The sequence below is a fragment of the Aureimonas ureilytica DSM 18598 = NBRC 106430 genome, assembly GCF_000382705.1.
GTDB lineage: Bacteria > Pseudomonadota > Alphaproteobacteria > Rhizobiales > Rhizobiaceae > Aureimonas > Aureimonas ureilytica.
The window spans coordinates 113,101-214,659 of the sequence record NZ_ARQE01000010.1 but is presented as its reverse complement, the minus strand read 5'-3'; the positions used below and the strand labels follow the sequence as shown (position 1 = coordinate 214,659).

At 68.0% G+C, this 101,559-nt stretch carries 94 protein-coding genes and 1 pseudogene (1 of these 95 only partly in view); 62 read left to right on the top strand and 33 right to left on the bottom strand.

The window, feature by feature from the left end; translation table 11 throughout:
- Window positions 1-829 precede the first annotated feature (829 nt).
- Entirely contained in the window at window positions 830-1,342 is a 513-nt protein-coding gene (locus B146_RS26735) for a sulfurtransferase (RefSeq protein ID WP_019998186.1), read from the bottom strand.
- Window positions 1,343-1,707: 365 nt separating this feature from the next.
- The gene (locus B146_RS0119610; RefSeq protein ID WP_019998184.1) at window positions 1,708-2,103 is read right to left on the bottom strand and encodes a DUF983 domain-containing protein; all 396 of its coding nucleotides are present in this window, start codon (window positions 2,101-2,103) and stop codon (window positions 1,708-1,710) included.
- Window positions 2,104-2,237: 134 nt separating this feature from the next.
- Between B146_RS0119610 and B146_RS0119605 the strand changes: the two genes are divergently transcribed.
- The 4 genes from B146_RS0119605 to B146_RS0119590 all read left to right on the top strand — a co-directional run bounded on the left by B146_RS0119605 (window position 2,238) and on the right by B146_RS0119590 (window position 8,163).
- Complete coding sequence (locus tag B146_RS0119605) at window positions 2,238-3,620, top strand: aminotransferase-like domain-containing protein (RefSeq protein WP_019998183.1); 1,383 nt, start codon at window positions 2,238-2,240, stop codon at window positions 3,618-3,620.
- Between the two features lie 220 nt (window positions 3,621-3,840).
- Window positions 3,841-4,794: an AraC family transcriptional regulator gene (locus B146_RS0119600; protein WP_081631049.1), complete on the top strand. Its 954-nt coding sequence runs from the start codon at window positions 3,841-3,843 to the stop codon at window positions 4,792-4,794.
- Between the two features lie 85 nt (window positions 4,795-4,879).
- Complete coding sequence (locus B146_RS0119595) at window positions 4,880-6,376, top strand: aldehyde dehydrogenase family protein (RefSeq protein ID WP_026358771.1); 1,497 nt, start codon at window positions 4,880-4,882, stop codon at window positions 6,374-6,376.
- Window positions 6,377-6,435: 59 nt separating this feature from the next.
- Window positions 6,436-8,163, top strand: a complete 1,728-nt coding sequence (locus B146_RS0119590) for a GMC family oxidoreductase (protein ID WP_019998180.1) — start codon at window positions 6,436-6,438, stop codon at window positions 8,161-8,163.
- Between the two features lie 92 nt (window positions 8,164-8,255).
- Here the strand turns inward: B146_RS0119590 and B146_RS0119585 are convergent, their stop codons facing one another.
- The gene (locus B146_RS0119585) at window positions 8,256-9,155 is read right to left on the bottom strand and encodes a LysR family transcriptional regulator (RefSeq protein WP_019998179.1); all 900 of its coding nucleotides are present in this window, start codon (window positions 9,153-9,155) and stop codon (window positions 8,256-8,258) included.
- Between the two features lie 123 nt (window positions 9,156-9,278).
- Between B146_RS0119585 and B146_RS0119580 the strand changes: the two genes are divergently transcribed.
- The 15 genes from B146_RS0119580 to B146_RS0119510 all read left to right on the top strand — a co-directional run bounded on the left by B146_RS0119580 (window position 9,279) and on the right by B146_RS0119510 (window position 23,954).
- Window positions 9,279-10,427, top strand: coding sequence for a muconate/chloromuconate family cycloisomerase (locus B146_RS0119580; protein WP_019998178.1), 1,149 nt, complete (start codon window positions 9,279-9,281; stop codon window positions 10,425-10,427).
- A 2-nt stretch (window positions 10,428-10,429) separates the two neighbouring features.
- Complete coding sequence (gene catC / locus B146_RS0119575) at window positions 10,430-10,720, top strand: muconolactone Delta-isomerase (protein WP_026358769.1); 291 nt, start codon at window positions 10,430-10,432, stop codon at window positions 10,718-10,720.
- A gap of 29 nt (window positions 10,721-10,749) precedes the next feature.
- Window positions 10,750-11,679 (top strand): dioxygenase family protein, encoded by a 930-nt coding sequence (locus B146_RS0119570; RefSeq protein WP_019998176.1) that lies wholly within the window; start codon window positions 10,750-10,752, stop codon window positions 11,677-11,679.
- Window positions 11,680-11,743: 64 nt separating this feature from the next.
- Window positions 11,744-13,117, top strand: coding sequence for a benzoate 1,2-dioxygenase large subunit (gene benA, locus B146_RS0119565; protein ID WP_019998175.1), 1,374 nt, complete (start codon window positions 11,744-11,746; stop codon window positions 13,115-13,117).
- Window positions 13,118-13,205: 88 nt separating this feature from the next.
- Window positions 13,206-13,745, top strand: coding sequence for a benzoate 1,2-dioxygenase small subunit (benB, locus tag B146_RS0119560; RefSeq protein WP_019998174.1), 540 nt, complete (start codon window positions 13,206-13,208; stop codon window positions 13,743-13,745).
- Window positions 13,746-13,773: 28 nt separating this feature from the next.
- Window positions 13,774-14,787, top strand: coding sequence for a benzoate 1,2-dioxygenase electron transfer component BenC (gene benC, locus B146_RS0119555; protein ID WP_019998173.1), 1,014 nt, complete (start codon window positions 13,774-13,776; stop codon window positions 14,785-14,787).
- Window positions 14,784-15,575: a benzoate diol dehydrogenase BenD gene (gene benD / locus B146_RS0119550; protein ID WP_019998172.1), complete on the top strand. Its 792-nt coding sequence runs from the start codon at window positions 14,784-14,786 to the stop codon at window positions 15,573-15,575. The genes benC and benD overlap by 4 nt, the downstream gene beginning before the upstream one ends.
- A 49-nt stretch (window positions 15,576-15,624) precedes the next feature.
- Complete coding sequence (locus B146_RS0119545; protein ID WP_019998171.1) at window positions 15,625-16,851, top strand: benzoate/H(+) symporter BenE family transporter; 1,227 nt, start codon at window positions 15,625-15,627, stop codon at window positions 16,849-16,851.
- Window positions 16,852-17,066: 215 nt separating this feature from the next.
- Complete coding sequence (locus B146_RS0119540; RefSeq protein WP_019998170.1) at window positions 17,067-18,272, top strand: ABC transporter substrate-binding protein; 1,206 nt, start codon at window positions 17,067-17,069, stop codon at window positions 18,270-18,272.
- An 87-nt stretch (window positions 18,273-18,359) separates the two neighbouring features.
- Window positions 18,360-19,226 carry a branched-chain amino acid ABC transporter permease gene (locus B146_RS0119535; RefSeq protein WP_019998169.1) on the top strand — a complete coding sequence of 289 codons (867 nt, stop codon included), beginning with the start codon at window positions 18,360-18,362 and terminating at the stop codon, window positions 19,224-19,226.
- A gap of 11 nt (window positions 19,227-19,237) precedes the next feature.
- A complete protein-coding gene (locus B146_RS0119530; RefSeq protein WP_019998168.1) occupies window positions 19,238-20,269 on the top strand; it encodes a branched-chain amino acid ABC transporter permease in 1,032 nt (343 codons plus the stop codon).
- Window positions 20,262-21,023, top strand: coding sequence for an ABC transporter ATP-binding protein (locus B146_RS0119525; RefSeq protein ID WP_019998167.1), 762 nt, complete (start codon window positions 20,262-20,264; stop codon window positions 21,021-21,023). Before B146_RS0119530 ends, B146_RS0119525 begins: the two co-directional genes overlap by 8 nt.
- Window positions 21,020-21,730: an ABC transporter ATP-binding protein gene (locus B146_RS0119520; RefSeq protein WP_019998166.1), complete on the top strand. Its 711-nt coding sequence runs from the start codon at window positions 21,020-21,022 to the stop codon at window positions 21,728-21,730. Before B146_RS0119525 ends, B146_RS0119520 begins: the two co-directional genes overlap by 4 nt.
- Before the next feature lie 4 nt (window positions 21,731-21,734).
- Window positions 21,735-22,550 (top strand): 3-oxoadipate enol-lactonase, encoded by an 816-nt coding sequence (gene pcaD / locus B146_RS0119515; RefSeq protein ID WP_019998165.1) that lies wholly within the window; start codon window positions 21,735-21,737, stop codon window positions 22,548-22,550.
- Between the two features lie 60 nt (window positions 22,551-22,610).
- Entirely contained in the window at window positions 22,611-23,954 is a 1,344-nt protein-coding gene (locus tag B146_RS0119510; protein ID WP_019998164.1) for an FAD-dependent monooxygenase, read from the top strand.
- Window positions 23,955-24,195: 241 nt separating this feature from the next.
- Here B146_RS0119510 and B146_RS0119505 read toward each other — a convergent pair whose 3' ends face one another.
- Complete coding sequence (locus tag B146_RS0119505) at window positions 24,196-24,984, bottom strand: FadR/GntR family transcriptional regulator (protein ID WP_019998163.1); 789 nt, start codon at window positions 24,982-24,984, stop codon at window positions 24,196-24,198.
- A gap of 285 nt (window positions 24,985-25,269) precedes the next feature.
- Between B146_RS0119505 and B146_RS0119500 the strand changes: the two genes are divergently transcribed.
- The 8 genes from B146_RS0119500 to B146_RS0119465 all read left to right on the top strand — a co-directional run bounded on the left by B146_RS0119500 (window position 25,270) and on the right by B146_RS0119465 (window position 34,418).
- Window positions 25,270-26,247 carry a substrate-binding domain-containing protein gene (locus tag B146_RS0119500; RefSeq protein ID WP_040408773.1) on the top strand — a complete coding sequence of 326 codons (978 nt, stop codon included), beginning with the start codon at window positions 25,270-25,272 and terminating at the stop codon, window positions 26,245-26,247.
- Between the two features lie 76 nt (window positions 26,248-26,323).
- Entirely contained in the window at window positions 26,324-27,853 is a 1,530-nt protein-coding gene (locus tag B146_RS0119495) for a sugar ABC transporter ATP-binding protein (protein WP_019998161.1), read from the top strand.
- An 11-nt stretch (window positions 27,854-27,864) separates the two neighbouring features.
- On the top strand, window positions 27,865-28,857 hold the full coding sequence (locus tag B146_RS0119490) for an ABC transporter permease (RefSeq protein WP_019998160.1): 993 nt from the start codon (window positions 27,865-27,867) through the stop codon (window positions 28,855-28,857).
- Window positions 28,858-28,860: 3 nt separating this feature from the next.
- Entirely contained in the window at window positions 28,861-29,751 is an 891-nt protein-coding gene (locus B146_RS0119485; protein WP_019998159.1) for an aldose 1-epimerase, read from the top strand.
- 80 nt (window positions 29,752-29,831) lie between these two features.
- A complete protein-coding gene (locus B146_RS0119480; protein WP_019998158.1) occupies window positions 29,832-31,466 on the top strand; it encodes a GMC family oxidoreductase in 1,635 nt (544 codons plus the stop codon).
- Between the two features lie 13 nt (window positions 31,467-31,479).
- Complete coding sequence (dgoD, locus tag B146_RS0119475) at window positions 31,480-32,628, top strand: galactonate dehydratase (protein ID WP_019998157.1); 1,149 nt, start codon at window positions 31,480-31,482, stop codon at window positions 32,626-32,628.
- Window positions 32,629-32,633: 5 nt separating this feature from the next.
- A complete protein-coding gene (locus B146_RS0119470) occupies window positions 32,634-33,413 on the top strand; it encodes an SDR family oxidoreductase (protein ID WP_026358767.1) in 780 nt (259 codons plus the stop codon).
- A 363-nt stretch (window positions 33,414-33,776) separates the two neighbouring features.
- Window positions 33,777-34,418 (top strand): 2-dehydro-3-deoxy-6-phosphogalactonate aldolase, encoded by a 642-nt coding sequence (locus B146_RS0119465; RefSeq protein ID WP_019998155.1) that lies wholly within the window; start codon window positions 33,777-33,779, stop codon window positions 34,416-34,418.
- A 12-nt stretch (window positions 34,419-34,430) separates the two neighbouring features.
- Here B146_RS0119465 and araH read toward each other — a convergent pair whose 3' ends face one another.
- The 3 genes from araH to B146_RS0119450 all read right to left on the bottom strand — a co-directional run bounded on the left by araH (window position 34,431) and on the right by B146_RS0119450 (window position 37,956).
- Complete coding sequence (gene araH / locus B146_RS0119460; RefSeq protein ID WP_019998154.1) at window positions 34,431-35,381, bottom strand: L-arabinose ABC transporter permease AraH; 951 nt, start codon at window positions 35,379-35,381, stop codon at window positions 34,431-34,433.
- Window positions 35,382-35,387: 6 nt separating this feature from the next.
- The gene (gene araG, locus B146_RS0119455) at window positions 35,388-36,902 is read right to left on the bottom strand and encodes an L-arabinose ABC transporter ATP-binding protein AraG (RefSeq protein ID WP_019998153.1); all 1,515 of its coding nucleotides are present in this window, start codon (window positions 36,900-36,902) and stop codon (window positions 35,388-35,390) included.
- A gap of 70 nt (window positions 36,903-36,972) precedes the next feature.
- Entirely contained in the window at window positions 36,973-37,956 is a 984-nt protein-coding gene (locus B146_RS0119450) for an arabinose ABC transporter substrate-binding protein (protein WP_019998152.1), read from the bottom strand.
- Between the two features lie 163 nt (window positions 37,957-38,119).
- Between B146_RS0119450 and B146_RS0119445 the strand changes: the two genes are divergently transcribed.
- Window positions 38,120-38,851, top strand: coding sequence for a FadR/GntR family transcriptional regulator (locus tag B146_RS0119445; protein ID WP_026358766.1), 732 nt, complete (start codon window positions 38,120-38,122; stop codon window positions 38,849-38,851).
- 117 nt (window positions 38,852-38,968) lie between these two features.
- Here the strand turns inward: B146_RS0119445 and B146_RS0119440 are convergent, their stop codons facing one another.
- Window positions 38,969-39,577, bottom strand: a complete 609-nt coding sequence (locus B146_RS0119440) for an NAD(P)-dependent oxidoreductase (RefSeq protein WP_019998150.1) — start codon at window positions 39,575-39,577, stop codon at window positions 38,969-38,971.
- A gap of 26 nt (window positions 39,578-39,603) precedes the next feature.
- Entirely contained in the window at window positions 39,604-40,299 is a 696-nt protein-coding gene (locus B146_RS0119435) for a hypothetical protein (RefSeq protein ID WP_019998149.1), read from the bottom strand.
- A gap of 136 nt (window positions 40,300-40,435) precedes the next feature.
- On the opposite strand from B146_RS0119435, the gene B146_RS0119430 reads away from it, so the two are divergent.
- The 8 genes from B146_RS0119430 (at window position 40,436) to B146_RS0119390 (ending at window position 46,019) form a co-directional block, all read left to right on the top strand.
- Window positions 40,436-41,353 carry a LysR family transcriptional regulator gene (locus B146_RS0119430; RefSeq protein ID WP_019998148.1) on the top strand — a complete coding sequence of 306 codons (918 nt, stop codon included), beginning with the start codon at window positions 40,436-40,438 and terminating at the stop codon, window positions 41,351-41,353.
- A gap of 693 nt (window positions 41,354-42,046) precedes the next feature.
- Window positions 42,047-42,394, top strand: a complete 348-nt coding sequence (locus B146_RS0119420) for an ArsR/SmtB family transcription factor (protein WP_019998146.1) — start codon at window positions 42,047-42,049, stop codon at window positions 42,392-42,394.
- A 12-nt stretch (window positions 42,395-42,406) separates the two neighbouring features.
- Complete coding sequence (locus B146_RS0119415; RefSeq protein WP_019998145.1) at window positions 42,407-42,832, top strand: YeeE/YedE family protein; 426 nt, start codon at window positions 42,407-42,409, stop codon at window positions 42,830-42,832.
- Between the two features lie 3 nt (window positions 42,833-42,835).
- Complete coding sequence (locus tag B146_RS0119410) at window positions 42,836-43,294, top strand: YeeE/YedE family protein (protein ID WP_019998144.1); 459 nt, start codon at window positions 42,836-42,838, stop codon at window positions 43,292-43,294.
- A gap of 14 nt (window positions 43,295-43,308) precedes the next feature.
- Window positions 43,309-44,091, top strand: coding sequence for a sulfite exporter TauE/SafE family protein (locus tag B146_RS0119405; RefSeq protein WP_040408805.1), 783 nt, complete (start codon window positions 43,309-43,311; stop codon window positions 44,089-44,091).
- Window positions 44,092-44,134: 43 nt separating this feature from the next.
- Window positions 44,135-45,040 (top strand): MBL fold metallo-hydrolase, encoded by a 906-nt coding sequence (locus tag B146_RS0119400; RefSeq protein WP_019998142.1) that lies wholly within the window; start codon window positions 44,135-44,137, stop codon window positions 45,038-45,040.
- 31 nt (window positions 45,041-45,071) lie between these two features.
- Window positions 45,072-45,458, top strand: coding sequence for a rhodanese-like domain-containing protein (locus B146_RS0119395; RefSeq protein WP_019998141.1), 387 nt, complete (start codon window positions 45,072-45,074; stop codon window positions 45,456-45,458).
- A gap of 195 nt (window positions 45,459-45,653) precedes the next feature.
- Window positions 45,654-46,019: a hypothetical protein gene (locus tag B146_RS0119390; protein WP_019998140.1), complete on the top strand. Its 366-nt coding sequence runs from the start codon at window positions 45,654-45,656 to the stop codon at window positions 46,017-46,019.
- 28 nt (window positions 46,020-46,047) lie between these two features.
- On the opposite strand, the gene B146_RS0119385 is transcribed toward B146_RS0119390, so the two are convergent.
- Window positions 46,048-48,576 (bottom strand): bifunctional diguanylate cyclase/phosphodiesterase, encoded by a 2,529-nt coding sequence (locus B146_RS0119385; RefSeq protein WP_019998139.1) that lies wholly within the window; start codon window positions 48,574-48,576, stop codon window positions 46,048-46,050.
- Window positions 48,577-49,179: 603 nt separating this feature from the next.
- Window positions 49,180-50,517 (bottom strand): omega-aminotransferase AptA, encoded by a 1,338-nt coding sequence (locus tag B146_RS0119380; RefSeq protein WP_019998138.1) that lies wholly within the window; start codon window positions 50,515-50,517, stop codon window positions 49,180-49,182.
- A gap of 153 nt (window positions 50,518-50,670) precedes the next feature.
- Between B146_RS0119380 and B146_RS0119375 the strand changes: the two genes are divergently transcribed.
- From B146_RS0119375 to B146_RS0119355, 4 genes are all read left to right on the top strand, one after another.
- Window positions 50,671-51,219, top strand: a complete 549-nt coding sequence (locus tag B146_RS0119375) for a cupin domain-containing protein (protein ID WP_026358764.1) — start codon at window positions 50,671-50,673, stop codon at window positions 51,217-51,219.
- Window positions 51,220-51,254: 35 nt separating this feature from the next.
- Window positions 51,255-51,443 (top strand): hypothetical protein, encoded by a 189-nt coding sequence (locus tag B146_RS29925; RefSeq protein ID WP_019998136.1) that lies wholly within the window; start codon window positions 51,255-51,257, stop codon window positions 51,441-51,443.
- 23 nt (window positions 51,444-51,466) lie between these two features.
- The gene (locus tag B146_RS0119360) at window positions 51,467-52,243 is read left to right on the top strand and encodes a pyrroline-5-carboxylate reductase (RefSeq protein WP_019998135.1); all 777 of its coding nucleotides are present in this window, start codon (window positions 51,467-51,469) and stop codon (window positions 52,241-52,243) included.
- Between the two features lie 114 nt (window positions 52,244-52,357).
- Window positions 52,358-52,756 (top strand): (R)-mandelonitrile lyase, encoded by a 399-nt coding sequence (locus B146_RS0119355; protein ID WP_019998134.1) that lies wholly within the window; start codon window positions 52,358-52,360, stop codon window positions 52,754-52,756.
- Between the two features lie 10 nt (window positions 52,757-52,766).
- On the opposite strand, the gene B146_RS0119350 is transcribed toward B146_RS0119355, so the two are convergent.
- The 5 genes from B146_RS0119350 to B146_RS0119330 all read right to left on the bottom strand — a co-directional run bounded on the left by B146_RS0119350 (window position 52,767) and on the right by B146_RS0119330 (window position 57,533).
- On the bottom strand, window positions 52,767-53,168 hold the full coding sequence (locus tag B146_RS0119350; protein WP_019998133.1) for a VOC family protein: 402 nt from the start codon (window positions 53,166-53,168) through the stop codon (window positions 52,767-52,769).
- 39 nt (window positions 53,169-53,207) lie between these two features.
- Complete coding sequence (locus B146_RS0119345; RefSeq protein WP_019998132.1) at window positions 53,208-54,566, bottom strand: ABC transporter permease; 1,359 nt, start codon at window positions 54,564-54,566, stop codon at window positions 53,208-53,210.
- Between the two features lie 4 nt (window positions 54,567-54,570).
- Complete coding sequence (locus B146_RS0119340) at window positions 54,571-55,242, bottom strand: ABC transporter ATP-binding protein (protein WP_019998131.1); 672 nt, start codon at window positions 55,240-55,242, stop codon at window positions 54,571-54,573.
- Between the two features lie 5 nt (window positions 55,243-55,247).
- Complete coding sequence (locus B146_RS0119335; protein ID WP_019998130.1) at window positions 55,248-55,712, bottom strand: hypothetical protein; 465 nt, start codon at window positions 55,710-55,712, stop codon at window positions 55,248-55,250.
- 78 nt (window positions 55,713-55,790) lie between these two features.
- On the bottom strand, window positions 55,791-57,533 hold the full coding sequence (locus B146_RS0119330) for an alkaline phosphatase (RefSeq protein ID WP_019998129.1): 1,743 nt from the start codon (window positions 57,531-57,533) through the stop codon (window positions 55,791-55,793).
- 336 nt (window positions 57,534-57,869) lie between these two features.
- Between B146_RS0119330 and B146_RS0119325 the strand changes: the two genes are divergently transcribed.
- From B146_RS0119325 to B146_RS0119305, 5 genes are all read left to right on the top strand, one after another.
- On the top strand, window positions 57,870-59,747 hold the full coding sequence (locus B146_RS0119325; RefSeq protein ID WP_019998128.1) for an amylosucrase: 1,878 nt from the start codon (window positions 57,870-57,872) through the stop codon (window positions 59,745-59,747).
- A gap of 311 nt (window positions 59,748-60,058) precedes the next feature.
- A complete protein-coding gene (locus B146_RS26730; RefSeq protein WP_081631046.1) occupies window positions 60,059-61,639 on the top strand; it encodes a methyl-accepting chemotaxis protein in 1,581 nt (526 codons plus the stop codon).
- A gap of 257 nt (window positions 61,640-61,896) precedes the next feature.
- Window positions 61,897-62,166, top strand: a complete 270-nt coding sequence (rpsO, locus tag B146_RS0119315; RefSeq protein WP_019998126.1) for a 30S ribosomal protein S15 — start codon at window positions 61,897-61,899, stop codon at window positions 62,164-62,166.
- A 320-nt stretch (window positions 62,167-62,486) separates the two neighbouring features.
- Complete coding sequence (gene pnp, locus B146_RS0119310; protein ID WP_019998125.1) at window positions 62,487-64,625, top strand: polyribonucleotide nucleotidyltransferase; 2,139 nt, start codon at window positions 62,487-62,489, stop codon at window positions 64,623-64,625.
- A gap of 264 nt (window positions 64,626-64,889) precedes the next feature.
- Window positions 64,890-66,164 carry a diguanylate cyclase domain-containing protein gene (locus tag B146_RS0119305; protein ID WP_162141957.1) on the top strand — a complete coding sequence of 425 codons (1,275 nt, stop codon included), beginning with the start codon at window positions 64,890-64,892 and terminating at the stop codon, window positions 66,162-66,164.
- Window positions 66,165-66,248: 84 nt separating this feature from the next.
- On the opposite strand, the gene B146_RS0119300 is transcribed toward B146_RS0119305, so the two are convergent.
- The gene (locus B146_RS0119300) at window positions 66,249-67,301 is read right to left on the bottom strand and encodes an aldo/keto reductase (RefSeq protein WP_019998123.1); all 1,053 of its coding nucleotides are present in this window, start codon (window positions 67,299-67,301) and stop codon (window positions 66,249-66,251) included.
- Between the two features lie 319 nt (window positions 67,302-67,620).
- Here B146_RS0119300 and B146_RS0119295 point away from each other — a divergent pair, with 319 nt between their 5' ends.
- Entirely contained in the window at window positions 67,621-68,319 is a 699-nt protein-coding gene (locus B146_RS0119295) for an alpha/beta fold hydrolase (protein WP_019998122.1), read from the top strand.
- Between the two features lie 84 nt (window positions 68,320-68,403).
- Window positions 68,404-68,916, top strand: coding sequence for an MmcB family DNA repair protein (locus tag B146_RS0119290; protein ID WP_026358763.1), 513 nt, complete (start codon window positions 68,404-68,406; stop codon window positions 68,914-68,916).
- Window positions 68,917-69,012: 96 nt separating this feature from the next.
- Here the strand turns inward: B146_RS0119290 and B146_RS0119285 are convergent, their stop codons facing one another.
- Together B146_RS0119285 and B146_RS28490 are read right to left on the bottom strand one after the other, a co-directional pair.
- The gene (locus tag B146_RS0119285; RefSeq protein ID WP_019998120.1) at window positions 69,013-69,264 is read right to left on the bottom strand and encodes a DUF2171 domain-containing protein; all 252 of its coding nucleotides are present in this window, start codon (window positions 69,262-69,264) and stop codon (window positions 69,013-69,015) included.
- An 83-nt stretch (window positions 69,265-69,347) separates the two neighbouring features.
- A complete protein-coding gene (locus tag B146_RS28490; protein WP_019998119.1) occupies window positions 69,348-69,524 on the bottom strand; it encodes a DUF2934 domain-containing protein in 177 nt (58 codons plus the stop codon).
- Between the two features lie 415 nt (window positions 69,525-69,939).
- Between B146_RS28490 and B146_RS0119270 the strand changes: the two genes are divergently transcribed.
- The 3 genes and pseudogenes from B146_RS0119270 to B146_RS0119260 all read left to right on the top strand — a co-directional run.
- Window positions 69,940-71,850, top strand: coding sequence for a potassium transporter Kup (locus tag B146_RS0119270; RefSeq protein WP_019998117.1), 1,911 nt, complete (start codon window positions 69,940-69,942; stop codon window positions 71,848-71,850).
- Window positions 71,851-72,008: 158 nt separating this feature from the next.
- Window positions 72,009-72,314 carry a hypothetical protein gene (locus tag B146_RS26725; protein WP_019998116.1) on the top strand — a complete coding sequence of 102 codons (306 nt, stop codon included), beginning with the start codon at window positions 72,009-72,011 and terminating at the stop codon, window positions 72,312-72,314.
- A gap of 169 nt (window positions 72,315-72,483) precedes the next feature.
- Window positions 72,484-73,554 (top strand): annotated as a pseudogene (locus B146_RS0119260) (methyl-accepting chemotaxis protein); the annotation flags it as partial.
- Window positions 73,555-73,713: 159 nt separating this feature from the next.
- Here B146_RS0119260 and B146_RS0119255 read toward each other — a convergent pair.
- The 5 genes from B146_RS0119255 to B146_RS0119235 all read right to left on the bottom strand — a co-directional run bounded on the left by B146_RS0119255 (window position 73,714) and on the right by B146_RS0119235 (window position 79,128).
- Window positions 73,714-74,553: a glycine betaine ABC transporter substrate-binding protein gene (locus B146_RS0119255; protein WP_019998114.1), complete on the bottom strand. Its 840-nt coding sequence runs from the start codon at window positions 74,551-74,553 to the stop codon at window positions 73,714-73,716.
- 82 nt (window positions 74,554-74,635) lie between these two features.
- Window positions 74,636-75,496, bottom strand: a complete 861-nt coding sequence (locus B146_RS0119250; RefSeq protein ID WP_019998113.1) for an ABC transporter permease — start codon at window positions 75,494-75,496, stop codon at window positions 74,636-74,638.
- Window positions 75,394-76,743, bottom strand: coding sequence for a quaternary amine ABC transporter ATP-binding protein (locus B146_RS26720; RefSeq protein ID WP_019998112.1), 1,350 nt, complete (start codon window positions 76,741-76,743; stop codon window positions 75,394-75,396). Before B146_RS26720 ends, B146_RS0119250 begins: the two co-directional genes overlap by 103 nt.
- A 121-nt stretch (window positions 76,744-76,864) precedes the next feature.
- On the bottom strand, window positions 76,865-77,938 hold the full coding sequence (locus B146_RS0119240; protein ID WP_244498200.1) for a GlxA family transcriptional regulator: 1,074 nt from the start codon (window positions 77,936-77,938) through the stop codon (window positions 76,865-76,867).
- Between the two features lie 143 nt (window positions 77,939-78,081).
- Window positions 78,082-79,128: a glycosyltransferase family 4 protein gene (locus B146_RS0119235; protein ID WP_026358761.1), complete on the bottom strand. Its 1,047-nt coding sequence runs from the start codon at window positions 79,126-79,128 to the stop codon at window positions 78,082-78,084.
- 123 nt (window positions 79,129-79,251) lie between these two features.
- Between B146_RS0119235 and B146_RS0119230 the strand changes: the two genes are divergently transcribed.
- A complete protein-coding gene (locus B146_RS0119230; RefSeq protein ID WP_019998109.1) occupies window positions 79,252-80,430 on the top strand; it encodes an NAD-dependent epimerase/dehydratase family protein in 1,179 nt (392 codons plus the stop codon).
- A 56-nt stretch (window positions 80,431-80,486) separates the two neighbouring features.
- On the opposite strand, the gene B146_RS26715 is transcribed toward B146_RS0119230, so the two are convergent.
- Window positions 80,487-81,893, bottom strand: a complete 1,407-nt coding sequence (locus B146_RS26715) for an MFS transporter (RefSeq protein WP_019998108.1) — start codon at window positions 81,891-81,893, stop codon at window positions 80,487-80,489.
- 102 nt (window positions 81,894-81,995) lie between these two features.
- Complete coding sequence (locus B146_RS0119220) at window positions 81,996-82,313, bottom strand: antibiotic biosynthesis monooxygenase family protein (RefSeq protein WP_019998107.1); 318 nt, start codon at window positions 82,311-82,313, stop codon at window positions 81,996-81,998.
- 237 nt (window positions 82,314-82,550) lie between these two features.
- Here B146_RS0119220 and B146_RS0119215 point away from each other — a divergent pair, with 237 nt between their 5' ends.
- Window positions 82,551-83,369, top strand: coding sequence for a lytic murein transglycosylase (locus tag B146_RS0119215; protein WP_019998106.1), 819 nt, complete (start codon window positions 82,551-82,553; stop codon window positions 83,367-83,369).
- Between the two features lie 69 nt (window positions 83,370-83,438).
- Here B146_RS0119215 and B146_RS0119210 read toward each other — a convergent pair whose 3' ends face one another.
- Window positions 83,439-84,170 carry a glutathione S-transferase gene (locus B146_RS0119210; RefSeq protein ID WP_019998105.1) on the bottom strand — a complete coding sequence of 244 codons (732 nt, stop codon included), beginning with the start codon at window positions 84,168-84,170 and terminating at the stop codon, window positions 83,439-83,441.
- 323 nt (window positions 84,171-84,493) lie between these two features.
- Between B146_RS0119210 and B146_RS0119205 the strand changes: the two genes are divergently transcribed.
- The 7 genes from B146_RS0119205 to B146_RS0119175 all read left to right on the top strand — a co-directional run bounded on the left by B146_RS0119205 (window position 84,494) and on the right by B146_RS0119175 (window position 90,896).
- Complete coding sequence (locus B146_RS0119205; protein WP_051091603.1) at window positions 84,494-86,029, top strand: peptide ABC transporter substrate-binding protein; 1,536 nt, start codon at window positions 84,494-84,496, stop codon at window positions 86,027-86,029.
- A gap of 284 nt (window positions 86,030-86,313) precedes the next feature.
- On the top strand, window positions 86,314-87,237 hold the full coding sequence (locus B146_RS0119200) for an ABC transporter permease subunit (protein WP_019998103.1): 924 nt from the start codon (window positions 86,314-86,316) through the stop codon (window positions 87,235-87,237).
- Entirely contained in the window at window positions 87,234-88,154 is a 921-nt protein-coding gene (locus tag B146_RS0119195; protein WP_019998102.1) for an ABC transporter permease, read from the top strand. The genes B146_RS0119200 and B146_RS0119195 overlap by 4 nt, the downstream gene beginning before the upstream one ends.
- A gap of 4 nt (window positions 88,155-88,158) precedes the next feature.
- Window positions 88,159-89,193: an ABC transporter ATP-binding protein gene (locus B146_RS0119190; protein WP_019998101.1), complete on the top strand. Its 1,035-nt coding sequence runs from the start codon at window positions 88,159-88,161 to the stop codon at window positions 89,191-89,193.
- Between the two features lie 22 nt (window positions 89,194-89,215).
- On the top strand, window positions 89,216-90,292 hold the full coding sequence (locus tag B146_RS26710) for an ABC transporter ATP-binding protein (RefSeq protein WP_019998100.1): 1,077 nt from the start codon (window positions 89,216-89,218) through the stop codon (window positions 90,290-90,292).
- Window positions 90,293-90,350: 58 nt separating this feature from the next.
- On the top strand, window positions 90,351-90,596 hold the full coding sequence (locus B146_RS0119180; protein ID WP_019998099.1) for a type II toxin-antitoxin system ParD family antitoxin: 246 nt from the start codon (window positions 90,351-90,353) through the stop codon (window positions 90,594-90,596).
- A gap of 6 nt (window positions 90,597-90,602) precedes the next feature.
- Window positions 90,603-90,896: a type II toxin-antitoxin system RelE/ParE family toxin gene (locus B146_RS0119175; RefSeq protein WP_019998098.1), complete on the top strand. Its 294-nt coding sequence runs from the start codon at window positions 90,603-90,605 to the stop codon at window positions 90,894-90,896.
- Between the two features lie 57 nt (window positions 90,897-90,953).
- On the opposite strand, the gene B146_RS0119170 is transcribed toward B146_RS0119175, so the two are convergent.
- The 3 genes from B146_RS0119170 to B146_RS0119160 form a co-directional block, all read right to left on the bottom strand.
- Window positions 90,954-91,745, bottom strand: a complete 792-nt coding sequence (locus B146_RS0119170; RefSeq protein WP_019998097.1) for an ATP-binding cassette domain-containing protein — start codon at window positions 91,743-91,745, stop codon at window positions 90,954-90,956.
- Between the two features lie 2 nt (window positions 91,746-91,747).
- Window positions 91,748-92,824, bottom strand: a complete 1,077-nt coding sequence (locus tag B146_RS0119165; RefSeq protein ID WP_019998096.1) for an ABC transporter permease — start codon at window positions 92,822-92,824, stop codon at window positions 91,748-91,750.
- A 221-nt stretch (window positions 92,825-93,045) separates the two neighbouring features.
- Window positions 93,046-94,071 (bottom strand): sugar ABC transporter substrate-binding protein, encoded by a 1,026-nt coding sequence (locus tag B146_RS0119160; RefSeq protein ID WP_040408799.1) that lies wholly within the window; start codon window positions 94,069-94,071, stop codon window positions 93,046-93,048.
- A gap of 323 nt (window positions 94,072-94,394) precedes the next feature.
- On the opposite strand from B146_RS0119160, the gene B146_RS0119155 reads away from it, so the two are divergent.
- Entirely contained in the window at window positions 94,395-95,627 is a 1,233-nt protein-coding gene (locus B146_RS0119155) for an ROK family transcriptional regulator (protein WP_026358759.1), read from the top strand.
- Here the strand turns inward: B146_RS0119155 and B146_RS0119150 are convergent.
- The 3 genes from B146_RS0119150 to B146_RS0119140 all read right to left on the bottom strand — a co-directional run bounded on the left by B146_RS0119150 (window position 95,624) and on the right by B146_RS0119140 (window position 98,870).
- A complete protein-coding gene (locus B146_RS0119150) occupies window positions 95,624-96,091 on the bottom strand; it encodes an NfeD family protein (RefSeq protein ID WP_051091602.1) in 468 nt (155 codons plus the stop codon). The genes B146_RS0119155 and B146_RS0119150 overlap by 4 nt on opposite strands.
- 5 nt (window positions 96,092-96,096) lie before the next feature.
- Window positions 96,097-97,110, bottom strand: a complete 1,014-nt coding sequence (locus B146_RS26705) for an SPFH domain-containing protein (RefSeq protein ID WP_019998092.1) — start codon at window positions 97,108-97,110, stop codon at window positions 96,097-96,099.
- Window positions 97,111-97,262: 152 nt separating this feature from the next.
- Window positions 97,263-98,870: a bifunctional metallophosphatase/5'-nucleotidase gene (locus B146_RS0119140; RefSeq protein WP_019998091.1), complete on the bottom strand. Its 1,608-nt coding sequence runs from the start codon at window positions 98,868-98,870 to the stop codon at window positions 97,263-97,265.
- 190 nt (window positions 98,871-99,060) lie between these two features.
- Here B146_RS0119140 and B146_RS0119135 point away from each other — a divergent pair, with 190 nt between their 5' ends.
- Both B146_RS0119135 and B146_RS0119130 read left to right on the top strand, forming a co-directional pair.
- Window positions 99,061-101,244: a malate synthase G gene (locus tag B146_RS0119135; RefSeq protein WP_019998090.1), complete on the top strand. Its 2,184-nt coding sequence runs from the start codon at window positions 99,061-99,063 to the stop codon at window positions 101,242-101,244.
- A gap of 127 nt (window positions 101,245-101,371) precedes the next feature.
- Window positions 101,372-101,559: the 5' portion of a YqaA family protein gene (locus B146_RS0119130; RefSeq protein WP_019998089.1), read on the top strand. The gene runs 262 nt beyond the window's last position; 188 of the gene's 450 nt are visible here — the first part of the coding sequence; its start codon is at window positions 101,372-101,374; the stop codon falls past the right edge of the window.

Genomic DNA, 101,559 nt, shown 5'->3' with positions numbered 1-101,559 from the left:
CGGCCTTCGTGGTCAAGCCAGAAGCGGATTGCCCAAACCTGTTGCGGCTTCAGCGCCCGTTTGGCGCCAACTGTGCGCCCAGCGTTCCAAGCCCTGCGCGCACTACCAATCGGATCGAATGTCGTATGTCCCATTGTCGTTCTCCCATGGCCAGAACGGCCGATGGAAGTGTGCAGCCGCCGACGTGCTGCCGGATGCTTCCTCATGAGATCAGGTCGGGAGCCGACCGGCAGCTTTCGGGCAAATGAAAAGCGCGCTCAAGCGACCGGGATGGGCGCAAGGTGGACTTTGGATACCACTCTCGGAACAACGGATGTCCAGCCGTCCTCAAACTCACTAAAATCCTCGATAGGCTCCTTACGGCAAGGGGCGAATTGCAGATCCGGTGGGGCCCCTCAGCCCTAGATTCACCCCGCACTTCCGCCGGCCGTCCGGCCTTCAAGGACCTGTGATGGGACTGGCCTGACCCTGTTCGCTGCCGATGGACGGCACGAGGGTCGCCTACGGTTGCGGCGAGGCGGACGCTTGCAATCCTCGCCGATCGTTGGGGCTTCGTCGCGTCGACAGGAACGGTGCCGAACGTGCTAGATCCGATCGGCAAAAGCTGGCGATTGCATGGTGCTACAGGACCGGCACTGGTCTTCTGACATCATTGCAGCGGCTGTCAGGTACGTTGGTGCACTTCGCCTCGTTGAAGCGTCAGGTAGCTATATGCGCGTCAAACCGTGCTGAGCGCTACCTATATGCGCGTCAATTGAGATCCTTTATGCGCGGCAGAAACCTGCAAGCCATTGATCTCTCAGGAGCGCGAGCTGTAGGTTTATGCGCGTCAGCACACCCGCAGCGACTCGTCGCGTTCGGGCAGGGTGATGTCGGAGGCGGCGGGGCTGGCCACGCGCGTCGTCAGCGGCAGTTTCTCGGCCTCCCACTTCTTGCGGCCGCCGTCGAGCAGCTTCACTTCGATGCCGTAGGTGTCGAACACCCAGGCGCCCCAGGCGGCGAACCAGTTGTTGTTGTCGCCGTAGAGGACGACGGTCGAGTCATTGTCGATGCCGAGCCGACGCACCAGCGCCTCGAAGTTCTCGCGGCTGGCAATGTCGCGCTGGATGGGATCGACGAGATCCGTGTGCCAGACGACGTTCTGGGCGCCCTCGATGTGGCCCCGCTCGAAGGTGCCGGGATCGACCGAAACCTCGATCAGCCGCAGGGCGGGATCGCCGAGATGGGTTTCCAGCCAGTCGGTCGTGACCAGCGGGCCGGACGGCGCGTCGAGCGCGAAGGCGGAGGAGGTGGCGGCCAGGAGCGCGGCGGCCGAGACGAGGATGCGGGCGGAAGGGGGCATGATCGTCCTTCGATGGGATCAGAGGTTGTACCGCTGGGACGGCCGGGCGGCTGCCGTGACCGTCGCCGATAAACCTATGCGGGTGGAGGACGCCCTGCGAGGAACGATCTTCTAAATATACAAAAAAACTAGATAATAAGCTGCTCTGGATCGGTATGGTGCATGGCAGGGACGCCGGGACCTGCGGGCGGTCCGGCCCGGGTCGGGCGTGCAAGCCTCGGGGTCCTCGGTCGTCGGGCCGCGCTTGACGCAGCACCGTGTTCCACCGCCATTGGATCGTGCCGCGGTCGGGGCGGCTGTCTACGGCTTGGCGGAAGCGGTTCTTCCGCTCGAGGCGCCGATGCGAGCTTCGTCCCTGTTGCCCGTCAGTCGCGCGGGTCGCCGCGCATCACCAACCGGCCCTCCTCGGCCTTGTGGTAGAACTGGCTCGCCACCAGCCAGCCCTTGAGGGGTCTGAGCGGCAGGATGCAGGTCAGCAAGATCACGGGCAGGGAGACGAAGATGTGGACCCAGAACGACGGCTCGAAGGCGACTTCCAGCCACACCGTGAACAGGACGGCCGGGAGGCAGGCGAAGCAGACGACGAAGAAGGCCGGACCGTCGGCGGGGTCGGCGTAGGAGTAGTCCAGCCCGCACACCTCGCAGCCCTCGCGCATGGCCAGGAACCCGCTGAACAGGTGTCCCTTGCCGCAGCGCGGGCAGCGACCCTTCACGCCGACCTTCCAGGGCTCCAGTCGCGGATAGGTTCGGTCTTGGCTCATGGCGGTGTTCCTGGTTTCGGCGGGAGGCCCGCAGGCGGCGGCCCCATGCGGTCTCGCGCGCGCCGCTTGCAAGCTAGTGAAGCTGATGTATGCATGCATTTGAAGGAATTGTATGGGTCGCACAAGGGAAATCCATGAGTGATACGACGACGGCCACATGGGTCCCGGACATCGCCGGACGCTCCGGCCCGATCTACCTGCGCATCGTCGAGGCCCTCGCGCAGGACCATGCCGACGGTGCCCTGCATCCCGGCGACCGCCTTCCTGCCCAACGGGCCCTCGCGGAACGCCTCGGGGTCGACCTGACCACGGTCACGCGCGCCTTTTCCGAGGCGCGTCGCCGCAACCTGATCGACGCGGCGGCGGGGCGCGGCAGCTTCGTGACGGCCCGAGGCCCGGAGGAACCCATCCTCGACCTCGGCATGAACATCCCGCCGTCCCCGCTTGGTCTGAACCTCCCCGGCCTCATCCGCGGCGGGATCGACGGGCTTTTGAAGCGGTCGAGCGCCGAGGCCCTCCTGTCCTACCATCCAGGTCCCGGCTCCCCCGCGGAACGGGGGGCTGGCGTGTCGTGGCTGGAAGGGAGCGCCGGCCGCCGGCTGCCGCTCGACCGCGTGGGGGTCGGTGCCGGGGCGCAGGCACTCCTGACCGCCGTGCTGCTCTCGACTGCGCGCGAAGGGGATGCCGTCCTGGTGGACACGTTGACCTATCCGGGGTTCATCGGGCTCGCGCGCACGCTCAGGCTGAGATTGGTGAGCGTGGGCGCGGATGCGGAGGGAATGCGGCCGGACATGCTGGAGGCGATGGCTAAAGAGACGCACGCTCGTCTCGTCTACCTCAACCCGACGCTTCACAACCCGACGACGCGTGTCGTGCCCGAAACCCGGCGGCACGACATCGCCGCCGTGGCGCGTCGCCTGAACCTCGCGATCATCGAGGACGACCCCTACGCGCCGCTTCTCGCCGACAAGGCCCCGGCCTCGTTCCTCGCGATCGCTCCCGAGGCGACGTTCCATGTGGCGACGCTCGCCAAATGCATCTCGCCCTTCCTGCGGACGGCCTTCATCGCGGCCCCGTCGGCGGAGGCGTTGAACCGCGTTGCCGCCAGCTTGCGGAGCCTGACGCTCATGGCGGCCCCCCTGATGACGAGCCTGGCGTCCGAATGGGTCCGCAGCGGCGTGGCGGAGGAGATCGTCGGTGGCGTGCGCGCCGAGGTGCGGGCTCGCCACGAGATCGCTGCGGCCGTCCTGCCGGGCGGCGCGCGCCTGAACCCGGACGCCTTCCATGCCTGGCTGGAACTGGGAACACGGCAGCAGGCGTCCGTCGTCTTCGAAACCGCCCGTGCCCAAGGCCTCGCCGTCAGCCCGGCCGCCGATTTCTCCACCGGGGACAAGGCGCCCGAAGCCGTCCGCGTCGCGCTCGGCGCGATCGGCAGCCGGGAAAGGCTGGCGGACGCTCTCCGACGGCTTGCCACGGTCCTCGGAACGCCGGGCGCGGCAACGGCCGCAATGGTGTGACGAGGGCCGGATGGGGACATCCTCTCGCGGAGGGTGCTCCAACCTTGGGAAGCGCAGCTGGAAGCACGCGGCCCATGGACGGGCCGTGCGGGCCTGCGCGATTGCGGCTTCGGCCCGATCCCCAGCATGCCGTCGCTCACCCGACACGCATGCCGGAGCGTCATTTTAGGATTGATCCAAGCGGGGCGCTCAAGCACGATCCGCGCGGGAGGAAAAGGAAATGGAATACAGGTCTGACCCTGGTGGATTGGCTTGTCCGGTCCAGCATTCGCGACCGAACGTTGTCGAGAAGCTGGTCGAATACCGCTGCGCGCACTACGCCGCGCACTCCGAGGCGGCGACTTACATCACCAACACGCCCGCTCGCGTTCAGTTCAGGTTCTCGAACCCGATCCTGTGCGAGTTGCGGTCGGGGACGAAGGTGATGCGGATCGGAGGGGCGAATCCGTTCGAGGTTCGCCCGGGTGACGCCGTCTTCGTTCCCGCCGGGCTGGAGATCGACGTCGATCTCGATTCCGCCAGTTTCCTCCAGCCCGTCGAGTGCGACTGCGTCGAGATCGAGGCCAGCCGCTTCGAGAGCATCCTCGGCCGGTTGAACGAACGGGCGGAGGGACGCGGGCGCGACGGGACGTTCGGCATCAATTGGTCCGCGTTCGCCGTGCTGCGCGGGCCCGAGGCGAGGAGCCTGGACCTCCCCGCCTTGATGCGTCTGTTCCGGATGGAGCGCGACGTCTTCATGGATCACCGCATCGACGCACGCATCGAGGACACCCTGCTGGGCTTGTTGCAGGCACGGGCGCACGACCTCCTCCTGGTCGTGGCCAACGCGCCGGACAACGGCATCCACGCGGCCATCCGCCTGATCCGCGAGAGCCTCCACCGTCACGTCTCCGTCGACGAACTGGCCCGGGTCGCCTGCATGTCGGTGTCGTCCCTGCACCGGAACTTTCAACGGCAGTTCGGAACGACGCCCGCCCGCCTCGCCAACGACTACCGCGTGGCCGAGGCCAAGAAGAGCCTCAGGGAAAGCGACGAGCGCACCGAGACCCTCGCGTTCCGTCTGGGCTTTTCCGACGCGAGCCACTTCAGCCGCACCTTCCGCAAGATGACGGGCGAGAGCCCGCTGGAGTACCGGAAAAGCCGGCGGCACAAGCCCGGCAATCCCGTTTGGTGACCGTGTTCCAGAAGATGCGATTCCTGTCGATGGACGCGAGCCGCTTCTCGTCCGACGGTCTCACCCGTTCTCCAGGGAGGGTGAGATGCTGGACGTGGCAAGGATTCAGACATCCGGGACGGACGTTCCGTACCGTGCGATGTTGCGTGGCGGCGAATGGGTCGGCTCGGCCGGCGGGGCGGTCTTCGAGGCGCTGAACCCGACGACCGGTCGTGCGGTGGCGACGGTGCCCGACGCGACGGAAAGCGATGTCGACGCGGCCATCGCGGCGGCGGCGGCGGCACAGCCCTCTTGGGCTTCGCTCCCGCCGGCGGCGCGGGCCGCCCTCTTCCACAAGGCCGCTTCCCTCTTCGAGGAGCGCCGGGACGAGTTCGTCTCCGCGCTCGTCGCCGAGACGGGGTCCGGCCTCGGCAAGGCGGCGTTCGAGGCCTCGCTCGTGCCGCTCCTCCTCTGGGAGGCGGCAGGCCTTCCCACGCGCGAGATCGGCGAGACCTATCCCAGCCAGGTTCCCGGCAAGGTCAACCGGACGGTGCGGGCGCCGGTGGGCGTCGTCGGGGTGGTCAGCCCCTGGAACTTCCCTCTCTACCTGTCGCTGCGCGGCTTCGCCTACGCCCTGGCGCTCGGCAACACGATCGTGCTGAAACCGTCCGAGGACAGCCCGATCACCGGCGGCCTCATGCTGGCCGAGCTGCTGTCGGACGCCGGCTTCCCGGACGGCGTCTTCAACGTCGTGACGACCGCCCGCGAGGGCGCCCCGATGGTCGGTGGGCGCTTCGTGGAGGACGACAGGGTCAAGGTCCTCTGCTTCACGGGCTCGACGGCCGTGGGCCGCAGCCTCGCCACGGCGTGCGCCGAACGCTTCAAGCCGATCGTCCTCGAGTTGGGCGGCAAGAACCCGATGCTGGTCCTCGAGGACGCGGACCTCGACCGTGCCGTCGACCTCGCCTTCTTCGGCTCGTTCCTCCATCAGGGACAGATCTGCATGTCCTGCGACAAGGTCCTCGTCCACCGCTCGCTCTACGATCGTTTCACAGAGAAGCTGGTCGCCAAGACGTCGAATTTCGTCCCCACGTCACCGGACGAGCAGACCTGCGTCATCGGTCCGATCATCAACGAGCGGCAGTTGCGGCGCATCGAGCGCCTCGTCGACGAGGCCGTCGCGGAAGGGGCGCGCGTTCGTTGCGGGGGGCGGGCGGACGGCCCCTTCTATGCCGCCACCGTCCTCACGGATGTCGGTCCCGGCACGAAGGTCTGGCGTGAGGAGATCTTCGGCCCCGTCACCACGGTCACGCCGTTCGACACGGATGCCGAGGCGGTCGCCATGGCGAACGACACGGTCTACGGGCTCACCGCCTCGGTCGTCACGTCCGACGCGCTGCGGGGCGAGATGCTCGCCGAACGCCTGCACGCCGGGATGGTCCACGTGAACGACTCGACCGTCCACGACGAGCCGCACTGCCCGTTCTCGGGGCTGGGCGCCTCGGGTGGGGGCGGGAGATGGGGGCCGAAGGGCGCCGTCGAGGCCTTCACGGTCCAGCGCTGGATCTCGGTCCAGCGGGAGCGGCACGCGCTGCCGTTCTGAAGGCATGGTCGCGCCGGGGGAGGAGACCCGGCGCGACGACACAATCGGGAGGAAAATCCATGCATTTGACTTCGGGGGCACTCGAGGACGGCGATCGCCTGCTCGCGCTCCAGGCCGGACTGGTCCACGGCAAGATGGACCGCCGGACCTTCATCAAGATGGCGTTGGCCGCGGGCGCGACCCTGTCGGCGGCGCAATCCTTCGCGCAGGACCTGGGCGACGCCGCCGTCACCCAGCGCTACAACGCACGCAGCCTGGCCGCCTCCTACGACTACGTCGTGGTGGGCTCCGGGTCCGGGGGCTCCGTCGTCGCCGGTCGCCTCGCGGCCGAGACCGACGCCACGGTTCTCGTGCTGGAGGCGGGTGGCACCGACCAGCTCGAGGCCGTGCTCAACCCTCTGCTCTGGCCGACCAATATCGGATCGGAGCGGGACTGGAACTACGCGGCCGAACCCTCGCCGGCGGTCAACGGCCGGTCGCTGATCCTTCCCATGGGCAAGGTCGTCGGCGGCGGCTCGTCCGTCAACGTCATGATCTGGGCCCGGGGACACCGGAACGACTTCGAGTTCTGGGCCTCGGAAACGGGCGACGACGCCTGGAGCTACGCCAACGTCCTTGAGATCTACAAGCGCATCGAGGACTGGCAGGGCGTTGCCGACGAGGCGCGGCGGGGCAGGGGCGGCCGGCTCTACGTCACGCCCGTCCGTGACCCGAACCCCGTCGCGCCCGCCTTCCTGGCGGCCTGCGCGGGGGTCGGCATCCCGACCTTCGAGGACATGAACGGCTCGATGATGGAAGGCGGCGGCGGCGCGGCGCTCGCGAACGTGCGCATCCGCGACGGCGTGCGCCGGAGCATTGCGGCCGACTACCTTTGGGACACGCTGAAGCGGCCGAACATCACCCTCCTGACGGGCGCCATCGTCCACCGCATCGAGATGGACGGGACCAAGGTCAAGGGCGTGACCTTCGAGAGGAACGGCGAGATCGTCACCGTCGGCGCAGGCCGCCGCGTCGTCCTCTGCGCGGGCGCGATCAACACCCCGAAGATCCTGATGCAGTCGGGGATCGGCCCCGCCGCGCACCTGCGCGAGGTCGGGGTCGACGTGCGCCACGACCTGCCCGGCGTCGGGCAGAACTTCCAGGACCACATCCTGGCCGCCGGATGCGTGTGGGAGTACCCGACGCCCCTTCCGCCGCGAAACTCCGCCGCCGAGGCGACCTTCTTCTGGAAGTCCGATCCGGCGCTCGACACCCCCGACCTGCAGCCGTTCCAGATCGAGGTGCCCTACGTCACGAACGTCCACGGCAGCGCCTACACCGTTCCCCCCGGGTCCTGGACGATCGCGCCGGGCATCGTGCGGCCGCGCTCGACCGGAGAGGTCCGACTGCGGGGGCCGAACCCGTCCGACCCGGTGTCGATCGACGGCGGGTTCCTGAAGGAGGAGGCCGATCTCGTCGCCTTGACCCGGTGCATCGAACTCTGCCGCGAGATCGGCAACGCCCCCGCCATGGCGGAGTTCGTCAAGCGCGAGATCATGCCGAACGCGATCAAGGGCGAGGAGCTCAGGAATTTCGCGCGGAACGCGGCCGGCACCTATTTCCACGAGAGCTGTACCTGCAAGATGGGTCGCGACGGGATGTCCGTCGTCGACGGCCGCCTGTCCGTCCACGGTATCGAGAACCTCTCCATCGCCGATGCCTCGGTGATGCCGCGCGTGTCGACGGGAAACACCATGGCCCCGACCGTCGTCATCGGGGAACGCATGGCCGACATCCTGATCGGTTGAGCCCGGCGACGGCCACACCATCCGCGGGCGGAGCCCCGCGCCGGGCAGACCGGCGCGGGGCTCCGGTCCCTCGCGGGGCGGCGCCGCGTGGGTCACGCGATCGTTGCGTCCGCCGTGTCCAGCTTCGCGGAGAGTTGCAGCATCTGCTTGAGCAGTCGCGACTCGTCGCTGCGCCTGTGGCTGAGGATGATCGGTGAGGTCATCTCCGGTTCGTCGAGTTCGACGAAGGCGAGGTCGGCGCGTCCGAGCCGCCTCGCCGACGCGGGAACCACGCAGACGCCGCCGCCGGACGCCACGAGACCGAGGGCTGTCTGGAGTTCCCGAGCCTCGACGACCCTGAAGGGCCGGATGTCCGCCCCGCGATAGAACGCGAGCACCTGGTCGGCGTAGGAGGGCCGGGGATATTTCGGGTAGACGACGAGCGTTTCCGGTGCGGTGTCAGCGAGCTTCGGGGCGACGTCCAGCCGACCGAGCGGGTGGTCGAGCGGCACCGCCAGCCAGAGGCGTTCCTCGCGCAGGACGCGGCGGGTGATCATGTCGTCGTTGAAGCTCAACCGGCCGAAGCCGACGTCGATCCGCCCGTCCTTCAGGGCGGCGACCTGTTCGAGTGTCGTCATCTCCAGGAGGTTGACCTCCACGCCGGGGACGAGGACGCGAAACCGACGCATCAGTTCGGGCAGCGTGTCGTAGAGCGTCGAGGCGACGAAGCCGATGTTGAACTGGAGGATCAGGCCCTTGCCGATCCTCGTCGTCATGGCCTGCGCCTCGTCCACGCGCTGGAGAATCTGGAGACCCTGCTCGTAAAGGTATCGACCCGCCTGTGTCAGCGTAAGGGGGCGGCCGCGGTCGAGAAGCCGGGTTCCGAGGTCCTCCTCGAGCTGCTGGATCTGACGGCTGAGCGGGGGTTGCGCCATGTTGAGCTTCAGCGCAGCCCGGCTGAACGACCCTTCCGCCGCGACGGTGGTGAAGTAGCGAAGATGCCTGAGTTCCAAAAAACCGCTCCGTTTCCATACCCGGAAGGTATGAATTTAGACGCAAACGATCCTGTGCATCAAGCGGACCCGCAGCTAGCGTCAGGCATCAACCGGAGAGCAACCGTGCAGCAGTCAGCACCCGTGATCGAGGAAGTCGAGACCATCCTCCTGGATGTGCCGACGATCCGTCCGCACCACTTGGCCATGACGGTGATGAACAGCCAGACGCTGATGGTCGTCCGCATCCGCACGTCGGACGGGGTCGTCGGCGTCGGCGAGGGGACGACGATCGGCGGCCTGTCCTACGGCCCTGAAAGCCCCGAGGGCATGAAGCTGGCGATCGACACCTACATCGCGCCGATCCTGGCCACCTGCGATCCGACCCGGGTCGGGGTTGCCATGGACAGGATCGCGAGCGCGGTCCAGGGCAACAATTTCGCGAAATGCGCGGTCGAGACGGCGCTGCTCGACGCGCAGGGCAAGCGGCTCGGCTTGCCGATCTCGGAACTGGTCGGGGGGCGGCGCCACGACCGCCTGCCGGTCGCCTGGACGCTCGCCAGCGGCGATACGGCCCGCGACATCGACGAGGCCGAGGACATGCTCGCCCGGCGCCGGCACAACATCTTCAAGCTCAAGATCGGCAAGGGCGAGCCGAGGGCGAACGTCGCCCATGTCGCGGCGATCAAGCGCGCGCTGGGCGAGCGGGCCTCGATCCGTGTCGACGTCAACCAGGCCTGGTCGGAGGCGACGGCCTCGGCGATGCTTCCCCTGCTGCGGGACGCGGGCGTCGATCTGATCGAGCAGCCGGTCTCCTTGCGCAACCTCGGCGGGCTCCGCCGGCTCGCCAGCCAGACATCGACGGCCATCATGGCGGACGAGGCGCTTCAGGGCGTCGAGAGCGCGTTCCAGATCGCCTGCACAGCCTCCGCCGACGTGTTCGCCATCAAGATCGAGCAGTCGGGCGGCCTCTACGCCGCCGCGAAGGTCGGAGCCGTCGCCGAGGCCGCCGGGATCGGGCTCTATGGCGGCACGATGCTCGAGGGCGGCATCGGCACGACGGCCTCGGCGCATCTGTTCTCGACCTTCGCGCGGATGGAATGGGGCACCGAACTCTTCGGCCCGCTTCTCCTCACGGAGGAAATCCTCGAGGAGCCGCTCGACTATTCCGAGTTCACGCTCGGCGTGCCGGCGGGGCCCGGCCTCGGCGTGCGCCTCGACGAGGCCGCCGTGGGGCGCTTCCGTCGCGACCGCCCCGACCGGACCATCCACCTTCTCAAGACGGGGTCGTGACCATGCTGTTCCAGGTCGAAATGAACGTGCGCCTCCCTGCCGACTGGCCGGCCGCCGACGCCGCGGACCTCAAGGCGCGCGAGCGCGCACGGGCCCAGGAACTCCAGGGCGAGGGCAAGTGGCGCCATCTCTGGCGCCACGCCGGACGCTACGCGAACACCAGCATCTTCGACGTGGAGAGCCCGCAGGAACTGCACGACATTCTGTCGGCCCTGCCGCTCTTCCCGTTCATGGACATCACCGTAACCCCGCTCTGCCGGCATCCGTCGTCCATTCGCGACGACGATCGGTGACCTTGCGGGCGGCCAGGAGGAGGAAGCCAATGCCAGCCAATCTGATGACGAAGAAGGACATGAAGGAACTGGCCGCCGAGGCCGCCGGCTCCGCTGCCGAGGGAGGCAATCCGCGGGTCAAGGAGGTGACCGAACGCCTTCTGTACCGCGTCATGCAGGTGATCGACGAGTGCGATGTCACCATGGACGAGTTCTGGGCCGCCGTCGGCTTCATCGCCAAGGCGGCGAAGAACAACGAATTCGGCCTGCTCGTCCCGGGCGTGGCGCTCGAGCACTTCCTCGACCTGCGGCTCGACGAGGCGGACAAGCGCGCCGGCATCGGCGGCGGCACCGTCCGGACGATCGAGGGTCCCCTCTATGTCGCCGGCGCGCCCCTGTCGAAGGGCGAGGCCCGCATGGACGACGGCACCGATCCCGGCGAGGTCTTCATCATCTCCGGCCAGGTCACCGACGAGGCCGGCCGCCCGATCCCGAACGCGATCGTGGACATCTGGCACGCCAACTCGAAGGGCGGATATTCCTTCATCGACGGCGAACAGGCGCCCTACAATCTTCGGCGGCGCATCCAGACCGGCGACGACGGGCGCTATCTGGCGCGCTCGATCGTGCCGAACGGCTACGGATGCCCTCCCGAAAGCGCCACGCGCGAACTGATGGGGCTGCTCGGACGGCATGCCGAGCGACCCGCGCACGTGCACTACTTCGTGTCCGCGCCCGGTCACCGGACGCTGACGACGCAGTTCAACTTCACGGGCGACAAGTACCTCCACACCGACTTCGCGTTCGGCACGCGTGACGAGCTGATCGTGACGCTGGACCGGGTCACCGATCCGGCCCAGATCCGCGATGCCGGGCTGAACCGCCCCTTCGCCCGGGCCACGTTCGACGTCGTCCTCACGAAAGAGACGGCGACCGCTCCCAAGACGGTGGTCGAGCGCGAACACGTCATCGCCGCCTGACGAAGCCGCGCGCCGCGCCATCGCCGCGGCGCCTTCCCGCCCCATTCACCTGAGGAACCCGACGATGCATCAAGCGATGATCGAGCGCCTGGAATCCACGGTCGAGCACAACGCCGAGACGGGGGCCTTCCGCTGCAAGCGGGAGATCTTCACCGATCCGGAGTTCTTCGAGCTGGAGATGCGGTACATCTGGGAGGGCAACTGGGTCTACGTCGCCCACGAGAGCCAGATCCCCAACAACAACGACTACCTGACCGGCTATATCGGCCGCCAGCCGATCGTCATCAGCCGGGACCGGACCGGGACGCTTCACTGCTTCCTGAACGCCTGCTCGCATCGCGGCGCCATGGTGTGCCGCCACAAGCGCGGCAACAAGTCGACCTACACCTGCCCCTTCCACGGCTGGACCTTCAACAACACGGGCAAGCTCCTCAAGGCCAAGGACCCCGAGGGCGCGGGCTATCCCGACAGCTTCAACAAGAACGGCAGCCACGACCTCACGAAGGTCGCCCGGTTCGAGAGCTATCGCGGGTTCCTGTTCGCGTCGCTGTCGGACGACGTGAAGCCCCTGGCCGAGCACCTGGGCGAGGCGACCAAGATCATCGACCTCATCGTCGACCAGTCGCCGGAGGGCCTCGAGGTCCTGCGGGGCAATTCCCAGTACATCTACGACGGCAACTGGAAGCTCCAGGCCGAGAACGGCGCGGACGGCTACCACGTGTCGTCGGTCCACTGGAACTACGCGGCCACCACCCAGCAACGCAAGGCGGCGGCGGCCGAGAAGGACGACATCCGCGCCATGGACGCGGGCGGCTGGGCGAAGAAGGGCGGGGGGTTCTACTCCTACGAGGGCGGGCACCTCCTGCTCTGGACGAACTGGTCGAACCCGGAGGACCGTCCCCTCTATCCCGTCCGGGACAAGCTCGTGGCCGAGTTCGGTCAGGCGCGGGCCGACTGGATGATCGAGAAGAGCCGCAACCTCTGCCTCTACCCGAACGTCTTCCTCATGGACCAGTTCTCCTCGCAGATCCGCGTCTACCGGCCGATTTCCGTCGACAAGACCGAGGTCACGATCTACTGCATCGCGCCCAAGGGCGAGAGCGCCGAGGCGCGCACGCACCGGATCCGGCAGTACGAGGACTTCTTCAACGCGTCCGGCATGGCGACGCCCGACGACCTCGAGGAGTTCCGCTCCTGCCAGATCGGCTACGGCGCGCGCAACGCGGTCTGGAACGACCTGTCGCGGGGCGCCACCCACTGGATCGAGGGCGCGGACGAGGACGCGGAGGCGATCGGCATGAAGCCGCTCCTGTCCGGTGCCCGCACCGAGGACGAGGGCCTCTTCGTCATTCAGCACGGATACTGGAAGGACACCTTGATCGAGGGATTGCGCCGCGACGCGCAGGCTGCGGCCGCGATGGCGGTCGCCGCCGAGTAGCCGGTCGGGGCCCGCGACCCGGGCCCCAGGCGAGCATGCGGAGCGCGCGGGCAAGCCGCGGCGCCCGCGACCGGGAGGAGAGGAACCCATGAGCGCTGTACTCAAGACCATCGAAGGTGAGGGGGACGCCCTGCCGGGCGCTCTCTCCATGGAGGAGATCCGGGCCTTCCTGTACGCCGAGGCGCGTTGCCTCGACGATCGGGACTGGGACGGCTGGCTGGCGTGCTACGCCCCCGGCGCGACGTTCCACATGCCCGCCTGGGACGACGACGACCTGCCGACCGAGGACCCGCGCACCGAGATCTCGCTGATCTACTACGGCTCGAAACAGGGCCTCGAGGATCGCGTCTTCCGCATCCGCACCGAACGCTCCTCGGCGACCTCGCTTCCCGAGCCCCGAACCTCGCACAACATCTCCAACATCGAGGTCGTCGAGCGGGGGGAGGGAACCCTCAAGGTGCGGTTCAACTGGTTCAACCTCAGCTACCGCTACAAGACGACCGACAGCTATTTCGGCACCTCGTACTACACGATCGACACGAGCGGCCCGAAGCCGCTGATCACCGCCAAGAAGGTGATCCTGAAGAACGACTACATCCACCACGTGGTCGACATCTACCATATCTGACGGCCGTGGGCTGCCGCGGGAGGACCCCATGACGAACAGGATCGCCCTCAATTTCGAGGACGGCGTGACGCGCTTCATCGACGCCATGCCGCAGGAACTCGTGGCCGACGCGGCGTACCGCCTCGGTCTCAACATCCCCATGGACTGCCGCGACGGGGCGTGCGGGACATGCAAGTCCCGGTGCGAGAGCGGCACCTACACGCTCGGCTCGTATATCGAGGACGCGATGACCGAGGAGGAGGCGGAGGCCGGCCACGTCCTCACGTGCCAGATGCGGGCGACCTCCGACTGCGTCCTGAGCATTCCCGCCGCGTCGTCGGTCTGCAAGGTCAAGGTCGCGACGCACGAGGCCGAAATGGTGGAGGTGCGCCCGCTCTCGGACTCGACCATCGCCTTCAAAGTCAGGGTCCTGGGCGGGGACCTGCCCTATCTTCCCGGCCAGTACGTCAACGTCCAGGTTCCCGGGACCACGCAGACCCGCTCCTACTCGTTCTCGTCCATGCCGCGCGACGGGGTCGTCGAGTTCCTGGTGCGCAACATCCCGGGCGGGCTGATGTCCACCTACCTCTCGGGTCCCGCCGCCGGTGGCGACGCGCTCGCCCTTACCGGACCCATCGGCGCCTTCTACCTGCGCGAGCCCAAGCGTCCGCTGCTCATGCTCGCGGGCGGGACCGGGCTCGCCCCCTTCCTGGCCATGCTCGAGGCGCTGGAGCGCAATCCGACGTCGCAGCCCGTCCACATGGTCTACGGCGTGACCCGCGACGTCGATCTCGTCGAGGTCCCGCGCCTCGAAGCCTTCGCCGCCTCGATCCCCGGCTTCACCTTCGCGACCGTCGTCGCCGACGAGGCCTCGACGCACGAGCGCAAGGGCTACGTGACGCAGCACCTGCCCAAGGAGGCGCTGTTCGGCGGCGACGTCGACGTCTATCTCTGCGGCCCGCCGCCGATGGTGGAAGCCGTGCGGTCGCATTTCGAAACCACGGGCGTGACGCCGGCGAGCTTCCATTTCGAGAAGTTCAACCCGTCGCAGCCCGCGGCATGAGGGCGACCATGCGCTTCGAGGGCAAGAGCATGATCGTGACCGGCGCCGCGCAGGGCATCGGCCGGCAGGTGGCGATCGAGGCCGCCGCAGAGGGCGCGCTGCTCGCGCTCGTTGACCGCTCGCCGATCGTCCAGGCGGTGGCCCGGGAGATCAACGACGCGGGCGGCCCGGGTTTCGCCTTCGCGATCGAGGAGGATCTCGAGACGTTCGCGGGCAACGAGCGGGTCGTCGCGCAGGCGCTCGCGCGGCACGGCGGCGTGGATATCCTCGTCACGAACGTGGGCGGCGCCATCCGCATGCAGCCCTTCCAGGAGTTTTCGGAGCAGCAGATCGTGGCGGAGATCAACCGCTCGCTGTACCCGACGCTCTGGGGCTGCCGCGCGGTCCTGCCGCTGATGCTCGAGCAGAACCGCGGCTCCATCGTCAACGTATCGTCGATCGCCACCAAGGGCATCAACCGCCTGCCCTATTCCGCGGCGAAGGGGGCGGTGAACGCCCTGACCGCCTCGCTCGCCTTCGAGATCGGCGCCCGCAACGTGCGGGTCAACGCGGTCGCGCCCGGCGGGACGACGGCCCCGCCGCGAAAGGTGGCGCGCGGCCCCGGCGCGGCGGATGCGCGCGAGCGCCAATGGGTCAAGGAGGTCGTCGACCAGACGATCGCGTCGTCCCACATGGGCCGCTACGGTCTCCTGCGCGAGATGTCCGCCGCGATCCTCTTCCTGGCGTCGGACGCCGCGTCCTACATCACGGGCACCGTCCTTCCCGTCGGGGGCGGCGATCAGGGATGACGGCCCGCTGCGCGACGCCGCGATCATGGCCGGGAGAGAAGCACGAGAGATGATCGGGTTCGAACGGCCCGCCGCCGAGCGCCCAGGCCTGCGCACCGTCCTTGGCGACCTCGGCCCGGCGCAACTGGCGACGGGCTTCATCGCGTTCCTGTTCTCCGCGACGGGACCCCTGGCGATCATCCTGTCCGTCGGCACGCATGGCGGCCTGACATCCGCCGAGCTCTCCTCCTTCGTGTTCGGCGTCTTCTTCATCAACGGGCTGATCACGCTCGCGATGTCGTGGGCGTACCGCCAGCCCCTGGCGCTGTTCTGGACCATTCCGGGAACGGTCCTGATGGGGCCCGCACTCCAGCACCTGACCCTTCCCGAGGTCGTCGGCGCCTTCTACGCGACCAGCCTCGTCGTCCTTGTCCTCGGCCTCTCCGGGCTGGCCAGGCGGGTCCTCGAAATCCTGCCGACGCCCATCGTGATGTCGATGGTCGCCGGCATCTTCCTGCAGTTCGGGACGGGGGTCGTCCGGGCGGTGCATGGCGACTTCGTTCTCGCGGGATCGATGGTCGCCGCCTTCTTCGCGCTGTCCGCCGTTCCGCAGGCCGGGAAGCGGATGCCGCCCCTGATCGGAGCGCTCCTCGTCGGCTTCGCCGTCGTCATCCTTTCCGGTCGCCTGGACGCCGCTGGCTTCCACGGCTTCGTCCTGGCGCAGCCGCAGATCGTGCCTCCCGCGTTCTCGCTCCTCGCGATGGCGGAACTCGTCGTTCCCCTCGCGATCACGATCCTCGTCGTCCAGCACGGGCAGGGGTTCTCCGTCTTGCAGCAGGCCGGCCACCGCCCGCCTCTGACGGCGGTGACGGTGGCGGCGGGGATCGGCGGGATGCTGAGCGCGGCCGTCGGCGCGGTGGGAACGGCGCTGACGGGCCCGACCAGCGCCTTGATCACGTCGGCCGGGTCGCCGGACAGGCACTACGCCACCGCCATGGTGACGGCGGTGCTCGCCATGCTGTTCGGCCTCGCGGCTCCCACCTTCGTCGACCTGCTGCTCGGAATGCCCGTCGAACTCATGCTGACGCTGGGGGGCCTTGCGATCCTGCGCGTCCTGCTCACCGCCTTGTCCATGGCGTTCCACGGACCCTTCTCCTTCGGGGCCCTGGTGTGCTTCCTCGTGACCGTCGCCGACCTGCCGCTCCTGAATGTCGGGGCGGCCTTCTGGGGTCTGGTCGCGGGCGTGGGAGCCTCGCTTCTGATGGAGCGGGACGCCTTCGCCAAGGCGCCGAACTGATCCCGGGCGCGCGCCATCGGTCCTGGCGCCGGAAACGCGACCAGATCCGCGCAATCACCCACCTGAATACCCTGCGGGTATGGAAATACACCCAATCGATCCTGTCGTGTCCCAGCGCCCTTGCATAGGCTGGCACGACGAGAAGACCGTCCGGATACCTGCCCAGGTATCGAAGCGAGACGGTCCGCGAGAGACTTTCACCGGGAGGAACCAGCATGACCTCGAGCATTCATACGCCGAACCGCCGTCGGTTCCTGCTTGGAACGGCAGGCCTCGTCGCCTCCGCGGCGGCGTTCCGCTTTCCGACCCCTGCGATCGCCCAGGCGGTTCCGCTGCGCGTCGGTTTCATGCTTCCCTACTCGGGGACCTTCGCCAAACTCGGGGATTTCGTCGACAACGGCTTCCGCGTCCAGGTCGAGCGCCTGGGCGGCCAGCTCGGCGGCCGGCCCGTCGAGTTCGTCAAGGTCGACGACGAGTCCAAGCCCGAGAGCGCCACTGACAACATGAACCGCCTCGTCGGGCGCGAGAAGGTCGACGTGGTCGTCGGCACCGTGCATTCGGGCGTCGCCATGGCGATGGTGAAGGTCGCCCGCGACACCGACACGATGCTGGTCATCCCGAACGCGGGCGTGAACGAGGCCACGGGCCCGATGTGCGCCCCGAACATCTTCCGGACGTCCTTCTCGAACTGGCAGGTCTGCCACCCGATGGGCAAGGTCGTCCACGACGCCGGACACCGTCGCGTCGTGACCATCACCTGGCGATACGCGGCCGGAGACCAGATGGTCGGCGCCTTCAAGGAAGGGTTCACCGATGCGGGCGGCGAAATCGTCGAGGAACTCGCGGTGCCGTTCCCGGAGGTCGAGTTCCAGGCGCTGATCACCCGCATCGCCACCCTGCGGCCCGATGCGGTCTTCGCCTTCTTCGCCGGCGGCGGCGCGGTGAAGTTCGTCAAGGACTACGCGGCGGCCGGTCTGCACGGCCAGATTCCGCTCTACGGTTCGGGCTTCCTGACCGACGGCACGCTGGAGGCGCAGGGCGCGGCGGCCGAGGGCGTCCAGACGACGCTCCACTACGCCGACGATCTCGACAACCCGGCGAACACGCAGTTCCTCAAGGTCTTCAAGGACAAGACCGGCGCGGTCGGCGACATCTACGCCGTGCAGGGCTGGGACGCGGCGGCGCTGATCGACGTCGGACTGCGCGCGACGAACGGCGACTGGGCCGCGCGGCAGGAGACGGTGGCCGCCATGCGCTCGGCCAAGCTCGACAGTCCGCGCGGGCCGCTCGGCTTCAACAAGGCCGGAAACCCCGTCCAGGACATCTACCTGCGCGAAGTCCGCAACGGCCGCAACACGATGGTGAAGGTCGCCGAGCAGGCCGTCAACGATCCGGCGAGGGGCTGCCGCATCAGCGCCTGACGCGACGCCGCATCCGGCGGGTCTGCGTCCCCCATCGCGGACGCGGACCTGTCCCAACTGCAACTGTCCGGTCGCGGGGTTCGCTCGATGGACGCACTGACTTTCGGCATCCAGCTCTTGAACGGCGTCCAGTACGGGCTCGTTCTCTTCCTGGTGGCCAGCGGGCTGACGCTGGTCTTCGGCATTCTCGGGGTGATCAACCTCGCGCACGGCTCGTTCTACATGCTCGGCGCCTATCTCGCCTGGGCGATCACCGCCTACACCGGCAATTTCGCTCTCGCGATCGTCTGCGCCCTCGCGATCTCGTTCGTCCTCGGGATCGCCCTCGAGGAGGTCTTCGTGAAGCGGATGATGGGGCGGGACCATCTTGCGCAGGTCCTTCTCTCCTACGGCCTGATCCTCGTGATCGACGAGATCCGGCAGATCGTCTTCGGCCGGGACGTCCACTCGGTGGCGCCTCCGCAATGGCTGCAAGGGTCGATCCAGATCACCGACGTCCTCGCCTACCCCGTCTACCGCCTGGCGCTCTGCGTGGTCTGCCTGATCCTGGCCGGGGCGATCTTCTACCTGATCCAGCGCACGCGCCTCGGCATGGTCATCCGGGCCGGGGCCGAGAACCGGGACATGGCGCGGGCTCTCGGAATTCCGTTCGACATCGTGAACCGCTACGTGTTCGCCGTCGGCATCGCGCTCGCCGCGCTCGGCGGAATGCTCGTCGCCCCGATCTCCACGGTCTTCCCCGGAATGGGAGACGGGATGCTCATCCTGTCCTTCGTCGTGGTCGTTCTCGGGGGCATCGGGTCGGTGACCGGCGCGGCGATCGGCGCCCTCATGATCGGGCTGACCGACACGTTCGGCAAGGTCTTCTTCCCGCAGTTCTCGTCGATCCTGATCTACGTCTTGATGGCCGCGGTTCTTCTCTGGCGGCCGAACGGCCTCCTCGGCCGGGCTTGAGGAGGGATACGGTGAAAAGCTCACAGCTCCGCTTCGCCGTCGTCGGCGCCCTGGTCCTCGCCGCGGCCCTCCTGCCGCTCCTGGCGGCGTCCTACTACGTCCAGTTCGCCTCGAAGGCGATGCTCATGGCGGTCTTCGCGCTCTCCCTGAGCATCGTCGTCGGCTATGGCGGCCTCGTCAGCATGTGCCACGCGGCCTTCTTCGGGCTGGCCGGCTACATGCTGGGCTTCCTGTCCCCGGAGGACGCGGGGGCGACCCTGTGGTGGTCGCTGCCGGCCGCCATGGCCGTGGTCGCCGTCGCCGCCGCCGTGATCGGCGCCCTCTCGTTGCGCACGCGCGGCATCTATTTCATCATGGTGACGCTGGCCTTCGGGGAGATGCTCTTCTACCTCTTCCACGACACGAAAATCGGCGGCGGGTCCGACGGCCTCTACATCTACTACCCGCCGGAACTCGTCCTGGGCGGAGCGAGCCTCCTCGACCTCGCAAACGCGCGGACCTTCTACTACGTCGCCTTCGGCCTGTTGCTCGCGGCGGCCCTCCTGGTGCGCACCCTCGTGTCCTCGCCCTTCGGCCGCGCCCTTCAGGCCTCGCGCGACAACGAGCAGCGGGCGCGTTCGCTCGGGTTCCCCGTCTTTCGCATCCGCCTCGTCGCCTTCGTCGTGTCGGCCATGCTCGCGTCGGTCGCCGGCTATTTTTCCGCGGCCCAGTTCGGCTTCGTCGCGCCGCAGATGCTGGGATGGCACGCCTCGGCGACGGTCCTCGTCATGGTCGTGCTCGGCGGCATGACGTCGATCCTCGGACCGATCGCCGGCGCCTTCGCGCTGCTCGGCCTCGAGGAGGTCCTGAAGGCGTCCATCGAGAACTGGCGTCTGGCGAAGGGGCTGGTCGTCATCGCGATCGTGCTTCTCCTGCCCGGCGGCCTCCAGCATCTCCTGGCGATGGTCATGCCGGAGCGTGCCGTCAGGCGGTCCGCGACGGCGGTCGGAAACGACGTCCCCGTTTCGGCGGACGCGGTGAAGGGAGTGGCCAGCCATGGATGACGTCCTGCTCGAAGCCAGGCAATTGTCGAAGCGATATGGCGGGCTGCATGCCGTGTCGGACGTCAGCCTCGCGGTGCGGCGGGGAGAGATCCACGCCGTGATCGGCCCGAACGGCGCCGGCAAGTCGACGCTCGTGAACCTCCTTTCGGGGGACACCAAGGTCACCTCCGGCACGATCGCGCTTTCGGGGCGCGACGTGACCGGGCTCGCGCCGGATGCGCGGGCCATGGCCGGCATTGCGCGGTCCTACCAGAAGACGATGATCTTCCCGGGATCGACCGTGTTCGAGAATGTCCGGCTCGCCGCCCAGGCCCGGGCCGGACATCCTCTGAGGATGTTCGGAGCCGCGACGGCGAACCAAGGCGTGAACGCCAGGGCCGAGGACGCCATCGCGGAGGTCGGGCTCACCTCGCGGATCGACACGATCGCGCGCGACATGAGCCACGGCGAACAGCGCCAGCTCGAGATCGCCATGGTGCTCGCCACCGCGCCGACCGTGATCCTCCTCGACGAGCCGCTCGCGGGCATGGGCCACGCGGAGGCCCAGCGTGTCATCTCCATCGTCCTCAAGCTCAAGGCCGACCGGGCTGTCGTCCTCGTGGAGCACGACATGGACGCGGTCTTCGCCCTGGCCGACCGCCTGACCGTCATGGCGGACGGGAAGGTGATCGGATCGGGCGATCCGGAGGAGGTCCGGAACCACCCGGCGGTCCGCGCCGCCTATCTCGGCCACGAACACGGTGTCGCAGCATGAGCGCGCTTCTCACCATCCGCGACCTGAAGGGCTTCTACGGAGCCAGCGAGGTGCTTCACGGTGTCGATCTCTCCATTCGGCCGGGCGAGCAGGTCGCCCTCATCGGTCGCAACGGAATGGGGAAGACGACGCTCCTGAAGTCGATCGTCGGCCTTCTGGCGGACCGTCGCGGATCGATCTCGTTCGCCGGAATCGAGACGACGAGGGCGAAGCCCGAGGACATCGCGCGCCGCGGCATGGCCTATGTCCCGGAAGGGCGAGGCGTCTTCGGCTCCCTTTCGGTCGTCGAGAACCTCGTCATGGCCGCGCGGGCCGGCGTGACGGGCTCCCGGCGATGGACCATCGAGCGCGTCTTCGAGGTCTTCCCGCGCCTCCACCAGCGCCGCGCCAACGGCGGGCACCAGCTATCGGGCGGGGAGCAGCAGATGCTCTCGATCGGCCGGGCGCTGATGACCAATCCGGACCTCATCGTCCTCGACGAGGCGACCGAAGGTCTCGCGCCGCTGGTCGCGCAGGAGATCTGGAAGACGCTTGGGATCATCCGCGAGGAGGGGATCGCGACGATCGTCGTCGACAAGGATCACCGCTCGCTCGGCGCCGTGTCCGACAGGATGCTCATCATGTCGAAGGGCGAGATCGTCTTCGACGGCACTCCCGTGGAACTCGCCGCCGCCCCGGCGGTCCTCGAAAAGCATCTCGGAGTCTGACGCCTTGCCCTTCGTACGCACGCCCGGCGCCACGCTCTTCGTCACCGAAGCCGGATCGCCGGAACGGCCCGCGATCCTGTTTTCGAACTCCCTCGGCACGACCCACCGCATGTGGGACGCCGTGGTCGACGATCTTGCCGTCGACCACCGGTGCGTGCGCTACGACACGCGCGGCCACGGCTCGTCGAGAATGGCGTCGGCCTCCTGGGACATGGACGATCTCGCCGACGACGCCATCGCCATCCTGGACAATCTCGGGATCGCGACGGCTCATTTCGCGGGGCTTTCGCTCGGCGGCATGGTCGGGCAGGCATTGGCCTCGCGTTACCCGGAGCGCCTGCGGTCGCTGACGCTCCTGGCCACCGCCGCGCTCATGCCCCCGCCCGAAAGGTGGCGGGACAGGGCCGACCTCGTCCGGCGCGACGGAATGGCCTCGGTCGAGGCGCAGTCCCTCGAGCGCTGGTTCACGCCGGGCTTCGCCGCACGGGACCCCGGCCGGGTGTCGGCGGCCGGACGGGAGCTGCGTTCCCTCGATCCGATGGGCTACGCCGCCGCCTGCGAGGCGATCGCCTCCGCCGACCTAAGGGAGAGGCTGGGGACCATCGCCGTCCCAACGAGCGTCGTCGCGGGGCAGGACGATCCCGCGACCCCTCCGGCGATGGTGCGAGAGCTGCACGAGGCCATCCGCGGGTCCGGTTGGACCCTCATGTCGCCCGCAGCCCACCTCATCGCGATCGAGCGCCCCGGCGAGGTGGCCGAGCACCTTCGCTCCGTCTGCGGAGCCGCCGACCGCGAAGGCCGGGCTGCTGCCGTTGCCTGAACCCCAGTGCCGGACCATGCCCGGCCCGTTGACCGACCCCCGACCCGAAAGGACGACGCGATGGATGGACGCCCGACGAACGGTGGACGCGAGCCGAGGATCGCGATCGTGGGCGCGGGGATCGGAGGCCTGACGCTTGCCATCGCCCTGCGCCGACGCGGCATCGACGCGACCGTCTACGAGCAGGCCCCGAAGCTCGCCGAGATCGGCGCGGCGGTCGCCCTGTCCGCCAACGCCACGCGCGAACTCGAAAGGCTCGGCTGCCTGCCAGGCGTCGAGGCCGCCTCGACCGAGCCGACGGAGCTGATCTATCGGGGCTGGCTCGACCGGGAACGGATCGCCGCATTCCCTGTCCGGAACGGCCGGGCCTATCGGGACCGCTTCGGCGCTCCCTATTTCGGCATCCATCGCGCCGACCTCCAGATGGTTCTGGGGAGCACGTTCGGCGCCGACGGCATCCATTTCGGCAAGCGCGTTTCGTCCGTTGCGGACGGAGCGAATGGCATGCGGCTCGATTTCGAGGACGGCGACAGCGTGGAGGCCGACCTCGTTGTCGGAGCCGATGGGGTCCGGTCCAGGGTCCGGGAGCACGTGGCTGGCCGTGACGTCGTGCGCTATTCGGGCACGAGCGCGTTCAGGGGCATCATCCCCGCGTCCTCCCTCCCGACACTGCCGGACCCTCAGGCGATCCAGTTCTGGATGGGTCCCGACGCGCACCTCCTGCACTACGCCATCGGCCCCGACGGCAAGGACGTGAACTTCTTCGCCGTGGTCGAGGGGCCGGCCGAGTGGCCCGACCCGCAACGCTGGACGATCCCCGTCGAAAAGGGCGAGAGCCTCGCCGCGTTCGCGGGCTGGGACCCGGCCGTGGTCGAGATGGTCGGGCAGGAGCCGTTCGGCCTGCGCTGGGGCCTGTTCACGACACGTCCGCTGACGAGGTCGCATCGCGGCCGCGCGGTGATCCTCGGCGACGCGGCCCACGCCATGCTGCCCCATCACGGGCAAGGGGCCAACACGACGATCGAGGACGCCGTCGTCCTGGCCGAGCTGATCTCGCGGCGCGGTCTGACCGATCTCGATCGCACCCTCGAGCGCTTCGGCGCTCTCCGCCGCAGCCGCACGCGCATCATCCAGCGCAGCGCCGCGGCGACGAACGACGCGCTTCACCTCACCGACGACGACGACATTGCCGCGCGCAACGTGAGGGTCGGCCGCTTCCCTGTCGAGTTCGGCTGGATTCATGAGTTCGATGCCCTGAAGTCCGTGCAAGACGACGAGGAACGGGCAGGGCAAGCCCTTGCCCGACAGGGTGCGGGAGGCCGTGGCGCGACCTCCTCGGGCGCGGGCTCGCGATGCGCTCCAGTTCGGCCGGGTTCCGTCCCGGCGGCAGCGCCTGGAGGCTGAAACGCGGGCATGGCGCGATCGATGCGCAGGCCCCGACGGGCCCGCATCGACCGCAACATTCACCTGCCCCCGAAACCGATCCCGAACACACGCGTCTTGTCGATATCGGAGCTAGAGGGCGCCGAGCGAAGGCGGGGGGAGGGGCGTGCCGCACCGGCGCGTCGCCCGCCTTGCCGGACCGAAGAGCACAGCGGCCCCCTTCCTCCGCCATCCATGCGCGACGACGGGCAAGCTCGAATGCTCAGCTATAAGCCTCATCCGCCCTGGCGACGAGAGCGTCCGAGCGGGCAACCCGCAAGGCGTCGGCGATCTCGCTGCGGGCCAGATCGATCAGACGCTCCATGGCACCGCGCGCCGCATCGGGGCGGCGCATGTCGATCGCATCCCAGACGTCCCGATGCATGCGGATCGCGTCCTCGTGCGACTGGCTCGCGCGGTTCGTCAGGCGGAAGCTCGACAAGAGGGCGGCGCGGATCGCCGAGACGAACTGCTGGTAGACCCAGTTCTCGCTGGCATTGATGATGGCGGTATGGAAGGCGAGATCGGCGCGGCTCCAGGCCTCGCCGTCCCGGTCGTTCGCCTCGACCATGGCGTCGAGCGCGACGCGGATCGCCTCGCGGGCCTCCTCGTCGGCGCTCGCGGCCGCAAGCGCCGCCGCCGCGGGCTCCAGAAGGCGCCGCGCATCCAGGAGGGACAGGTAGAAGCGGTCGTCCGTCCTGTAGCGCAAGGCCGCTTCGAGGATCTGCGGATCGAGATAGTTCCAGTTCTCCTGCGGCATCACGATGGTGCCGGCCCGCGTGCGCGATCGCAGCAGCCCTTGCGCGCCCATATGCTGCATGGCCTCCCGCAGGGCGGTGCGGCTGACCTGAAACCGCTCGGCGAGCTCGGTTTCGTTGGGAAGCGTCCCGCCTTCCGGGAACTGCCCGGAGACGATCTCGTCCACCAGGCGCTGCAACAGGCCCTTGCGGACCCGCCGACGCCCGCCCCCCGTCTCCTCGCCGACCCGCGGCACTGGTGCGATCTGGTTCACTCGCCACCCCTCCAGACAACGACCATGCTCATAGATCGTACAATTAGACCATGCGCGGATGGCCGTACAGGCGAAATGCACGGGAAAGGCTGATCGATTGAGGGGGCGAGGTCCTTCGCTGCGTGGGTTTCGGAGGGGATTCTCGCCCGGCAGGTGCTTCCGATGACCGTCGGCTGAAAATTTGTAGGATGAATTGACAGCGATTTGGGAGCCCGCTACGAAAATGACCGAACGGGAGGCCGACTTGCCGGAGGTGGCAGCGGAACCGTCGGTTGGGAGAGATCGATGACAAGCTTCGGACGATTGACGCTCGCCTTGGCGGGCGCCACCCTCATGTGCGCCGCCCCCGCCTCGGCGCAGGACAAGGACATTAAGGTCGGCGCGATCTACATGGACGCGCAGGGCTTCTATGCGGGCGTGCGCAAGGGCATCCAGACCGCCGCCGACGACGCCGGGCGCAAGCTGGAGGTCATCGAGACCAACGCGCAGGGCGACGTGTCGAAGGAATCCTCCTTCATCGACTCGCTCATCTCCTCGGGCGTGCAGGCCATCATCGTCTCGCCCGTTTCCGCCGACGGCTCCTACCGGGCCATCCGCCGCGCCCATGACGCCGGCATTCCGGTCGTGTGCTACAACACCTGCCTGAACGACGCCGACATGAAGGAATACGTCTCGGCCTACGCGGTCGGCGACCCCTACGACTTCGGCCACAAGCTCGGCGACAAGGCGGCCGACTACTTCATCGCCGCCAACATGACGGCGCCCAAGATCGCCGTCCTCAACTGCGAGTTCGTCGAGGTCTGCGTGACCCGCCGCAAGGGTTTCGAGGAGGCGCTGAAGGCCAAGGTGCCGGGCGCCGAGATCGTCGCCAACCAGGAAGGCGCGATCCTCGACAAGGCCGTATCCGTGGCCAGCACCATGCTCTCCTCCAACCCCGAGATCGACGCCTTCTTCGGCGAGGCCGGCGGTGCGACGCTCGGCGCGGCGCGCGCGGTGCGCAGCCAGAACCGCGTCGGCAAGGTCGTGGTCTTCGGCGGTGACATGACCACCGAGATCGCCCAGGAGCTGGCGCAGTTCGACGTCATCAAGGCGGTGGTCGACATCTCCGGCCAGGGCCTCGGCAAGCTGGCCATGGCGCAGGCCGTGAAGACGATCGAGGGCGATGCCCCGGCCGACATCAAGGTGCCCTACGAGATCGACGTCTACGCCTCGGCCGAGGACGGCAAGGCCTGGCTCGAGGCCCACAAGGACGGCATCCCGTAAGCGGAGCCGCGCCATCTGCCGGCGGCGTCCCGTCGCCGCCGGCGTTTTTGGAACGCACGATCCGAAAGAGCGGCCCATGGCCTCGACCAGCCACGCCCATTCCGCCGGCGGCGTCACGCCCGTCGCCTCGCTCGTCCATTGCACCAAGCGTTATCCCGGCGTCCTGGCGCTGGACGATGCGAGCTTCTCCGTCGAGCCGGGCGAAGTCCGAGCGCTCCTCGGCAAGAACGGGGCCGGAAAATCGACCCTGATCCGCATGCTGACCGGCGCGGAAACGCCGGACACCGGCGAAGTCTCCGTCGCCGGCGCGCCGCTCGGCCAGGCCGGATCGCTTCGCGCGGCCGAAGCCTTCGGGCGCGGCGTGCGCGTCGTCTATCAGGAACTCAGCCTCGTTCCCGGCATGTCGATCGCCGAGAACCTCTTTCTCGGCCGCTGGCCGACAAGCGGCGGCGTCGTGAACCACGCCCGCATGCGCGCCGAGGCCGAAGAGGCGCTTCGTCTTCTCGGCCTCGATCTTCCGGCCACGCGCCTCGTCGAGGGGCTGAGCCCGGCCGAGCGCCAGCTCGTCGAGATCGCCCGCGTGCTTCTGGGCAACCCGAAGCTCGTGATCCTCGACGAGCCGACGAGCTCGCTCGCCGCCGCCGAGGCCGACAAGGTCATCGAGGCGGTGCGCCGCGTCGCCGAGCGCGGCATCGGCGTGATCTATGTCAGCCACCGCATGAACGAGATCCGGCGCATCGCGCGATCGGCGACGATCATCCGCGACGGACGCATCATCGATACGGTCGCGCTCGCCGGCGCCGACACCCGCGAGATCGTGCGCCTGATGCTGGGCGCCGAGGCCGAGCGGGGCGCCGCGCTCGTGTCGGCGGTGCGCGATCCCGTCGTCCTCGAGGTCTCGGATCTGGCGCTGGCGCCCAAGCTCGCCTCGGTCTCCTTCCGGTTGCGCCAAGGCGAGGTGCTCGGCATCGCCGGCCTGCTGGGCGCCGGGCGCACCGAGCTTCTTCAGAGCGTCATGGGCGTGCGCCCGCCGAACGCGGGCCGGATCCAGGTCGACGGCGCCGACGTCGGTCGTCCGTCCTACCAGGACATGAAGCGCCGCGGCTTCGGCTACACGCCGGAGAACCGCAAGGACGAGGGCATCGTGCCGCTTCTCGGCGTCGACGAGAACACGCTCGCGACCGACTTCTCCGCCGTCAGCCGCGGCGGAATCCTGTCGGCCCGCCGCATGCGCGAGGCGACGAGAGCCGTGATCGAGCGGCTCCACGTCAAGGCGGCGCGCACCGATACGCCGATCGGCACGCTTTCGGGCGGCAACCAGCAGAAGGTCGTGATCGGCCGCTGGGTGCATGCCGACAGCCGCATCCTCCTTCTCGACGAGCCGACACGCGGCGTCGACGTGGAGGCCAAGGCCCAGATCTACGCCATCATCCGCCAGCTCGCGAGCGAGGGACGCAGCATCGTCTTCGTGTCCAGCGAGATCGAGGAACTCCCGCAGGTCTGCGACCGCGTCCTGGTGCTGCGCGACGGCGCGCTCCAGGAGGAGTTCACGTCCCCGAACATCGATCAGGACGCCCTCATGGCCGCCTGCATCGCCGCCCATTGAGGAAGAGACCGATGTCCCTCAACGACGCCGCCAAGACCGGCACCGCCAGGCCCAGCGAAAAGGGCCGCGGGTTCTCGCAGCACATGAACGAGCTCAGCCTCTTCGCCGCGATCCTCCTGCTCTATGTCGTGTTCGGATCGCTGGCGAACGGCTTCCTGTCGTTCAACAACCAGATCAACATCCTGCGCGACGCCGCCACGATCGGCATCGCGGCCTGGGCGGCGACGCTCATCATCATCGCGGGCGAGATCGACGTCAGCGTCGGGCCGATGGTCGCCTTCATCTCCGTCGTCCTCGCCTTCTTCCTGCAATGGGGCGTGCCGACGCTGCCGGCCTTCGCGCTGGCCATCGTGGTCGGCGCGGCGCTCGGCTCGATCCCCGGCATCCTGCGCGCCCATTTCGACGTGCCCTCCTTCGTCGGCACGCTCGGCATGTGGAGCGCGCTTCGCGGCACCGCGCTGTTCGTGACCGATGCGCTGCCGGTCTCGATCGGCCGCAATGACATCGTCGATGCGCTGGACCGCTCGATCCTCGGCGTGCCGCCGGCCGCCATCATCATGCTGGTGCTCTTCGCCGTCTTCGCCTTCGTCAGCCGCAAGACCGCCTTCGGGCGCTCCGTCTTCGCTATCGGCGGTAATCCGCAGGCGGCCTTCCTCAGCGGCATCAACGTCGCCCGCATCCGCGTCGCGCTCTTCGCCATCGCCGGCGCGATGGCCGCCATCTCGGGCATCCTCCTCCTGTCGCGGCTCGGCTCGGGCAACGCGACCGCCGCGAGCGGTCTCGAATTCGACGTGATCGCGGCGGTCGTCGTCGGCGGCACGGCCCTGTCGGGCGGGCGCGGCTCGATGCTCGGCACGCTTCTCGGCGTCCTCGTCATCACCCTGATCGGCAACGGGCTGGTGCTCCTCGGCATCAATCCCTTCTTCCAGCAGGTGGTGCGGGGCCTCATCATCGTCGTCGCGGTGCTCGCCAACATCCAGGCGATCAAGCGCAGCCGGGGCTGATCGATGACCACGCTCACCCTTCGCGCCGACGATCTGGACGTCGAACTCTCCACCCGGGGCGGCCTCGTCACCCGCCTCGCCTGGACCCTGGACGGCGCGACCGTGCCGCTCCTGCGCGAGGCGCCCGAGGGCGCCGACGCGCTCGCCTCCGCCTGCTATCCGCTCGTGCCCTTCGGCAACCGGGTTCGCGACAACCGCTTCCGGTTCGACGGAAGGACGCACGAGTTGACGCCCAATACCGACTGGGACCCGCACTATGTCCATGGCGAGGGTTGGCTGACGGAGTGGACCGTCCTCGACGAGACGCCGGCGAGCGCCGCCCTCGGCTTCAGCCATCCCGGCGGCGGCGGCACCCCTTACGTCTACGACGCCCGGCAGGACGTCGCGATCCGCGACGGCGCCCTCCACATGCGTCTTTCCGTGACGAACCGGGGCGGGGCGCCCATGCCCTTCGGGCTCGGCTGGCACCCGTATTTCCCGATGACGCCGGGCACGACCCTGCGCGCGGAGGCCCGGCGTTTCTGGACCGAGGTCGAGGGATGGATGCCGGGCGAGCCCGCGCCGATCCCGGGTGACCTCGACTTCTCGCAAGCCCGCCCCCTGCCGGAGCGCTGGGTCAACAACGGCTTCGAGGACTGGTCGGGAACGGCCGACATCCGCTGGCCCGAGCGCGGGGCCGGCGTGACGCTGGAAGCGGACCCGGTGTTCCGGCACGCCTTCGTCTTCGTTTCGGACCGGGACTTCGACCCGTCCTACCGGCGCGACTATTTCTGCTTCGAGCCGATGACGCATCTGGCGGACGGGCACAACATGGCCGATCTCGGCGGACTTCGCGTGCTCCGGTCCGGCGAGAGCCTGTCCGGGGGCATGACGCTTCGCCCCCGCCGCCTCTAGCGCCCCGCCGAGACCGACCCGTTCCCGCGAGGGGCGGGCCCCAGCCGATCCTTCAAGCGGCCTGTGCCGCGGAGACCTCCATGTCCGATCAGTCCCAGTTCGACTTCATCATCGTGGGCGGCGGCAGTGCCGCCTGCGTCGTGGCGGAACGCCTCGTGCGGGACGCGCGCGCGCGCGTCCTCCTGATCGAGCGCGGCCGCCGCCGCGCCAATCCGATCATGAGCTTTCCCGCCGGCTACATGAAGTTCCTGGCCAAGGACACCTACCTGTCGATGCACGCGACCGAGGCGCAGGCGCAGCTCGACGGACGCGGGCCGATCGTGCCGCAGGCCAAGGTCCTCGGCGGCGGCTCCACGGTCAACGCCATGGTCTACATGCGCGGGCAGGCCGCAGACTACGATCGATGGAACGAGGCGGTGACGGCGCCGGGCACGGCCGGCAACGGCGCCTGGTCCTATGGCGACATGCTGCCCTACTTCAAGCGCCAGGAGGACAACGACCATCTCGACGGGCCCTATCACGGCGTCGGCGGTCCGCTGAAGATCTCCCATCTCGGGCACACCAGCCCGATGACGCGCACCTATCTGAAGACGATGCAGGAACTCGGCCTGCCCTACAATCCGGACTTCAACGGGGCCGGGCAGTACGGCGTCGGCCTCATGCAGCATACGATCGACTGGGCGACCCGGCGCCGCTCCTCGGCGGTGGATGCCTTTCTTAAGCCCGTCCTCGACGATCCGCTGCTGACGGTGGAGACGGAGGCGACCGTGACGGGCCTTCGCTGGGAGGGCGGCCGCGTCACCGGCGTCGACTATCTGGCCGCGGGCGCGCGCCGCTCGGCGACGGCGGGGCGCGAGGTGCTTCTGGCGGCCGGCGCCTACCAGACGCCGAAGCTCCTGATGCTCGCCGGCATCGGCCCGGAGGACGAGCTCGCGCGGCACGGCATTGCCCTGCGCGTGCGCCTGCCCGGGGTCGGAGCGAACCTCCAGGATCATTACGAGGTGCCGGTCGTCGCGACCACCAAGGGTGCCTTCGGCTATTACGGCCAGGATCGCGGCCTTCCCATGCTCAAGGCCGGCCTCCAGTATCTCCTGTTCCGCTCCGGCCCCGTCTCGACCACCGGCGTCGAGACCTGCGCCTTCCTCGATCCCGAAGGCGGCGAGACGGACGCGCCGACCATCCAGATGTTCTGCGTGCCCACCGTCTATCTGGACCGCGACGTGCTCGGCACCGATCCCGGCCACGGCGTCACCATCAACTCGCTGCTCCTGCGCCCCAAGGCGCGCGGCCGCGTGACGCTGCGCTCGAACGACCCGCTCGCCGATCCGGTGGTGGATCTCGGCATCTTTAACCATCCCGATGATCTGAAGACCACCATGGCGGGCTTCCGTTTCGCCCGGAAGGTGCTCGACACGGCGCCGATGCGCGACCTGATCGAGCGGGAGATCTTCCCCGGTCCCGAGGTGACGAGCGACGAGGATCTCGCCCGGCACTGCAAGCGCACGGTCAAGACGGGCTACCATCCCGTCGGCACCTGCCGCATGGGACACGACGCGGACGAAGAGGCCGTTCTCGGCTCGGACCTGCGCGTTCGGGGTGTCGAGGGCTTGCGTGTGATCGACGCTTCGCTGATGCCCACCATCGTCAGCGGCAACACCAATGCCGCCGTCATGGCCGCCGCCGCCAAGGCGGCCGATCTGATCCTCGCACGCTGAAGGCCGGCCTCCCATGAAGATCACGAAACTGTCCACCTTCATCGTCCCGCCGCGCTGGCTGTTCTTGAAGATCGAAACGGACGAGGGCGTCACCGGCTGGGGCGAGCCCGTGGTCGAGGGGCGTGCGGCCACCGTCGAGGCCCTGGTCCACGAGCTGGCGGACTATCTCGTCGGCAAGGACCCGTTCCGCATCGAGGACCATTGGACGGTGCTGTATCGCGGCGGCTTCTATCGCGGCGGCGCCATCCACATGAGCGCGCTGTCCGGCATCGATCAGGCGCTCTGGGACATCAAGGGCAAGGCGCTCGGCCAGCCGGTCCACCAGCTGCTGGGCGGGCGCTGCCGGGACCGGATCCAGATCTATTCCTGGATCGGCGGCGACCGCCCGGCGGACGTGGCGGCCAGCGCGAAGCAGGCCGTCGCGAGCGGCTTCAAGGCGCTCAAGCTCAACGGCTGCGAGGAGCTCCAGATCGTCGGCGATCACGCTGCGATCGACCGGGCCGTGGAGGTGATCGCCACGGTGCGCGAAGCGGTCGGCCCCCATATCGGCATCGGGGCCGACTTCCATGGCCGCGTCCACAAACCCATGGCGAAGACGCTCGTGAAGGAACTCGAGCCCTACAAGCTGATGTTCATCGAGGAGCCCGTCCTTTCGGAACACCGGGAGGCGCTGCGCGAGATCGCCAACCACTGCTCCGTGCCGATCGCGCTGGGCGAGCGGCTGTATTCGCGCTGGGACTACAAGGGCGTCCTCCAGGACGGCGTCGTCGACATCATCCAGCCCGATGTCAGCCATGCCGGCGGCATCACCGAATGCCGCAAGATCGCGGCCATGGCCGAGGCCTTCGACGTGGCGCTGGCGCCCCATTGCCCGCTCGGCCCCATCGCGCTCGCCGCCTGCCTCCAGCTCGACGCTGTGAGCTACAACGCGTTCATCCAGGAGCAGAGCCTCGGCATCCATTACAACGAGGGCAGCGACCTTCTCGACTACGTCACCAACCGCGAGGCCTTCGCCTACCAGGACGGCTTCGTCGCGATTCCCGACGGGCCCGGCCTCGGCGTGGAGGTGAACGAGGCGCATGTCGTGGAGATGGCGAAGGTCGGCCATCGCTGGCGCAATCCCGTCTGGCGCCACGCCGACGGCTCCTTCGCGGAATGGTGAGCGCCATGGGCGGACGGCTTCAGAACAAACGCATCATGATCACCGGGGCCGCGCAGGGCATCGGCCTCGCCATCGCCGAGGCCTGCCACCGGGAGGGGGCAAGCCTTCTTCTCCTCGACCGCGACGGCGCGCTTCTCGGCACGGAAGCGGAGCGGCTCGCCGCAGCCGGCGCGACGCTCTTCCACACGGCTGTGGACATCACGGACGCAGCCGGCATCGCGCAGGCCGTCTCGGACGGCGCCGCCGCGATCGGGCCGATCAACGCCCTCGTCAACAATGCGGGCATCAACGTCTTTTCCGAACCGCTGGCGATGGACGACGCGGCGTGGGAGCGCTGCTTCGACGTGAACCTCAAGGGCGCCTGGACCTGCTGCCGCACCGTCCTGCCGGGCATGATCGAAGCCGGGGGAGGGGCGATCCTCAACATCGCCTCGACCCACGCCTTCACCATCATTCCCCACACCTTCCCCTATCCGCTCGCCAAGCACGCTCTCCTCGGCATGACCAAGGCTCTCGGCCTCGAATACGCGGCCAAGGGGGTGCGGGTGAACGCGCTCGCGCCCGGCTATGTCGCGACGCAGAAGGTCATCGACTACTGGAACTCCTTCCCGGACCCGGATGCCGCAAAGGCCGAAACCTTGGCGCTGCATCCCGGCCGCCGCATCGCGAGCCCGGAGGAGATCGCGCTCGCCGCCGTCTTCATGATTTCGGACGAGTGCCCGTTCATGAACGCCACCTGCCTGACGGTGGACGGCGGCCTCAGCGTCCAGCAGCACCCGGCCTGAGCGACCGGGTGATGCGCGGGTCGCCTGTCGTTCCGCTGGGCCGAGGTGCCACGAGCGTCCGGCTCGCCTCGAACGCGCGGTGGACGTGACGGTGCGACCCTCCGAGGCCGACGGGCCGTTCCGCGCGAAGACGGCGCTTCGAACCGCTCCGGCCTCCTGATCGGCGCGGCGCTTGGCCGCCACGCGGGATCGCGGCGCGTCACGCTGGCCGCCAGCGGAGCCGCCGCGAACCTCCAGGGCGCGGTGCTGGAGACGGCCGGCCCCGGCGTCCACCCCGTCGACGCGCAAGAGGCGACCCGGCGGGGATTTCTCCTGGCGGCCCGACACGCCGCAGCCCCCTTCCATTCGAGAGCAGACCCGACCATGAGCCCATCGTCCCCGTCCGCCCCCTGGCCGCAGTTCCAGCGCCCGCTGGTGGCCATCCTTCGCGGGATTCGCCCCGACGAGGTCGCCGCCGTCACCGACGCGCTGATCGAGGAAGGCTTCGAGGCGATCGAGATTCCGCTCAATTCGCCCGACCCGTTCGAGTCCATCCGCATCGCCGCCGGGCGTCACGGTCACGTGGCGCTCATCGGCGCCGGCACGGTGCTGGATGCCGGATCGGTCGATCGGTTGGCGGAGGTGGACGGCCGCCTCGTCATCAGCCCGAATGTCGATCCCGACGTCCTTCGTCGGGCGGCCGGATATGGAATGGTGACGATGCCCGGCGTCTTCACGCCGACCGAGGCCTTTCTCGCACTTCGAAACGGCGCTTCGGCGCTCAAGTTCTTTCCGGCCGGCGCGCTCGGGCCGTCGGGGATTGCGGCGATCCGGGCCGTGCTGCCTCGGGACACGGTGATCGGCGCGGTGGGCGGCGTCTCCGACGAGACCTTCGCGGCCTACGCCCAGGTCGGCGTCACCGCCTTCGGTCTCGGCTCCAGCCTCTACAAGCCCGGCGACGATGCCGAGGCGGTTCGCCGGAAGGCGCGGCGGGCCGTGGAAGCCTACGATCTCGCCGCAGGCTGACGGGCCGGGGCGTCAGCGTCGGCCGAGGGCGCGCGAGCGAAGATTGTCGAGCAGCACGGCGAAGAGAAGGATCAGGCCGCGCACGACATATTGGTAGAAGGCCTGGATGTTCAGGAGGTTCATGACGTTCTCGGCGATGCCGAGGATCAGGACGCCGACGATCACGCCGCTCATGGTCGCGCGCCCCCCCGCCAGCGACACGCCGCCCAGAACGCAGGCCGAGATGACGGAGAGTTCGAGCCCCGTCGCCGCGTTCGGCTGGCCGCTGGTGATGCGCGAGGCGAGAAGGATGCCCGCCACCGCGCAGACGAGGCCCTGAAGGGCGAAGATGCCGATCCGGCCCCAGTCGACGTCGACGCCCGCGAGGCGCGAGGCTTCCGGATTGCCGCCGATCGCGAGCGTGTTGCGCCCGAACACCGTGCGGTTGAGCACGAAGGCGAAGACCGCGAACAGGATCGCCATGATCCAGACCGGCGTCGGAACGCCGAGGAAGCGGCTCAGCGCCAGCGAATAGAAGGCGGGATCGTTGATGCCGACGGCGCGGCCGTCGGATGCGATCAGGGCGAGCCCGCGCACGATCTGCATCGTGGCGAGCGTGGTGATCAGCGCGTTGATGTGGAGCTTGGCGATGACGACGCCGTTGACGAGCCCCACCAGACCGCCGGCCAGAAGCGCCGCCAGGAGCCCGAGCGCGATCGAGCCCGTGTCGTTGGAGACCATCACGGCCACCATGCCGGAAAAGGCGACGATCGAGCCGACCGACAGGTCGAAATCGCGCGATGCGAGGCAGAACATCATGGTGCAGGCGACGATGCCGATGGTCACCACCGACTGAAGCAGTCCGAGGATGTTGCGTTCGGTCAGGAAGTTGGGAACCGTCAGCGAGACCAGCGCGAAGGCCAGCACGAAGAGAACGAGCAGACCCTGCTCGCCGAGGAGGATGCGTTTGATCGATGCGGTCATGACGGGTCAGCGGGTCTCGGCAAGGCGCGGCGTGGCGCGGTCGGGCAGGGCGGCGGCGAGAAGGGCGCTTTCGCTCAGCGCGCCGCGTTGGAACTCGGCGGCGATGCGCCGCTCGCACATGACGAGGACGCGGTCGCAGATGCCGATCACCTCGGGCAGTTCGCTGGAGACCACGACCACCGCGATGCCGCGCTCGGCGAGCGCATAGAGAATCTCGTAGATCTCGGATTTCGCGCCGACGTCGATGCCGCGCGTCGGTTCGTCGACGATCAGGATCTTGACGTCGGGCTCCGACAGCCAGCGGGCGAGGATGACCTTCTGCTGGTTGCCGCCCGACAGGTTCACGATGTCCTGGCGGCGCGACGGGGTGCGGATGCGCAGGGTCTCGATGAAGCGGTCGGCGGTCTCGGCCTCGCGGCCGGGGCGCACGATGCCGAAGGGGGAGTGGTGGCGGCGCGAGGAAATCGCGATGTTCTCGGCGACCGAACGGCCCTGCACGATGCCGTCCGCCTTGCGATCCTCCGGGCAGAGCACGAGCCCGGCCTGGATCGAGGCGCGGGGATCGGACAGGCGCAGCGGTTCGCCATCGATCTTCACCGTGCCGCCCGCCGCGCGGTCCGCGCCGTAGACGAGGCGCATCAGCTCGGAGCGGCCGGCGCCCACGAGGCCGAAGAAGCCGAGGATCTCCCCCGCGCGCGCCGTGAAACCTTGCCCGACCGGCAGCTTCTCGCCCGACAGGCTCTCCACGGACAGGCGCACATCGCCCTGAGCGCGGGGCCGCCAGCCCCAGATGTCGCTGATCTCGCGGCCCACCATCTCGGACACGAGACCCTGGCGCGTCACGCCCTCCATCGTGGGGTGGTGCGCGGCGAGCGCACCGTCGCGCAGCACCGTGCAGCCGTCGCAAAGGCGAAAGATTTCGTCCAGGCGATGCGAGACGTAGAGGATCACCTTGCCGGCGGCGCGCAGCCGTCCGATCAGGCGGAACAGGATTTCGCTCTCGCGCGAGGACAGGGACGAGGTCGGCTCGTCCAGCGCGATGACGCGCGCATCGATCATGACCGCCTTGGCGATCTCGACCATCTGCCGCTCGCCGATCGAGAGGCTGGAGACCTTCGCGGCGGGGTCGATCTCCACGCCGATCTCGGCCAGCGTGCGCGCGACCTCGTCGAACAGCTTGCGGAAATTCACGATACCGGCCCGCGACGGCGTGCGTCCGAGCCGCAGGTTCTCGGCGACCGAGAGATTGGGGACGAGCTGGAGTTCCTGATGGACCACCACCACGCCCGCGTCGAAGGCATCGCGCGCCCGCGTGAACCGCTGGTCCGCGCCGTCGATGCGGATCGAGCCTTCGTCGGCTCGCGTGTCGCCGGAGAGGATGCGGATCAGCGTGGATTTGCCCGCGCCGTTCTCGCCCATCAGTCCGTGGACATGGCCGGCGGGAACCGAGAAGCCGACGCCCTTCAAGGCGCGCACGCCCGGATAGGACTTCGTCAGTCCGTTGAATTCGAGTAACGCCATCGACCGGCCGCTCCAGATTGGACGGCGGCGCCCTCCGGGAGAGAGCGCCGCCCTTGAGATCGGCGGGGCCTTACTCGATGCCGAGATCCTTGCGCACGCTCTGGTAGTCGCCGCGCGTGGCGAGCTGGCCGCTCGTCAGGATCAGCTTTTCCGGCTCCTTGCCGTCGGCGATCCAGTCGTACATGTTGACGGCGGTCTCGTAGCCGTGGCGCTTGGGGCTGATGATGACGGTGCCGAAGAAGCCCGTCTCGCTCGGCTTCTTGAATTCGTTGATCGCCGAATCCGCGCCGCCGATGCCGACGCCGATCACGTTGGACGTCGGAATGCCGACGCTTTCCGTGGCGCGCACGGCGCCCAGAACCGCCTCATCGTTGAGGCCGACGGCGACCCAGTGCTGGACCTCGGGATGGGCGTTCAACACGGTCGTCGCGGCGTTCAGTGCCGCTTCCGTGTCGGTCTTGGCCTGCGGGGCGTTGAAGATGTTGGCGGCGGGCAGGCCGCTCTTCTCCAGAACCGAGGTGGCGCCCGCGACACGGTCCACCGCCGTGGGAAGCTGGTCGTAGGAAACCTTGATCGCGCCGACCTTCGAGATATCCCAGCCGCGCGCCTTGATCTCGTCGGCGATCGCCTGACCCACCGTCTCGCCGATCTTCGTGGCCGAGATGCCCATATGCGGGACATCCTCAAGGGGCTGGCCGGCATTGTCCACGAGGCGGTCGTCCACCGTCATGACCTTGAGGTCGTTGGCGGCGGCCTTGGCGACGATGCCGGGGCCGAGCTTCACGTCGGGCGTGCAGATGATGAAGCCCTGCGCGCCCTGCGCGCCGAGATTGTCGATCGCGGCCTGGACCTTCTCGCCGTCCTCGGCGCCGATCTCGACGAGGGTGAAACCCTTTTCCTTGGCGGCTTGCTGGGCGAACTTCCATTCGTCCTGGAACCAGGGCTCTTCCGGCTGCTTGACGACGAAGCCGATCTTGACGTCGGCCGCACTGGCCGCACCGACGGCGATCATCAGCGTCGCGCCTGCGAGCAGTGTCTGTTTCCAGAATTTCATTGGTGCCTCCCGGATCGTGAGCGCCTCGTTCTCCCACGGCGCCTGCCGATTGGTAGCGTTCATATGTCCGATGAGTCAATCGTAATGTCAGACATATCCCTGCCGTTGTCGGACGCGAGTAAATGAGGGAGAACGGAAGCATCCGAGACCGGAACGTTCCCGAATGCCGCTTGCGTCCACCCCGTCCCGTCCTGCCCGGAACCCGTCGAGACCTCGGGTCGGACGGGACTTCGTCGCAGCCCTCGCTCGCGCGATCGTGGAAGGGCGCTATGCGGAGGGCTCGACCCTCCCGCGCGAGCAGGACTTCTGCGCCGAGTTCTCGATCAGCCGCACGGTGGTGCGCGAAGCCCTGAAGACCTTGGAGTCGAAGGGCGTCGTCAGGTCGCGGGCGCGGGTCGGCACCTTGGTGCGCCCGCGCGCCGAATGGAACCTTCTCGACGCCGATCTTCTCGACTGGATGGGCGATGCGGTGGTGGACGCCGACCTTCTCGCCTCCGTGCTGGAGGCACGCCGCGCAGTCGAACCCTTCGCCGCCGAACTCGCGGCCAAACGCGCGAGCCTTGCCGACATCGCCGCCCTGCATGCCGCCTGGGAAACCATGCGGGACGCCGAACCAGGCGATGACGACGCCTTCACCGCCGCCGACGCCGAGTTCCACCGCATCCTGCTCGACGCCAGCGGAAATCTCGTCTTCATCCAGCTGTCCAGCGTGATCGACGCCGCGCTGACCCGCACGCTGGACCGGGCCAACCGTTCGGTCGAGTCCCATCTCCATACGGTCGAGGTCCACGGGCGACTGGTGGAGGCCCTGCGCATGCGCGACGCCGCGGCCGCGCGGGCCGCGTCCAACGAGATCCTGGACACGGCCGCACGCGATATCAGCGAGTTCGCTTGAACGGCGGCGGAGTGACTTGGACCTGTCCGAAGGGCTGTCCTTCGTCCGTCGCCCGCGCAACGCGCGGAGGGCCGCTGGAACTGGTGAAGGCCAAAGTCCCAACCGCTTGTTCGGCGTTCAGTAGCCGACAGTGAACCGCTGCCGGACGTGCCGGGGCATTTCGATCTCGTCGGCGAGCGCGACGGCGTAATCCTCGAACGAGATGCTGCTGCCCGCCTCGTTCGTCAGGAGCTCGTTCTGCCCGAGCCGAAACTGGCCCGTGCGCTCGCCCGGAACGAAGGCGGCAGATGGCGACAGGAAGGTCCAGTCGAGGTCCGTCTCCTGGCGCAGCTTGTCGAGAAAGACACCGCCCTTGGTGGCCTCTTCCTTGTACTGCGCCGGGAACTGCGGGGTTTCCACGAGCTTCACGCCCGGCGCGACCTCCAGGCTGCCGGCCCCGCCGACCACGAGATAGCGCTTCACGCCCGACGCCTTGGCCGCCCCGATCAACTGGTCGGGGTCGGAGGCGGTGAAGTGGACCGAGCTGACGATGGCGTCGTGCCCCTTGAGGGCGGAAACGAGAGCGTCGGTGTCGGCGATGTCGACGGCCAGCGGCGTCACGCCCGGCAGCCTGGCGATCCTGTCGGCGTTGCGGGCGATGGCCGTGACTTCGTGTCCGCGCGTGGAGAGTTCGGCGGCGATACGCGATCCGGCGTTGCCGGAGGCGCCGATGAGGGCGATCTTCATGAGAATGTCCTTTCGGGGTGTCGGGGTCAGTTCGAGCGGGCCTGCGCCCGGGCGGCGATCCGCTCGATGGCTTGGGTGACGGCATCGGCGCCGCCGTAGAGATCGGCGCCCTGGACCACCTCGCGATGGTCGCCGACGCCGACGAGAAGCTGCGGCACGCCCGAGCCCGGCAGGGCCCGCATGCGCGTCAGCGTTTCGCGCACGCGCCCGTCGGTCCGCTCGGCCAACTCGCCGTCCCGGACGAGCCGGTCGGCAAAGCTCGCCTCGTCCAGAGCATGGCCATGCGAGCGCGCCACGTGCGCGGCGACGCCTGCCACGATCTCCGCCTTGGCCGTGTCCTTGGCCTCGATGTAGCGAGCCGTCTGGAGCGCGTGCAGCAGGACGGGCTCCAGCCTCGTGTCGATCGCACCGAGCGCGACGATCGCCCGCGTGGGATAAGTCGAGTCGAACAGGGCCTGCGGGTCGCGCAGGACGCGGTCGCGGTAGTCGGCGGTGAACCGCTGCCCGGTGAGTTCGGCGATGCGCGTGTCGTTGCGCCAGGCGTGGTCCGCCATGCTCGACATGGGCCGCGTTCCATCGTTGGCGAACAAGCCGGACGGGCGCATCGCGAGCGCCTCTGGATAGGCGTCCGCCAGAGCCGCGAGAGCGGGCGCGCTCGCATAGCACCAGCCGCAGAATGGGTCGAAGAAGTAGTCGAGCTGGATCGTCTGATCGGCCTGCATGCGCCGTTTGCCCCCGTCCGTTCCTGGCCGTCGCGTAAGCGCTCGGCCGTCGTTCGAGCGAGTGATCGCACCGGACGCCGGAAGACAGAAGGCCGACAAGCTTTACAGATCGTATGCCATCGGCAAACAATGAGGGATGGTCGACCCCCGCATCCTCAGCCGCCTCGTCTATTTCACGGCCGTCGTCGAGACGCAGTCGTTCACGAAGGCGGCCGAGCGTCTCGGCATCACCAAGGCCGTCGTCAGCCAGCAGGTCGCCCGTCTCGAGGAGAACCTCGGAACCGCGCTGCTCGTGCGGACCACGCGCCGGGTGGAGCCGACGGAAGCGGGGCGCCTGCTGCACATCCGGGCCTCCGCGATGCTGCGCGAGGCCGGCGAGGCGGTGGAGGAGGCGGCACAAGGCAACCACCGCCCGCGAGGCACGCTGCGGATTCTGGCGCCCGCCGACTATGGCGCACTCCGGATCGTGCCCGTCATCGCCGACTTCCTGCGGCGCTATCCCGAGTGCCGAGCGGATTTGCGCCTGGGCGATCGCATCACCGACCTCTTCGAGGGCGAAATCGACCTGTCGATCCGCGTCGGCTGGCTCGTCGATTCCAGCCTGCACGCCCGTCGCCTCGGCACGTTCGAACAGGTCCTTGTCGCCGCGCCGTCACTCGTTGCCCGCTTGAAGGGCATTTCGTCGCCCGACCAGCTTGCGGATTTGCCCTTGATCGTGAACACGGCCTTGCCGCAAGCGACCGACTGGCACTTCACCGGGCCAGCGGGTGAGCAATTCCTTCTCGACGCACGGGCCGTCCTTTCGGTCGATACGGCACGCGGAGTCCATGCCGCCGTCTTGGCGGGGCTGGGGCTCGGCATCCTGCCGGACTTCATGGCGGCGGCAGACATCGAGCGGGGCAGGCTGATCCCGGTGCTGCCCGACTGGCGCCTGCCGGGCGGCGGCATCCACGCGGTCTATGCCTCGTCGCGATTGCGGCCGACCCGTGTGTCCGCCTTCGTCGACATGCTCGTCTCATCCATGAAGAGCGACCCGCCCCGACCCGCCGGGTAGGAGGCGAGCGAAGGCGGCAGCAAAGCTGCCTGACATAGCGGGGCTCTTGGCGAGATCGACGACGCCCTCCGGCGGGTCGGGGCTAGCAGCCCGAAGGGTCGGACGAGCGACGTCATCCGCAGTGTCGGCAAGATCGGCCAAGACGGCCAGTCTTGACCGACCTGCCTCCTCGCGGCCTGAGCCTGGCTCATCCGACACAAGACTTATCTATGGCCCATAACAGCCTCTAGGCCTTCGCGACCGCGCTCTTCGGAGGCCGGTCGAGCCCCTCCGGCATCCAGCGCGGCGCGGCCTCCGCCATCACCGGGGGCGAGATGGGCGCCGTGCCTGCCGGCGCCGTCAGCCCGGACTCGCCGAGGCGGTCGGCCACGACCTTGCAGCCCTGCGCCTGCCCCTGTCCGGCCGCGTCGACGACCGTGTCTCCGGCGACCGTCGACGAGACCGCGACGAAGCGCTTGCAGGGTCCGGCATGGGCACCCGTCGACAGCGCGAGCGTACCTTAAGCGAGGAAGCCCAAAGCCATCACCATCGTCGCCAGCCATGTCGCCCATGCACGCATGGTGCGGAACATAGGGATCGACAGCCCGGATGGCTACTGCCCGCCGGCAGCATGATCATGGTCGCGCGTTCGACGACCGGGGTCTTGCACATTAGAGTTTTCTAAATTAGATAACCCTCACACAAGGAGGCGTCATGGACGGTCTGCAGGAATTCGAGGCCAAGGCGAGCGAGGTCGCCGCGATCCTGAAGGCGGTCGCCAACGAGCGGCGCCTCATGCTTCTGTGCAAGCTCCTCGACATGGGCGAGGCCAATGTCGGCACACTCGCAGACGCCGTCGGCCTGTCCCAGTCGGCGCTCTCCCAGCACCTCACCGTCCTGCGCGAACAGGGCATCGTCGCCTATCGCCGCGAGAGCCAGACGCTCTGGTACCGGATCGCCGATCCGCGGATCGAGGCGCTCTTCGGGACGCTCCAGGGCCTGTTCTGCCCGCCGAAGGACGCGGCCGCCGCCGCGCCCGCCTCCCCGACCCCGACCGCCTGAGGAGCCGCTCCCATGGACCAGTTCACGCCCGTGTCCGCCCTCGGCGGCGGTCTCCTGATCGGCCTCGCCGCCGCGATCCTGCTCCTCGCGAACGGGCGCATCGCCGGCATCAGCGGCATCCTCGACGGGGCCCTCCAGCGCGGCGGGTCGGAAAGCGCCTGGCGCCTGGCCTTTCTGGTCGGGCTGCTGGCCGCCGTCCCCTCGATGGCGCTCGCCGGCTACCCCCTGCCGGCCGTGCGCGTCGACGCCACGCTTCCCGTCGTCGCGCTTGCCGGGGTCCTCGTCGGCTTCGGCACCCGCCTCGGCTCGGGCTGCACGAGCGGCCACGGCGTCTGCGGCATCGGGCGCGGATCGGGCCGTTCGATCGCCGCGACGCTCACCTTCCTGGCGAGTGCCGCCGTCACCGTCTTCGTCGTCCGCCACGTCATCGGAGCCTGATCCATGGCCCGCATCCTCCTCGCCCTCCTGTCCGGCCTCGTCTTCGGCGTCGGGCTCGTCGTCTCGCAGATGATCGTTCCCGAGAAGGTCCTCGGCTTCCTCGACCTCTACGGGACCTGGGACCCGAGCCTCGCCTTCGTCATGGGCGGCGCGATCCTCGTGTCCGCGCCGGCCTTCGCGCTTGCCCGGCGCATGGGACGCCCGCTGGCCGCCCCGCGCTTCGAGATCCCGACGCGCCGCGACATCGACGCACGGCTCCTTTCGGGCGCCGCGATCTTCGGCCTCGGCTGGGGGCTCGTCGGCCTGTGCCCGGGCCCGGCGCTCGCCGCGATCGCCCTGTCCGCGATGCCCGCGCTCGTCTTCGTCGCCGCGATGATGGCCGGCATGCTTCTGTTCCGCCTGACGCTGGAGCGGGGCGCGGCGCCCTCTTCGCCCGCGCCCCGCCGGGAGGCCGACGCGTGACCGCCGCCCCCGCCATGCTGGCGGCCGCGACCGGCTCGGGCGGCCTCGTCGGCTTCGTCCTCGGCCTCTTCGGCGGCGGTGGCTCGATCCTGGCGGTCCCGCTCCTCGTCTACGTCGTCGGCATCGCCTCGCCGCACGTGGCGATCGGAACCAGCGCGGTCGCGGTCGCCGCCAGCGCGCTCGGCAATCTCGTGCCCCATGCAAGGGCCGGCCGGGTGAAGTGGCGCTGCGCCACCGTCTTCTCGATCGCCGGCGTCGCCGGTTCGCTGGCCGGCGCGGCGGCGGCCAAGGCGGTCGACGGCGAACGACTCCTCGCCCTCTTCGGCCTCGTCATGATCGGCGTCGGCCTCGCCATGATGCGCCGCCGCGGCACGGCGGGCGATGCCGCCGTCCGGCTGACCCGGGAGAGCGCGTCCCGTCTCCTGCCGATGCTCGCCGCCATCGGGTTCGCGGTCGGCCTCTTTTCCGGCTTCTTCGGGATCGGCGGCGGCTTCCTGATCGTGCCCGGCCTCATGCTGGCGACGGGCATGCCGCTCGCCTACGCCATCGGCACCTCGCTCGTCGGCGTGGCGGCCTTCGGTGCGGCGACGGCCGGCAGCTACGCCCTGTCCGGGCTCGTCGACTGGCCCGTCGCCGCCCTCTTCGTCGTCGGCGGCCTCGTCGGCGGCTGGGCCGGGTCCGCGCTCGGCGCGCGCCTCGCCACCGCCAAGCAGGCGCTCGGCCTCGCCTTTGCCGGCCTCGTCGTCGCGGTCGGCCTCTTCATCGTCGCCAAGGGGTTCGGCGCGCTCGTCGCCTGATCCCGCATCCCGAACCCACGGACCCATCGCCAGGAGATCCGACATGTCGTCCCCGACACAAGCCCGCCTCGCCGGCACACCCGTCGTCACCGGCTTCTTCGACAAGCGCACGTTCAGCGTCCAGTACGTCGTCGCCGACCCGGAGACGCGCGCCTGCGCCGTCATCGACCCCGTTCTCGACTTCGACCCGAAGTCCGGCGCGACCGCCACGACCTCCGCCGACGAGATCCTCGCCTTCATCGAGCGCGAGGGCCTCCGCCTCGAATGGATCCTCGACACCCATCCGCATGCCGACCACTTCTCGGCGGCCGGCTACCTGCACGACCGCACGGGCGCCCCGACGGCGATCGGCGAGAAGGTGCGCGGGGTCCAGACGCTCTGGCAGGGCCTCTACCATATCGAGGGCTGCTGCCCCACGGACGGCTCGCAGTGGAGCCGCCTGTTCGCGGACGGCGAGCGCTTTTCGATCGGGGGGCTCGAGGCCGAGATCCTGTTCACGCCGGGCCATACGCTGGCTTCGATCGCCTACCGGATCGGCGACGCCGTCTTCGTCCACGACACGCTGTTCATGCCGGACGGCGGCACGGCACGCGCCGATTTCCCCGGCGGCAGCGCAGCGGCGCTCTGGGACAGCATCCAGCGCATCCTCGCCCTGCCGGGCGACACGCGCGTCTTCACCGGCCACGACTACCAGCCGGGCGGGCGCGAGCCGGCCTGGGAATCCACGGTCGACGAGCAGCGCCGCACGAACATCCACCTCGTGAAGGCGCCGACGCGGGAGGCCTTCGTCGGCCTGCGCGAGGCGCGCGACGCCGAACTCGCCATGCCGAACCTCATCCTTCATTCGCTTCAGGTGAACATCCGCGGCGGCCGCCTGCCGGAGCCCGAAAGCAACGGCCGGCGCTACCTGAAGATTCCGCTCGACGCGCTCGACGGCGCGGCCTGGTGAACGACAAGGTGCGAACGAGAAGGAGAGACCGATGACCATACGCAGCGCAAGGGACGTCGTTGCGCAGGCCCGCGCCGGGGTGACGATCCTCACGGCCGAGGACGCCGCGGCCGAGGTCGGCGCCCCCGGCACCGTGTTCGTGGACGTGCGCGAGGCGGCCGAGCTGACGCGATCGGGGACGGTCGCGGGCGCCGTCCACGTCCCGCGCGGCCTTCTCGAGTTCCAGGCCGACCCGGCGAGCCCGACTCACGAGGCGCGGCTCGATCCCGCCAAGCGGATCGTCCTGTTCTGCGCATCGGGCGCTCGCTCGGCGCTGGCGGCCAGGACCCTGCAGGACATGGGCTATGCCGACGTCGCCTCGGTCGAGGGCGGCTTTTCCGCGCTGGAGAAGGCGGGAGCGGCGACCACCACGACCTGACGGCCCGCATCGTCGAGCCGGCCCCTTTGGGGACATCTGCCGGCTGTCGAAGGGCCGCAAGGCGGATGTCCGAAAGCGGTTCGGCATGGATCAAGCGTCGGGACAGGACCGAATGCCAAGTTTGCGGCCCGCGCGCCCCGCAATGGCACCAGCCGACGCGAAGAGCCCTGCGAACACCAATTGAGGTCGAGTTCCATGATCTGGCGTTATGCGGTCGTCGTTCCCCTGCTGATAACCGCATGGCCTGTCCTGGCGCAGGACGATCGGTCCCTTTCCGGCGCGGAGATCGCCCAGATCATTGCGGGGAACACGGTTCAGGGAACGATGGCGTCCGGTGGCCCTTACCGCGAGTTCTATCTTCCCGACGGCACCTTGCGCGGCTCGAACTACGATGGTCGCTGGAGCGTGGTCGCCGATACGCTCTGCTTCAGCTACGACCCGAAGGCCGAAGCGCAATGCTGGGGAGCCAGGATCTCGCGGTCGGGCGAGATTTCCTGGATGAAGGACGACATCGTCGATGGGACCGGCGTCGTCCAGCCCGGCAATCCCGGCAACTTCTGACGCCGAGGTCGATCGGCGCGACCGGCTGTCAGGCGACCTTGTCCGCGCGAGCCTGATCCTTGGCCGCGATGAGCTCGGACATCTGGGAGACCGGCAGCGGGCGGCTGTAGAAGTAGCCCTGCACCTGCTGACACCCTTCCTGACGCAGGAAATGCGCTTGTTCGGCGGTTTCCACGCCTTCAGCGGTCGTCACCATCTTGAGGCTCTGTCCAAGACCGATCACGGACCGCACGATCGCATTCGATTTCTCGACCGTCAGATCGGCGATGAAGGACTTGTCGATCTTGATCTTGTCGAACGGCAAGGAGTTGAGATAGCCGAGCGAGGAATAGCCGGTTCCGAAGTCGTCCATGGCGATCCGCACGCCGAGGGCCTTCAATCGGGCGAGAATGTCGCGGGCGGCGACGCCGTCGTGAAGGAGGGCGCCTTCCGTGATCTCCAGTTCGAGCCGGGCCGGAGGAAGGCCGGTCTCCTCCAGGATGTCCGCGACCACGGCCACGAGGTCCCGGTGCTTGAACTGCATCGGCGACAGATTGACGGCGATCATCAGGCCCGGCCATTGCGCAGCCTGGCCGCAGGCGGTGCGCAGGACCCATTCGCCGATGGGAAGGATCAGGCCCGTTTCCTCCGCCAGCGGGATGAAGTCGCCAGGCGAGACCAGTCCGCGATCCGGATGGCGCCAGCGGACCAGCGCCTCGGCGCCGATGATGCGATCGTCCTCCAGCGAAACCAGCGGCTGATAGTGGACCTCGAACTGCTGGCAGGCCAACGCCTGCTTCAGGTCCTGTTCCAGCGACCGGCGCGCCTGCCGCTCCATTCCCATGAAGGGTTCGAAGACCCGCGCCACGCCACGGCCGGCGTCCTTGGAATTGTAAAGGGCGATGTCGGCATTCTTCAGGATGCGGTTCGGTGCGTCGCTGTCATCGTCGCCGCAGGCGATGCCGACGCTGGCGCCGAGAAACGTCTCGCGGCCTTCGACGATGAAGGCAGTGCTGAGATGCGCGATGATCTTGCGGGCCAGAGCGAGCGCATCGAGCGGCTGGTTCAGCCCGCATTGGACGATGGCGAATTCGTCACCGCCGAGGCGTGCCGCGACGTCGCCATTCCCGATGCACGCCCGCAGACGCTCGGCCACTTCCGCCAGCACCGTATCGCCGGCGGCGTGTCCGAACGTGTCGTTGATATCCTTGAAATGGTCGAGATCGATGGAAAGGACGGCCAGGCGGACATGCCCGAGACGATCCTGCTCGAACGCGTCCTGAAGGCGCGTCTGGAACTGGACCCTGTTCGGCAGTCCGGTCAGGGCATCGTGCAGGGAAAGATGGATCGCCCGCGCCTGCGCTTCGATCTCGCGGGTGATGTCGGTCGCGGTGCCGCGATAGCCGATCCAGGCCTCGTTCTCGTCATGCACTGCTCGCGCCGAAAGCCGCGCGATACGCGGACGCCCTGCGGCGTCCTGGTAGGTACAGCGCAACTCCCGGATCGCCGAGACGGCGCCTTCGGAAGCCGTCCGGAACAGCGCGTCGCTGCCATCCTCCGTGTGGAAAACAATGTTCAAAGGGGCGCCGATGACATCCGCGTCGTTCAAGCCCGTGACCTCGGTGAAACGAGCGGAGACGAATGTGAGCCGCATGTCGCGGTCGCATTCCCATATCCAGTCCGAGGACGCCTCGGCGATGTCGCGGAAGCGGGCTTCGCTCCGCCGGAGCGTGTCGGCATAGCCATCGATCGTCAGAGCCGCCGCCTGCAGCTTTCCATTCGAGCGCCGGAACGAACGCAGCGCCAGGAAGCTCAGGATGCCGAAGACGACGAAGATCCCGATCATGACGGGCATGACCGCCTGCAGGCTCTCGCTGCCGGGACGCTCCGGAATCCACGTCACTTTGCCGATGATGTCTCCCGAAGGCGACCGAAGGGCAAGGGACGCGCCAAGATCGCCTTCGTCGCCTCTGACGAGGCGAAATCGGTTCAGCAGGTAATCGCTGCCGATCCTGGCCAGCAGCCGGGCGTCAATTCTCTTGGAAAAGACCAGAACGGAAGGAGACGAAGCCGCGCCCCTCGTTGCCTGCTCCGCTCCAGCCTCCATCGCTCCGACGGCGACGAGCAGGACGTCGTCATCGGAACGCAGCAGGCCGACCGCGGGATGGGTCTGAGAGGCCGCTTGCTTCACGAGTTGCCGCAACCCCTCGGAAACGACGGCGAAGGCGTCGACCGAAACGTTCTTGCCATCGATCATCGCGTAGCGCGTGACCAACTCCGGCGAGACGACGAACGCCATCTCGTATCCGAGGCTCGAGAAGATGTTCGGGCCGAAGATCGATGCTGCCGAGAACGCCTCTCCGCCCGAGCTTTCCCTGAGATAGGCTCGAACATCCGACCGTTCGGTGTAATCCTTCAGATTGCGAGCGATTTCCCTCTGCTTCACGGCCAAGGCGGTTTCGGCAAGCTTCGTGGAGGCTGCGAGAGCGCGACGATCCTGATCGCGCGCATTGAACAGCACCAGGGCGACGACCAGCATCCCGACCGTCAGAAGCATCGCGACGAGCGCGGCGATCACGCGTCGGTTCGGTCCCTTCCCGAGGAACTCGCTAGCTGATTGGCGCATGCGACTGAACATCTCCAAACGTCGGATGTCACAATCGCACCACCTCCTGAATTAATCGTGACCAAAATGATCGTTAAATTTTATAGGGGGATCTAAGGGTTGTCCATGAATGCAACGTTAATATGAACGGGTACGGCGTTGCTGAAGATTGAATGGTCGTTATTTGTAACATGGGAAAATATCCGTGAATTCTGAATCGACGGCGTGTTTCATGGGCGTCGCGGGATGGCAATCGGGAACCAGGTCGAGACGGGCGCTTCCACAGCTGCCGGCCTTTCCATTCGTCCCGAGCCCGGTCCATGCGGGCAGGCCGATCCCACCGCCGGGGGCTCCGAACCTTCCCAACCGCCCAACACCAGATTTCTGGTGGCGTTTGCCCTTGGGCTGGCTTGAAGCGCGAACAAGTCCCAAGGGTTCGGCTCCATCCTCTCTCGGAGCCATCCGATGCGATGGCCTAGCGCCGCCGACTCGTCGAGCGGGCGGCGCGGCGTGGGCTGGCCGGGCGTTCGATCGTCCGGCTCCGAGCTTCGCGTGGGTCGGCCCGAGGAGCGGACCTCAGGCCGCGGCGGCGATGGACTTGCCGAGCAGCTCGACGATCTCGCCGATCTGCTCCCGCTCGATGATGAGCGGCGGGGAAAGGGCGATGATGTCGCCGGTGACGCGGATGAGAAGGCCCTTCTCGAAGCAGTCGACGAACACATCGTAGGCGCGTGCGCCGGGGGCGCCGTCCCGCGAGGCCAGCTCGATGCCGGCGATGAGGCCGATCGTGCGGATGTCGGTGACGTGCGGCAGACCCTTCAGCGAATGGATCGCCGCGTCCCACTCCGCCTGGATCTCCGCCGGGCGGGCGAACAGGCCTTCGCTCGCGTAGATGTCGAGCGTCGCGATGCCGGCCGCGCAGGCCGCCGGGTGGCCGGAATAGGTGTAGCCGTGGAAGAGTTCGATGGCGCCTTCCGGCCCCTGCATCAGCGCGTCGTGCACCTTGCGGCTGGCGAACACCGCGCCCATCGGCAACGCCCCGTTGGTGAGGCCCTTGGCGGTGGTGACGAGGTCGGGAACGACGCCGAAGAAGTCGGTCGCGAAGGGCGCGCCGAGGCGACCGAAGCCGGTGATCACCTCATCGAAGATGAGAAGAATGCCGTGCTTGTCGCAGATCGCGCGCAGGCGCTCGAGATAGCCCCTGGGCGGGGGCAGGACGCCGGTCGAGCCGGCGACGGGCTCGACGATGCAGGCCGCGATCGTCTCCGCGCCGTGAAGGGCGACGAGGCGCTCTAGATCGTCGGCGAGCTCGGCGCCGTGCTCGGGCTGGCCCTTCACGTAGCCGTTGCGCACGGGGTCGAACGTGTGACGCAGGTGGTCGGTGCCGGGGAGCTGCGGGAAGACGCGGCGGTTGTTGACGAGGCCGCCGACCGAGATGCCGCCGAAGCCCACGCCATGATAGCCGCGCTCGCGGCCGATCAGGCGCTGCCGCGTGCCCTGGCCGATGGCCCGCTGATAGGCGATGGCGATCTTCAGCGCCGTGTCGACGGACTCCGAGCCCGAGCCGGTGAAGAAGACGCGGTCGAGCTTGCCGCCCTCCGGGCCGGGCGCGATCTTGGCCAGGCGCTCGGCGAAGTCGAAGGCGATCGTGTGGCCCATCTGGAAGGAAGGGGCGTAGTCGAGCGTGGTGAGCTGGCGCTCGACGGCCTCGGCGATCTGGCGGCGACCATGGCCTGCGTTCACGCACCAGAGGCCGGCGGTTCCGTCGAGGACCTTGCGGCCGTCGTCGCTCGTGTAATGCATGCCCTCGGCCGCCACGAGAAGGCGCGGCGCCTTCTTGAACTGGCGGTTGGCGGTAAACGGCATCCAGTAGCTGTCGAGCGCGGGCGAGTTCGGCGTGGCGTGGACGTTCATCGGGAATCTCCTGGGCGTTGGCGACAGGAAGCGCTCGATCCCCGCCGCGAACAAGTCCTTTTCTGCCGGCCCGCAACCCCTTGACCCGTCTAGGTCTCGGTTGCGAGGTGTTGCGGATATCGAACGGGAGAAACACGTCAAATGAGCGAAGCGGTGGCGGTGGATGTCGGCGGGCGGCTTCGGCACCTGCGGATCGCGCGGGGCCTGTCGCAGCGCCAGCTCGCCAAACGGGCCGGCGTCACGAACTCGACGATTTCGCTGATCGAGGCCAACGCGACGAACCCCTCCGTCGGCGCGCTGAAGCGCATTCTCGACGGCATTCCGATCGGGCTCGCGGAGTTCTTCGCCTTCGAGCCGGAGCGGCCGAGGCAGGTGTTCTATCAAGCGGAGGAGCTGGTCGAGATCGGCAAGGGGACGATCTCCTATCGCCAGGTCGGGGAGACCATGTTCGGGCGCGCGCTCCAGATCCTGAAGGAATGCTACCAGCCGGGCGCCGACACGGGGAAGGTGCCGCTGTCCCACGAGGGCGAGGAGGGAGGCGTGATCCTGTCCGGCCGGCTGGAGGTGACTGTTGACGACGAGCGCCGAATCCTCGGACCCGGCGACGCCTATTATTTCGAGAGCCGCCGGCCGCACCGGTTCCGCTGCGTCGGCCCGAACCCGTGCGAGGTCGTCAGTGCCTGCACGCCGCCGAGCTTCTGAGGTCTCGGGCGACCGCCGACCTTCACCGAGGCGCCGTGCGTCAGCCGTCAGCAGCCCGGCCTCGGGCGCTGCCTCGGATCTATTTCGAGACCAAGCCGCCGACCCGCTTCATCCCGCTCGGGCCCATCGGCCGGGCGGAAGAGGTCGCGGCGCTCGCCTCCGACGAAGCGCCCTTTATATGCGGGGCGCTGGTGGAGATCACGAGCGCGCGGGCGGTGGCCTGAGCGCGAGCGGAAGGACCAAGGGCTTGAGACTGGGATTTGTCGGCGCAGGGGCGATCACCGAGGCCATCGTGACGGGCCTCCTGCGCGAGGGCGCGCGGGAGACGGACATTCTCCTCTCCCCAAGGGGCGCGGATGTCGCGGGGCGCCTTGCGAACCGCCATCCGGGCGCGGTTCGGATCGCGGCCGACAATCAGGCGGTGCTCGACGGTTGCGACATGGTCTTCGTCGCGGTGCGGCCGCAGATCGTCCGCGAGGTGCTGGCGGCGCTGCGGTTCAAGGACACGCATGTCGTCGTCAGCCTCGTCGCCATGCTGTCGCTGGACGAGCTGGCGCCTCTGGTCGCGCCGGCCGCGCGCGTTCTGCGCGCGATCCCGCTGCCCGCCGCCGCCGAGGGCCGCTCGCCGACCGCCCTCATGCCGCCGGACCCGACCGTCGCGGCGCTGTTCGGGCGCGTCGGAACGGTGACGGAGGTGTCGGACCCGGCCGCCTTCGACGCGCTGGCCGCGGCCTCCGGCATCATGGCCGCGCATTTCTCGATGGCGGCGGCGGTCGCCGGCTGGCTTACGGAGCAAGGCCTGCCGCAGGACGCGGCGAGAGATTATGTCGGCCGGATTCTCTCGGGGCTCGCGCGAACGGCCGAGGCCTCGCCAGCAACCGATTTCGCGGGCCTCGCCAGGGAGCACACGACGCCGGGCGGGCTGAACGAGCAGCTGGAGCGCCAACTTGGCGACAGCGGCGCGTTCGAGGCGATGCGCGCCGGCCTCGACGGGCTCCATCGCAGAATCCGCGAAGGCGGGTAGCGCACGAGGCGGCGGGCTCCCCGCGAGCCGACCCGCCTTTCGCAAGCGCCTTTCGAAATTCGGCGCGCCGTCCCCTATAATGAGAGCTGGGACCGGCTCTCGATAGGCAGGAAAATGGACATTATCCGCAACGGCGCGACGCCCTCCACCAAGGGGCCGTCGGACTGGTTCACCGGACAGGTGCGCGTCGACCCCCTGTTTGCCGCCAACGAGGCGCGGCGCGGGGCGGCGGCGAGCGTGACCTTCGAGCCGGGCGCGCGCACCGCCTGGCACACGCATCCGCGCGGCCAGACCCTGATCGTCACGGCCGGGCTCGGCCGCGCGCAGCGCGAGGGCGGGCCGATCGAGGAAATCCGGCCGGGCGACGTCGTCTGGTTCGAGCCGGGCGAGCGGCACTGGCACGGCGCCGCGCCGAACGCCGCCATGACCCATATCGCCATTCAGGAACACGAGGACGGCAAGGTCGTGGACTGGATGGAGCCGGTCTCCGACGCGGATTACCGGGGCGAGTGAGGCCCCACGGTCAGGGATCGGCGGCGGGGTCGGGGCCGATCAGGTCCCAGCGATTGCCGTAGAGATCGCGGAACACGGCCACGAACCCATAGGGCTCGCGGCGCGGCGCTTCCTCGAAGACGACGCCCTTGGCTTGAAAGGCGGCGTGATCGCGCGGGAAATCGTCGGTGTGGGGAAACAGGAAGACCCGGCCGCCGGCCTGGTCTCCGACCTGCGCGCGCTGGCGCGCATCCGCCGCCCGCGCGAGAAGCAGCCCGCCCGCCGGCGAACCCTTGGGGCGGACCACGACCCAGCGCTTGTCCGGCGAAAGCTCGCGGTCTTCCACGCATTCGAAGCCGAGCGCGCCCTCGAAGAAGCGGCGCGCCTCGTCGTAATCGCGCACGAGCAGCGCTGTCAGCGCGAGGGTCGCCATGATCCGTCTCCCTCCGGCCGGGCCGGACCGGCCGGACTCTCAGCTTCGTAGCGCCTCGGCGGGCGACTGGCGATAGGCCAGCGCCGCCGGGATCAGCGTCACCAGGCCGACGATCAGAAGCAGCCAGCCGAGCGTCGCGGCGTCCGAAGGCTTGAGCTCCACGGGAAGCGTGATGCCGCCCGCGCCCCCGGCGATGCGGGCGAGAAGCCGCGCGGCGGCGTAGCCGATCGCGAACCCGCCGAGGACGCCGGCGCCGACCATCGCGAAAATCTCGGCCCAGACGATGGCGAAGACGGCCGAGCGCGGGGCGCCGAAGGCGCGAAGCGCGCCGATCTGGCGCCGCCGCTGGAGGACATGGACGATCACCACGAAGAGGATCGCCGCGCCGACCAGCGCCTGCGCCCCTGCGCTGATGGCGGAGAGAACCGTGCGCGCATCGCCGAGCGTGCCGTAGAGCCGCGTCAGGACCTCGGCCGGAAACACCGCGAGGCTCCCTTCGCGCCGGTAGTCCTGGCGCAGCTTGTAGGCGTCGGCGATGCTGCGCGGCTTCACCACGATCGCCGGCACGCCCGGCGCGTCGGCGCGGTCGAGCGCCTGCGGGTCCACCGGCCGGTCGAGATCCACCGCGCGCGGCATGGCGCGCTCGCCGGGCTCGACATAGGCGGCCATGGCGGCGAAGCCGCCGCCGGCCGACGCGGGCGCCGGTTTCGCCTCGTCGGCAGGGGGCGCCTCATCGGCATGACCCGCCTCGTCGGCATGCGGTTCGGCCTCGCCCTCGTGCTCGCCGTCTTCGTGCGGCGCGTGGCCATGGGCGCGCCAGACGGCCTCGATCGGCACGAGAATGGCCTTGTCCCAGGCGGTTCCTGTCGGCTTCATGCGCCCGACCACCTCGTAGGCGATGCCCGCATGGACATGCCCGCCGTCCGACAGGCGGCCGTGCAGCGGCTTGAAATGCGCGCCGATCGGGCGCGCGACGGCCGAGCCGACTACCGCGTCCCGCAGCCGCTCGAAGCCGCGCCCCTCGGCAAGTCCTCCGAGCCCGGCCACGACGTCCCCGGTCGTGCCGACCACCGGATCGTCGCCGACGAAATCGCCGAAGCCGACCGGGGCGGCATAGGCGACGCGCGGATCGGCGCGCAGGGCCGCCAGCGTGCGGCCGGGCAGAAGCGGGAGGGGCGCGGCCTGGAGGAAGATGGAGGAGAGAACGAGCTGCGTTTCGCTGCCGGGCGCGCCGACCACGAGGTCGAAGGCGGCGGCCGCTCGGGCGCTGCCGAGCCGGATCGCCCGTTCGCCGAGCGTCACCGCGACGCCGAGCGCGGTCGCGAGCGCGATCAGGAGGATGACGGCGAGAACGCCCGCCCAATGCCGGCGGAGGTCCGCCCAGATGAAACCGAGCATGGGATCAGCGCTCCGGCGCGAGGCGGCCATTGCCGAGCCGCAAGACGCGGTTCATGCGGCCGGTGAGATGCGGGTCGTGCGTGGCGACGATCAGGGTGAGGCCGGTGTCTGCGGCGAGTTCCAGAAGAAGGTCGCCGACGGCCGCGCCGGCCTCGGCGTCGAGGCTCGCGGTCGGCTCGTCGGCGATCAGGATGCCGGGCCGCCCGGCCAGCGCGCGGGCGATGGCGACCCGCTGCATCTGCCCGCGCGACAGGGTCTCGACGCGCTGCGCATGGCGGGTGATGCCGAAGCGGGTCAGCAGCCGCTCGCCCTCGGCGCGCGCCTCGGCCAGCGGCAGGGCGCACGACAGGCGGTGCGGCAGGAGCACGTTGTCGAGAACGGTGAGGCCCGGGAAGAGGTGGAAATCCTGCATGACGAGGCCGATCGACGCCGCGCGCCAGCGGTCGCGCCGGGCCTCGCCCAGTGTCGCGAGGTCCGTCTCGCCCCAGCGCACCGCGCCCTGGCGCACCCGCTCCAGGCCACTCACGGCGTTGATGAAGGTCGTCTTGCCGGAACCCGACGCTCCCGTCAGCGCGACGCGCGCGCCGGCCTCGAGGTCGAGCGCGGGAATGGCGAGGGCAGGGGCGTCGAGGCCGGGAAAGCGGATGTCGAGATCGCGGATGGACAGGGCCGGCATCTCGCTCACACCGTCCGAAAGCTGGCGTCGACGATGCGCACGAGGCTGACGAAGCCGGTTTCGGGATCGGTCCAGGAGCCGATCTCGAAGCGCCCAGACACCTCGATCACCTTGTTGGCCTGCTCGAAGGTCTGCGCTTCCCTCAAGTAGACCACGACGATATTGGCCGGCCAGTCGGCGTCCGAGGAGCAGAAGGGGCAGAGCGACATCGGAATTTCGGTGAGCACGAAGAACTTCGCCTCGGCCTTCAGGGGCGGGGCCATGAAGCCCCGCATCTCGACGCTTTGGCCGGTAAGCGCCTTGGCCTTGTCGGAAAAGGACAGGCCGAGCACGCTGATCTTGCCGTAGAGATCGTCGAAACCGATCCGCTCGATCGCGGCCAAGGCTTGGCGCGGGGCGAGCGCGAGGGCGGCGAGGGCGGCGAGACCCGAGACGATCACATGCCGGCGGTTCGGTTCGACGCGTGCCATGGGCGACCTTCCTCGAAAGGACGACAAGCCCCGGCGCAAAGGAGCGCCGGGACCCGAATGTCGGTTGGGAGTGAGGGGTCAGTTCTTCTGCGGGGCGAGCGCGAAGGCGTCGGCGAGAACGCGGTAGATGTCGCTCTCCTCCATGTAGCCCTTGAACTCCTCGGCGCCGGGGCCGTGCGCCTGGAGCACGACATCATCCACGGCATGGACGGCCGTGTCGGCCGAACGCGGCAGGTTGCCTTCGCGGAAGACGGCGCCCGGCACGGTCTTGTAGGCCTCGTTGGCGACGTATTCCTTCTTCTCGTTCTGAACGGCGGGCTCGAACGGGCCGTCCATCTTGGGGCGGAAGGTTTCGTAATAGTCGGGGAAGTCGGCGGCGAAGATCGCGAGGCGACGCGACACGTCGACCTTGTCCGGGTAGCCGTCGCCGTCCTTGTCCTCGTAGTTCGGGAAGCCGGCCGAGGCATAGACGCCGACCTTCTCGCGCATGTCCGTGCCCGGCTTGTCGTCGTCGATCGTGCCGATGATCGAGATGCCGTGCGTGTGGTCGGCGGTGGTCACGATCAGCGTGTCGGGATGGGTCTTCTGGAACTCCAGCGCGGCGCCGACGGCCTTGTCGAACTCGATCGTGTCGATCATCGAGCGCTCGAAATCCATCGGGTGCGAGGCCTTGTCGATGCAGGAGCCCTCGACCATCAGGAAGAAGCCCTCGGGGTTCTTCGACAGCCTGTCGAGCGCGACCTGCGTCATCTCCACCAGACCCGGCTGGTTCGGGAATTTCGACACGGTGCCCTTCTTCAGGAAGCCGCGATCCAGCATGAAGTCCATGTTGCCGGTGTGGAACAGGCCGAGAAGCTTGTCCTGATTGGAGGTCTTGGCGGCTTCCAGCTCGGTCTTGTCGGTCGCCAGCGCGTAGCCCGCGTCCCGGAACATCTGGATATAGTCCTTGTCGTCCTTGCGCTTGGAGCCGGGGGTGGACTGCGGCAGGAAATAGGCCGAGCCGCCGCCGAGCACCACGTCCGGCTTCACCTTGAAGAACATGTCGACGATCTCGGGCTTGTCGGCCCGCTTGCGGGTGTGTGCCACCACGGCGGCGGGCGTCGCGTCCTCGATCTCGGAGGTGACGACGATGCCGACCGACTTTTTCGTGGTGCGGCGGAGCGCCTCGGCGATGGTCTCCACCTTCGGGTCGTCGAAGGAGTTCTTGGTGCGGTCGGCATAGACGCCGAGCGCGTTGATCGCCGTCTTGTGGCCGGTCATGTAGGCCGACATCGTGTTGGCGCTATCGGTGGCGATCGAGTCGGTCGAGGACGTGCCGACAAAGGCCATGTGGTCGAGATCGTCCATGGCGAGACGCCCGTTCGCCTTGCCCTCGGTCACGCCCTTGGACATGATGCGCGCGCCGGTGCGGTTGGCGATCGACATGCCGTCGCCGAGCAGGAAGATGATGTTCTTGGCCTTGGCGATGGAAGGCGTGCCGAACACCTCCCAGGTCACGCTCTTGGTCTCGTCGCCGGCCTTGGCCTCGACCTTGTAGCTGCCGGGCGTCAGGATGTGGCCGCCCTGGATGCGCACGGCGGAGGCCTCGACGCCGTCTTCCTTCTCGATGAACTCGACGGGCTGGCCGAGCACTTCGGCGGCCGGCTTGCCGTTGATCGTCACGGTCACGTCGTCCGGCTTCACCACGCCCTTGAACTCGACCTTCATGTCGAAGGGCGAGCCGGCGAGGATGGTGGCGCGGTCGAGCGGCATGACGGTCGCCGCATGGGCGGACGCGGTCAAGGCGCTGGTGACGACGAGCAAGCTGAGAAGTCGGCGCATCTTGTGTCTCCGAGGAGTGGGATCACCTTGGCGCCTTAAGTGCTCTCCATAACATTCGCGTGACATACAAGTGAAAACGCACACTTTCTCGTGCTGTAATGTTATAACATAAAAATCCGGCGGAGGTTCTATTTGCGCTGAACTGGCGCGGCGGACGCAACGTCGGCGCGTGGCTGGCAAAGACCGAGCGGCCCTTCGGGCGTTACGCAACTCTTACTTGGATCGCGGCGAGCCTGCGGCAATGGCGCCGCTGTCTCCCCCTGCGGCAGCGCTTCCCGGCCCGGAAGTGCCATGGTATCGCGCGCCTTGCGCTTCAACCCGCGGGAGAAACCACCCATGCCGGACATGCCGAGTTTCGCCGAAGCCAGACGCCATGTGCTGGCCCATCCCGGCGCGGCCGAATGGAGCGAGACGTTCCGGCGGCGGTTCGAGGCGCATTTCCCGGCGCTCTTTGCCGAATTCTCGCGCGTCTATGCCGGTCATCCGGGGTTTCTGGCCGAACTCGGCGAGGCCGTGGCGCTCGCGGCGCGCTCGCATGCCGAGCGCTCGGCCGATCTGAAGGCGCTGGATGCCGCGCGCGAGGCCGATCCCGACTGGTTGTCGAGCGAGCGGATGCTCGGCGGCGTCTGCTATGTCGATCGCTATGCCGGGACGCTCCAGGGCATCGAGCGGCAGATTCCCTATTTCGAGGAACTCGGCCTCACCTATCTCCACCTCATGCCGCTGTTCCGGGCCCCGGAGGAGAATTCCGACGGCGGCTATGCCGTCTCCTCCTATCGCGAGGTCGATCCCCGGCTCGGCACGATGGCGGATCTGGAGCATCTGTCGGGCGTGCTGCGCGAGCGCGGCATCTCGCTTACCGTCGATTTCGTCTTCAACCACACCTCGAACGAGCACGAATGGGCGCAGCGCGCTCTCGCGGGCGAAAAGGCGTTCGAAGACTATTACCTGATCTTCCCGGACCGGACGCTGCCCGACCAGTACGAGCGGACGACGCGGGAAATCTTTCCCGACGACCATCCCGGCTCCTTCGTGCAACTGCCGGACGGGCGCTGGATCTGGGCGACCTTCTACCATTTCCAATGGGACCTGAACTACGCCAACCCCGCCGTCTTCCGGGCCATGGCCGGCGAGATGCTGTTTCTCGCCAATCGCGGCGTCGAAATCCTGCGCATGGACGCGGTGGCCTTCATCTGGAAGCGGCTCGGCACGCCCTGCGAGAGCCTGCCCGAGGCGCATCACTTGCTGCGCGCCTTCAACGCCCTGTGCCGCATGGGCGCGCCCGCCATGGTGTTCAAGTCCGAGGCGATCGTCCATCCGGACGAGGTCGTCACCTATATCGACGAGGCGGAATGCCCGATCTCCTACAATCCGCTCGTCATGGCGCTCGGCTGGGAAGCGCTGGCGACGCGCGACGCACGGCTCCTGCAACTCGCCTTCGACCGGCGTCAGGCGCTGCCGCCCGGCTGCGCCTGGGTCAACTATGTGCGCAGCCATGACGATATCGGCTGGACCTTCGCCGACGAGGAAGCCGCCGAGCTCGGCATCCATGGCGGCGATCACCGGCGCTTCCTGAACCGGTTCTATGTCGGGCGCTTTCCCGGCTCCTTTGCCGAAGGCGAGCCCTTCCAGGAGAATCCGCGCACCGGCGACTGCCGGATCACCGGCACCACCGCCTCGCTCGCGGGCCTCAAGCGCGACGAGGAAAACGGCATCCGGCGCATTCTCCTGCTTCATTCGATCGCGCTCGCCGCCGCCGGCATTCCGCTTCTTTATCTCGGCGACGAGGTCGGCCAGCTCAACGACGAAAGCTTTCGCGAGCGCCCGGCCGAGGCGGTGGACAGCCGCTGGATTCATCGGCCCTTCCGCCCGGACGCGCTTTATGCGCAGCGCCACGACCCGACCACGGTGCCCGGCCGGCTCTTCGAGCGGCTGCGCCATCTGATATCCTTGCGCAAGCGCACGCCGGCCTTCGGAGGAACCGCGCTGCACGGGTTCTGGACCGACAATCCCCATGTGCTCGGCTTCGTCAGGCCGGATGCCGGCGGCGTTCTCGTCTTCGCCAACATGTCCGACGAGACGCAGACCCTTGCGCCCGAGCGCTTCGAGGCGATGAGGGCGGACGCGCTGGACCTCGTCGGGGGAGGGAGGGCGAACCTGCGCGAAGGGCTGACGCTGCCCCCGCTCGGCTTCGTCTGGCTGGTGACGGACTGAGCGTTCACGTCCACTCGGCGGGGCATGGCTTCGGACGGCGTGGAAGGCGCCCTCAACGATCGCGACGCACGCGAAGGGCATGTTGTTGCGGCGGTCGCGGAAGCAAAGTGAAGGCGGGTCGCAACAGACGTGAAGCAGGCGGAAGGCGACGCAACTCTTCGCGGACTTGCCCTCGTCTTCTCGCGCACCGAGTGCTCTTTCACCATCAAGTCGTGATCGGGATCTTTCGCCGCTCACGCATTCTGCTCAAAGGATTCGTAGCCGTTTAAGGTTTCTCTGCCAGGGTCCCTGCGTCACGCCTGGAGAGTGAAATGTTGTATTCGGTTAAGTTTCGACTGGCATTCGCTTTCGTCGTCTTGGTCGCTTTGGGCGGCGCGGGAAGTTTCTTGGGGCTTCGGCAGTCGAGCCAGACCTTCTCGGCCCTCAGCGAACTGGCGAACCGCCCGCTGGTGCAGGTCGAGGCGCTCGGCCGGGTCCAGCTCGCGCTGGCCGACGCCCGCCGCCTCCTGTTCCGCCTCATGCTGACCGAGCCGGCCGAGCGCGGGCCGCTCAAGGCCGAGTACGCCGCGTCCTGGCAGACGGCCGATGCCGCGATGAAGAGCTACCAGGGCGCGCTCGCGGCGCCCGCCCCCTCTGCCGGCGACACCGGTCCGGCCGCGCTCGCCGCGCTCCGGCAGAAGATGGACGCCGTTCTCGCCGAGATCGATGCGGGGCGCGCCAATGCCGACATTCTCGCCGACGTCACCCGGGACGAAGGGCCGGCGGCGCAGCGCCTGAGCGATGGGCTGGCGTCCGCCAGCGCCGCCGCGCGCGCCGATGTCGAGCGCTTCGTGGAGCGGACGGGCGCAAGCTACGAGACGGCCCGCAGCTGGACGATCGCCCTGATCGCGGCATCGCTGCTTCTCGCCGGCGCGGCCGGCTTCTGGATCCTGCGCAGCTTTTCCAAGGGCTTTTCGATGCTGCGCGAGAACATGCTGCGGGTCGGCTCGGGCGACATTTCCCATCGCATCGTTCATGGACGGCGAGACGAGATCGGCGAGCTTCTCACGACGCTATGCCAGATGCGCCTGAAGCTCAACGAGATCGTCGCGGCCGTCGGCGCGCGCGCCGCCTCCCTGGCGGGAACCGCCGGCGCCACGTCCTCGCTGTCGCAGCAGCTCGCGTCCGGCTCGGCCGAGCAGGCCGCCGCCACCGAACAGGCCAGCTCCGCCATGGAGGAGATGTCGGCCAATATCCGCCAGAATTCCGACAACGCCACGCAGACCGAGAAGGTGGCGCGCGAGGCCTTCTCCCACGCCCGGTCGAGCGAGACGGTTGTCCTGTCCTCCATGGAAGCCATGCGCGCCATCGCCGACAAGATCGCCCTCGTGCAGGAAATCGCCCGCCAGACCGATCTTCTGGCCTTGAACGCCGCGATCGAGGCGGCGCGCGCCGGAAGCCACGGCAAGGGTTTCGCGGTGGTGGCCTCGGAAGTGCGCAAGCTCGCCGAGCGCAGCCAAGGCGCGGCCGTCGAGATCGCCAAGCTCTCGCAGGACACGCTCGTGGCCTCGCAGGAGGCGGGCCGGATGCTGACCGCCCTCGTGCCCAACATCCAGCGCACTTCCGAACTCGTCTCGGAAATCTCCGCTTCCTGCCGCGAGCAGACGATCGGCATCGATCAGATGAACCAGGCGATCCAGCAGCTGAGCCAGGTGACGCAGGACAACGCGGCGGGCGCGGAGCAATTGTCGGGCTCGGCGCGCGAGCTGAACGCCGGCTCGGGCGACCTTCAGGAGCGCATCGGCTATTTCAAGCTGGAAGCCGGCCTGGCGCATTCGAAGGGCGCCTCGGCCGCGCCGATCGAGGAGGACGAAGCCGTGCGCGAGCCCTCCGCCCTGCCGCTCGCGGCCTGACCCCCGGGCGCCACCCGCCCTCGGCTTCTATGTGCCTTTCGCCCCGCCTTTCGCCCCGCCTGGCCCGGTCCACGCGGGGCGTTTTGTCGGGGCTTTGGCGCGCTTTGGACAGGCGGGCTGGCTTTTCCGGCGCAAGCCGCTTATATCGGGGCGCGTGCGAAGGGCCGAACCGGCCCTTTTGCGCCTTTCACGGCCCTTGCTGGACGACATCCCGGCTGCGGGCGACTTAAAACCTCCAACAAAAAAGGGGATCTACGATGTCGATCACGCCCGAGCGCAAGGCCGAGCTTCTCAAGGAATACGCGACCAAGGCCGGCGATACCGGTTCGCCCGAGGTCCAGGTCGCGATCCTGTCGGAGCGCATCGCCAACCTCACCGAGCACTTCAAGGGTCACAAGAAGGACAACCACTCCCGTCGTGGTCTCCTGAAGCTCGTTTCGCAGCGTCGCCGTCTCCTCGACTATCTCAAGGAGCGCGAAGAAGAGCGTTATTCCACGCTCATCACGCGCCTCGGCCTGCGCCGCTAACCAAGACTGCGGCGCCGGGGCTCCAAGCGTTCCGTCGCCGCATCCCGTTTCCGGCCGGCTTATCGCTGGCCACATGCCCCGGCGGCGCCGCGCCGATCGCTGCGACCGCCAAGGAAGAGGCCATCGCCCCTTCCTTCGAGTGAACGCTCATGGGGCAGGATTGCCGGTTGCTTCCCGGCATGGGGTCCCGGGCGTGTCGCCCTGGAGCCGCACCGTGCCCGGGGCCGTCCGCGCCCCGACCGAAGCCACCTGTCGTCTTGCCCGTGCGCGTTTGATTTTGCCACGGCCGCCTGTTGCGGCCCGCACAAGAGGCAACCCTCATGTTCAATACCCATAAGGTCGAGATCGAATGGGCCGGCCGCACGCTGGTTCTCGAAACCGGCAAGATCGCCCGCCAGGCCGACGGCGCCGTGCTCGCGACCTACGGTGAGACCACGGTTCTCGCGACCGTCGTGTCCGCCAAGGCCCCGAAGGCCGGCCAGGACTTCTTCCCGCTCACCGTCAACTACCAGGAAAAGGCCTTCGCGGCCGGCCGCATTCCGGGCGGCTACTTCAAGCGCGAGGGCCGTCCGAGCGAGAACGAGACGCTGGTCTCGCGCCTCATCGACCGTCCGATCCGTCCGCTCTTCGCGGAAGGCTACAAGAACGACACGCAGGTCGTCGTCACGGTTCTCCAGCACGATCTGGAAAACAATCCCGACGTTCTCTCGATGGTCGCCGCCTCGGCCGCGCTGACGCTTTCGGGCGTGCCCTTCATGGGACCGATCGGCGGCGCGCGCGTCGGCTACATCAACGGCGAGTACAAGCTGAACCCGCATGTCGACGAGATGGCCGAGTCCAAGCTCGACCTCGTCGTGGCCGGCACGCAGGACGCCGTCCTGATGGTCGAGTCCGAAGCGCGCGAGCTCGACGAGCAGACCATGCTCGGCGCCGTCATGTTCGGTCATCGCGGCTTCCAGCCGGTGATCGACGCGATCATCCGTCTGGCCGAGCACGCCGCCAAGGAGCCGCGCCAGCACAACGCGCCGGACTTCTCCGCGCTCGAGAGCGAGATGCTCGGCATCGCCGAGGGCGAGCTGCGCGACGCCTACAAGAACACCGACAAGCAGGCCCGCTACGCCGCCGTCGACGCGGTGAAGGCCAAGGTCACGGCGCATTTCTTCCCCGAGGGCGCGACCGAGCTTCGCCATTCGAAGGAAGATGTCGGCGCGGTCTTCAAGGAACTCCAGGCCAAGATCGTCCGCTGGAACATTCTCGACACCAAGAGCCGCATCGACGGCCGCGATCTCGAGACCGTTCGCCCGATCGTCGCGGAAGCCGGCATCCTGCCGCGCACCCACGGCTCGGCGCTGTTCACGCGCGGCGAGACGCAGGCCCTCGTGGTGGCGACGCTCGGCACCGGCGAGGACGAGCAGTTCGTCGACAGCCTGACCGGCACCTACAAGGAGACCTTCCTCCTTCACTACAACTTCCCCCCGTACTCGGTGGGTGAGACCGGCCGCATGGGTTCGCCCGGCCGTCGCGAGATCGGCCACGGCAAGCTCGCCTGGCGCGCCATCCGCCCGATGCTGCCGGCCAAGGAAGCCTTCCCCTACACGATCCGCGCCGTCTCGGAAGTCACCGAGTCGAACGGTTCGTCCTCCATGGCCACCGTCTGCGGCACCTCGCTGGCGCTGATGGATGCGGGCGTTCCGCTCGCCCAGCCGGTCGCCGGCATCGCCATGGGTCTCATCCTCGAAGGCGAGCGCTTCGCGGTTCTCTCCGACATCCTGGGCGACGAGGATCACCTCGGCGACATGGACTTCAAGGTGGCGGGTACCGAGAACGGCATCACCTCGCTGCAGATGGACATCAAGATCCAGGGCATCACCGAGGAGATCATGCGCATCGCCCTCGATCAGGCCAAGGGCGGCCGCATCCACATTCTCGGCGAGATGAACAAGGCCCTCGGCACGGCGCGCGCCGAGCTCGGCGAGTTCGCCCCGCGCATCGAAGTGATGAACATCCCGACCGACAAGATCCGCGACGTGATCGGCTCGGGCGGCAAGGTCATCCGCGAGATCGTCGAGAAGACCGGCGCCAAGATCAACATCGAGGACGACGGCACGGTGAAGATCGCCTCCTCCTCCGGCAAGGAGATCGAGGCGGCCCGCAAGTGGATCCACTCGATCGTGGCCGAGCCGGAAGTCGGCGAGATCTACGAGGGCACGGTCGTCAAGTGCGTCGAGTTCGGCGCCTTCGTGAACTTCTTCGGTTCGCGCGACGGCCTCGTCCACATCTCGCAGCTGGCCGAGGACCGCGTCCAGAAGACGCAGGACGTGGTCAAGGAAGGCCAGAAGGTCTGGGTCAAGCTCATGGGCTTCGACGAGCGCGGCAAGGTCCGCCTTTCGATGAAGGTCGTGGACCAGGCCACCGGCGAAGAGATCAAGAAGGCCGCCAAGGACGACGCCGCGGAGTAAAGTCCGGCAGCGCGTTCGACGGATTGGAAAGGGGCGGATGGCGACATCCGCCCCTTTTTTCGTCGCGGCTTCCGCCGGGGGCGTGAATCTCCCCTAACGGAAGCGGTTCGTTCACCTCGTCGTGGCAGAAAAGGGAAAATCACGGGCCCTTTCGATCGCACGATGCTAAGCCGACAAAGCTATTACCGACAGTCTCTCGGCCGTGTGATGGCACCGGTCGCCATATTGATCGGTTGCCTTCTGATCGCTCTGCTGGCCGGTATCATGGTGGTGGCCAAACAGCAGACCCGATTGTTCGACGAAGCGCAGAAGCGTCTGGCCGCCGACTCCGTCAAGTCGCAGCAGACCGGGCTTCTGCGCACCGCGATCGATTACGGAACATGGGAGGATGTCGGCATCCGGATCGTGCAGCACGCGGTCTACGATTGGGCCGACGATCACGTCGGCCTATCCGTCCAGCGCACCTTCGGCATCGACGCCGTCTTCATCCTGCTGCCGGACGGGCGCACGACTTACGCCTATCGGAACGGCGAGCGCGTGTCGCTCGCGGTGGAGCGCGCATTCGGGCAGGGTTTGACCCCCTTGGTGTCGAAGGCCCGATCCTTGCCCGTCGGCGAGGCCGTGGCGGGAAATGTCGCGTTCGAAGGCGAGCCGGCACTGGCGGCGGTGACACCGGTCGAGATGGTCAATCAGTCTCCCGATCAGCCGCTTCCGCTGCTGATCTTCGCTCAGCAGCTCGACGGCGCCCTACTCGAAAGCCTGTCCCAGACCTACTCGCTCCCCGCGTTGCGGTTGAACCCGGACACTCCCGCCGTTCGAACCACGGTTCCCGTCGAGACCTTGGATGGAGCGACGTTGTCCCACATGGAATGGACGGGCAGCGCGCTCGGCATGGGCCTGGTCAAGGTGGCGCTGCCGATCTGGATCATTCTGGCGCTCGCCTGTTCGGTGGGCGGCTATCTCATGCGCGGCCGGATCGACGCGGCGTCGAAGCTTCTGAGCATCGGCGAATGGCGGGTGCGCCACGACGCGCTGACCGGACTGCCGAACCGCGTCCATCTGGCGGAGCGGCTGGAACAGGCCTGCGGTCGCCTGGCGCAGGGCGGGCAGGGGTTCGCGCTCTTCTATCTCGATCTCGACGGGTTCAAGGCGGTCAACGACACGCATGGGCACGATGCCGGCGATCAGGTCCTGCGCACCGTGGCGCAGCGGATTCGCGCTCATCTCGAACCGTCCGACCTCGGAGCCAGACTGGGTGGGGACGAATTCGCCGTTCTGCTTCTGCCCGCGTCGCTGCCGTCCTTCGTCGAGGCGCGAGCCACGACCCTGATGAACGCCATCTCCCAGCCCATCCGCCTGGACAGCGGCGTGGAGGTCGATATCGGCGCCACGATCGGCGTGACGCTGGCGCCGCAGGACGCCGGTTCGCCCGAAGACCTGTTGCACGGCGCGGACAAGGCACTCTACGAAGGCAAGAGAGCGGGCAAGCGGCGCATTTCCTTCGCCCATCGCCTGCGCCCGCGCGCGACCGCCGCTTGAGGCGGACGGCGCGTGGGCGAGCCATAGCGCCGCGGGGGCCGGCCCCGATCCCGCGCGAAGGGGACGGGGCCGGCCTTGCAGCCCTCAGGGCGCCGGATTGCCGACGCGCTGGTGCACGGCGTCCACCGCCGCCTGCATCTCGTCGGTCCAGACGACCTCTTCGGCGGCCAGACATTCCTCGAGCTGCGCCAGCGAGGTCGCGCCGATGATCGTCGCCGTCACGAAGGGCTGCGCGAGCACGAAGGCGTTGGCGAAGGTGGCCGGGGCGAGGCCGAACTCGCGGGCCAGCGCCACATAGGCATCCACCGCCTCGGCCGTGCCCGGCTTCTCGTAGCGCTGGAGCCGGTCGAACAGCGCCTTGCGCGAGCCGGCGGGAAGCGCGCCGCCGGCATATTTGCCTGTCAGGAAGCCCTGGCCGAGCGGCGAATAGGCGAGAAGGCCGACCTCTTCGCGCAGGGCCACTTCCGCGAGCGCCGGCTCGAAGGTGCGGTTCAGAAGGCTGTAGGCGTTCTGGATGCTGGCGACGCGGGGTGCCTGCGTGCGCTCGGCATGGGCGAGATAGCGCATCGTGCCCCAGGCCGATTCGTTGGACAGGCCGACATGCCGGATCTTGCCCTCGCGCACGAGCTCGCCGAGCGCGTCCAGCGTTTCCTCGATCGGCACTTCGGTCGGGTCGGCGGCGGGCGTCTTCCAGCGCGTCGGCACCGAGCCGAAGCCCGATGTCGGCCGGTCCGGCCAATGGACCTGATAGAGGTCGATCGCGTCGATCCCCAGCCGCGAGAGCGAGCCTTCCACGGCCTCGCGGATATTGGCGCGGTCGAGGCGCGGCTTGGAGCCGTCCTGGCGGAACCAGGTGGAATCGGAGCGCCCGACCACCTTGGTCGCGATCACCAGCCGGTCACTGAGGCCCCGCGCCTTCAGCCAGGAGCCGATGAAGCGCTCCGTCGCCCCTTGCGTCTCGGCCTTGGGCGGGATCGGGTAAAGCTCGGCCGTGTCGAGGAAATCGACGCCGCGCTCGATCGCGCGGTCGAGTTGCGCATGAGCCTCGGCCTCGGTGTTCTGCTCGCCGAAGGTCATCGTGCCCAGGCAGATGCGGCTGACTTGGAGGCCGGTGCGGCCGAGCGGGCGTTTCTGCATTCGTGAGGTTCCCATGGTGGCAAGGGCGGCGCGCAGGCGGAAGGCGCCGGCGCCGGACGACGGTCGCAGGCCCGATCCGCCGCGCGCGTCCGGTTGCGATCGGAGCGAAGCTGGTCTCCCGCTCGGATCGCAACGGCGCGCGCCCTTGTCGGATCGAGCCCGGAGCGTCCGTCACGCGCTCTTAACCCTCCCGCTATCGCACCGCAAACGCGCCGGCTCGGCAAAGCCCGCTCGTCCCGTGAAAAGCGCAAGGGCTTCGGCCCTCGGGGCGAGCGCCCTATATCGGCGGGCAAGCCTGGCCCTGCCTCTGGAGCGTTCGATGCGTCTTCTCTTCGTGCCCGCCTTTGCCTGCGACGGCGATCTCTACGAGCCGCTGATCCCGCTTCTGCGGCCGGATTTCGACTGCGAGACGGTGACGCCCGCCGAGCCCGACATGGCGGCCTGCGCCCGGCTCGTCTTGGATGCGGCAGGCGAGGGGCCGTTCCTCGTGGCCGGCACGTCCTTCGGCGGGCATGTGGCGCGCGAGGTGGCGCTGATGGCGCCGGACCGCGTCCGGGGCCTCGTCGTCATGGGCGCAGGGCCGGCGGGCGTTGCCGACCGCACGCCGCTGGAGCGGCGCCGCGCCGCGATCGAGGCCGATGGCGGGGCCGAGATGCTGGAGGAGATGGCGCGCCGGATCGTCTTCGAACCGGAAGGGCGCGGGCAGGACGCGGCCGATGCGTTTCGCCGGATGGCCGCGCGCGCGACCGCCGGCCGGCTTCTGGCGCAGAACGAGGCGCTGGCGACGCGCCCCGACCGCGGCGCCGATCTCGGGCGCATCCCGTGTCCCGCGCTGCTGCTGTGGGGCGCCGAGGACGCCTTCTCGCCGCCCTCCGTCGGCGAGGCCATGGCCGGCGCCATGCCGGACGCGCGCTTCGTGCCGCTCGACGAATGCGGCCATCTGCCGAGCCTGGAGGCGCCGATGCGCGTGGCGGCCGAAATCCGCCGTCGCTTCGTGGTCTCCGGCGAGGCGCGCTGACCGCGTCGCGACACCTCGCCGCGTTTCCGGTTCGTTCCGGTTTTTCCTTGATGGCCGGGGTTAATTCTGCGTTAACTCCGGCCCATGCCCATCGTATCCCCGACCCAACGCGATCCCCTGGTGGACGGCCGGCAGTCCGAGCGCGCGCTTCTGGTGCGCCGGGGCGTGCAGCGGCTGATGATCCAGATGCGCGTCTCCGTCCTGCCCGAGATCCCGCTCGTCACCGGCCGGCGCGCCGATCTTCTCTGCCTGTCGGAAAAGGGCGAGTTCACGATCGTCGAGATCAAGTCCTCGATCGAGGACTTTCGCGTGGATCGCAAATGGCCGGACTATCGGCTCCATTGCGACCGCCTGTATTTCGCCACGCATCCTGGCGTGCCGACCGACATCTTTCCCGAATGCTGCGGGCTGATCCTGTCGGATGGCTACGGCGCGGAAATCCTGCGCGAGGCGCCCGAGGAGCGCCTGTCCGCCTCGACGCGCAAGGCCCTGACGCTTCGCTTCGCGCGCATCGCCTCGGACCGGCTGCTGCGGGCCGAATGGAGCGCCAACCCGTTCCTGACCGATGGCGGCCTGGCCCTGGACGAGGACGCCTGAAAGTCGCGTGGGCGCTGCCCCAACGAAACGAGCGGCCGGCGGCCGAAAGCCATCCGTCCGCTCGGTAGCGTTTGACGAGCCGGAAAGCCGCTCAGGTCAGGCCGCCTTGCCGTCCTCTTCCTCTTCGAAGGACACGGCGACATCGCCATTGGCCGACAGGCGCACCTTGTCGCCTTCCACGTCGGCGATGAAGCCCGCCGAGATGTAGTGGTGATGGCCCTCGTGGCGGCCCTCGCCGCTGTCCTTCTTGGTCAGCTTGATGCGTTCGCCCTCGACGCGGTCCACCGTGCCGACATGCACGCCGTCCGCGCCGATCACTTCCATATGTTCCCTGATGCGATCGAGCATGGTTCTCTTCCCTGATGAATGGATCAGGGTAACGCCGCGCGATCGATCGGGATGCATGGCCAGGCGGAATTAACGTCGCGCCTTCAGCGCGCGACGAAGCGGTTTTCCTGTCGCGGCAGCTCGCAAGAGCGATCGCCCTCGATGCGGCGCGCGGCTTCTGCCCAGAAGTCGTGCTCCTGGCCCGTGGGGCGTCCGGCCTTTTCCCAAAGGAAATAAGCCAGGTTGCGAATTTCCTGGTCCCTGTCGATTGCTGTGATCATGTCGTCCTCGACTTCCTCCCGCCGTCCCTTGGCGTGTGCCGCGTGGCCCGTCTTCAGGGGGAGGGGCGGGACGACGCATGGGTAGGTCTTCTAACGAACACATATTGCCCCAAGCAGGTACGAACAGGCGAACAGGCCGCCGAAACGCGTTTTTTCTTGTCGCGGGGTGAAATAAACCATGAGGGCGCTGCGTCGCCTCGGGCCTCGACCTCTGCAAGGCGTGGGAAAGAGCCACACTTTGCCTCCTGTGCGTTCCATGCTAGACGCTCGCGACCTATCGGCGAGCATCTAGCCTTTTCGGGCCGATGCGCGCCTTCCATGGAACCCTGGTCGCGGCGGGCTCGGTCCGTCACGAGAACGACGCTGCGCTTTTCTGCTCCATGATGTTCATCCTACCGGAGGCCTCGTCAGAGGAATGACCAGCGGCGAAGCGGCCTCCACGGCCGAAACGACAACGCACGGCGCGCACGGCCACCCCCGCAAGAGCCTGCCTGTCGTCGTCCTCGGCAGCATCGGCGTCGTTTACGGCGATATCGGGACGAGTCCCCTTTACGCGATGAAGGAATCGCTGCTGCATGTCGGCGGCGTGCCTTCCGCGTCCGAGATCATCGGCATCGTGTCGCTTCTGGTCTGGTCGCTCGTCATCGTCGTCACGGTGAAATACGTGATGCTGGTGCTGCGCGCCGACAACCAGGGCGAGGGCGGCGCGCTGTCGCTCATGGCGCTGGCGCAGACCGCGCTGAAGCGGCCCAACCGGGTGATCCTGACCCTTGGCATGATCGGCGCGGCGCTGTTCTACGGCGACGCGATCCTCACCCCCGCCGTTTCGGTTCTCTCGGCCGTGGAGGGCCTGAAGGTCACGACGCCGTGGCTCGACGCCTATATCGTGCCCATCGCGCTCGCCATCATCATCGGCCTCTACGCCATCCAGTCCTTCGGAACGGCCAAGGTCGCCGTGTTCTTCGGGCCGATCATGGCGGTCTGGTTCGTCACGCTGGCGGTGATCGGCGTGTCGCATATCGGCGACGCGCCGCAGATCCTCCATGCGCTGAACCCGGTGAACGGGTTCTGGTTCATGACCTCGCACGGCATTCTCGGCTTCACCGTGCTCGGCTCGGTGTTCCTCGCCGTGACCGGCGCCGAGGCGCTCTATGCCGACATGGGCCATTTCGGCAAGAGGCCGATCCGCATCGCCTGGCTCGGCTTCGTCGGCCCGGCGCTGATCCTCAACTATCTCGGGCAGGGGGCCTTCGCCCTCAACGACGCGGCGGCCCTGCCGAACCTCTTCTTCCTGTCGGCTCCCGAATGGGCGCGCCTGCCGCTCGTGATCCTCGCCACGCTCGCTACGATCATTGCCGGTCAGGCGGTGATCACCGGCGCCTTCTCGCTGACCCAGCAGGCCATCCAGCTCGGCCTCCTGCCGCGCCTGCAGATCGAGCACACGTCGGAATCGGAGCGCGGGCAGATCTATCTGCCGACCGTCAACTGGCTGATGATGATCGGCGTCGTGATCCTGATCGTCTTCTTCCAGGATTCCTCCTCGCTCGCCGCGGCCTACGGCATCGCCGTCACCGGCACGATGATCATCACCAGCCTTCTGGGCATCGTCGTCTTCGCCTATGGCTGGGGCTGGGGCCTCGGGCTCGCCGTTCTCGTGGTGACGCCGCTGATCGCGATCGACACGGCGTTCCTGGCGGCCAATCTCCTGAAGCTCGCGGACGGCGGCTACCTGCCGCTGGTGATCGGCGGCTGCATCATGGCGCTGATGGCCATCTGGGTGCGCGGCACGCGCCTCCTCAACACCAAGGCGCAGCAGCAGAACCTGTCGCTCGAGACCTTCATCAAGGCGATGGAGACCTCCTCCGTCACCCATGTCTCGGGCACGGCCATGTATCTGACCTCGACGCCCGAGACGGTGCCCTCCGCGCTCCTGCACAATCTCAAGCACAACCGCGTGCTGCACGAGAAGAACGTCATCGTCACCATCCGCACGGCCGAGGTGCCCTACGTCTCGGCGGCCGATCGCTTGACCTACCACCCGCTGTCGCCCGCCTTCGCGCGCGTCGAGCTGCATTACGGCTTCCTGGACGAGCCCAATCTCCTGGAGGCGCTGATCCAGCTGCGCGAACTGGGCGTCAAGTTCGACGTCATGTCCACGACCTTCTTCGTCGGCCGTCGGCGCATCAAGGCGGCGGCGCGCAGCGACATGCCGCGCTGGCAGAGCCAGCTCTTCATCAAGATGGCGCGCCATTCCTACGACGCGATCGACTATTACCGCATCCCGGCCAACCGCGTCGTGGAACTCGGAACCTACGTCACGCTCTGAGGCCGCCGTTTCCGGGCTTGCGGACAGAGCGTCGCACTCGCAGACGGCACGCTCCGCCCTAGCTTGTGGGTGATGCGGCCCCTCAAAGGCCGCCTCGCCGGACGCCACCGTCGCATATCGCGGCGGTCAGCGGGTTCCGGCCAGCCAGGGGCATCTCCATGGACGCGCAAACCTCGACCCAAACCCGCGAAAACGCGCGGCTCGGCGACATCGCGAACCGTTCGGAGAAGGGCACGGCCCTCAGCCTGATCCGAGCCGAAACCAAGGCGCGCGACGCCAAGACCGCGCGCCTCAAGGCGCTGCGCCTCGCACAGGAAGCCGACACGGCGCGCACAGAAGCCGAGCTTGCCGAACTCGCGCCCCGCCGCACCAAGAGCGTCAAAGCCAAGGCCACCAAGAGCGCCGTCCCGAAGACGGGCGCTGCCAAGGCTCCCCGGCGGGCCAAGGCGGCCTCCGCCGCATGAGGGCCTGATCGGTCGATCTTCGACCGACGAACCCCGCGGGGGGGCAAATCTGCGTCAGACGCGCGAGGCCGGCCACAAGTTTTTGTAGCCGGCTCTTATTGTTAGTATAACTAATGATTCTTCAACGCGTGGTTGGCAAGCTTCCCCTTGACCTCAAAGGGAACCTGCCATGACCTCCCGTTCCGATCTCCTGGACCGTCTCGCATTTCTGCAACTCGATGACGCGGCGCTTCAACGGATCGGAACGAAGGCCGATCTGATCGGCGAGGCCACGGCCGGGGGCATTTCCGCCTTCTACGACCAGATGGCGAAGGTTCCCGAACTCCAGTCCTTCTTCGCGCATGAGGGCATGCGCAAGACCGCCGAAACCGCCCAGAACAAGCATTGGGCGCGCCTCGCCAGCGGTCAGATCGACGATGGCTACGTGTCCGACGTCGAGCGCATCGGGCGCACCCATGCGCGCATCGGGCTGGAGCCGCGCTGGTATCTCGGCGGCTATGCGCTGATCCTCGAAGAAGCGATCCGCATCATGCTGCCGCGCCTTCTGGCGGGCGGCCTCCTGCGCCGGGGCAAGGTCGAGGAAGCGGCCGAGCTTCTGGGGCTCCTCGTCAAGGTCGCCATTCTCGACATGGACTATGGCGTCTCGACCTATCTGGAGGCGCTCGCCTCCGACAAGGCGCGCATGGAAGCGGAGCGCGAGCATGTGGCGGCCGAACAGGCCCGCTCGCTCGGCGAGGCCTCCGCCGCCATGGAGGAAATGACCGCCAATATCCGCCAGAACGCCGACAATGCCGGCACCACGGAAAAGATCGCGGCGCAGGCGTCGCTGAACGCCGATCGCGGCGGCGAGGCCGTGGGCAAGGCGGTGGAGGCGACGCGCACCATCGCCGGCAAGATCCAGGTCATCCAGGAAATCGCGCGCCAGACCGACCTTCTGGCCCTCAACGCCGCCATCGAGGCGGCGCGGGCCGGCGCCCATGGCAAGGGCTTCGCGGTGGTCGCCTCGGAAGTGCGCAAGCTCGCCGAGCGCGTCACCGTCGCGGCGGGCGAGATCGGGGACTTGTCGACCCGCTCGCTGGAAGTCTCGGAGGAAGCCGGCGGCGCGCTGCGCGCCCTCGTGCCGGACATTCGCCGCACCGCCGAACTCGTGTCGGAAATCTCCGCCGCCTGCCGCGAACAGTCGATCGGCGCCGAGCAGATCAGCCAGGCGATCAACCATCTCGACCGCACCGGGCAGCAATTGTCGGCCGGGCATGGCGAGACGCCGCGCGCCCCGGCGCGCGCGCGCCGGGCGGCCTGACGGCCCGGCAGCCTCGTCGAGGGGACACAAGGAAAGGGGCGGGCCGATGAACGGCCCGCCCCTTTCTCGCTTCCGCATGTGGCTGGAGGGCGGCCCGGCCTATTTCGTCCAGGCCGCGACCTTGTCCGGGTTGGCGGCGACCCAGGCCTTGGCGTTCGCGGCCGGGTTGGCGCCCTTTTCCTCGTTCTGCAGCATCATCTTCTGCTCGTCGTCGAGCGAGAGCTTGAAATTGGCGAGAATCTTGTGGACCTCTGGCATGTCCTTGTCCAAGCCGCTGCGCGCCACGGTGTTCACCGTTTCCTCGCCGCCGAAGGAGCCCTTGGGGTCGGCGAGATATTTCAGGTCCCAGCGCCCGAACATCCAGTGCGGCGTCCAGGTCGTCACGACGATCGGCTCCTTGCGGTCGATCGCGTCCTTCAGGGCGGCGGTCATGGTCGCGTCCGACCCGTCCACCAGGTTGACGTTGGTCAGGCCGTAATCCTTGATGGCCTTTTCGGAGGCCTGCATCAGGCCGGCGCCCGGATCGATGCCGATCACCTTGTTGCCGACCTCGGCGCCCTTGGTCTTCAAATCCTCGACCGAGGTCAGATCCACATAGGCGGGCACGGCCCAGCCGATCTTGGCGCCGCTGACATTGGGGCCGATGAGATCGACCTTGTCCTTCAGCTTGGCGTAATAGGCCGCGTGCGTCGCCGGCAGCCAGGCGGCCACCATGGCATCGGCCTCGCCGGTCGCCACCGCCTGCCACATGGCGGCGGCCGGGAGCGGCGTCAGGGTCACGTCGTAGCCCTTCGTCTTCAGCGTCTCGGCCAGAAGATTGGTCGCCACCACGGCGTCGGACCATTCCACATAGGCCAGGTTCACCTTCTTCTCGGCGGCCGAGGCGAGGCCCGTCATGAGGGTCGTGGCGAGAGCGGCGGCTGCTAGGAACTTCAGCATGGGTCTCGGAACTCCGTTGAGAGGGAAGGGGGGGAGAGGGAAGGGAGGAGTGAGAGGGAAGGGAAGGCGGAAAGAGAAAGGATCAGGCCGAGCGCGCGCGGCGCGCCATGGCCTGGGTGACCCGGTCGAGGACGACCGCGAGGATGACGATCGCGACGCCGGCCTGGAAGCCCGAGCCCGCGTCGAGCCGCTGGATCGAGCGCCAGACCTCGCGGCCGAGGCCACCGGCGCCGATCATGGAGGCGATCACCACCATGGAGAGGCCGAGCATGATGGTCTGGTTGATGCCGGCCATGATGGTCGGCAGCGCCAGGGGAAGCTGCACCTTCAGAAGCTTCTGCACCGGCGAGGTGCCGAAGGCGTCGGCGGCCTCGGTCAGATCGTGCGGCACGCCGCGAATGCCGAGCGCGGTGAGGCGGATCACCGGGGGCATGGAGAAGATCACCGTGGCGAACACCGCCGAGACCGAGCCGAGCCCGAAGAAGGGGATGGCGGGGATCAGATACACGAAGCTCGGCATGGTCTGCATCATGTCGAGCGCGGGCGAGACGGTCTTCCAGGCCCGCTCCGACAGGGCGCAGCCGATGCCGATCGGCAGGCCGATCAGAAGCGCGGCGAGCGTCGAGAGCGTGACGAGAACGAGCGTTTCCACCGTCGCGTCCCACAAGCGCAGGTTCCACAGGAACAGGAAGCCGAGAAGCGCCAGAAGCCCGACGCGACGCCCCGCCAGCGCGAAGGCGCCGGCGGCCAGAAGCAGGATCAAGGCCCAGGGCGGAATGCGGAGCAGAAGATCCGTGCCCGTCGAGATCCAGCCCGCCACGAAGGCGGAAAGGCCCCGCGTCAGTGATGCGAGATGGAGGGTGAGCCAATCGAGGGCATTGCTGGAGATGTCGTCAAGAGGGAACTTGCGGATGCTTCCATCGTCGGTGAGGAGCCAGTCCATGCCATGTTCCTTTCCTCGTTCGCCTGCTTGCCGGCCAAGGCGCGCAGCGCCGTTTCGCGGGTCAGAAGACCGACGAAGCGGCCCGCGTCGTCCACCACCGCGAGGCCATGGGGTTCGTTCGCCAGAAGCGGCAGCACACTCTTCAGAACCGCGCCGGCCGGCGCGCGGGCGATGCTGCCCTCCATCAGCCTTTCGAGCCGCTGCCCGCGCGCGCCGGGCGACGCGAGCCGGTCGCGCGCGATGCGACCGACCGGCGTGTCGCGCTCGCAGGTGACGACGAAGACGTCGTCGGCCCGGCCCGGGCGCGCTTCCAGAAGCGGCCAGGCCTCCTCGGCGCTGGCGCCCTCGAAAAGGCGCGGCTGCGGGCTGACGAGGCGGCCGAGCGTGACCACGGAGGAGACGTCGATATTTTCCACGAAGCGGCGAACATACTCGCCCTGCGGGTCGAGGAGGATTTCCTCGGCCGTGCCGCTCTGCGCGATGGCGCCGTCCTTCATCAGGACGATGCGCCCGCCCAGATGGATGGCCTCGTCGAGATCGTGGCTGACGAAGACGATGGTCTTGCGCAGTTTCTTCTGCAGCGAGCGCAATTCGTTCTGCATGTCGCGGCGGATGAGGGGATCGAGCGCGGAGAAGGCCTCGTCCATCAGGAGAATGTCGGCATCGGCGCACAGGGCGCGGGCAAGGCCCGCCCGCTGCTGCATGCCGCCCGAAAGCTGGCGCGGGAACTTCGCGTCCCATCCCTTGAGGCCGACGAGTTCCACCGCCTCCAGCGCGCGCTCGCGGCGCGCCTTGCGATCGACGCCCTGAATCTCCAGCCCGTATTCGACGTTTTCCGCGATCGTGCGGTTCGGAAACAGGGCGAAGTGCTGGAACACCATGCCGAAGGTCTTGCGGCGGAACTCGCGCAGCGCCTTGGTGGACAGTTCCGTGACCTCGGTTCCGTCGATGCGGATCGACCCGGCGGTGGGCTCCACGAGGCGGTTCAGGCAGCGCAGCATGGTGGACTTGCCCGAGCCCGACAGGCCCATCACGACGAGGATCTCGCCCTCGTTGACCGAGAAGGAGACGTTGTCGAGGCCGAGCACCGCGCCGGTCTCGCTGAGGATCTCCGACTTGCCGGCGCCTTCCTTCAGGCGGCGCAGGGCGGTTTTCTCGTTGTCGCCAAAGAGCTTGACGATGTTGGAGACGCGAATGCGCTCGGCATTCGGGGGGGCGGGGGATTGCGTGATCGAACCATCCTCCATCGCTGCGAGGGCTCTTGTCTGGAGCCGCTCCAAAAAGGCGATAAGGGATCGTGACCGCAGCTTCTCCGTGTGACGATGCGAATTCGGACATCGTCCTGTAGGAAGGCGACATGGCGCCTTTTTACATGATGATATCTTGGGCCATGGTCATGTCGCGGGCAGGGGTGGTCGCGGATGCGGGCGGCAGGTCCAGGGCAACCGTGTCGGGCGCGCGGATGTCGCGCGGGGCGATGCCGAAATGGGCGCGGAACTGGCGCGCGAAATGCGCCCCGTCGCAGAAGCCCGCCTCGATCGCGATGTCGGTGACGCTCTTGCGCGTCGTCTGGAGCAGGCGCTTGGCATAGCCGAGGCGCAGCTGGCGGTAGGCCACGGCCGGGCTGACGGCGAGCGTGTCCTGAAACAGGCGCTCCAGCTGGCGCGAGGAGAGTTGCAGCCGATGCGCGATGGTCTCCACTGACAAGGGCTCGGCCATGTGCTGCTCCATGAGGAGAATAGCGCGGCGCACGCGGTCGTCGCCCCCCGCCGATCCGGCGGCGGCATGGGGCTGGGCGTCGCTGCCCTGGCGGCGGTTCTGGAGCTGGAGGACGTGGAGGCTCTTCTGCGCGGCCGAGGCGCCGACATGGCGCTCGATCAGGAAGGCGGCGAGATCGGCGACGCCCGAGCCGCCGGCGCAGGTGATGCGGTCGCGATCCACCACGAAGAGCTGGTCGGCATCGGGCACGATGTCGGAGAACTCCGCCTCGAAATCGGCATGGTGATACCAGGAGATGCAGCAGCGCCGGCCACGCATCAGCCCGGCGCGGGCGAGGACGAAGGAGCCCGTGCACACGCCCACCAGCGGCACGCCGGCGCTCGCCGCCGAGCGCAGATAGGCGATGTTGCTGTCGTCCATCTGGTTACCGGCATGAAGAAGGCCGCCCACCACGACGATATAGTCGAACGAGGTGGGATCGCTGAGCGGGGCGGTGCGCGACACGAGGACGCCGCAGGAGGAGCGCACGGGCTCGGGCCGGGCCGCCATGACGCTCCAGCCGCAGCGGATCGGGCGCGAGCGATCCCCCTCGTCGGCGGCGAGGCGCAGCGCGTCGACGAAGAGCGACAGGGCCGAGAGCGTGAAATTGTTGGCGAGAAGAAAGCCGACGCGCAAGGACGGCGTCTCGATCGCGGCGGCGCGGCCAAAAGGCGTGCGGTTCACGGGCGGGTCCTCCTTTTCACCATGCATCTCGTTTCATCATGGCGAAAAACAGAGCAGCGGCCAAGCGATTGTCGCGAAACCGTCTTGTGCGACGCGACAATCCTTCGTTTGCAGGGCCTTGGATTGCCCCGCCGAACCTTCCGTCAGGCCGCCATCTTGCGCCAGACGGAGGGCGGAATCGGCACGAGATTGCCTTCGAACTCGCGCGAACAGCGCTCCCAGCTATAGGTCTCGGCATGGCGGCGGCAGCCGGCGCGGTCGATGTCGAGCGCCTGGAGCGCGGCCGTGCGCAGGTCCTCCGAAAGGACCGCGTGCGGCGTGCCGCCGACGATGTCCTTCGGGCCGGGCACGGGCAGGGAGGCGACGGGCGTGCCGCAGGCGAGCGCCTCCAGAACCACGAGGCCGAAGGTCTCGAAGCGCGAGGGGAAGACGAAGACGTCGGCCGCCGAGAAATGCTCGGCGAGCGCGCGCCCCGTGCGGCGTCCGAGGAAATGCGCTTGGGGATAACGGGCCTTCAGCGCTTCCAGCGCCGGCCCGTCGCCCACCAGGACCTTGGAGCCCGGCAGGTCGAGCGAGAGGAAGGCCTCGAGGTTCTTTTCCGGCGAGATGCGGCCGAGATACAGAAAGAGCGGGCGCGGCAGGCCGAGGAAATCCGGGTCGAAGCCGGGTTCCTCGCGGCAGGGCGTGAAGAGCTCGGTGTCCACCGCGCGGCCCCAGCGGCGGATATTGTTGTAGCCGCGCTCGGCGAGCTCGTGCTCCAGCGTCTCGGTCTGCACCATGATGCCGTTGCCGCCATTGTGGAACCAGCGCTGGAACCCGTAGGCGAGCGGCGAGCCGACGCCGATCCGCTTCTCGAAATAATCGCCGAAGCGGGTGTGGAAGGACGTGGTGAAGGGAATGCCGCGCCGGCGGCAGTAATGGCGGGCGGCGAGCCCGATCGTGCCTTCCACGGGAATGTGGATCGTGTCGGGCTGGAAGTCCTCGATGATCCGCCCGAGCGTGCGCCCGAGCGTCATGGCGAGGCGCACTTCCGGGTAGCCGGGGGCCGGCAGGCTGGCGGAAAAATCCGCCGGGCCGACCAACCGGACCTCGTGGCCGAAACGCCTCAGCCACTCGGCCGTCGTGTCGAGCACGCGGACCACACCATTGATTTGAGGGGGAGCTGCATCAGAAGCTATCAGAATACGCATGTCGCGCTCTTTCGGCTTGAGAAAATGCCGGTCCGATTCCTGCGGGACCTACGCAATGCTAGAGCTTGCGCCAGATAGAAGCGTCAAGACGCATCCGGGAGAAATGTTCGAGGTGTTCCGGTCATGAAGGTAATCGTTCTCGGCGGTGATGGGTTCTGCGGCTGGGCCACCTCGCTCCATCTTTCGGCCGAAGGCCACGAGGTGACGATCGTGGACAATCTCGTGCGCCGGCGCACGGACGAGGAACTGGGCGTCCAGAGCCTCACCCCGATCCGCCCCATGCCCGAGCGGCTCCAGGCCTGGCGCGAAACGCGCAACTCGCCGATCGAGTTCGTGGAACTCGACGTCGCCAAGGATTACGACCGGCTGGAAGCGCTGTTCCGGCGCGTCGCGCCCGACGCGATCGTGCATTTCGCCGAGCAGCGCGCCGCGCCCTATTCGATGAAGTCGCCCTGGCACAAGCGCTACACGGTGGACAACAACGTCAACGCCACGAGCGCGGTTCTCTGCGCCATGGTGGAGGCCTGTCCCGACGCGCATCTCGTGCATCTGGGCACGATGGGCGTATACGGCTACGGCAAGACCAAGGGCATGACGATCCCGGAAGGCTATATCGAGGCGACGCTGCGCTCGGCCGGCCAGGAAGCCAATGTCGAGATCCTCTATCCGGTCGATCCCGGCTCGATCTACCACATGACCAAGACGCTGGATCAGCTCCTGTTCCAGTATTACGCCAAGAACGACGGGCTGAAGATCACCGATCTGCACCAGGGCATCGTCTGGGGCACCTCGACGCCGGAGACCGATCTCGACGAGCGCCTCGTCAACCGCTTCGACTATGACGGCGACTACGGCACCGTCCTGAACCGCTTCCTGATGCAGGCCGCCATCGGCCATCCTTTGACCGTGCATGGCTCGGGCGGGCAGACGCGCGCCTTCATCCATATCCGCGACACGGTGCGCTGCATCGCGCTCGCCATCCGCTCGGCGCCCGAGCGCGGCGCGCGCGTTCGCATCATGAACCAGATGACCGAGACCCATCGCGTGCGCGATCTCGCCGAGATGATCTCGCGCATGACCGGCGCGCCGGTGGAGCACCGGGACAATCCGCGCAACGAAATGGCCGAGAACGATCTCGTGGTCGCCAACGACACGCTGATCAAGCTTGGCCTCGAGCCGACGCGCCTGTCCGACGGTCTGATGGACGAGGTGGTGCGCGTCGCCGAGAAGCACCGCGACCGCTGCGACACGAGCCGCATCGTCTGTTCCAGCCTCTGGGTGAAGCCGCTCGCGGCGGAATAGGCGGGCGGTCCCGACATCAAACCCGCCGGGCCTCCCGGCGGGTTTTTTTGTGAGCCTTACTCCGCCGGGCTGCGGGCGCCGGGCGCGATGGCGCCGGGCTGCGCGCCAAGCTCCTGCTCCGTCCGGCGCAGGGCGCTCGGCACCACGCCGATGGCGGCGAGCAGCGTCGCAAGGCCGAGCGCCGCGCCGATCGCATGATCGGGCGCGAGGCCGAAGATCACCGCCAGAAACGCGACGCCCATGGACTGGCCGACGAGCCGGGCGGTGGACTGGATGCCGCTCGCTCCGCCCGCGCGTTCGCGCGGCGCGCTCGTGACGAGGATCTTGTTGTTGGGCGCCTGGAAGATGCCGAAGCCCAGACCCGCCACCACGAGCCGCCAGACGAGATCGAAATCGCTCGGCTGCGCCGGCAGGAGCGCGAGCGAGAGAAGACCGGCCGCGAACAGCGCGAGGCCGACGGCGGCAAGGCGTCCGGGCTCGCGCAGCCGGTCGGAAAAGCGGCCCGACACGAAGGCCGCGAGCGCCGTGGCGATCGGCCAGGGCGTCATCAGAAGGCCGGTCTCGGAGGCGCTGCGGCCCAGCGTGTCGTGAAGAAAGAAGGGCAGGGCGACGAAGGCCAGCATCTGCGCCGAAAAGGACAAGACGGAGGTCAGCGCCGACAAGGCGAAGACCGGCCGCGCCAGAAGGTCCACCGGCAGGATGGGAGCGGCGAGGCGCAACTGCGAGCGCACGAAGACCACGCCGACCGCGAGACCCGCCGCGATCTGGCCGAGTGCCAGCAAGAGCCCTTCGGAATGGCCGAGCGCGTTCACGCCCGAAATCACCAGGCCGAAGGTCGCCGCGCTGAGGGCGGCGCTCTTGACGTCGAAGCGCTCGCCCGAGCGATGGGTGACGGGCAGCGTGCGGGCGCCGACCAGAATGGCGAGAAGCCCGACCGGCACGTTCACGAGGAACAGGGCCTGCCAGGGCGCGACCGCGAGGATCAGCCCGGCGATGGTCGGCCCGGTGGCCGAGGAAACGCCGACGATCACGGCGACATTGCCCACCGCCCGGCCGAGCTGGGCACGCGGAAAGATGAAGCGCACGAGCGCGATGTTGACGCTCATGACGCCCGCCGCGCCGAGACCCTGGATGGCACGGGCGAAGATCAGCATCCCCAGCGAATCGGCCAGGGCGCAGAGGCCCGACGCCAGCGTGAACAGGGCGAGGCCCCAGAGATAGACGCGCTTGTAGCCGACCACCTCGCCGAGCTTGGCGAGCGGCAGCAGCATCATGGTGACGGCGAGCTGATAGGCGTTCACCACCCAGATCGCGTCCACCGGCCGGATGCCGAGGCTTTGGGTGATGGGCGGCAGGGCGATATTGGCGATCGCCCCGTCGAGCACCGCGACGAAGAGCGTCAGCGCGACCGTGGCGAAGGCCAGCGTGCGCTGGGGTTGGTCGAGACCGTCTTGATGCTGCATGGAAAAATCCGAGAAGGCGTCCGGCCGGTCGCGGAAGGCGCGGCCGGGAGCATGCTCAAACTAAGTCAGCCATAGGGATAGTGCCAGCCTTCCCCGGCGGCGTCAGTCGCGCGAGATCGTCTGAATGACGTCGAAACCCTCGAATTCGGGATGGCCGAGGTAGAGCGGCTTGGTGCCGCCGGCGCCGCGATGCGAGGCGCGAAAGGCGTCGGAGCGCGTCCAGGCCTCGAAATCCTCGCGGCTCGCCCAGACCGTGTGCGAGGAATAGAGCTGGTGATCCTCGCGCTCCGGCCCGCGCAGCATGTGAAATTCCACGAAGCCGGGCATCCCGGCGAGATGCGACTCGCGGTTCTTCCAGAGCGTCTCGAAATCCTCGGCCGCGTCCTTGATGACCTTGAAGCGGTTCATGGCGATGAACATGGTGGGGTTGTCTCCAGCGATTCGCGCCCGAAGATAGGGGAGCCGGCCGCCAAGCCCAAGCGAAAGGGCCTCGCGACATCGTGAGATCGGTCAAGGCTTTCGTAACCCTACGCAAACCTTTCTATGTCCTCTATGAAGCCACCTCATGACGGTCCGCGAGGCGTCGCCGCCTTCCTCCCGGCGCGCGGCTGTCTCACCCGGGCCTTGCGGACGAACACTGGAAAAGGGAACAGCTTCTTGCGCGTCCTCCACACTCTGAAAGCCGCCGCTCTCGGCGCCGCCGTTCTTCTTGCGGCCTCGCCCGCCTTCGCGCAGGCCTGCGGCAACGGCCCCGGCGGTTTTCCGACCTGGCTCGAAAGCTTCAAGCGGCAGGCCGCCGCTCAGGGCATCTCGCAGAACACGCTGCAGACCGCGCTCGGCGGCGTCACCTATGATGCCAAGGTCATCGGCCTCGACCGCAACCAGAAGAGCTTCAAGCTCTCGCTCGACGCCTTCATGGAGCGCCGCGCGCCGGCCTCCTTCGTCAAGAAGGGCAAGGGCATCATCGCGCAGAACCGCGACCTCCTGAACCGGATCGAGCAGCGCTACGGCGTCCAGAAGGAAATCCTCGTCGCGATCTGGGGCATGGAAACCGGCTTCGGCGCCAATTCCGGCAACATGAACATTTTCCGCTCGCTGGCGACCCTGTCCTACGACTGCCGCCGTTCGGACTTCTTCACCGAGGAACTCCTGGCCGCGCTGCAGATCGTCGAGCGCGGCGACAAGAAGGCGTCCGATATGAAGGGCGCCTGGGCCGGCGAGATCGGCCAGACGCAGTTCCTCGCCAAGAACTACCTGCGCTACGCCGTGGATTTCGACGGCGACGGCCGCCGCGACCTCATCCGCTCCAAGGCGGACGTTCTGGCCTCCACCGCCAACTTCCTGAAGCAGCACGGCTGGGTTCCGGGCGCGGGCTACAATCCCGGCGAGCCGAACTTCGCCCGTCTCGTCGACTGGAACCGGGCGACCGTCTACCAGCAGGGCCTCGCGCTCTTCGCCACCAAGCTCGCGAACTGAGCTCCCTCTGACGTCCGGGCCGATCGCGGCTTTCTTCCGCGATCGGCCCGGCTCGTCCCCTCCGCCCGCTCAATCCCCGTCGAGTTCCGGGTAGCGGCGGAAGATGCCGTCCTCGTTGAAGGGAATGCGGCGCGGGCTTGCGAGATAGCGGGCCAGGGCGGGATGCTCGGCCACGCGGTCGCGGATGGCGATGGCGAGCCGGTAGCGCCCCTCGATCGCCGCCATGCGGCGCGGGAAGGCGTAGCGCAGACCTTCCACGACCTGAAACAGGCCGAGATCGGCATAGGTCATCGCCGGCCCCACGAGCCAGCCCGACCGCGCCGGATTGGTGGTCGCGACGCGCTCGTACCAGCCGAGGAATTTCGGCATCCGCTGCGCGCGGAATTCGCCGGCCCGGCGCACGGCTTCCTCGCGCTGGTCCTCGTAGTAAAGGCTGGTGCCGACCGGGTGATGCGTGTCATGCGCCTCGGCCACGAGATCGGCCGTGGTGAGCGCGACGGACCGGGCAAAAAGCCGCTCGGCCTCCGTCTCCGGCGCCAATCCGAGGCGCTCGCCGAGATAGGCCGAAATCTCCGCCGCCTGCGACACGAGCCCCCCGTCCTGCACCAGAAAGGGCGGGGCGAAGGGCGGATGCGCGGCCTCTTCCATGCGCTTCATCATGGCCTCGATGCCGCCGCCCTCGGCCTCGCTCAATCGCGCGACGTCGCGATAGGGCGCCCCGGCGGCCTCCAGGACGAGGCGCGGAAACTCGCCCCGCCCCTGGATCTGCGGCCAATAGTAAAGGTCGAACGTGTCGCTCATGAAAGGCTCTCCTGTCGCGAGACGGCAATGCGCGGAGGAAGGAGGGAGTTGCGCTCGAGAGTGGGTGCGACGGTCCGTTTCCGGCAGCTTGCGTCAACGGAAGGTCGAATTGCCTTACCGTACGAGCATCTTATAATATGCTGCCCGGAAATAGGTCAGCGTTGTTGACAGACTAATTTGTAATCATTGTCCATCTGGACAAACCGATAGCGGGTATGTTTGAAGACGCGCTTCCGGGCCAGCGGCCTGCCCCCATTCGAGGAGTCTCTCCTTTGACGTTCCACTTCCGCACCTTGCTCGGCGCCGCGTCCATCGCCGCCCTCATGGCCGTCGGCGCGGCCGACGCGGCCACCTTGAACCTGCACAATGGCGGCGACGTCACCTCGCTCGACCCGCAGCGCCTGTCGGGCGACTGGGAAAACCGCGTGTCCGGCGACATTTTCGAAGGATTGGTGACGGAAGACGCGCAGGCGCATCCGATCCCCGGCATGGCGGAAAGCTGGACCATCTCGGACGACGGCCTCGTCTACACGTTCAAGCTGCGCGACGGCGTCAAGTGGTCGGACGGCGAGCCGGTCAAGGCGTCGGACTTCGTGTTCGCCTTCCGCCGCCTGATGGACCCCAAGCAGCCCGCGCAATACGCCTATCTCCAGTACCCGATGAAGAACGCCGAGGCGATCAACACGGGCAAGCTGGCCGACATGGATCAGCTCGGCATCAAGGCGCTGGACGACAAGACCGTCGAGATCACGCTGGAGCACCCGACGCCCTTCTATTTGGGCGCGCTCACCCACTACACCGCCTATCCGCTGCCCGAGCATGTCGTGAAGGCCAAGGGCGACGCCTGGGTGCAGATCGGCAATATCGTCACCAACGGCCCCTACAAGCCGGTGGAATGGGTGCCGGGCAGCCATGTGCTGACCGCCAAGAACGAGAACTGGTATGATACCGGCTCGCTGAAGATCGACGGCACCAAGTTCTTCACGCTGGAGGACATTCCGGCGGCGCTGCGCCGCTACCGCGCCGGCGAGTTCGACATTCTCACCCAGTTCCCGGCCGACCAGTACAAGTGGCTGCAGGAGAACATGCCGGGTCAGGCGCATGTGACGCCCTTCGCCGGCCTCTACTACTACGTTCTGAACAGCTCCAAGCCGCCGCTCGACAAGGCCAATGTGCGCAAGGCGCTGTCCATGGCGGTCGTCCGCGAGGCGATCGGCCCGCAGATCCTGGGCACCGGCGAACTGCCCGCCTATAGCTGGGTGCCGCCCGGCATCGCCAATTACGAGGGCGGCCCGGCCACCGTCGATTGGAAGGACCTGCCGCAGGGCCAGAAGATCGCGGAAGCCAAGAAGCTTCTGGAAGCGGAGGGCTATTCGGCCTCCAACCCGCTGAAGCTGCAGCTTCGCTACAACACCGACGAGAACCACAAGCGCGTCGCCGTCGCCATTGCCTCGATGTGGAAGCCGCTCGGCGTCGAGGTCGAGCTCGTCAACAGCGAGGTGAAGGTCCACTATGCCGACCTTCGCGCCGGCGAGTTCCAGGTCGGCCGCGCCGGCTGGCTGGCCGACTATGACGATCCCTCCAACTTCCTCGACCTTCTCAAGGGCGGGATCGAGATGAACTACGGCCGCTGGAAGAACGCGGACTACGACAAGCTCCTGACGGAGGCTCAGGCGACGCAGGACCTCAAGGCCCGCGCCGATCTCCTGAAGCAGGCCGAGACGATCGCGCTGAACGATTCCGCGGCCATCCCGATCTACTACTACGTCACCAAGAGCGTCGTTTCGCCGAAGATTTCGGGCTACGAGGACAATGTGAAGGACATTCACCGCACGCGCTGGCTGACCAAGGCCGAGTAAGGGCAACCCTGAGAGGGCGGATCGAGCGCCGCCCTCCTGACCTTTCGCCGCGCCGGCTTCGAGCCTGGCGCGGCCTTCGCCGCTGGCCGTCGCATGTCGCGGCCGCCCCGAGCGGCGCCCCTTACGAGGCAAGGCCCTTCGCCTGCCTCGCGTCCGGTCGCCCGTCCTTCCGGGCCGAGCGACGACGCCCTTCCTTGTTCGACCCTTTTCGTATCGACGCATCCGGCCGCGCGGGACATGCCGTTCCGCGCCCGAGGCCGATGCCCTTTTGGAACACTTGAGCGATGCTGTCCTTCGCCCTTCGTCGTCTCCTGACGGCGATCCCGGTGGTGCTGATCGCGGTCACCGCCTGCTTCTTCATTCTGCGACTGGCGCCAGGCGGCCCGTTCGACCAGGAACGCGCGCTGCCGCCGGAAATCCTGGCCAATCTGCGCGCCCACTACAATCTCGACCTGCCGCTCGTGCAGCAATACCTCCTGTATCTCGGCGGGCTCCTGCAGGGCGATCTCGGGCCGTCCTTCGTCACCAAGGACTTCTCGGTCGGCCAGCAGATCGCCATCGGCCTGCCCTATACGCTGATCCTCGGCGGCTCGGCCTTCGTGGTCGCCGTGGTGGTGGGGCTGGCCGCCGGCATCTACGGCGCGCTTTACCAGAACAAGGGGGCGGACTATCTGATCGCCGCCGTGATCATGATCGGCGTCGTCGTGCCGAACTTCCTGGTCGCGCCGATCCTGCAGCTCGTGTTCGGCGTCAAGCTCGGCTGGCTGCCGGTGGGCGGCTGGGGCGACGGGTCCTGGCCGCATCTCGTCCTGCCGGTCTTCGTGCTCGCCTTTCCCCATGCGGGCCGCATCTCGCGCCTCATGCGCGGCTCGATGATCGAGGTCCTGAACTCCAACTATATCCGCACCGCGCGCGCCAAGGGCGTCGGCGCGCGCCTTCTCGTCCTGCGCCATGCGATCAAGCCGGCGCTGACCCCGGTGATCTCCTATCTTGGCCCGGCCGCCGGCTACCTTCTCACCGGCTCGATCGTCGTGGAGCAGGTCTTCGGCATTCCCGGCCTCGGCCGCTACTTCATCCAGGCCGCCCTGAACCGCGACTACGGCATGGTTCTGGGAACGGTCGTCTTCTACATGCTGCTGATCGTGATTTTGAATCTCATCGTCGATCTGGCCTATGCCTGGCTCGACCCGAGGGTGCGCGCGCGATGACCCTTTATGTCGACAAGCGCGAGGCGCTCGAACCCTTCGTCGTTCACGAGGCGGAGGCCTTTCAGGGCAAGCCGCGCTCCCTGACCCGCGACGCGCTCCGGCGCTTCCGCTCCAACAAGGCGGCGATGGTCTCGCTCGCCGTGTTCCTTTTCATCGTGATCGCGGCCGTTGTCGGCCCATGGTTGACGCCCTTCGACTACGAGACGCCGGACTGGGCCGCCTTCCGCGCCCCGCCCTCGTTCGAGACGATGCACTATTTCGGCACCGACCAGAACGGGCGCGATCTCCTGGCGCGCACGCTCTACGGCACGCGCGTGTCGCTGCTCGTGGCCCTCATCGCCACCGCCGTCTCGGTCTTCGTCGGCATTCTCTACGGCGCGGTCTCGGGCTTCGTCGGCGGGCGCGTCGATGCGGCCATGATGCGCTTCGTCGATGTCATGTATGCGCTGCCCTACATCCTCTTCGTCATCCTCCTGATGGTGATCTTCGGGCGCAACGTCTATCTGCTCTTTGCCGCGATCGGCCTTCTGGAATGGCTGACCATGGCGCGCATCGTGCGCGGGCAGACGCTGTCCCTGAAGGAGCGCGAATTCGTCGAGGCCGCGCGCGCCTCGGGCGTTTCGACCTTCACCATCATCCGCCGTCATATCGTGCCGAACCTCGTCGGGCCGGTGGTGATCTTCGCGACGCTGACGGTTCCCGAGATCATCGCGACGGAAAGCTTCCTGTCCTATCTCGGCTTCGGCGTTCAGGAGCCGCTCACCTCGCTCGGCACGCTGATCTCGGAAGGCGCGGACACGCTGGAGATCATGCCCTGGCTTCTTCTTTTCCCCGGCGGCGTCCTCGTCTCGCTTCTCCTCTCGCTCGCCTTCATCGGCGACGGGCTGCGCGACGCCTTCGACCCGAAGGATCGGTAAGCTCATGACCACGACCGACAACCGGACGACACCCGTCCTGTCCCTGTCCAACTATTCGATCCGCTTTGCCACGCCCGACGGCGAGGTTCAGGCGGTGAGCGATCTGTCCTTCTCGGTGGAAGCGGGCGAAACGCTCGCCATCGTCGGCGAATCGGGCTCGGGCAAGTCGCAGACCTTCAACGGCGTCTTCGGGCTTCTCGCCAAGAACGGACGCACGGAAGGCGAGGCGCGGCTGGAGGGCGCCGATCTCCTCAAGCTCTCCACGCGCGATCTCGACCGCGTGCGCGGGCGCGACATGGCCATGGTGTTTCAGGACCCCATGACCGCGCTCAACCCGACGCTGAAGATCAAGCGCCAGCTCGCCGAGACGCTGGAGGTCCACAAGGGGATGCGGCGGCGCGAGGCGGAGGCCGAGGCGCTCGCCATGCTGAAGCGCGTCGGCATTCCCGACGCGGAGCGGCGCATCGAGCAATATCCGCACGAACTGTCGGGCGGCATGCGCCAGCGCGTGGTGATCGCCATGGCGCTTCTCTGCCGGCCGAAGGTCATCGTCGCCGACGAGCCGACCACGGCGCTGGACGTCACGATCCAGGCGCAGATCCTCGAGCTCTTCGCCGAGCTGACGGGTGAAAAGACCGCGCTCGTCCTCATCACTCACGATCTCGGCGTCGTGGCCGGCGTCGCCGACCGGATCGCCGTCATGTATGCGGGCCGCATCGTGGAGGAGGGGCGCGTCGACGACGTCTTCGCCGCGCCCGCCCATCCCTATACGGCGGCGCTGCTCGGCTCGATCCCGCGCGTCGACCGCGACACGCTGGGCGTCGATCCGATCCCCGGCCGGCCGCCCAATCTCATCCGGCCGCCGTCGGGCTGCGCCTTCCATCCGCGCTGCGGCTTCGCCGTGGAGCGCTGCACCACGGAACGCCCGCCGCTCGACCGTGTCGAGCGCGAGGGCGCCGGGCCGCGCCGGGCCGCCTGCTGGCGCGCCTTCGTGGACGCGGCCAAGGGCACCGCGAAGGGGGAACTGGCCCATGTCTGAGACTAAGATGTCTGAGACCCGAATGTCTGAGACCAAACTGTCCGAGACCGCGAAGTCCGAGAGCGCCGCGCCGCTTCTCGACGTGCGTCACCTCTCGACCGAGTTCAAGCTGAAGGGCAAGGGCTTCTTTCCCAAGGCCCAGACGCTGAAGGCGGTGCGCGACGTGTCCTTCAGCGTGCGCGAGGGCGAGACGCTCGGCATCGTCGGCGAGTCCGGCTGCGGCAAGTCCACGCTCGGCCGCTCCATCCTGCGGCTGATCGAGCCGACCGAGGGGCAGGTCGTCTGGCAGGGCCGCAATCTCGCCGACCTCTCCGCCGCCGACATGCGCGCGGCCCGGCGCGACCTGTCGATCATCTTTCAGGACCCGATCGCATCGCTCGACCCGCGCATGACGGTGGGCGAGATCATCGCCGAGCCGCTTCGCGTCGCCGAGCCCGGCCTGTCGCGCAACGAGCGCCGCGCGCGGGTGGAAAAGGTCATGGCCGAGGTCGGTCTCGTGGCCGACATGATCAACCGCTACCCGCACGAGTTCTCAGGCGGGCAGGCGCAGCGCATCGGCATTGCGCGGGCCATCGTCACCGAGCCCAAGCTCATCGTCTGCGACGAGCCGGTTTCCGCGCTCGACGTGTCGATCCAGGCGCAGATCGTCAATCTCCTCGCCGATCTGCGCAAGCGGCGCGGGCTGACCCTGCTCTTCATCAGCCACGACCTGTCGGTCGTGCGCCTCGTGTCGGATCGCATCCTCGTTCTTTATCTCGGTCGCGTGGTGGAGGAGGGGACGCGCGCCGAGGTCTTCGAGACGCCGGCGCACCCTTACGCCCGCGCGCTTCTCTCGGCCGCGCCGATCCCGGACCCGGTGGCGGCGCGCGCCCGCCGGCGCACCGTGCTGCAGGGCGATCCGCCGTCGCCCGTCAACCCGCCGTCCGGCTGCGCCTTCCGCACGCGCTGCCCGATCGCCGAACCCGTCTGCGCCGAGGTTCCACCCGAACTGAGGCCCGTCTCCGACACCCACCGCGCCGCCTGCCACTTCGCGGGCGAGGAAGCGGCGCGCCGGATGAAGGCGAAGGAAGCGCCGGCCCTGGAGGTTTTGGCGGGGTAAGCCCGATCTTGCTTCCTTAATCCACCTCCACTACCATATTCTGGTAGTGGAGGCCCTCATGAGCAGAAATACATCCATCGTTCTGGGAGACCATTTCTCGGATTTCATCGCCGAGCAGGTTCGCGATGGCCGTTACGGCTCCGCCAGCGAAGTCGTGCGAGCCGGGCTGCGGCTTCTGGAGGAGCGCGAAACCAAGCTTCAGGCCCTGCGCGAGGCGATCCGCGAAGGCGTCGAGAGCGGCCCTGCGACCGATCTCGATTTCGATGAGCTTCTGCGAGAGCTGAACGCCGAGCATGGCGCTTGAGGAAGCATGGCGCCTAAGGTTCAATTAACGCCCAAGGCGCGGCAGGACCTCGCCGACATCTTCCGCTACACGGCACGTGAATGGTCCTTAGCCCAGGCGACTGCCTATCTCGCTGAACTCCGCCGCGCCATCGAGGGTCTTGCCACAGGCCAGACGCGATCACGGACGATGGCGAAGGAGATTTCAGGCTTCGAAAAGAGCTTGGTCCGCTCCCATCTCATTATTCATCGTAGGAGCGAGAACCGCATTGAGGTGGTGCGTGTCCTCCATGCCCGGATGGATATCGACCGGCACATGTAGAAAAGGCCGGCGTTCCGGAAGGCGCCGGCCTTTTTCATCGAATGAAGCGCCGCTGGTTCAGGCCGCCATCATCTCCCCGTCGGGCGCCTTCGCGCCGGTCATCAGCGCCACGGCGTCGGACATGGAGATGGATTTGGGGTCTACCACGCAAAGGCGCTTCGACAGGCGGTGGATGTGGATGCGGTCGGCGATCTCGAAGACATGCGGCATGTTGTGCGAAATGAGCACGATCGGCAGGCCGCGCGAGCGCACCTCGAGAATGAGGTCGAGAACCTTTCGCGATTCCTTCACGCCGAGCGCGGCGGTGGGCTCGTCGAGGATCAGGACCTTGGAGCCGAAGGCGGCGGCGCGGGCGACCGCCACGCCCTGGCGCTGGCCGCCCGAGAGCGTTTCCACCGCCTGATCGATGTTCTGGATCGTCATGAGGCCGAGCTCGGAGAGCTTCTCGCGGGCGATCTTGCGCATCTTCGGCTTGTCGAGCATCCGGAACCACTGGCCGAGCGGGCCGGAGCGGCGGATTTCGCGCCCGAGGAACATGTTGTCGGCGATCGACAGGGCGGGCGAGAGCGCGAGCTGCTGGTAGACCGTCTCGATGCCGGCGTCGCGCGCGGCCTGCGGATTGGCGAAGGTGACCGGCTTGCCGTCGAGAAGGATCTCGCCGGCATCCGGCGTCACCGCGCCGGACAGGGCCTTGATCAGGGTCGACTTGCCGGCGCCGTTGTCGCCGATCACGGCGAGGATCTCGCCGGGATAGAGATCGAAATCGGCGTTGTCGATGGCCACCACGCGGCCATAGCTCTTGCGAAGGTTGCGGGCGCGCAGAACGGGTTGGGTGCCGAGATGGGACATGGTCAGGCCGATACCTTCCGGATCCACTGGTCGGCCGCGACGGCCGCGATGATGAGGGCGCCCACGGTGAGGCGGGTCCATTGCGGGTCGGTGCCGTAGATGCGCAGGCCCATGGCGAAGACGCCGACGATGAGCGCGCCGACGAGGGTCCCGATCACCGAGCCGCGACCCCCGAAGAGCGAGGTGCCGCCGATGACCACCGCCGTGATGGCCTGGATGTTGGCTTCATAGCCCGAGGTCGGCGAGACCGAGCCGATGCGCCCGATCAGGGCCCAGCCGGCAAAGGCGCAGATGAGGCCCGACACCGCGTAGACGGAGATGAGGACCTTGTTGGAGCGGATGCCCGACAGGCGCGCCGCGTCCTCGTCGTCGCCGATGGCGTAGACATGCCGGCCCCAGGCCGTGTTGTTGAGGATGTAGTAGAAGAGCGCGACGAGCAGGAGGACGGAGACCACCGCATAGGTGAAGACCGCGCCGCCGATCTGGAACGTGTTGCCGAGGAACTGGAGAAGCGGAGCGGCCGCTTCCACGTCCTGCGCGCGGATCGTGGCGTTCTGCGTGTAGATGAAGTTCACCGCCTCGAACACGAACCACATGCCGAGCGTCACGATGAAGGGCGGCAATCGCACCTTGGCGACGAGAACGCCGTTGATCGCGCCGCAGAGCGTGCCGACCGCAAAGCCGATGAGGAGCGCGAGCGGGGCGGGGACGCCGTTCACCACGGCGAGATTGCCCATGATGACCGAGGACAGGACCATGATCGCGCCGACCGACAGGTCGATGCCGGCGGTCAGGATGATCAGCGTCTGCGCGACGCCGACGATGCCCACGATCGCCACCTGCTGAAGGATCAGCGTCATGGTGAAGGCGTTGAAGAAGCGCCCGCCGATCAGCGAGCCGAAAATGCCGATGCCGGCCAGAAGCACGATCACCGGCACCATGGTCGGGTTGCCGTGCAGGAAATGCTGGAGATGCTGAAGGGGCGTGCGCTTCGTGCCGGTGAACTCGGCGACGCGCGTGTCGCTCTTGTTCAGCTGCGACTCGAATTCGCTGCCCTTGGGGGTGGTCGTCTCGCTCATGCGGAGCCTCCTGAAGGGGTGAGGTCGTCTTGGCGGGGCGCGCGCCCCGGTTCCCGCTTTCCGTCAGGACGGCACCCGGATCGAACGGGGCCTCGAGCGCCCCGGCCTGGCCGGAGCGCGCTTTCGAAGGAAGAGGGTCGCAAGGGACGAGACGTCCCTTGGAAAAAGCGGTGTGCCCTTGAGAGGGAGGGCGCGGGGGAGAGAGATCCCCCGCGAGGGGCTCAGCCCCAGCAGGCCTTGGCGGCGGCGGCCGAGTCCATGGACTTCACGCCGTCCACCGGCTTGTCGGTGACGAGATCGACGCCCGTGTTGGTGATGTCGAGACCGGCCGAGGCTTCCGGCTTCTTGCCCGAGTCCACGAAGGTCTTGACGGCCTCGACGCCCATCGCCGCCATTTTCAGCGGGTACTGCATGGAGGTCGCGCCGATGACGCCGGCCTTGACGTTGGCGATGCCCGGGCAGCCGCCGTCCACCGAGACGATCGTCACCTTGTCGGCGACGCCGAGGCTCTTCAGCGCTTCGTAGGCGCCGGCGGCGGCGGGCTCGTTGATCGTGTAGACGAGATTGATCGAGGGGTCCTTCTGGAGAAGGTTCTCCATGGCCTGACGGCCGCCTTCCTCGTTGCCGTTGGTCACGTCATGGCCGACGATGCGCTTGTCGCTTTCGTCGCCGACGATCGCCTTGTCCTTCACGTCGATGCCGAACCCTTCCATGAAGCCCTGGTCGCGCAGAACGGCGACGGAGGGCTGCTGCGGGGTGAGGTCGAGGAAGGCGATCTTGGCGTTGTCGGCCTCGGCCCCCATCTTGGCCTTGGCCCACTGGCCGATCAGGACGCCCGCCTCGTAATTGTCGGTGGCAAACGTCGCGTCGGCGGCGTTGAGCGGCTCCAGCGGCGTGTCGAGCGCGATCACGATGAGGCCCGCGTCGCGCGCCTTCTTCACCGCCGGCACGATGCCCTTGGTGTCGGACGCGGTGATGAGAATGCCCTTGGCACCGCCCGCGATGCAGCTTTCGATCGCCTGGACCTGGCTGTCGGAATCGCCGTCGACGCGGCCGGCATAGGACTGGAGATTGATGCCGAGTTCCTTGGCCTTGGCCTCGGCGCCTTCCTTCATCTTCACGAAGAAGGGGTTCGTGTCGGTCTTGGTGATCAGGCAGACCGTCGTCGGGCTCTGGGCGAAGGCCGAGCCGGACAGCGCGAGAAGGCCGACGGCGCCCACGGCTGCGGACGCGAAGAGATGACGCAGATTCACGAGATATCCTCCCAGTACGACCGGCCCCGCTCGGGTGGCTCGGCCCGACCCAGCCTCCTCGCCGGGATCGTATGGTCCGATAGGACACGATCCGCCGGGGCGTGTCAATCAATAACTCACACGGATTTATTTATTGACAGTTCGGTAACGTCTCCCCCATGCTCGCGTCACGAACCGCAAGTGTAAGCAGCGGGCGTCGACGGGAGGGTCGACCATTGGGTATGGAGGCGGCGGCTTCGGTCGCGGGCAAAGGATCTGCCGACGGAGGGCAGGCCGACAAGAGTTCGATCGACAGGGGTTCGATCGAGAAGGGTTCGATGGAGAAGGACCCGACCGAAAAGGGGTCGCCGGCCGGCGCCTCGGCCGAACGCGACGAGTTTCTTCGCGGCTCGAACCAGGCGGGCCTGCGCGCCCATAACGAGCGCGCCGTCCTTTCCCTGATCCGCCGCCATGGCGAACTGGCGAAATCCGAGATCGCGCGCCTGTCGCGCCTGTCGCCGCAGACGGCCTCCGTGATCATGCGCTCGCTGGAAGCGGACGGTCTGGTGCTGGCGGGCGAGCCCCGGCGCGGCCGGGTCGGCCAGCCCTCCGTTCCCATGCGGCTCAACCCGGACGGCGCCTTCGCGCTCGGCCTGAAGTTCGGCCGGCGCACCAGCGAAATGGTGCTGATGGATTTCGTCGGGCGCGTGCGCGAAAGCCGCGCCATTCTCTACCGCTTCCCGCGCCGGGCCGAGGTCATGCGCTTCGTGGAGGAGGCGAGCGTCGCCCTTCGCCAGTCGCTGTCGCCGGCCCATCGCCGCCGCATCGTGGGCCTCGGCGTCGGCATGCCCTTCGAGATCTGGTCCTGGGGCGAGGCGAACGGCGCGCCGCCCGGCGAGATGGAGGACTGGCGCAGCGTCGATTTCGGCGCCGAGCTGGAACAGGCGACGGGCGAGGCGGTGTTCATCGCCAACGACGTCACCGCCGCCTGCGGAGCGGAACAGGCCTTCGGCACCGATGTCTCGGCCAATTTCGTGTATTTCTTCGTCGGCGCCTTCGTCGGCGGGGGCATCGTGATGGACGGCGCGCTCATTCCCGGTCGGCTCGGCAATGCCGGCGCGCTCGGCTCCATGCCCGTGCCGACGCGTCTCGGCGATCGGCGCCAGCTCATCCATGTCGCCTCGATCCACGTTCTGGAGCGCATGGTGGAAGCCTCCGGCCGCTCGGCCGTCGAGCTCTGGCGGCGCGATGCGGACTGGTCCGATCTCGGGCCTCTCCTGGACGACTGGATCGAGGTCGCGGCCGAAGGCCTCGCCTATGCCATCGCTTCCTCGGTGTCGCTCTACGATTTCGAGCGCGCGGTGATCGACGGGAGTTTTCCGCCCGCCGTTCGCGCCCGTCTCGTGGAGGCGACGCGCCGGGCGCTCGCCGCGTTCGACTTCCAGGGGCTCCTGCCGGTGGCGGTGACGGAAGGCTCGATCGGCCGCTCGGCGCGCGAGGTCGGCTCGGCGAGCCTGCCCTTCTTCGCCAAGTTCCTGCTCGACCACCGGGTGCTCCTGGCCGAGCGCTAGGCGCCGCCTCTAGCGGAGGGCGGCGTCTCCGCGGCGCGCACGCGCAGCACCGAGCCGTCCGCCGCCTCGATCACGACCGGGGTGCCGGCGGCAAGGTCCGGTCCCTCGGCGCTCCACCAGCCGTCCTCCACCGCGACGCGCCCGCGCCCGTTGCGGATATCCTCGCTGACCACGGCCCGCCGCCCGACGAGCCGCGCCGTGCGCTCGTTCAGCGGCGTGTCGCCCGCCGGCTTGGCGCGGCGTCCGTAGACGCGATGGCCGAGAAGGGCGGCGACCGCCGTCACTAGGGCGAAGCCGATCCATTGGCTCTGCCAGCTGAAATCGGCAAGCCAGAGCGCGTTGAGCCCGATCACGAGCGCGCCGATGGCGGGAAACAGGAGATAAACGCCCGGCAGGAACAATTCGCCGAGAAGCAGGGCGAATCCCGCGAGAAGCCAGCCATAGCTCCAGACGAATCCATCCACGGCGCTCACCCCTGCGTGCGGGGCTGCATGACATTGGGCGGGCGCCGCGCGCCGGCGGGCGGTGCGGCTGTGGGGGAGGGCGCGTCGGGAAAGCTCGCGCGGGCCAGTTCCGCGATGCCGCCGATCGCCCCGATCAGCGAGGAGGCTTCGAGCGGCATCATCACCACGCGCTGGTTGGGCGCGGAGGCGATCTTGGCGAGCGCCTCGGTGTAGCGCTGCGCCACGAAATAGTTGATCGCCTGCACGTCGCCCGCCGCGATGGCTTCCGACACCATGCGCGTCGCCTTGGCTTCGGCCTCGGCCAGGCGCTCGCGCGCCTCGGCCTCGCGATAGGCGGCCTCGCGCTTGCCCTCGGCTTCCAGGATCTGCGCCTGCTTCTCGCCTTCCGCGCGCAGGATCTTGGCGTTGCGCGCGCCCTCGGCTTCCAGGATTTCGGCGCGCTTCTCGCGCTCGGCCATCATCTGCCGCGCCATGGAATCCACGAGGTTCTTGGGCGGGTTGATGTCCTTGATCTCGATCCGGGTGATCTTGATGCCCCAGCCATGGGCGGCCTGATCGACGACGCGCAGGATGCGCTCGGAGATCGTGTCGCGGTTGGACAGGAGATCGTCGAGATCCATCGAGCCCATGACCGAGCGCAGATTGGTCATGACGAGATTGAGGATGGCGTATTGCAGGTTCGACACCTCGTAGGCCGCCGAGGACGCGTCGAGAATCTGGTAGAAGGCGACGCCGTCGGCGGCGACGGAGGCGTTGTCGCGGGTGATGACCTCCTGTGTCGGAACGTCGAGCACCTGCTCCATCATGTTCATCTTGTGCCCGATGCGCTCGATGAAGGGCATGATGAGGTTGAGGCCGGGCGTCAGCGTGCGCACGTAGCGGCCGAAATTCTCGACCGTGTAATTGTAGCCCTGCGGCACGATCTTCACCGTCGAGGCGAGGATGACGAGCACCGCCACGACGACCACCACGACCAGAATGCTGCCGGGCCCGATCCCGAAATCCGCCAATCCGTCCATCTCGTCTCCTCGTCATCAACTGGGGCAAGATTAGCTTCTCGCGCCGCCGGGTCGAGCGGTTTTCCTGCCGACGGAGAGGGAAGGTCCCGCGCCGGCAGCGCTCGAGCGCCGGCGCGGGACCTCGTCCTGTCGCGCCCGAAGACGCTTCGCGCCTACTCGACTTCGCGGATGCGCCCGTCCGTGTAAGGCTTGTAGGCCGTGCCTTTCGCCTGGAGATAGGCGACCACGGCGTCTTCCATGTTGGGGCCGAAATCGTAGGCGTTCTGGCCCTTCTCGGCGAAGACCTTGTAGCCGTCGCCGCCCTGGCGCAGGAAGTTGTTGGAGACGACCGTATAGGTCGCCGCCGGGTCGATCGGCACCCATTCGCCGGCAGCATTCTTCACGCGCACCGCCTTGACGCGATCGACGCCCGGCTGGCCCTTGCGCGACCAGTCGAACTGGAGGCCCGCCACCTGAGGGAAGCGGCCGGCGCCTTCTTCCACCTGGGACACGCCGTTTTCGAGCGCCGCCTTGATGTCCGCCCCGGTCAGCTGGAAGGTCGCGAGCGTGTTCTGGAAGGGCAGGACGGTCAGGATTTCGCCCATGGTCACGTCGCCCGCGTCGATCGAGGCGCGCACATTGCCGCCATTGCCCATGGCGATCGTCACGCCCTGGTCCTTGGTGCGGTCGAGGATCGCGTCGGACACGAGATTGCCCATGGCGCATTCGGCCTTGCGGCACACCTCGCGCGCGCCGTCGATCGGCTCGGCCGTCTGGGCGACCACCTTGTTGCGGATTTCCGCCAGCGGCTCGGCGAGCTCAGTGACGCGCTTCACATAGCTCTCGTCCTCCGGCACCGACACGTCGAGCAGGATCGGCGCGCCTTCCGCCTTGGTGACATGGCCCTCGTCGTCGAACGAAACGTCGAGCTTGCCGAGATATTTCGAATAGGCATAGGCCTGAACGATCGGCACCTCGCGCCCGTCCGGCCCCTTCACGAGCGTCGGATAGGGGCCGGCGGCCTTCGGGTCGGTGGAGGAAAGAAGCGTGTGCGAATGGCCGCCGACGATCACGTCGATATCGGGCACCTCGGCCGCAAGGCGCTTGTCCACCTCGTAGCCGGAATGGCTGAGAAGGATGATCTTGTTGACGCCCTCCTTCGTCAGCTTCTCCGCCTCGCGCTTGGCCGCTTCCACCGGATCGGTGAAATTGATCGACTTGCCGGCCGCCGTCAGCTCCTGATTGTCCTGCGGGGTGAGACCGATAATGCCGATCTTCTCTCCGTCCTTCTCGATGATCGTGGAGGGCTTGATCAGCTTGGCGAGTTCGGGCTCGCGCGACAGGTCGGCATTGGCCATCAGCATCGGGAACTTCGCCGCGCCCGCGAAGCTCTGTGCCACCGGCACGCCGTCGTCGAACTCGTGATTGCCGACCGCCATGGCCTCGAAGCCGATGCGGTTCATGAACTCGGCCGAGTCCTTGGTCTTGTAATAGGTGTAGAAGAGCGAGCCCTGGCTCTGGTCGCCCGCGTCGAGCAGGAGAACGGGACGGCTGCCGGCCGCCTTGCGCTCGGCCTCGACGGCGGAGGCGATGCGCGCGATGCCGCCGAAGCAGCTCTTCTCGGCCGCCTCCTTCGCCGAGCAGGGGCCGTCATACTTGTTGATCGGCTCCACGCGGCTGTGGAAGTCGTTGATATGGAGGATCGTCAGGTCGAATGCCCCGGCGGGCAGGGCGGTGCCGGCGAGGAGAATCGCGGCAAGGCCGAAGAGGGACGATTTCATGGGCAAGCCTTCCTCATGGATCGAAGCGGCGTGGGAGCGCGCCGGTTTGCATGTTTCCCGACCGGGGGCCGGTTTGGGAAGCCTGATCCCTGCCATGGGTTGATAAAGTCCGTTTGACAGCGGCCCCTCGCATGGCCGACACAGCTTGCCGACCCGTCTTTTTCGACGATGCATGCGAGGGGAGCGCCGTATGAGCGATTATGTCGAGCTTCATGGCCTGAAGGTTTCGCCCGTCCTCAAGGATTTCGCCGAGACCGAAGCCCTGCCCGGCACGGGGATCGAGCCCGAGCGCTTCTGGCAGGCCCTGGCCGATCTTCTGACCGACCTGACACCGCGCAACCGCGAGCTTCTCGCCCGCCGCGATGCGCTGCAGGCCGAGATCGACGCCTGGTGCCGCGCGCATCGGGGCCAGGCGGTGGACGGCGCGGAGGCCGAACGCTTCCTGCGCGAGATCAATTATATCGTGCCGGAAGGCGAGGCGTTTTGCGTCGAGACGGCGAATGTCGATCCCGAGATCGCCGCGATCGCCGGGCCGCAGCTCGTCGTGCCCGTGCTCAATGCCCGCTTCGCCCTGAACGCGGCGAACGCGCGCTGGGGCTCGCTCTATGACGCGCTCTACGGCACGGATGCGATTTCCGAAGAAGACGGCGCGGAGCGGGGGCGCGGCTACAATGCCAAGCGCGGCGCCAAGGTCGTCGCCTGGGCACGCGACTTCCTCGACCGCGCCGTGCCGCTGAACGGCGCGTCCTGGCGCGATGCCAAGAGCTTCGAGATCGAGAACGGCCGGCTTTGCGCGCGCCTCGGCGACGCGCGCCTCGTGCCGCTGGCCGAGCCGCAGCAGTTCGCCGGCACGAAGGGCGATGTCGCCGCGCCGAGCTCGCTCCTCCTTCGCAACAACGGCCTTCATCTCGAAATCGTCATCGACCGGACCTCGCCGATCGGCAAGACCGATCATGCCGGCATTTCCGACGTGATCCTGGAGAGCGCGGTCACGACGATCCAGGATTGCGAGGATTCCGTCGCGGCCGTGGACGCCGAGGACAAGGCCGCCGTCTATCGCAACTGGCTCGGCCTCATGAAGGGCGACCTTCAGGAGACGTTCCAGAAGGGCGGCGAAACCGTCACGCGTCGTCTGGAAGGGGACCGGGACTACACCGCGCCGGACGGCTCGACGCTGACGCTGCCCGGCCGCTCGCTGATGCTCGTGCGCAATGTCGGGCATCTCATGACCAATCCCGCGGTGCTCCTGCCCGATGGCTCCGAGGCGCCGGAAGGTCTGCTCGACGCGCTCTTCACGGTCACGATCGCGCTTCACGATCTCCAGAAGACCAGCGGCCCGCGCAACTCGCGCGCGGGCTCGGTCTATATCGTGAAGCCCAAGATGCACGGGCCGGACGAGGTCGAGTTCGCGGACGAGATCTTCGCCCGCGTCGAGGCCGCGCTGGGTCTTCAGCCCAACACGGTCAAGATGGGCATCATGGACGAGGAACGCCGCACCACGGTGAACCTCAAGGAATGCATCCGCCGCGCCCGCAAGCGCGTCGTCTTCATCAACACTGGCTTCCTCGACCGCACCGGCGACGAGATGCACACGTCGATGGAACTCGGTCCCATGATCCGCAAGGGGGACATGAAGGCCTCCACCTGGATCAAGGCCTACGAGGACCGCAATGTCGACACCGGCCTTGCCTGCGGCCTGAAGGGCCACGCCCAGATCGGCAAGGGCATGTGGGCCATGCCCGACAAGATGGCGGCCATGCTGGAGCAGAAGATCGGCCATCCCAAGGCCGGCGCCAACACGGCCTGGGTGCCTTCGCCGACCGCCGCGACGCTGCATGCGACGCACTATCACGAGGTGGACGTCGCCGAGGTGCAGGGCAAGCTGGAAGGCCATCCGCGCACGCAGCTGACCGACATCCTGACCATTCCCGTCGCCGTGCGCCCGAACTGGACGCCGGAGGACGTGCAGGCCGAGCTCGACAACAATGCGCAAGGGATTCTCGGCTATGTCGTGCGCTGGGTGGACCAGGGCGTCGGCTGCTCCAAGGTGCCCGATATCAACGATGTCGGCCTGATGGAGGATCGCGCAACCTGCCGCATCTCCTCGCAGCACATCGCCAACTGGCTGCTGCACGGCGTCGTCAGCGAGGCGCAGGTCGTCGAGACCATGCAGCGCATGGCGGCGGTCGTCGATCAGCAGAACGCGGGCGATGCGGCCTACGAGCCGATGGCGGCGGATTTCGAGGGCTCGATCGCCTTCCAGGCCGCGCTCGATCTGGTTCTGAAGGGCCGCGAGCAGCCGAACGGCTACACCGAGCCGGTCCTGCATCGCCGCCGCTTGGAGAAGAAGGCCGCCAGCCGGCGCGCCGCCTGACGCCGCGCCGGGTGCCGTTGCTGGCGCCCGGCTCGGTTCCGCCCGCCGCCCGGTGCGGGTTCTCTCTTCCCGCCGCCGGTCCCGAGCCGGCGGCGAATTTGCGTTCGGCGGGCCGGCAGGGCACCAGATGATTTCAGAGCTTTGGCCCTATCTGGCGGTCTTCTCCAGCGGCTTTCTGGCCGCGACGCTGTTTCCGGCGTCGTCCGAAGCGGTGCTGATCGGGCTCCTGGCGAGCGGGCAGGGGAGTGCCGTCGCCCTGGTCGCCGCCGCGACGCTCGGCAACACGCTCGGCGCGGTGTTCAACTGGGGCTGCGG

What these genes read in the sequence shown, in the direction of transcription:
- B146_RS0119255 (WP_019998114.1), bottom strand. Translation starts at nt 74,553, where the DNA reads ATGCTGAAGTTCCTAGCAGCCGCCGCTCTCGCCACGACCCTCATGACG.
- B146_RS0119485 (WP_019998159.1), top strand. Translation starts at nt 28,861, where the DNA reads ATGACCACGCTCACCCTTCGCGCCGACGATCTGGACGTCGAACTCTCC.
- B146_RS0119235 (WP_026358761.1), bottom strand. Translation starts at nt 79,128, where the DNA reads ATGCGTATTCTGATAGCTTCTGATGCAGCTCCCCCTCAAATCAATGGT.
- B146_RS0119135 (WP_019998090.1), top strand. Translation starts at nt 99,061, where the DNA reads ATGAGCGATTATGTCGAGCTTCATGGCCTGAAGGTTTCGCCCGTCCTC.
- B146_RS0119380 (WP_019998138.1), bottom strand. Translation starts at nt 50,517, where the DNA reads ATGAACGTCCACGCCACGCCGAACTCGCCCGCGCTCGACAGCTACTGG.
- B146_RS0119540 (WP_019998170.1), top strand. Translation starts at nt 17,067, where the DNA reads ATGACCTCGAGCATTCATACGCCGAACCGCCGTCGGTTCCTGCTTGGA.
- B146_RS0119330 (WP_019998129.1), bottom strand. Translation starts at nt 57,533, where the DNA reads ATGCGCCGACTTCTCAGCTTGCTCGTCGTCACCAGCGCCTTGACCGCG.
- B146_RS26720 (WP_019998112.1), bottom strand. Translation starts at nt 76,743, where the DNA reads ATGGAGGATGGTTCGATCACGCAATCCCCCGCCCCCCCGAATGCCGAG.
- B146_RS0119290 (WP_026358763.1), top strand. Translation starts at nt 68,404, where the DNA reads ATGCCCATCGTATCCCCGACCCAACGCGATCCCCTGGTGGACGGCCGG.
- benA (WP_019998175.1), top strand. Translation starts at nt 11,744, where the DNA reads ATGCATCAAGCGATGATCGAGCGCCTGGAATCCACGGTCGAGCACAAC.
- B146_RS0119435 (WP_019998149.1), bottom strand. Translation starts at nt 40,299, where the DNA reads ATGCAGGCCGATCAGACGATCCAGCTCGACTACTTCTTCGACCCATTC.
- B146_RS0119450 (WP_019998152.1), bottom strand. Translation starts at nt 37,956, where the DNA reads ATGAAATTCTGGAAACAGACACTGCTCGCAGGCGCGACGCTGATGATC.
- B146_RS0119355 (WP_019998134.1), top strand. Translation starts at nt 52,358, where the DNA reads ATGGACATTATCCGCAACGGCGCGACGCCCTCCACCAAGGGGCCGTCG.
- araH (WP_019998154.1), bottom strand. Translation starts at nt 35,381, where the DNA reads ATGACCGCATCGATCAAACGCATCCTCCTCGGCGAGCAGGGTCTGCTC.
- B146_RS0119465 (WP_019998155.1), top strand. Translation starts at nt 33,777, where the DNA reads ATGAGCCCATCGTCCCCGTCCGCCCCCTGGCCGCAGTTCCAGCGCCCG.
- B146_RS0119600 (WP_081631049.1), top strand. Translation starts at nt 3,841, where the DNA reads ATGGAATACAGGTCTGACCCTGGTGGATTGGCTTGTCCGGTCCAGCAT.
- B146_RS0119590 (WP_019998180.1), top strand. Translation starts at nt 6,436, where the DNA reads ATGCATTTGACTTCGGGGGCACTCGAGGACGGCGATCGCCTGCTCGCG.
- B146_RS0119390 (WP_019998140.1), top strand. Translation starts at nt 45,654, where the DNA reads ATGATCTGGCGTTATGCGGTCGTCGTTCCCCTGCTGATAACCGCATGG.
- B146_RS0119230 (WP_019998109.1), top strand. Translation starts at nt 79,252, where the DNA reads ATGAAGGTAATCGTTCTCGGCGGTGATGGGTTCTGCGGCTGGGCCACC.
- B146_RS26715 (WP_019998108.1), bottom strand. Translation starts at nt 81,893, where the DNA reads ATGCAGCATCAAGACGGTCTCGACCAACCCCAGCGCACGCTGGCCTTC.
- B146_RS26725 (WP_019998116.1), top strand. Translation starts at nt 72,009, where the DNA reads ATGGACGCGCAAACCTCGACCCAAACCCGCGAAAACGCGCGGCTCGGC.
- B146_RS0119545 (WP_019998171.1), top strand. Translation starts at nt 15,625, where the DNA reads ATGATCGGGTTCGAACGGCCCGCCGCCGAGCGCCCAGGCCTGCGCACC.
- B146_RS0119155 (WP_026358759.1), top strand. Translation starts at nt 94,395, where the DNA reads ATGGAGAAGGACCCGACCGAAAAGGGGTCGCCGGCCGGCGCCTCGGCC.
- B146_RS0119220 (WP_019998107.1), bottom strand. Translation starts at nt 82,313, where the DNA reads ATGTTCATCGCCATGAACCGCTTCAAGGTCATCAAGGACGCGGCCGAG.
- B146_RS0119495 (WP_019998161.1), top strand. Translation starts at nt 26,324, where the DNA reads ATGGCCTCGACCAGCCACGCCCATTCCGCCGGCGGCGTCACGCCCGTC.
- B146_RS0119595 (WP_026358771.1), top strand. Translation starts at nt 4,880, where the DNA reads ATGCTGGACGTGGCAAGGATTCAGACATCCGGGACGGACGTTCCGTAC.
- B146_RS0119300 (WP_019998123.1), bottom strand. Translation starts at nt 67,301, where the DNA reads ATGCAGAAACGCCCGCTCGGCCGCACCGGCCTCCAAGTCAGCCGCATC.
- B146_RS0119190 (WP_019998101.1), top strand. Translation starts at nt 88,159, where the DNA reads ATGACCACGACCGACAACCGGACGACACCCGTCCTGTCCCTGTCCAAC.
- B146_RS0119605 (WP_019998183.1), top strand. Translation starts at nt 2,238, where the DNA reads ATGAGTGATACGACGACGGCCACATGGGTCCCGGACATCGCCGGACGC.
- B146_RS0119420 (WP_019998146.1), top strand. Translation starts at nt 42,047, where the DNA reads ATGGACGGTCTGCAGGAATTCGAGGCCAAGGCGAGCGAGGTCGCCGCG.
- pnp (WP_019998125.1), top strand. Translation starts at nt 62,487, where the DNA reads ATGTTCAATACCCATAAGGTCGAGATCGAATGGGCCGGCCGCACGCTG.
- B146_RS0119295 (WP_019998122.1), top strand. Translation starts at nt 67,621, where the DNA reads ATGCGTCTTCTCTTCGTGCCCGCCTTTGCCTGCGACGGCGATCTCTAC.
- B146_RS0119200 (WP_019998103.1), top strand. Translation starts at nt 86,314, where the DNA reads ATGCTGTCCTTCGCCCTTCGTCGTCTCCTGACGGCGATCCCGGTGGTG.
- B146_RS0119175 (WP_019998098.1), top strand. Translation starts at nt 90,603, where the DNA reads ATGGCGCCTAAGGTTCAATTAACGCCCAAGGCGCGGCAGGACCTCGCC.
- catC (WP_026358769.1), top strand. Translation starts at nt 10,430, where the DNA reads ATGCTGTTCCAGGTCGAAATGAACGTGCGCCTCCCTGCCGACTGGCCG.
- B146_RS26735 (WP_019998186.1), bottom strand. Translation starts at nt 1,342, where the DNA reads ATGCCCCCTTCCGCCCGCATCCTCGTCTCGGCCGCCGCGCTCCTGGCC.
- B146_RS0119410 (WP_019998144.1), top strand. Translation starts at nt 42,836, where the DNA reads ATGGCCCGCATCCTCCTCGCCCTCCTGTCCGGCCTCGTCTTCGGCGTC.
- B146_RS0119610 (WP_019998184.1), bottom strand. Translation starts at nt 2,103, where the DNA reads ATGAGCCAAGACCGAACCTATCCGCGACTGGAGCCCTGGAAGGTCGGC.
- B146_RS0119440 (WP_019998150.1), bottom strand. Translation starts at nt 39,577, where the DNA reads ATGAAGATCGCCCTCATCGGCGCCTCCGGCAACGCCGGATCGCGTATC.
- araG (WP_019998153.1), bottom strand. Translation starts at nt 36,902, where the DNA reads ATGGCGTTACTCGAATTCAACGGACTGACGAAGTCCTATCCGGGCGTG.
- B146_RS0119345 (WP_019998132.1), bottom strand. Translation starts at nt 54,566, where the DNA reads ATGCTCGGTTTCATCTGGGCGGACCTCCGCCGGCATTGGGCGGGCGTT.
- B146_RS0119470 (WP_026358767.1), top strand. Translation starts at nt 32,634, where the DNA reads ATGGGCGGACGGCTTCAGAACAAACGCATCATGATCACCGGGGCCGCG.
- B146_RS0119325 (WP_019998128.1), top strand. Translation starts at nt 57,870, where the DNA reads ATGCCGGACATGCCGAGTTTCGCCGAAGCCAGACGCCATGTGCTGGCC.
- B146_RS0119520 (WP_019998166.1), top strand. Translation starts at nt 21,020, where the DNA reads ATGAGCGCGCTTCTCACCATCCGCGACCTGAAGGGCTTCTACGGAGCC.
- B146_RS0119430 (WP_019998148.1), top strand. Translation starts at nt 40,436, where the DNA reads ATGGTCGACCCCCGCATCCTCAGCCGCCTCGTCTATTTCACGGCCGTC.
- B146_RS0119140 (WP_019998091.1), bottom strand. Translation starts at nt 98,870, where the DNA reads ATGAAATCGTCCCTCTTCGGCCTTGCCGCGATTCTCCTCGCCGGCACC.
- B146_RS26730 (WP_081631046.1), top strand. Translation starts at nt 60,059, where the DNA reads ATGTTGTATTCGGTTAAGTTTCGACTGGCATTCGCTTTCGTCGTCTTG.
- B146_RS26710 (WP_019998100.1), top strand. Translation starts at nt 89,216, where the DNA reads ATGTCTGAGACCAAACTGTCCGAGACCGCGAAGTCCGAGAGCGCCGCG.
- B146_RS0119510 (WP_019998164.1), top strand. Translation starts at nt 22,611, where the DNA reads ATGGATGGACGCCCGACGAACGGTGGACGCGAGCCGAGGATCGCGATC.
- B146_RS0119180 (WP_019998099.1), top strand. Translation starts at nt 90,351, where the DNA reads ATGAGCAGAAATACATCCATCGTTCTGGGAGACCATTTCTCGGATTTC.
- B146_RS0119305 (WP_162141957.1), top strand. Translation starts at nt 64,890, where the DNA reads ATGGTGGTGGCCAAACAGCAGACCCGATTGTTCGACGAAGCGCAGAAG.
- B146_RS0119415 (WP_019998145.1), top strand. Translation starts at nt 42,407, where the DNA reads ATGGACCAGTTCACGCCCGTGTCCGCCCTCGGCGGCGGTCTCCTGATC.
- B146_RS0119165 (WP_019998096.1), bottom strand. Translation starts at nt 92,824, where the DNA reads ATGAGCGAGACGACCACCCCCAAGGGCAGCGAATTCGAGTCGCAGCTG.
- B146_RS0119445 (WP_026358766.1), top strand. Translation starts at nt 38,120, where the DNA reads ATGCCGCTTGCGTCCACCCCGTCCCGTCCTGCCCGGAACCCGTCGAGA.
- benC (WP_019998173.1), top strand. Translation starts at nt 13,774, where the DNA reads ATGACGAACAGGATCGCCCTCAATTTCGAGGACGGCGTGACGCGCTTC.
- B146_RS0119205 (WP_051091603.1), top strand. Translation starts at nt 84,494, where the DNA reads ATGGCCGTCGGCGCGGCCGACGCGGCCACCTTGAACCTGCACAATGGC.
- B146_RS0119490 (WP_019998160.1), top strand. Translation starts at nt 27,865, where the DNA reads ATGTCCCTCAACGACGCCGCCAAGACCGGCACCGCCAGGCCCAGCGAA.
- B146_RS0119350 (WP_019998133.1), bottom strand. Translation starts at nt 53,168, where the DNA reads ATGGCGACCCTCGCGCTGACAGCGCTGCTCGTGCGCGATTACGACGAG.
- B146_RS26705 (WP_019998092.1), bottom strand. Translation starts at nt 97,110, where the DNA reads ATGGACGGATTGGCGGATTTCGGGATCGGGCCCGGCAGCATTCTGGTC.
- B146_RS28490 (WP_019998119.1), bottom strand. Translation starts at nt 69,524, where the DNA reads ATGATCACAGCAATCGACAGGGACCAGGAAATTCGCAACCTGGCTTAT.
- B146_RS0119480 (WP_019998158.1), top strand. Translation starts at nt 29,832, where the DNA reads ATGTCCGATCAGTCCCAGTTCGACTTCATCATCGTGGGCGGCGGCAGT.
- B146_RS0119500 (WP_040408773.1), top strand. Translation starts at nt 25,270, where the DNA reads ATGACAAGCTTCGGACGATTGACGCTCGCCTTGGCGGGCGCCACCCTC.
- B146_RS0119525 (WP_019998167.1), top strand. Translation starts at nt 20,262, where the DNA reads ATGGATGACGTCCTGCTCGAAGCCAGGCAATTGTCGAAGCGATATGGC.
- B146_RS0119285 (WP_019998120.1), bottom strand. Translation starts at nt 69,264, where the DNA reads ATGCTCGATCGCATCAGGGAACATATGGAAGTGATCGGCGCGGACGGC.
- B146_RS0119570 (WP_019998176.1), top strand. Translation starts at nt 10,750, where the DNA reads ATGCCAGCCAATCTGATGACGAAGAAGGACATGAAGGAACTGGCCGCC.
- B146_RS0119270 (WP_019998117.1), top strand. Translation starts at nt 69,940, where the DNA reads ATGACCAGCGGCGAAGCGGCCTCCACGGCCGAAACGACAACGCACGGC.
- B146_RS0119195 (WP_019998102.1), top strand. Translation starts at nt 87,234, where the DNA reads ATGACCCTTTATGTCGACAAGCGCGAGGCGCTCGAACCCTTCGTCGTT.
- B146_RS0119405 (WP_040408805.1), top strand. Translation starts at nt 43,309, where the DNA reads ATGCTGGCGGCCGCGACCGGCTCGGGCGGCCTCGTCGGCTTCGTCCTC.
- B146_RS0119535 (WP_019998169.1), top strand. Translation starts at nt 18,360, where the DNA reads ATGGACGCACTGACTTTCGGCATCCAGCTCTTGAACGGCGTCCAGTAC.
- B146_RS0119250 (WP_019998113.1), bottom strand. Translation starts at nt 75,496, where the DNA reads ATGGACTGGCTCCTCACCGACGATGGAAGCATCCGCAAGTTCCCTCTT.
- B146_RS0119400 (WP_019998142.1), top strand. Translation starts at nt 44,135, where the DNA reads ATGTCGTCCCCGACACAAGCCCGCCTCGCCGGCACACCCGTCGTCACC.
- benB (WP_019998174.1), top strand. Translation starts at nt 13,206, where the DNA reads ATGAGCGCTGTACTCAAGACCATCGAAGGTGAGGGGGACGCCCTGCCG.
- B146_RS0119335 (WP_019998130.1), bottom strand. Translation starts at nt 55,712, where the DNA reads ATGGCACGCGTCGAACCGAACCGCCGGCATGTGATCGTCTCGGGTCTC.
- benD (WP_019998172.1), top strand. Translation starts at nt 14,784, where the DNA reads ATGAGGGCGACCATGCGCTTCGAGGGCAAGAGCATGATCGTGACCGGC.
- B146_RS0119395 (WP_019998141.1), top strand. Translation starts at nt 45,072, where the DNA reads ATGACCATACGCAGCGCAAGGGACGTCGTTGCGCAGGCCCGCGCCGGG.
- B146_RS0119340 (WP_019998131.1), bottom strand. Translation starts at nt 55,242, where the DNA reads ATGCCGGCCCTGTCCATCCGCGATCTCGACATCCGCTTTCCCGGCCTC.
- B146_RS0119210 (WP_019998105.1), bottom strand. Translation starts at nt 84,170, where the DNA reads ATGAGCGACACGTTCGACCTTTACTATTGGCCGCAGATCCAGGGGCGG.
- B146_RS0119170 (WP_019998097.1), bottom strand. Translation starts at nt 91,745, where the DNA reads ATGTCCCATCTCGGCACCCAACCCGTTCTGCGCGCCCGCAACCTTCGC.
- dgoD (WP_019998157.1), top strand. Translation starts at nt 31,480, where the DNA reads ATGAAGATCACGAAACTGTCCACCTTCATCGTCCCGCCGCGCTGGCTG.
- rpsO (WP_019998126.1), top strand. Translation starts at nt 61,897, where the DNA reads ATGTCGATCACGCCCGAGCGCAAGGCCGAGCTTCTCAAGGAATACGCG.